Source organism: Actinomycetospora endophytica (assembly GCF_021026375.1).
GTDB lineage: Bacteria > Actinomycetota > Actinomycetes > Mycobacteriales > Pseudonocardiaceae > Actinomycetospora > Actinomycetospora endophytica.
Genome location: NZ_JAJNDB010000010.1, coordinates 169,566 through 271,775, shown reverse-complemented (window position 1 = coordinate 271,775; position 102,210 = coordinate 169,566). Strand labels below are relative to the sequence as shown.

94 protein-coding genes, 2 tRNA genes and 1 riboswitch (1 of these 97 cut by a window edge) are annotated in these 102,210 nt (G+C 72.8%); of the genes, 58 read left to right on the top strand and 38 right to left on the bottom strand.

The window, feature by feature from the left end:
- Nucleotides 1-79 precede the first annotated feature (79 nt).
- From LQ327_RS32470 to LQ327_RS32460, 3 genes are all read left to right on the top strand, one after another.
- Nucleotides 80-1,507, top strand: a complete 1,428-nt coding sequence (locus LQ327_RS32470) for an aldehyde dehydrogenase family protein (protein WP_230740702.1) — start codon at nt 80-82, stop codon at nt 1,505-1,507.
- Between the two features lie 171 nt (nt 1,508-1,678).
- Nucleotides 1,679-3,112, top strand: a complete 1,434-nt coding sequence (locus LQ327_RS32465; RefSeq protein ID WP_230740700.1) for a DUF1996 domain-containing protein — start codon at nt 1,679-1,681, stop codon at nt 3,110-3,112.
- Nucleotides 3,109-4,209: a hypothetical protein gene (locus LQ327_RS32460; RefSeq protein WP_230740698.1), complete on the top strand. Its 1,101-nt coding sequence runs from the start codon at nt 3,109-3,111 to the stop codon at nt 4,207-4,209. The genes LQ327_RS32465 and LQ327_RS32460 overlap by 4 nt, the downstream gene beginning before the upstream one ends.
- Nucleotides 4,210-4,342: 133 nt before the next feature.
- On the opposite strand, the gene LQ327_RS35120 is transcribed toward LQ327_RS32460, so the two are convergent.
- The 3 genes from LQ327_RS35120 to LQ327_RS32445 are packed head-to-tail and all read right to left on the bottom strand — an operon-like array spanning nt 4,343 to nt 10,687.
- Nucleotides 4,343-6,214 (bottom strand): S9 family peptidase, encoded by a 1,872-nt coding sequence (locus LQ327_RS35120; protein ID WP_230740696.1) that lies wholly within the window; start codon nt 6,212-6,214, stop codon nt 4,343-4,345.
- 46 nt (nt 6,215-6,260) lie between these two features.
- A complete protein-coding gene (locus LQ327_RS32450) occupies nt 6,261-8,060 on the bottom strand; it encodes an N-acetylglutaminylglutamine amidotransferase (protein WP_230740695.1) in 1,800 nt (599 codons plus the stop codon).
- A gap of 47 nt (nt 8,061-8,107) precedes the next feature.
- A complete protein-coding gene (locus tag LQ327_RS32445) occupies nt 8,108-10,687 on the bottom strand; it encodes a carboxylate--amine ligase/circularly permuted type 2 ATP-grasp protein (RefSeq protein ID WP_230740693.1) in 2,580 nt (859 codons plus the stop codon).
- A 131-nt stretch (nt 10,688-10,818) separates the two neighbouring features.
- Between LQ327_RS32445 and LQ327_RS32440 the strand changes: the two genes are divergently transcribed.
- The 5 genes from LQ327_RS32440 to LQ327_RS32420 are packed head-to-tail and all read left to right on the top strand — an operon-like array spanning nt 10,819 to nt 14,162.
- A complete protein-coding gene (locus LQ327_RS32440; protein WP_230740691.1) occupies nt 10,819-11,277 on the top strand; it encodes a ribose-5-phosphate isomerase in 459 nt (152 codons plus the stop codon).
- 13 nt (nt 11,278-11,290) lie between these two features.
- The gene (locus LQ327_RS32435) at nt 11,291-12,121 is read left to right on the top strand and encodes an Fpg/Nei family DNA glycosylase (protein WP_230740689.1); all 831 of its coding nucleotides are present in this window, start codon (nt 11,291-11,293) and stop codon (nt 12,119-12,121) included.
- A 56-nt stretch (nt 12,122-12,177) separates the two neighbouring features.
- Nucleotides 12,178-13,575, top strand: a complete 1,398-nt coding sequence (locus LQ327_RS32430; RefSeq protein WP_230740687.1) for a hypothetical protein — start codon at nt 12,178-12,180, stop codon at nt 13,573-13,575.
- Between the two features lie 39 nt (nt 13,576-13,614).
- A complete protein-coding gene (locus LQ327_RS32425; protein WP_230740685.1) occupies nt 13,615-13,773 on the top strand; it encodes a hypothetical protein in 159 nt (52 codons plus the stop codon).
- An 8-nt stretch (nt 13,774-13,781) separates the two neighbouring features.
- The gene (locus LQ327_RS32420; protein ID WP_230740683.1) at nt 13,782-14,162 is read left to right on the top strand and encodes an MmcQ/YjbR family DNA-binding protein; all 381 of its coding nucleotides are present in this window, start codon (nt 13,782-13,784) and stop codon (nt 14,160-14,162) included.
- Here the strand turns inward: LQ327_RS32420 and LQ327_RS32415 are convergent.
- On the bottom strand, nt 14,159-15,844 hold the full coding sequence (locus LQ327_RS32415) for an APC family permease (protein WP_230740681.1): 1,686 nt from the start codon (nt 15,842-15,844) through the stop codon (nt 14,159-14,161). The two genes, LQ327_RS32420 and LQ327_RS32415, sit on opposite strands and share 4 nt — an antisense overlap.
- Nucleotides 15,845-15,983: 139 nt before the next feature.
- Nucleotides 15,984-16,931, bottom strand: a complete 948-nt coding sequence (locus LQ327_RS32410; protein WP_230740679.1) for an SGNH/GDSL hydrolase family protein — start codon at nt 16,929-16,931, stop codon at nt 15,984-15,986.
- A 127-nt stretch (nt 16,932-17,058) separates the two neighbouring features.
- Here LQ327_RS32410 and LQ327_RS32405 point away from each other — a divergent pair, with 127 nt between their 5' ends.
- The gene (locus LQ327_RS32405) at nt 17,059-17,778 is read left to right on the top strand and encodes a PIG-L deacetylase family protein (protein WP_230740678.1); all 720 of its coding nucleotides are present in this window, start codon (nt 17,059-17,061) and stop codon (nt 17,776-17,778) included.
- Nucleotides 17,779-17,788: 10 nt separating this feature from the next.
- Here the strand turns inward: LQ327_RS32405 and LQ327_RS32400 are convergent, their stop codons facing one another.
- Together LQ327_RS32400 and solA are read right to left on the bottom strand one after the other, a co-directional pair.
- Nucleotides 17,789-19,000, bottom strand: coding sequence for an aromatic ring-hydroxylating oxygenase subunit alpha (locus tag LQ327_RS32400; protein WP_230740676.1), 1,212 nt, complete (start codon nt 18,998-19,000; stop codon nt 17,789-17,791).
- The gene (gene solA / locus LQ327_RS32395) at nt 18,993-20,189 is read right to left on the bottom strand and encodes an N-methyl-L-tryptophan oxidase (RefSeq protein ID WP_230740674.1); all 1,197 of its coding nucleotides are present in this window, start codon (nt 20,187-20,189) and stop codon (nt 18,993-18,995) included. The genes LQ327_RS32400 and solA overlap by 8 nt, the downstream gene beginning before the upstream one ends.
- 310 nt (nt 20,190-20,499) lie before the next feature.
- Here solA and LQ327_RS32390 point away from each other — a divergent pair, with 310 nt between their 5' ends.
- The 5 genes from LQ327_RS32390 (at nt 20,500) to LQ327_RS32370 (ending at nt 25,199) form a co-directional block, all read left to right on the top strand.
- Complete coding sequence (locus tag LQ327_RS32390) at nt 20,500-21,393, top strand: LysR family transcriptional regulator (protein WP_230740672.1); 894 nt, start codon at nt 20,500-20,502, stop codon at nt 21,391-21,393.
- 81 nt (nt 21,394-21,474) lie between these two features.
- On the top strand, nt 21,475-22,671 hold the full coding sequence (locus LQ327_RS32385; RefSeq protein WP_230740669.1) for a cytochrome P450: 1,197 nt from the start codon (nt 21,475-21,477) through the stop codon (nt 22,669-22,671).
- Between the two features lie 43 nt (nt 22,672-22,714).
- Nucleotides 22,715-22,906, top strand: coding sequence for a ferredoxin (locus tag LQ327_RS32380; RefSeq protein WP_230740667.1), 192 nt, complete (start codon nt 22,715-22,717; stop codon nt 22,904-22,906).
- A 55-nt stretch (nt 22,907-22,961) separates the two neighbouring features.
- Nucleotides 22,962-23,732 (top strand): TetR/AcrR family transcriptional regulator, encoded by a 771-nt coding sequence (locus LQ327_RS32375; protein WP_230740665.1) that lies wholly within the window; start codon nt 22,962-22,964, stop codon nt 23,730-23,732.
- The gene (locus LQ327_RS32370) at nt 23,733-25,199 is read left to right on the top strand and encodes a uracil-xanthine permease family protein (protein ID WP_230740663.1); all 1,467 of its coding nucleotides are present in this window, start codon (nt 23,733-23,735) and stop codon (nt 25,197-25,199) included. It begins immediately after the preceding gene.
- Here LQ327_RS32370 and LQ327_RS32365 read toward each other — a convergent pair.
- Nucleotides 25,156-25,794, bottom strand: a complete 639-nt coding sequence (locus LQ327_RS32365) for a TetR/AcrR family transcriptional regulator (protein WP_230740661.1) — start codon at nt 25,792-25,794, stop codon at nt 25,156-25,158. The genes LQ327_RS32370 and LQ327_RS32365 overlap by 44 nt on opposite strands.
- 204 nt (nt 25,795-25,998) lie before the next feature.
- Nucleotides 25,999-26,271 carry a hypothetical protein gene (locus tag LQ327_RS32360; RefSeq protein WP_230740660.1) on the bottom strand — a complete coding sequence of 91 codons (273 nt, stop codon included), beginning with the start codon at nt 26,269-26,271 and terminating at the stop codon, nt 25,999-26,001.
- A gap of 362 nt (nt 26,272-26,633) precedes the next feature.
- On the opposite strand from LQ327_RS32360, the gene LQ327_RS32355 reads away from it, so the two are divergent.
- Genes LQ327_RS32355 through LQ327_RS32345 form a run of 3 tightly spaced genes read left to right on the top strand, consistent with a single transcriptional unit; the run spans nt 26,634 to nt 28,588 of the window.
- The gene (locus LQ327_RS32355; RefSeq protein WP_230740728.1) at nt 26,634-27,035 is read left to right on the top strand and encodes an ArsR/SmtB family transcription factor; all 402 of its coding nucleotides are present in this window, start codon (nt 26,634-26,636) and stop codon (nt 27,033-27,035) included.
- Nucleotides 27,032-27,511: an SRPBCC family protein gene (locus LQ327_RS32350; protein WP_230740658.1), complete on the top strand. Its 480-nt coding sequence runs from the start codon at nt 27,032-27,034 to the stop codon at nt 27,509-27,511. Before LQ327_RS32355 ends, LQ327_RS32350 begins: the two co-directional genes overlap by 4 nt.
- Nucleotides 27,512-27,529: 18 nt before the next feature.
- Nucleotides 27,530-28,588, top strand: coding sequence for an alpha/beta hydrolase (locus LQ327_RS32345; protein WP_230740656.1), 1,059 nt, complete (start codon nt 27,530-27,532; stop codon nt 28,586-28,588).
- Here LQ327_RS32345 and LQ327_RS32340 read toward each other — a convergent pair.
- On the bottom strand, nt 28,485-28,967 hold the full coding sequence (locus LQ327_RS32340; protein ID WP_230740654.1) for a DinB family protein: 483 nt from the start codon (nt 28,965-28,967) through the stop codon (nt 28,485-28,487). The two genes, LQ327_RS32345 and LQ327_RS32340, sit on opposite strands and share 104 nt — an antisense overlap.
- A gap of 65 nt (nt 28,968-29,032) precedes the next feature.
- Entirely contained in the window at nt 29,033-29,626 is a 594-nt protein-coding gene (locus tag LQ327_RS32335) for a TetR/AcrR family transcriptional regulator (protein WP_230740652.1), read from the bottom strand.
- A 71-nt stretch (nt 29,627-29,697) separates the two neighbouring features.
- On the opposite strand from LQ327_RS32335, the gene LQ327_RS32330 reads away from it, so the two are divergent.
- A complete protein-coding gene (locus LQ327_RS32330; RefSeq protein ID WP_230740650.1) occupies nt 29,698-31,221 on the top strand; it encodes an FAD-dependent monooxygenase in 1,524 nt (507 codons plus the stop codon).
- Between the two features lie 9 nt (nt 31,222-31,230).
- Here the strand turns inward: LQ327_RS32330 and LQ327_RS32325 are convergent, their stop codons facing one another.
- Nucleotides 31,231-31,917 (bottom strand): alpha/beta fold hydrolase, encoded by a 687-nt coding sequence (locus LQ327_RS32325; protein ID WP_230740648.1) that lies wholly within the window; start codon nt 31,915-31,917, stop codon nt 31,231-31,233.
- A gap of 327 nt (nt 31,918-32,244) precedes the next feature.
- Nucleotides 32,245-32,318: transfer RNA gene (locus LQ327_RS32320), tRNA-Gly, on the bottom strand.
- Between the two features lie 529 nt (nt 32,319-32,847).
- Here LQ327_RS32320 and LQ327_RS32315 point away from each other — a divergent pair.
- A tRNA-Pro gene (locus LQ327_RS32315) sits at nt 32,848-32,924 on the top strand.
- An 87-nt stretch (nt 32,925-33,011) separates the two neighbouring features.
- Here the strand turns inward: LQ327_RS32315 and LQ327_RS32310 are convergent.
- The 5 genes from LQ327_RS32310 to LQ327_RS32290 are packed head-to-tail and all read right to left on the bottom strand — an operon-like array spanning nt 33,012 to nt 36,513.
- The gene (locus LQ327_RS32310) at nt 33,012-34,250 is read right to left on the bottom strand and encodes a tyrosine-type recombinase/integrase (RefSeq protein WP_230740646.1); all 1,239 of its coding nucleotides are present in this window, start codon (nt 34,248-34,250) and stop codon (nt 33,012-33,014) included.
- Nucleotides 34,250-34,432 carry a helix-turn-helix domain-containing protein gene (locus LQ327_RS32305; RefSeq protein ID WP_230740644.1) on the bottom strand — a complete coding sequence of 61 codons (183 nt, stop codon included), beginning with the start codon at nt 34,430-34,432 and terminating at the stop codon, nt 34,250-34,252. Before LQ327_RS32305 ends, LQ327_RS32310 begins: the two co-directional genes overlap by 1 nt.
- Before the next feature lie 12 nt (nt 34,433-34,444).
- Entirely contained in the window at nt 34,445-34,645 is a 201-nt protein-coding gene (locus LQ327_RS32300) for a hypothetical protein (RefSeq protein WP_230740641.1), read from the bottom strand.
- On the bottom strand, nt 34,642-36,150 hold the full coding sequence (locus tag LQ327_RS32295) for an FtsK/SpoIIIE domain-containing protein (RefSeq protein WP_230740640.1): 1,509 nt from the start codon (nt 36,148-36,150) through the stop codon (nt 34,642-34,644). Before LQ327_RS32295 ends, LQ327_RS32300 begins: the two co-directional genes overlap by 4 nt.
- Nucleotides 36,151-36,153: 3 nt before the next feature.
- A complete protein-coding gene (locus tag LQ327_RS32290; protein WP_230740639.1) occupies nt 36,154-36,513 on the bottom strand; it encodes a hypothetical protein in 360 nt (119 codons plus the stop codon).
- A 163-nt stretch (nt 36,514-36,676) separates the two neighbouring features.
- On the opposite strand from LQ327_RS32290, the gene LQ327_RS32285 reads away from it, so the two are divergent.
- The 4 genes from LQ327_RS32285 to LQ327_RS32270 all read left to right on the top strand — a co-directional run bounded on the left by LQ327_RS32285 (nt 36,677) and on the right by LQ327_RS32270 (nt 41,067).
- Entirely contained in the window at nt 36,677-37,660 is a 984-nt protein-coding gene (locus tag LQ327_RS32285; protein ID WP_230740638.1) for a hypothetical protein, read from the top strand.
- Nucleotides 37,647-38,429 (top strand): class I SAM-dependent methyltransferase, encoded by a 783-nt coding sequence (locus LQ327_RS32280; protein ID WP_230740637.1) that lies wholly within the window; start codon nt 37,647-37,649, stop codon nt 38,427-38,429. Before LQ327_RS32285 ends, LQ327_RS32280 begins: the two co-directional genes overlap by 14 nt.
- Entirely contained in the window at nt 38,426-39,547 is a 1,122-nt protein-coding gene (locus LQ327_RS32275; protein WP_230740636.1) for a hypothetical protein, read from the top strand. The genes LQ327_RS32280 and LQ327_RS32275 overlap by 4 nt, the downstream gene beginning before the upstream one ends.
- 239 nt (nt 39,548-39,786) lie before the next feature.
- Nucleotides 39,787-41,067: a PIN domain-containing protein gene (locus LQ327_RS32270; RefSeq protein ID WP_230740635.1), complete on the top strand. Its 1,281-nt coding sequence runs from the start codon at nt 39,787-39,789 to the stop codon at nt 41,065-41,067.
- Nucleotides 41,068-42,351: 1,284 nt separating this feature from the next.
- Here the strand turns inward: LQ327_RS32270 and LQ327_RS32265 are convergent.
- A complete protein-coding gene (locus tag LQ327_RS32265; RefSeq protein WP_230740634.1) occupies nt 42,352-43,656 on the bottom strand; it encodes a hypothetical protein in 1,305 nt (434 codons plus the stop codon).
- Nucleotides 43,657-44,373: 717 nt separating this feature from the next.
- Here LQ327_RS32265 and LQ327_RS32260 point away from each other — a divergent pair.
- The 5 genes from LQ327_RS32260 (at nt 44,374) to LQ327_RS34395 (ending at nt 48,917) form a co-directional block, all read left to right on the top strand.
- On the top strand, nt 44,374-44,745 hold the full coding sequence (locus tag LQ327_RS32260) for an SLOG family protein (RefSeq protein WP_230740632.1): 372 nt from the start codon (nt 44,374-44,376) through the stop codon (nt 44,743-44,745).
- Nucleotides 44,746-44,849: 104 nt separating this feature from the next.
- Nucleotides 44,850-45,323: a cupin domain-containing protein gene (locus tag LQ327_RS32255; protein ID WP_230740630.1), complete on the top strand. Its 474-nt coding sequence runs from the start codon at nt 44,850-44,852 to the stop codon at nt 45,321-45,323.
- Nucleotides 45,324-46,000: 677 nt separating this feature from the next.
- Nucleotides 46,001-46,741, top strand: a complete 741-nt coding sequence (locus LQ327_RS32250; protein WP_230740628.1) for a hypothetical protein — start codon at nt 46,001-46,003, stop codon at nt 46,739-46,741.
- Nucleotides 46,742-47,259: 518 nt separating this feature from the next.
- Nucleotides 47,260-48,249 (top strand): helix-turn-helix transcriptional regulator, encoded by a 990-nt coding sequence (locus tag LQ327_RS32245; protein WP_230740625.1) that lies wholly within the window; start codon nt 47,260-47,262, stop codon nt 48,247-48,249.
- Complete coding sequence (locus LQ327_RS34395) at nt 48,219-48,917, top strand: glutamine amidotransferase-related protein (protein ID WP_308286415.1); 699 nt, start codon at nt 48,219-48,221, stop codon at nt 48,915-48,917. The genes LQ327_RS32245 and LQ327_RS34395 overlap by 31 nt, the downstream gene beginning before the upstream one ends.
- Nucleotides 48,918-48,921: 4 nt before the next feature.
- On the opposite strand, the gene LQ327_RS32235 is transcribed toward LQ327_RS34395, so the two are convergent.
- Entirely contained in the window at nt 48,922-49,515 is a 594-nt protein-coding gene (locus LQ327_RS32235; protein ID WP_230740621.1) for a DinB family protein, read from the bottom strand.
- A 162-nt stretch (nt 49,516-49,677) separates the two neighbouring features.
- Here LQ327_RS32235 and LQ327_RS32230 point away from each other — a divergent pair, with 162 nt between their 5' ends.
- The gene (locus LQ327_RS32230) at nt 49,678-50,583 is read left to right on the top strand and encodes a prolipoprotein diacylglyceryl transferase (protein WP_230740619.1); all 906 of its coding nucleotides are present in this window, start codon (nt 49,678-49,680) and stop codon (nt 50,581-50,583) included.
- A gap of 10 nt (nt 50,584-50,593) precedes the next feature.
- Here LQ327_RS32230 and LQ327_RS32225 read toward each other — a convergent pair whose 3' ends face one another.
- From LQ327_RS32225 to LQ327_RS32200, 7 genes are all read right to left on the bottom strand, one after another.
- The gene (locus LQ327_RS32225) at nt 50,594-51,268 is read right to left on the bottom strand and encodes a response regulator (RefSeq protein WP_230740617.1); all 675 of its coding nucleotides are present in this window, start codon (nt 51,266-51,268) and stop codon (nt 50,594-50,596) included.
- A 13-nt stretch (nt 51,269-51,281) separates the two neighbouring features.
- The gene (locus LQ327_RS32220) at nt 51,282-51,863 is read right to left on the bottom strand and encodes a sensor histidine kinase (protein WP_230740616.1); all 582 of its coding nucleotides are present in this window, start codon (nt 51,861-51,863) and stop codon (nt 51,282-51,284) included.
- Nucleotides 51,754-52,479, bottom strand: coding sequence for a hypothetical protein (locus LQ327_RS32215; protein WP_230740613.1), 726 nt, complete (start codon nt 52,477-52,479; stop codon nt 51,754-51,756). The genes LQ327_RS32220 and LQ327_RS32215 overlap by 110 nt, the downstream gene beginning before the upstream one ends.
- The gene (locus LQ327_RS32210) at nt 52,434-53,489 is read right to left on the bottom strand and encodes a DUF418 domain-containing protein (protein ID WP_230740611.1); all 1,056 of its coding nucleotides are present in this window, start codon (nt 53,487-53,489) and stop codon (nt 52,434-52,436) included. Before LQ327_RS32210 ends, LQ327_RS32215 begins: the two co-directional genes overlap by 46 nt.
- A gap of 190 nt (nt 53,490-53,679) precedes the next feature.
- Nucleotides 53,680-55,767: an NAD(+) synthase gene (locus tag LQ327_RS32205; protein WP_230740609.1), complete on the bottom strand. Its 2,088-nt coding sequence runs from the start codon at nt 55,765-55,767 to the stop codon at nt 53,680-53,682.
- Between the two features lie 122 nt (nt 55,768-55,889).
- Entirely contained in the window at nt 55,890-56,012 is a 123-nt protein-coding gene (locus tag LQ327_RS34390; RefSeq protein ID WP_269071348.1) for a hypothetical protein, read from the bottom strand.
- 103 nt (nt 56,013-56,115) lie between these two features.
- On the bottom strand, nt 56,116-57,063 hold the full coding sequence (locus LQ327_RS32200) for an aldo/keto reductase (RefSeq protein ID WP_372460797.1): 948 nt from the start codon (nt 57,061-57,063) through the stop codon (nt 56,116-56,118).
- A 230-nt stretch (nt 57,064-57,293) separates the two neighbouring features.
- Between LQ327_RS32200 and tig the strand changes: the two genes are divergently transcribed.
- The 4 genes from tig to clpX all read left to right on the top strand — a co-directional run bounded on the left by tig (nt 57,294) and on the right by clpX (nt 61,740).
- Complete coding sequence (tig, locus tag LQ327_RS32195; protein WP_230740605.1) at nt 57,294-58,757, top strand: trigger factor; 1,464 nt, start codon at nt 57,294-57,296, stop codon at nt 58,755-58,757.
- Nucleotides 58,758-58,976: 219 nt separating this feature from the next.
- The gene (locus LQ327_RS32190; RefSeq protein ID WP_230740727.1) at nt 58,977-59,582 is read left to right on the top strand and encodes an ATP-dependent Clp protease proteolytic subunit; all 606 of its coding nucleotides are present in this window, start codon (nt 58,977-58,979) and stop codon (nt 59,580-59,582) included.
- Between the two features lie 11 nt (nt 59,583-59,593).
- Nucleotides 59,594-60,247 carry an ATP-dependent Clp protease proteolytic subunit gene (locus LQ327_RS32185; protein ID WP_230740603.1) on the top strand — a complete coding sequence of 218 codons (654 nt, stop codon included), beginning with the start codon at nt 59,594-59,596 and terminating at the stop codon, nt 60,245-60,247.
- Nucleotides 60,248-60,453: 206 nt separating this feature from the next.
- Nucleotides 60,454-61,740 (top strand): ATP-dependent Clp protease ATP-binding subunit ClpX, encoded by a 1,287-nt coding sequence (clpX, locus tag LQ327_RS32180; protein WP_230740601.1) that lies wholly within the window; start codon nt 60,454-60,456, stop codon nt 61,738-61,740.
- Between the two features lie 22 nt (nt 61,741-61,762).
- Here the strand turns inward: clpX and LQ327_RS32175 are convergent, their stop codons facing one another.
- Together LQ327_RS32175 and fdhD are read right to left on the bottom strand one after the other, a co-directional pair.
- Nucleotides 61,763-62,788, bottom strand: a complete 1,026-nt coding sequence (locus LQ327_RS32175) for an alpha/beta hydrolase (RefSeq protein WP_230740599.1) — start codon at nt 62,786-62,788, stop codon at nt 61,763-61,765.
- A gap of 105 nt (nt 62,789-62,893) precedes the next feature.
- Nucleotides 62,894-63,736 (bottom strand): formate dehydrogenase accessory sulfurtransferase FdhD, encoded by an 843-nt coding sequence (gene fdhD / locus LQ327_RS32170; RefSeq protein ID WP_230740597.1) that lies wholly within the window; start codon nt 63,734-63,736, stop codon nt 62,894-62,896.
- Between the two features lie 81 nt (nt 63,737-63,817).
- Between fdhD and LQ327_RS32165 the strand changes: the two genes are divergently transcribed.
- From LQ327_RS32165 to ndk, 5 genes are all read left to right on the top strand, one after another.
- Complete coding sequence (locus LQ327_RS32165) at nt 63,818-64,099, top strand: DUF6457 domain-containing protein (protein ID WP_230740595.1); 282 nt, start codon at nt 63,818-63,820, stop codon at nt 64,097-64,099.
- A gap of 12 nt (nt 64,100-64,111) precedes the next feature.
- Nucleotides 64,112-65,680, top strand: a complete 1,569-nt coding sequence (folC, locus tag LQ327_RS32160) for a bifunctional tetrahydrofolate synthase/dihydrofolate synthase (RefSeq protein WP_230740725.1) — start codon at nt 64,112-64,114, stop codon at nt 65,678-65,680.
- Nucleotides 65,677-66,060, top strand: a complete 384-nt coding sequence (locus tag LQ327_RS32155) for a DUF4233 domain-containing protein (RefSeq protein ID WP_230740593.1) — start codon at nt 65,677-65,679, stop codon at nt 66,058-66,060. The genes folC and LQ327_RS32155 overlap by 4 nt, the downstream gene beginning before the upstream one ends.
- A gap of 284 nt (nt 66,061-66,344) precedes the next feature.
- Nucleotides 66,345-67,190, top strand: coding sequence for a type IV toxin-antitoxin system AbiEi family antitoxin (locus tag LQ327_RS32150; RefSeq protein WP_230740591.1), 846 nt, complete (start codon nt 66,345-66,347; stop codon nt 67,188-67,190).
- A gap of 28 nt (nt 67,191-67,218) precedes the next feature.
- Nucleotides 67,219-67,626 (top strand): nucleoside-diphosphate kinase, encoded by a 408-nt coding sequence (ndk, locus tag LQ327_RS32145; RefSeq protein WP_230740589.1) that lies wholly within the window; start codon nt 67,219-67,221, stop codon nt 67,624-67,626.
- Here ndk and LQ327_RS32140 read toward each other — a convergent pair.
- The gene (locus tag LQ327_RS32140) at nt 67,607-68,491 is read right to left on the bottom strand and encodes an alpha/beta fold hydrolase (RefSeq protein WP_230740587.1); all 885 of its coding nucleotides are present in this window, start codon (nt 68,489-68,491) and stop codon (nt 67,607-67,609) included. The genes ndk and LQ327_RS32140 overlap by 20 nt on opposite strands.
- A gap of 61 nt (nt 68,492-68,552) precedes the next feature.
- On the opposite strand from LQ327_RS32140, the gene LQ327_RS32135 reads away from it, so the two are divergent.
- The 8 genes from LQ327_RS32135 (at nt 68,553) to LQ327_RS32100 (ending at nt 80,179) form a co-directional block, all read left to right on the top strand.
- Nucleotides 68,553-70,532, top strand: a complete 1,980-nt coding sequence (locus LQ327_RS32135) for a TIGR03960 family B12-binding radical SAM protein (protein ID WP_230740585.1) — start codon at nt 68,553-68,555, stop codon at nt 70,530-70,532.
- Complete coding sequence (locus tag LQ327_RS32130) at nt 70,529-71,458, top strand: TIGR03936 family radical SAM-associated protein (protein ID WP_230740583.1); 930 nt, start codon at nt 70,529-70,531, stop codon at nt 71,456-71,458. The genes LQ327_RS32135 and LQ327_RS32130 overlap by 4 nt, the downstream gene beginning before the upstream one ends.
- 149 nt (nt 71,459-71,607) lie before the next feature.
- The gene (locus LQ327_RS32125) at nt 71,608-74,886 is read left to right on the top strand and encodes a translation initiation factor IF-2 N-terminal domain-containing protein (RefSeq protein WP_230740581.1); all 3,279 of its coding nucleotides are present in this window, start codon (nt 71,608-71,610) and stop codon (nt 74,884-74,886) included.
- A gap of 159 nt (nt 74,887-75,045) precedes the next feature.
- Nucleotides 75,046-75,345, top strand: coding sequence for a 50S ribosomal protein L21 (gene rplU / locus LQ327_RS32120; RefSeq protein ID WP_230740578.1), 300 nt, complete (start codon nt 75,046-75,048; stop codon nt 75,343-75,345).
- 15 nt (nt 75,346-75,360) lie between these two features.
- Nucleotides 75,361-75,630 carry a 50S ribosomal protein L27 gene (rpmA, locus tag LQ327_RS32115; protein WP_230740576.1) on the top strand — a complete coding sequence of 90 codons (270 nt, stop codon included), beginning with the start codon at nt 75,361-75,363 and terminating at the stop codon, nt 75,628-75,630.
- Between the two features lie 102 nt (nt 75,631-75,732).
- Complete coding sequence (gene obgE, locus LQ327_RS32110; RefSeq protein ID WP_230740574.1) at nt 75,733-77,289, top strand: GTPase ObgE; 1,557 nt, start codon at nt 75,733-75,735, stop codon at nt 77,287-77,289.
- Nucleotides 77,286-78,440, top strand: a complete 1,155-nt coding sequence (proB, locus tag LQ327_RS32105; protein ID WP_230740572.1) for a glutamate 5-kinase — start codon at nt 77,286-77,288, stop codon at nt 78,438-78,440. Before obgE ends, proB begins: the two co-directional genes overlap by 4 nt.
- A 473-nt stretch (nt 78,441-78,913) precedes the next feature.
- Nucleotides 78,914-80,179: an aldehyde dehydrogenase family protein gene (locus LQ327_RS32100; RefSeq protein ID WP_230740570.1), complete on the top strand. Its 1,266-nt coding sequence runs from the start codon at nt 78,914-78,916 to the stop codon at nt 80,177-80,179.
- Between the two features lie 15 nt (nt 80,180-80,194).
- Here LQ327_RS32100 and wsfD (LQ327_RS32095) read toward each other — a convergent pair whose 3' ends face one another.
- The 3 genes from wsfD (LQ327_RS32095) to LQ327_RS32085 form a co-directional block, all read right to left on the bottom strand.
- Nucleotides 80,195-81,754, bottom strand: coding sequence for a glycan biosynthesis hexose transferase WsfD (wsfD, locus tag LQ327_RS32095; RefSeq protein ID WP_230740569.1), 1,560 nt, complete (start codon nt 81,752-81,754; stop codon nt 80,195-80,197).
- Nucleotides 81,755-81,942: 188 nt separating this feature from the next.
- Nucleotides 81,943-82,629, bottom strand: a complete 687-nt coding sequence (locus tag LQ327_RS35115) for a ComEA family DNA-binding protein (protein ID WP_230740567.1) — start codon at nt 82,627-82,629, stop codon at nt 81,943-81,945.
- Between the two features lie 4 nt (nt 82,630-82,633).
- Nucleotides 82,634-84,154, bottom strand: a complete 1,521-nt coding sequence (locus tag LQ327_RS32085; RefSeq protein WP_230740565.1) for an acyl-CoA synthetase — start codon at nt 84,152-84,154, stop codon at nt 82,634-82,636.
- A gap of 316 nt (nt 84,155-84,470) precedes the next feature.
- Between LQ327_RS32085 and rpmF the strand changes: the two genes are divergently transcribed.
- The gene (gene rpmF, locus LQ327_RS32080; RefSeq protein WP_230740563.1) at nt 84,471-84,641 is read left to right on the top strand and encodes a 50S ribosomal protein L32; all 171 of its coding nucleotides are present in this window, start codon (nt 84,471-84,473) and stop codon (nt 84,639-84,641) included.
- A gap of 16 nt (nt 84,642-84,657) precedes the next feature.
- On the opposite strand, the gene LQ327_RS32075 is transcribed toward rpmF, so the two are convergent.
- Nucleotides 84,658-86,793, bottom strand: a complete 2,136-nt coding sequence (locus tag LQ327_RS32075; RefSeq protein ID WP_230740561.1) for a RecQ family ATP-dependent DNA helicase — start codon at nt 86,791-86,793, stop codon at nt 84,658-84,660.
- Between the two features lie 106 nt (nt 86,794-86,899).
- Here LQ327_RS32075 and LQ327_RS32070 point away from each other — a divergent pair, with 106 nt between their 5' ends.
- On the top strand, nt 86,900-87,685 hold the full coding sequence (locus tag LQ327_RS32070) for a GNAT family N-acetyltransferase (protein ID WP_230740559.1): 786 nt from the start codon (nt 86,900-86,902) through the stop codon (nt 87,683-87,685).
- Here the strand turns inward: LQ327_RS32070 and wsfD (LQ327_RS32065) are convergent.
- Both wsfD (LQ327_RS32065) and LQ327_RS32060 read right to left on the bottom strand, forming a co-directional pair.
- Nucleotides 87,594-89,144 carry a glycan biosynthesis hexose transferase WsfD gene (gene wsfD / locus LQ327_RS32065; protein WP_504766724.1) on the bottom strand — a complete coding sequence of 517 codons (1,551 nt, stop codon included), beginning with the start codon at nt 89,142-89,144 and terminating at the stop codon, nt 87,594-87,596. The genes LQ327_RS32070 and wsfD (LQ327_RS32065) overlap by 92 nt on opposite strands.
- 11 nt (nt 89,145-89,155) lie before the next feature.
- Nucleotides 89,156-89,413, bottom strand: coding sequence for a hypothetical protein (locus LQ327_RS32060; protein WP_230740555.1), 258 nt, complete (start codon nt 89,411-89,413; stop codon nt 89,156-89,158).
- A 150-nt stretch (nt 89,414-89,563) separates the two neighbouring features.
- On the opposite strand from LQ327_RS32060, the gene LQ327_RS32055 reads away from it, so the two are divergent.
- Genes LQ327_RS32055 through LQ327_RS32040 form a run of 4 tightly spaced genes read left to right on the top strand, consistent with a single transcriptional unit; the run spans nt 89,564 to nt 93,122 of the window.
- Nucleotides 89,564-90,445 carry an AAA family ATPase gene (locus tag LQ327_RS32055; protein ID WP_230740553.1) on the top strand — a complete coding sequence of 294 codons (882 nt, stop codon included), beginning with the start codon at nt 89,564-89,566 and terminating at the stop codon, nt 90,443-90,445.
- On the top strand, nt 90,445-91,899 hold the full coding sequence (locus tag LQ327_RS32050; protein ID WP_230740551.1) for a VWA domain-containing protein: 1,455 nt from the start codon (nt 90,445-90,447) through the stop codon (nt 91,897-91,899). The genes LQ327_RS32055 and LQ327_RS32050 overlap by 1 nt, the downstream gene beginning before the upstream one ends.
- The gene (nadD, locus tag LQ327_RS32045; protein WP_230740549.1) at nt 91,900-92,523 is read left to right on the top strand and encodes a nicotinate-nucleotide adenylyltransferase; all 624 of its coding nucleotides are present in this window, start codon (nt 91,900-91,902) and stop codon (nt 92,521-92,523) included. It abuts the gene before it with no gap.
- On the top strand, nt 92,523-93,122 hold the full coding sequence (locus LQ327_RS32040) for a YdeI/OmpD-associated family protein (RefSeq protein ID WP_230740547.1): 600 nt from the start codon (nt 92,523-92,525) through the stop codon (nt 93,120-93,122). The genes nadD and LQ327_RS32040 overlap by 1 nt, the downstream gene beginning before the upstream one ends.
- Here LQ327_RS32040 and LQ327_RS32035 read toward each other — a convergent pair.
- Nucleotides 93,119-94,324, bottom strand: a complete 1,206-nt coding sequence (locus tag LQ327_RS32035; RefSeq protein WP_230740545.1) for an FIST signal transduction protein — start codon at nt 94,322-94,324, stop codon at nt 93,119-93,121. The genes LQ327_RS32040 and LQ327_RS32035 overlap by 4 nt on opposite strands.
- Nucleotides 94,325-94,392: 68 nt before the next feature.
- Here LQ327_RS32035 and rsfS point away from each other — a divergent pair, with 68 nt between their 5' ends.
- From rsfS to LQ327_RS32010, 5 genes are all read left to right on the top strand, one after another.
- Nucleotides 94,393-94,779, top strand: a complete 387-nt coding sequence (rsfS, locus tag LQ327_RS32030; RefSeq protein WP_230740543.1) for a ribosome silencing factor — start codon at nt 94,393-94,395, stop codon at nt 94,777-94,779.
- A 10-nt stretch (nt 94,780-94,789) separates the two neighbouring features.
- A complete protein-coding gene (locus LQ327_RS32025) occupies nt 94,790-95,416 on the top strand; it encodes a histidine phosphatase family protein (protein WP_230740541.1) in 627 nt (208 codons plus the stop codon).
- Nucleotides 95,413-96,270, top strand: a complete 858-nt coding sequence (gene octT / locus LQ327_RS32020) for a diglucosylglycerate octanoyltransferase (RefSeq protein WP_230740539.1) — start codon at nt 95,413-95,415, stop codon at nt 96,268-96,270. The genes LQ327_RS32025 and octT overlap by 4 nt, the downstream gene beginning before the upstream one ends.
- 10 nt (nt 96,271-96,280) lie before the next feature.
- Entirely contained in the window at nt 96,281-97,288 is a 1,008-nt protein-coding gene (locus tag LQ327_RS32015; RefSeq protein WP_230740537.1) for a ComEA family DNA-binding protein, read from the top strand.
- 155 nt (nt 97,289-97,443) lie between these two features.
- The gene (locus LQ327_RS32010) at nt 97,444-99,840 is read left to right on the top strand and encodes a ComEC/Rec2 family competence protein (protein WP_443611924.1); all 2,397 of its coding nucleotides are present in this window, start codon (nt 97,444-97,446) and stop codon (nt 99,838-99,840) included.
- An 8-nt stretch (nt 99,841-99,848) separates the two neighbouring features.
- Here LQ327_RS32010 and thrC read toward each other — a convergent pair whose 3' ends face one another.
- Complete coding sequence (gene thrC / locus LQ327_RS32005; RefSeq protein WP_230740535.1) at nt 99,849-101,138, bottom strand: threonine synthase; 1,290 nt, start codon at nt 101,136-101,138, stop codon at nt 99,849-99,851.
- A gap of 10 nt (nt 101,139-101,148) precedes the next feature.
- A riboswitch (SAM riboswitch) is annotated at nt 101,149-101,269 on the bottom strand.
- Nucleotides 101,270-101,420: 151 nt separating this feature from the next.
- Between thrC and holA the strand changes: the two genes are divergently transcribed.
- Nucleotides 101,421-102,210: the 5' portion of a DNA polymerase III subunit delta gene (gene holA, locus LQ327_RS32000; protein ID WP_230740533.1), read on the top strand. The gene runs 218 nt beyond the window's last position; 790 of the gene's 1,008 nt are visible here — the first part of the coding sequence; the start codon lies at nt 101,421-101,423; the stop codon falls past the right edge of the window.

Sequence of the window (102,210 nt, the reverse complement as noted above, 5' to 3'; positions counted from 1 at the left end):
GCGCGGCCGCGCTCGTGCGTGTGTTTCCGTGCCCTGGCACGGAAACGCACGCACGAGGACGTAGTCCAAACTGGGATGCATGACCGCGAGCACCGACACCATGACCGACCACTGGATCGACGGGTCCCCGACGACGGGTGCCGGCGCGATCGCCGTCGTGAACCCCGCGACCGGCGAGACTATCGCCGAGGTGCCGCGCGGTGGCACCGCCGAGATCGACGCCGCGGTGGGCGCGGCCCAGCGGGCGTTCCCGGCGTGGTCGGCGACCCCGGTGGCCGACCGCGTCGCCGCGGTGCTGCGCATCCGCGAGGGGATCAAGGCGCGGCACGAGGAGCTCGCGCAGTCGATCACCGCGGAGATGGGCTCGCCGATCGCGTTCTCGCGCAGCGTGCAGCTCGGGATGCCGATGGCGTCGTCGAAGGGGGTGGCCGGTGTCGCCGAGTCGTTCGCGTGGAGCGAGGAGATCGGCAACTCGCTGGTCGTCCGCGAGCCGATCGGCGTCGTCGGCGCGATCACGCCGTGGAACTACCCGCTGCACCAGGTCGTCGCCAAGCTTGCGCCGGCGCTGGTGGCCGGGTGCACCGTCGTGCTCAAGCCGTCCGAGGTGGCGCCGCTGACGGCGGGTGCGCTCGCGGCGATCACCGCCGAGGCGGGGCTGCCGGCGGGCGTGTTCAACGTCGTGCACGGCACCGGGCCCGAGGCCGGCGAGGCGCTCGCCGCGCACCCCGGGGTGGACATGGTGTCGTTCACCGGGTCCGTCGCGGCCGGGCGCCGGGTCCAGGAGGTCGGCGCGGCCACCGTTAAGCGGGTGGCCCTCGAGCTGGGCGGCAAGTCCGCGAACATCGTGCTCGACGACGCCGAGCTCTCGAAGGCGGTCAAGGTCGGTCTCGGCAACTGCTTCATCAACGGCGGCCAGACGTGCACCGCCTGGACACGGCTGCTGGTGCCGGAGGCGCTGCACGACCAGGTCGTGGAGCTCGCCGTCGCGCAGACCGCGAAGTACGGGGTCGGCGATCCGACCGACGAGTCCACCCGCATCGGCCCGATGTCCTCGGCGACCCAGCAGGAGCGCGTGACGCAGTACCTGGAGCGGGGCGTCGCGGACGGCGCGCAGCTCGCGGTCGGCGGCCCGGGGCGTCCCGACGGCGTGTCCGAGGCGGGCGCCTACGTGCGGCCGACGATCTTCGCCGGGGTGCGCCGCGACATGACGGTCGCCCAGGAGGAGATCTTCGGCCCGGTGCTGTCGGTGATGCCGTACTCCGACGTCGACGAGGCCGTCGACATCGCGAACTCGACCATCTACGGCCTCGCGGGCGCGGTGTTCGCCGGCACCCAGGAGCGCGGCGTCGAGGTCGCGCGGCGGATGCGGACCGGGCAGGTCGACGTCAACGGCGGGGCGTTCAACCCGGTGGCGCCGTTCGGGGGCTACAAGCAGTCCGGGACCGGCCGGGAGCTGGGCCGCTACGGGCTCGAGGAGTTCCTCGAGATCAAGTCGATCCAGCTGTAGGCGGCCTGGGGCCTCGTGAGCACTCATCGACGCCATGGCGTCGATGAGTGCTCACGAGCGCGGAGCGCACCTGACTTCTCCGAAACCGCACCCACCGTGTGACGGCCGCGTCTAGCGTCCGCTCGCGTATCCGGTCCCGACCTGCGGGCCCGGCGCGAGCGGGGAGTGCGGATGACGCGGTCGGCGCGACGACGGGCGGTCTGCGTCGCGCTGTTCGGCGTCGTCGTGCTGGTCCTCGGGGTGGGGTTGCCGCTGGGTGCCGCCGGGGTCATCCGGGTCGCGGCGGCGCGGGCGGTGGCCGCCGTCGGGGACGTCGTCCTGGTGAAGAACGAGAAGTCCGACGACGGCAAGGACTCGAGCGAGGACTCGTCGTCGAAGGACCCGTCGTCGAAGGGGTCGGACGAGAAGAACTCGGGCAAGAAGGCGTCCGACCAGAAGGACGACGACAAGGGTTCCGCGAGCAAGGACTCCGGCAAGGACTCCGACAAGGACGACGGCCAGGACACGAAGAAGGACGCCGGCGGCGACGACCGGTTCCAGGGCCGCGACAAGATCGGCACCGCGCCCGCGGACGAGTACCGGTCGATCTCCGACGTGTCCGCCGACGGCAACATCCTCGCCGGCGGTGACTTCTCCGGCGGCAGCTACTCGTTCGCCTGCTCGCTGTCGGACCACAAGAACTCCGACAACCCGATCATCGCCCCGGGCAAGCGCAACGGCGCCCAGCACGTGCACGACTACGCCGGCAACGACAGCACGAACGCCGCGTCGAATCTCCAGGTCCTGAAGGAGTCGAGCACCACCTGCTCGAACGGTGACCAGTCGCCGATCTTCTGGCCGGTCCTGCGGGACCTGCAGGGCGTGGGTCCCGACGTCGGGCAGGACGGCGGCAGTCTCGACGGCAACGTCGGGTCGTACATCGAGCCGACGTCGGTCGACTACACCTTCCACGGCCACGGGACCCGCGAGATGACCCCGATGCCGGTGAACATGACGATGGTGACCGGCTCGGCGAAGGCGGCCACCGCGGACGGCAAGGGCGCCAACGCGAAGTACACCTGCTCCGGGTTCGGGAACCGGATGACCGACCAGTACCCGGTCTGCCCGCAGGGCTCGCAGCTCCAGCGCGTCTTCGACTTCCCGAGCTGCTGGAACGGCAAGGATCTCGACTCCGAGGACCACACCGAGCACCTGACCTACCCCGACGAGTCCGGGGAGTGCAGCGACGACCAGGTGCCGGTCCCCGCCCTGCGGATCACGGTCGCCTACGACGCCCCGCAGGGCCGCTCGTTCGCGATCGACAGCTTCCCCGAACAACAGCACGACCCGATCACCGACCACGCCCTGCTCGAGTACCTGTCCACGAAGAGCCGGGCCCAGGCCGGTGCCGACTGCATCAACTCCGCCCGCCGCTGCACCCAGGGGAGCGGGGACGACGCCTCGCGGGCGGGCCCGACGGGAGCGAGTGACCAGGTGACGACCTCGAAGAACTTCGTGAACCTGATGGCCACGCACGCGCGGGCGCAGGGCGGTGGCATGGCGATGGGTGGCATGCCCATGCGCGGGATGCCGATGGCGGGCGCGACGACGGGTGCGGCCCGGTGAGGGCGCTGGGTGCGGTTCCGCCGCGGGTGGCCGTGCACGTGGTGCTGGCCGCGCTACCGCTGCTCTCGATCACCGCGCACGTGGCCGGGCTGGTCCCGATGCACGTCTCGGCCGGGGCGGTCGTCATCCCGACGGCGCTGGTCCTGCTGGTGCTCGGGATCTTCATGCCGATGCCCGAGGACCGGCTGGTGATCGAGGGGCTGCGCTGGGGGATTCTCGCGACGGCGGTCTACGACGTGTTCCGTCTCGATACCGTCGCGTTCCTCGGCTGGTGGGGCGACTTCATCCCGACCATGGGCACCTGGCTGATCGACGTCGACCCCTCGCAGCGGGTGCTGGGCGGAGTCGCCGGGTACGTGTGGCGCTACGCGGGCGACGGCGGCGGGCTCGGGGTGGTGTTCATCGTCGCGGCGGCGGCGACGGGCCTGCGCCGGCTCGGACCGACGGTGACGATGGCCGCGGCGGTGCTCTTCGCCGTCGGGCCGACGTGGGGCGGGCTGATGGTCACGGTGCTGCTGCCGCGCGGCCAGCAGTTGATGTTCCCGCTGACCCCGGTGACGGTGGGGCTCTCGCTGGCCGGGCACGTGATCTTCGGGATCGTGCTCGGGCTGGGCTGCCTGCGCTGTCGGGATCTGGAGGGGCACTGGTCCGGGCCGCGCGTCGTGGATCTCGAGAAGCTGGCGCGGTGGGGCGAGCTGCCCGACCCGGTGCCGGTGCCGGCGTTCGCGGACATCCCGGCGGCGCTGCTGCCGTCCCCGTCCCGGCGGGCCCTGGCCGGTGGGTCGCCCGCCGCGCTCGCGCCTCGTCGCCCGGCCCCGCGCCTGCCGGCGGGAGGGCTGGTGTCGGGCACGTTCCGGTCCCCGACGACGGCGCGGGAGACCGGGCGTCCCTGGTTGCGGCCGGTCGTGCCCGCCGCGCGCACGGACTCCGGCGCGTTCGAGGTCACGGTCGTCGACGCCACGGTGGTCGTGGGCATGGCGCCCGTGCCCGCCGTCGCGCGCGACGCCCGCCTGCCCTGGGGTGCGCACCCGCCGCCGGCGCCCGGGCGGAGCTTGGAGCCGGCCGACTTCGGGCTGCGCTCGGCCCCGCGCCGTTGATCAGGGGCACGTCTCGCAGCCGGACACGCCTCGCGGGGTGCGTGATGTGCCCCTCGCGAGCGAGCCCGCCGCCCCCTCGCGAGCGAGCCCGCCCCCCGACCCGCCCCGACCGCGAGGGGAGGATTCGGCCGCTCTAACCGCCCGAGGGTTCCCCTCGTGCGGGCGGGCGCGAGAGCCCGAAGTGCGTCGTCAGCCAGTCGGTGACCGCGTGGATGAAGGTCCGCCGGTTGTCGAGGCGCTGGATCTCGTGGCCCTCGTCCTCGAAGAGCAGGTAGCGGACGTCGACACCTGCCGACTTCGCGCCGTGCACCGCGAGCTCGGCCTCGTGGACCGGAACGTTCGTGTCGTAGCGCCCGTGCACCACCAGCAGCGGGGCGCGCAACCGGTCCATGCGGTGCACCGGGGAGAGCTCGCGCAGCAGGTTGCGGTCGTGGATGGGGTGCCCGTACTCGCCGACCGCCGCGTCGGCGATCCACGGCTCGGTGCGCGCGAAGAACGACTCGAAGTCGGCCATGCCGCACACGTCCACGCCGACCGCGAACAGGTCGGGGTGGTTCACCAGCGCGGCGAGCGTCAGGTAGCCGCCGTACGACCGGCCCATCACGCCGATCCGCTCCGCGTCCGCGAGACCGATCTCCACGAGGTGCTCGGCGCACGTCGCGACGTCGCGGATCGCGGCGAACCGGCCCGCGCCGTTGTCGGCGTTGACGAACGACCGGCCGAAGCCGGACGAGCCGCGGACGTTCGCGGCGTACACGGCGATCCCCTGCTCGAGCAGGGTCTGGTAGAGCGGCGTGAACACCGGCCGCTCCTGGGCCTCGGGCCCGCCGTGCAGGTAGATCACGGTCGGCAGCGGGCCCACCGTGCCCGGTGGGCGGTAGAGCCACCCGGCCAGCGAGAGCCCGTCCGGCGTCGTCACCGTCTCCAGCGACGGGTGCACCAGCGAGCCCGGCGCCCACATCGGGTCGGACTGCGGGCAGATCAGCGCGGTGCTCTGCGAGGACAGCTCGTGGCACCACACCGCGGACGGGACGTCGGGCGACTGGATGCCCATGACCAGCGAGTCGCCGTCGTGGCTGAACACCGCGGAGGTGACGACGTCGCCGGGCGGGCTGTAGTGGGCGGGCTTGCCGGTCGTGAGGTCGAGCAGCTCCACCTCGCTGCGCCCCGTGACGTTCCAGACCAGCGCCGCGAGGCCGCCGTCCTCGGTCAGCGCGAAGCGCTCGAGCTCGGCGTCGTCGCGCTCGGCGAGCACCTCGGGGTACATCGGCCGGGCGTCGGTCGCGACGTCGACCGCCACCAGCGCCGCCCGCTCCCGGCCGCCGTCGGTGAGGACGAGCATCCGGGTGCCGCCGTCGACGAAGCGGGCGGCGACGACGGAGGAGTCCCGTGTGATCGCGACCGGGTGCTCGACGGCGCCGGGCGGCCCACCGGGCCCCTTGCGGCTGTCGATCTCGTGCCAGCCCTCGGTGCCGTCGAGGTCGACGATCCCGACGTGGCGCGAGCCGCGCCGTCCGCGCCGCAGCAGCGCCCGCCGTCGGTCGGGGGAGACGTCGAGGATCTGCAGCGCGTGCCCGGAGCCGAGGCGCTGGCGCTGGTCGGAGCCCACGTCGACGAGCCACGCCGTCGTCGTCTCGTAGTCCGCCTCGGTGACGGCGACGACGGAGCCGGTGTGGGTCCAGCGGTCGAGGGACACCGCGCCGCGGTCGTCGTCGCCGACCCCGCGGATGGGGCGCAGGCCGGTGCCGTCGGGTCGTACGACGAGCACCGTCGAGCGCTCACCGCCGTCGGCCGCCGCCTCGATGGCGAGCCAGGCGCCGTCGGGGGACCAGCGGACCGTCGAGACGAGGTCGTCCCCGGTGTCGAGGGACCACTCCTCGCCGGTCGCGCGGCGGTGCAGGCGCACCGCGGGGCGTCCGTCGCCGTCCCAGACGAACGCGATGGTCGTGCCGTCGGGGGAGGGGCTGGGTGACCAGCAGCGGGTCGCACTGATCCACTCGTCCACCGGCTCCCCGACCTCCCTCGCCTCGCGCTCTCGTCGGGAACCTACGTCAGCGGATGCCGTGGGCCTGCAACCACATCTCGAGGAGTGCGACCTGCCACAGCGCGTTCGCGCCGAGGTTGGTCCGCCCGGAGTTCGGGTCGTCGAGCATGGTCGCGACCGCGTCGGACCGGAACAGGCCGCGCTGCTTCGCGGCCGGGTCGGTGAGTGCGGCCGTGACGCGCTCGAGGACCGGGCCGGAGAGCTGCCGGATCGCCGGCACCGGGAAGTAGCCCTTCTTCCGGTCGATGATCTCGTCGGGGAGCACCCCGCGGGAGGCGGCCTTGAGCACGCCCTTGCCGCCGTCGGCCATCTTCAGGTCGGGCGGGCAGGCGCCCATGGTCTCGACGAAGTCGTGGTCGAGGAACGGCACGCGCGCCTCGAGGCCCCAGGCCATGGTCATGTTGTCGACGCGCTTCACCGGGTCGTCGACCAGCATCACGGTGGTGTCCAGGCGCAGTGCCGCGTCGACGGCCTCGTCGGCGCCGCGGCGCGCGAAGTGCTCGCGGACGAGCTCCAGCGACGGGTCCTCGCGCAGCATGAACTCCCGCGCGACCAGCTCGCCGACCTCGTCGTGCGGGCGGTCGAAGAACGCCCGGTGGTAGGCGTCCACCGCGCCCTCACGGCCGACCCGGGCGATCGGCGGGTACCAGTCGTAGCCGCCGAGCACCTCGTCGGCGCCCTGCCCGGACTGCACCACCTTGATCGACTTCGAGACCTCGCGGGAGAGCAGGTAGAACGCGACGACGTCGTGGCTCGTCATCGGCTCGGACATCGCCGCGACGGCGCCGGGCAGCGCCTCGTCGGTGTCGATCTTGGGCACCCGGAACTTCGTGTGGTCGGTGCCGTAGGTCTTCGCGACGAGGTCGGAGTAGTCGAACTCGTCGCCGGTCTCGCCGGCCTCGGACTCGAAGCCGATCGAGTACGTCTTGAGGTCCTTCTGGCCCATCTCGGCGAGCAGTGCCACGACGATCGACGAGTCGATACCGCCGGAGAGCAGCACCCCGACCGGCACGTCGGAGACCATCCGCCGCTGCACCGCGGTCCGCAGCGACTCCAGCGCGATCTCGGCCCACTCGGCGTCGGTGTGGGTCTCGGAGCCGCGGACGAACTCCGGGGTCCAGTACGTCCAGTCGCTCGACGAGCCGTCGGGCTCGACGGTGCGCACGACGGCGGGTGGCAGCTTGCGGACCCCGGTGAGGATCGTGCGCGGCGGCGGCACCACGGCGTGGAAGCTCATGTAGTGGTGCAGCGCCACGCGGTCGATCTCGGTGTCGACGCCGCCGGGGGCGATCAGCGCGGGCAGCGACGACGCGAAGCGCAGCGCGCCCGCCACCGGCGCCACGTACAGCGGCTTGATCCCCAGCCGGTCCCGTCCGAGCACCAGCCGGCCGGTGGTCCGGTCGGCGATCGCGAACGCGAACATGCCCTTGAAGCGCTCGACGCAGCGCTGGCCCCACCGGTGGAACGCCTTGATGATCACCTCGGTGTCCGAGGTCGAGAAGAACCGGTAGCCCTCGCGCCCGAGCTCCTCGCGCAGCTGCGGGTAGTTGTAGATGCAGCCGTTGAACACGGCGGTGAGCCCGAGCTCGGCGTCGACCATCGGCTGGGCGCCGGTCTCGGTGAGGTCGATGATCTTCAGTCGCTGGTGGGCGAGCGCCAGCGGGCCGTGCCCGACGACGCCCCAGCCGTCCGGGCCCCGGGGCTCGAGGACCTGCGCCATCGCGAGCACCGCGCCGACCTGGGCCGCGTTCCCGTCGTACCGGAACTCCCCGGCGATGCCGCACACGTTGGTCTCCTTCGTCGACATGTGCGTGCGTTTCCGTGTCCGGACACGGAAACGCACGCACCTGCGCGTCAGCGCAAAATCCAGGTGTCCTTCGAGCCGCCGCCCCGCGACGAGTTGACCACGAGGCTGTCAGCCGGCGCGACCCGTGTCAGCGGCGTCGGCAGCACACCGGGCTCCGGCCCGAGCACGACGAAGGCCCGCAGGTCGACCACCCGGGGCGCCAGCTCGGTGCCGGTGAACGTCGGGTGGGTGGAGATCAGGATCGTCTCCTGCGCGACGTAGGCCGCCGGGTTGGCGCGCAGGTCGGCCGCGGCGGCGTCGAGCTCGGCGGCACTCGCCTGCGGCCCGATGACGATGCCCGCGCCGCCGTACCCGTCGACCGGCTTGAGGACCAGCTGCTCGAGGTGGTCGAGGACGTGCGCGCGCTGGTCCGGGTCCGCGCAGAAGTACGTCCGGACGTCGTCGAGCAGCGGCTTCTCCCCGAAGTAGAACTCGGTGAGGGCGTGGATGTGCGGGTAGACCGCCTTGTCGTCGACCAGCCCGTTGCCCGGGGTGTTCGCGAGCGCGAAGCGGCCCTCGGCGACCGCGGCCTGCAGCGGGTCGCGCAGCAGGCGCCCGTCGGCGTCGGGGGAGGCGAACAGCTTCTCCTCGTCGATGCGGCGGTAGGCCACGTCGATCCGCTGCCCGGAGACCGCGACGGTGATCGTCCCGTCGTCGGTGATCCGCAGCCCGGACGGCTCGAGCAGCGGTACCTCCATCTCCTCGGCGAGCATCGCGTGCTCGAAGTAGGCCGAGTCGTGCGGGCCCTCGGTGAGAACGACGAGGCCCGGCTCGTCACCCGCCGCGGCGGGCGCGCACGACAGCAGCGCCGCCCGCAGCATCGCCGGCCCCTCGTCGGAGTCGACGACGCCCTCGGGCGCCTGCAGCTCGGGCAGCACGCTGCGGACGACGCGGCGGTCGGCCATCGCGTAGGCGATCCCGGACGGGATGCGCAGGTTGTCCTCGAGGACCTTCCAGCGGCCCTCGCCGTCGCACACCAGGTCGAGACCCGAGATCAGCGCCCGGGTGGCGCCTGCCGGGACGAGGGTCGACGCCTCTCCGGGGCCGGGCAGCCAGCGCAGCGCCTCGCGCGGCATGACCCCGTCGCGCAGGCAGGCGCGCTCGCCGTGCAGGTCCTGCAGCAGCGTCTCGAGGGTCCGGGCGCGCTGCACCAGACCCGCCGTGAGCTGGTCCCAGTCCTGCCGGGAGATCAGGCGGGGGATGAGGTCGAGCGGGAACAGCCGCTCCGGGTCGTCGGGCTGCGGGAAGAACATCGAGCGCGCCCGCTGCTCGGCGTCGCGGCTGCGCTCGTGCGCGAGCAGGCCCGCGGGCCCGATGCGCTCGAGGTTCGCCACCAGCCAGGCGTAGGTCGGGCGGACGTGGCCCGCCTCGTCGACGGCCTCGTCGTACTGCGGCGGGTGGTACTCGCCGAGCAGGACCGGTGCGGCCGTCTCCGGTGTCGGCAGCCGCTCCTCGGCCGACTCGTCCGGTGCGCCGCTGGTCTCGGCGACGAGCATGTCGACGACGCTCTCGAGCCCGCCGCCGCGGTTCGCGCGCTGGCGCTGCCGGGCGGCGCTCGACCCGCGGGCCAGCGCGTCCAGCGCGAGGTCGGAGACCTCGTCCCAGTCGCCGGCGTCCTCGAGGTCGTCGCGCAGGTGGTCGAGCAGCAGCCGGATCGCCCGCGAGGGCGGCACCAGCTCGCGCCCGGTCACGTCGACGAGGTCGCCCTCCAGCCCGGAGCGGGCGGCGCGCCACGACGCGGCCCGCAGCAGTTCGGGCCGATAGCGCGGCTGGGGGCGCCCCTCGGTGTGCGCCCGGACGCCGTGCACGACGAGGGCCCGGGCCAGGCCCGCGATGAGGACGACGCCGTCGACGGTGGGGGAGGCATCGCAGATCCGCAGCTCGACGGTCTTCTGGTGCGCCGAGGGACGCATGTCGAAATAGACCATGCCGGGGTCGGACATCGTCCCGGAGCGCAGCAGGTCGTCGATGAGCGCGTCGTAGTCCGCCGCGTCCTGCAGCGGGGCGGGCGGACCCGCCGTCGGCCAGCGGTGCCAGGCGAGCGTGCGGGAGCTGGCGTAGCCGGTGTCCTCGCGGTGCCAGAACGGGCTGGACGCGGACAGCGCGAGCAGGACCGGCAGCCACGGCGCGGAGTGCTGCATGACGGCGACGGCCGCGTCGCGGTCGGGCACGTCGACGTGCACCTGGGTGCCGCAGATCTGCTGCTCGAACGCGAGGAGCTGGTACTCGTCGCGCATCCGCTCGTAGCGCGGCGACTCGGTGATCCCCATCGCCGATCCGTCGACCAGCGGCACGCTGCCGGCCCCGGCGACGCCGAGGCCGCGGGTCCGGGCCATCGAGGTCAGCATCCGGCGCAGGCGGACGAGGTCGGCGCGCAGATCGGTCAGGCTCGCCGTCGGATCCGAGTTGGTCTCGATGATCGACGGCTTGAGCTCGGGGGCGAACGCGTCCGCGTCCAGCGCGGCGAGCTCGTCGAGCAGCTCGGGCACCCGAGGCACGGCGCAGCGTGACTCGAGATCCACGAGGTGGAACTCCTCCTCGACCCCCAGGACCACGTCCCGGGCTCCCCCGCCCCGCTGATCCGCCATGAGGTCACGCTAGAAGCACTGTGTCACAGGGATGTTTCCCGGACCGGGATCCGTGACCTTGACGGCGTTCCGGCGAATTCGTGTCGATCCGGGCGCACCGAGCGGGTAGGGGCCTGGGAGAATGCGCTGTCGTGCGCGTCTACCTCGGTTCCGACCACGCCGGCTTCGAGCTCAAGGCTCACCTCCTCTCCGTGCTGGCCGCTTCCGGCCACGAGGTGGTCGACGTCGGGGCGACGGAGTACGACGCCGCCGACGACTACCCGCCGTTCTGCACCGCCACGGGCGAGCGGGTCCTCGCCGACCCGGGCTCCCTCGGCGTCGTGATCGGCGGCTCCGGCAACGGCGAGCAGATCGCGGCGAACAAGGTGAAGGGCATCCGCGCCGCGCTGGCGTGGAGCGTCGAGACCGCGCAGCTGGCGCGGAAGCACAACAACGCCCAGGTGGTCGCGGTGGGCGCCCGCATGCACTCCGCCGAGGAGGCCACCACGATCGTCGAGGCGTTCCTCGCGACCGAGTTCGAGGGCGGCAGGCACCAGCGCCGCATCGACATGCTCGCCGAGTACGAGAACACCGGGCACATCACCGGCTGACCGGACGTCTCCGATGCCCGAGGGGCACACCATCCGCCGCCTCGCGCGGTCCCATTCCCGGCGCTTCCGCGGCCGCGAGGTGGCGGTGAGTTCGCCGCAGGGACGCTTCACCGCGGGCGCCGAGCTCGTCGACGGACGCGTGCTGCGCTCGGTCGACGCGCACGGCAAGCACCTCTTCCACGTCTACGAGCCGGACCTCGTCGTTCACGTCCATTTGGGTCTGTACGGGAAGTTCTCGCTGGTCACGACCCCCGACGACGGCGTCCCGGCCCCGGTGGGGCAGGTCCGGATGCGGATGGTCGGCGACTCCCACTACGCCGACCTGCGCGGCGCCACCGCCTGCGAGGTGCTCACCGAGGGCGAGGTCGAGGCGCTGCACGAGCGGCTGGGCGCCGACCCGCTGCGTCCCGACGCGGACCCGGAGCAGGCCTGGCAGCGGATCTCCCGGTCGCGGTCGCCGGTCGCGACGCTGCTCATGGACCAGGCGGTGATCGCGGGCGTCGGCAACGTCTACCGGGCCGAGGTGCTCTTCCGGCACGGCCTCGACCCGCTGACGCCGGGCCGGGACCTCGGCCGCGAGCGGTTCGACGCGGTGTGGGCCGACCTCGTCGACCTCCTCACCGACGGCGTGCGCCGCGGATCCATCGACACGTTGCGTCCCGATCACACGGAGTTGCGGTGCTCGCACGGGCCGCGCGTCCGGCACACCCCGGCGTGCGGACGGCCCGTCTACGTCTACCGGCGGGCAGGGCTGCCCTGTCTGCTCTGCGGGACCGAGGTCGTCCGGCGTACCCACGCCGCCCGGAACCTGTTCTGGTGCCCGACCTGTCAGGACGCCGCGTGATCCGGGTGCTATAACTCCCGCGTCACTCGTCCGGGTGACGTGATCGGAGGGGTCTGGTGCGCTCGGTGATGATGCGGTCGCGTCCCGGCCGGCCCCGCTGGCAGTTGACCACGCGCCCGGCGACGGCGGTCCTCCTCGGCGTGGTCTCGCTCGCGGCGGCCGGGGTGCAGCTCGCGCTGCTCTCCTCGCCGACGCCCTGGTACCAGCCCGCGGTGGCCGGGTTCTGGACGCTGGTCGGGCTCGCGTTCCTCGGCTCGGCCGTCGGGACCCGCGCCCGCGCGCGGCGGGCGAGCCTTGCCCGACGACGGGTGCCGGTCGACTCCGTGCCCGTCGATGCCGTGCCGTTCGTCCCGGTGCCGATCCGGCCCGCGCGTCCGCGCCGCCGGGACGACGCTGCGCACGATCCCGGATCAGACGCCCGGGACGAGGGCGACATCCGCGAGGTCGACACCGGCGAGCCGACCGACGACCTCGCCGACGCCGTGCAGACCGCGGCGACCCCGGTCGTCACCTCGGTGATGAGCGTGGCTGCTGCCGCACCCGCGGCGCCGACGACGACCCGGGAGTCCCGACGGTCGGTCGCCGAGTCCGCCACGACCGGCGGGACCCGCAACCGGCACGCGGTGCGGGCGGTGGCCTCGGTGGAGACCGCGACCCGGGCGCTGCGGGCCCTCGAGGAGGCGAAGGCGGCGGCGGAGGCGAAGGCGGCGGCGGAGGCGAAGGCGGAGGCGAAGGCGGCGGCGGAGGCCGATGCGGCGGCGGACGTCGAGGCGCACCGGCCGGCGCGGGCACTGCGCGACGGGCGGCTGCACCCCGAGGGCGGTGGGGCCGAGCCGCCACGCCCGTCCGTCCCGCCGCGCCCGTCGGCCCCGGCGACCGCGTGGGCTCCGGCGGCGCCGGCGGGTGCGGTCCCGCAGCAGCGCGGATCCGGGGGGCGACGTCCCCCCTCGGGTCTCCCGATGCCGACCGGCCGGGCCTCCGCACAGGCACGACAAGCAGATCGGTCGCGGACGCCGTCGCGCCCGGCCGACCGCGAGGTCCCCCGGCCACGGTCGGCGCCCGAGAGCGCCGCGCCGGCCCGCGACCTCCGCGATCCCCGTGAACGAACCGCCCGGACGACGAGCGGGATGACCTTCGGGGACGCCCCCGCGACCGGGTCGCACCGCTCGACCCCCGACCTCCCGCCGGTGTCCCTCCCGCGGCCGACCGCTCCGTCCCGCGACGAGGCGCGGTCGTCGGGGCGGGCGCCGGCCGACGAGCGGGCGGCACCGTCCTCGCCCGGGACGACAGCACCGAGCCATCGCCGGCCGGCCGAGCCCGGGCCCGGCGCCGCGAAGCCGACCGACACCGGACGGCACGCGCTGGTCGCGGCCACGGAGAAGGGCACGACCGACGGCCTCCCGTCCCGCCCGCCCCGCCACGCGGCCCCGACGGCGGCCGCTCGGATCCGTTAGCCTGGTTCCGGGCGAAGCGGACAGCGCGGGGGAGCGACGATGACCGAGCCGGAACGACGCATCCTGGACCGGACGTTCGACTCGCCCCCGGTCCCCGGGCACGGACCGTGGTGGGCCCGCGGGGCCACACCCGTCGTCGTGATCGTGGTCCTGGTGGCGTTCGTGCTGTCGCTGCTGGCCATGGCCCTGCTGATCTGAGAGCCGCCGTGTCCGACGTCGAGCGCATCCTCACCGCTGTGCGCGGTGCGTGCCTGGTGCTGCCCGAGGTCGTCGAGCGGGTGAGCCACGGGGCGCCGTCCTGGTTCGTGCGTGGGAAGAAGACGTTCGTGTCCTTCGCCGACCACGTCCACGGCGACCCGCACACCGCGATCTGGGCCGCGGCGCCACCCGGGGTGACCGCCGAGCTGGTCGCTGCGGAGCCCGCGCGGTTCTTCGTGCCGCCCTACGTCGGGCACCGGGGCTGGCTGGGGCTGCGCCTGGATCTCGACGGGGAGGACGCGCTGGACGAGATCGAACTGCGGGGCATCGCCGCGGACGCCTACCGCCACATCGCCCCGAAGACCCTCGCGCGCCTCCTCGACGTCTAGGACCCCCGCGGGAACGCCCGGCTGACCATCGAGTGGGCCTGACGCGCCGGTTCCGGTGCGTCGCCGCGGTCGAGGTCGGCGTCGGCCCGCAGCCGCCGGACCATCTCGGGTCGGGCCGTCATGTACGCCGTCCCGCTGCGGGCGCCCCAGATGTAGGTCGCGAGCGCGAACGCCGCGACGACCACCGAGTCCCACGGCGCGGCGATCAGGTGCGCGCCGCCGAAGCTGCCGAGCGCCGAGAGGATCGTCAGCCCGACGAGGTAGACGACGAGCCACGTCCCGCCGACCAGCTCGGAGACCGCCCGGTCCGAGCGCAGCCACACCACCGCGTACCAGACGATCCCGAGCCCGATGATCACCATGCCGATCCAGAGCTTCGACCAGGACGTCCAGAAGACCACGAGCGACGACACGACGAACGCCGCGGGCGCGATCACCGTCATGCCGCGCAGCCGGGTGTCGTGGCGCGTCAGGCCCGAGGCGCGGAAGGCGATCAGCGACACCGCACCGATCTGGAAGGTGAACGCCGCGATCGACCCGGTCACCGAGATGATCGAGTGCCAGCTCGGGAGCGGCAGCAGGTAGGCGAGGCCGACGACGAAGTTGAGCACCAGCGCCCGGGCCGGGACGCCGCGCGTGTTGAGCGTCGTCAGCGACCCGGGGAAGAAGCCGTTCTTGGCCAGCCCGAACACGTTGCGCGCGTTCGCGGCCGTGTAGACGATCCCGGAGCCCGACGGCGAGAGCATCGAGTCGGCGATGAGCGTCCAGGACAGCCACGAGAGCCCGAGGATCATCGCGAGGTTCGCGAACGGGGAGTCGAAGTTGACCCCGTCCCACCCGCCGCCGAGCATCCCGGCGGGCACCGCGCCGAGGAACGCCAGCTGCAGGCCGAGGTAGAGCACGATGGTGACGACGATCGTCGTGATCAGCGCTCGGGGCACCGTACGGCGCGGATCCTTCGCCTCGCCGGAGAGCTCGACGACGTTGCGGAAGCCGGTGTAGGCGAACACCATCCCGGCGGTCGCGATCGTCGAGAGCGCCGCACTCCAGCCGTAGGGCGCGACGCCGCCGTGGTCGGTGACGTTCCCCGAGTCGAACCCGGACGCGATCAGCAGCACCACCGTCGTCGTCGGGATCAGGATCTTGATGGCGGTGACGACGGTGTTGGAGCGCGCGAAGAGCAGGACGCCGAACCAGTTCAGCGCGACGAAGGCCGCCATGAGGACGACGGCGATGACGATGCCGAGCCCGGTCAGCGACTTCCCGTCGTAGACCCCGGGCAGGTACACGGCCGCGTACTGCACGACGCCGGCGGCCTCGGTGGGCGGGTTGCCGACGTAGCTGATCCACATCGCCCACCCGACGATGCCCGCGGTGAGCCCGCCGTGGGAGTACTGCGGGTACCGGACGAGGCCGCCCGACTCCGGTTTCGCCATCCCCAGCTCGGCGAACACCAGCGCCACGAGCAGCATCAGCGCGCCGCCGATGACCCACGCCAGCAGCGCGGCCGGCCCGGCGTCCTGCGCGGCGTAGAGCGAGGAGAACAGCCAGCCCGAGCCGATGACGCTGCCCAGCCCGGCGGCGAGCAGCGACCAGAAACCGAGGGCCTTGTGCAGTCCGGCGTCCGGGCGCCGGTCCTCGGTCGCCGGGCCGGGGGAGGGGGCGGCGCTCGTGTCCGTCATGTGGGTCACCTCGTCACGGTGTCGGTCGCGCTCCGACGGGAGCACTACCCACTCGTGCGACCCCGTTCACCTCACGGTCACCGATCGACGACGCATCGTGACCCGGCCGAGCAGGAAAAGCGGCGGGGAATCCCTGGGATCAGGCCGGGAAGAGCGGCGCCAGCAGCCGGCCCGGGGCGCCCCGCAGCAGCGGCGCGAGCAGCGGCGGGGCCGGGGTCGTCGACGGGGGCCGGTCGGCGGCCGCGGTCAGTTGGGCGGTGACGGTCGCGTCGACGGCGTCGGCGATCACCGTCTGGCCGGCGGCGGTCGGCGCCCCGGTCCGCAGCGGGTCGGTCCCGGTGAAGGGGGTGATCCAGGGCTGCCGTGCGCAGACGCTGTGGGCGACGAACCCGGTGCGGACGTCGACGACGGTCACCCGCGCGGCCCGGGCGCGGTCGGTGAGGACGTCGTCCAGCCGGCTCACCGTGGCGTCGAGACGGTGCGCGGTCGCCGGGTCGCGGGCTCCGGCGGCACACGCCAGCCCCTCGGTCGGCCGGGGATAGGTCGTCAGGACGAGGGCCGCGGCGGGGGCGCGGCGCCGGATGTCGGCGAACGACGAGTCCAGCGCGGCCGGGATGGCGTCGATCGCGCGGTCGGTCCGGGCGGTCGCGGCGTCGCACTCGGCCGGTGTGCGGCCGCTCGCGCAGGCGGCGGTGAGCGCGCCGAGACCGGTCGCGTCGGCGCCCACGGTGATCAGCACGCGGGTGACGGCGGAGTTCAGCGCGGTGAACTGCGAGTTCGGTCCGCCGGACGTCGACGCGCACGCCCGGCTGGTCCACGCCTGCGGTGCGAGGCGCGGCCCGCTGCGGGCCGGGTACGACGCGACGGTGCGACGGCAGGCCGTCCCGTCCGTCCCGCCCGGGTCCACGAGCGGGGCGCCGCCCGCGGCCGTGCCCGCCGCCCAGGAGTCGCCCAGCGCCACGAGGGTCACCGGGGTCGCGGCGCGTGGTGAGGCGTCCGCCGGGCGGGCGGCCGTGGTGGTCGTGAGGGTGAGCGCGGTGACCGCCAGGCACAGCGCGGCACTCAGGACACGGCGACTCGGTCGCACGACCACTCCTCGACGATCGCTCGATGGGGACTCGAGTGTTGTCGGCTCCGGGCCGTGGCAGAAGATCAGTCCATCGACCGGATGACGGCTGGACCTCGACCATGGTCGAGGGTGCAGGCTCGCCGTCATGGACCTCGCACCGCCGCCGCTGCCCGACGACTGGACGAGCGCCCTCGCCGTCGTCGCCCACCCCGACGACCTCGAGTACGGCGCGTCCGCGGCCGTCGCGGCCTGGACGGCGGCGGGGAAGCGGGTCACGTACCTGCTGGTCACCCGCGGGGAGGCCGGGATCGCGACGATGCCGCCCGAGCAGGCCGGACCGGCGCGGGAGGCCGAGGAACGCGCGAGCGCCGCGGCGGTCGGGGTCGACGACGTCCGCTTCCTCGACCATCGCGACGGGGTCGTCGAGGAGGGGGTGGCGCTGCGGCGCGACGTCGCCCGGGTGATCCGGCAGGTGCGCCCGGATCTGGTGGTCGCGCAGAACCACGCGGAGCGGTGGCCGGGGCCGGACGGGGCGCCGGCCGGCTGGAACTCCGCGGACCACCGCGCCGTCGGGCGGGCGACCGTCGACGCCGTCGGTGACGCGGGCAACCGGTGGATCCACCCGGAGCTCGCGGACCTCGAGCCGCACGAGACCCGCCACGTCGTCGTCGGTCACTCACCGGTGGCCGGCCACGCCGTCGACGTCACCGGACAGGTGGACCGGGCGGTCGCCTCCCTGGCGTGCCACCGGCTCTACCTCCAGGCCCTCGACGACCGGCCGGTGGCCGAGCAGGCCCGCGACGTCGTCGCGCGGATGGTCGGCGACACCGACCATCCGCGCGTGGCGTTCGAGCTGCTGTTCTGATGAACGCCGCCTACCCGGCCGCGGCCGTCGTCGTCCTCGGGAGCCGACGGCGGTACCAGTCGAGGAACGACGCCACCGACTCCTCGACCACGGGCGACAGCGGGCCCGGCCGGTAGCCGCGCGACGCGACCCCGGCGTAGGTGGCCTCGCAGAGCGCCCAGTCCTGTTCGGAGGTCGCGCGCCACACCGCGGTGAGCGCGTCGACGTCGCGGTCGTCGAGAGCCGCCCGCGCATCGACGAGGAAGCACACCTCGACGTCGGTGGTGCCGGCGTCGACCGGGGTGAGCCGGGTGGTCATCGCGTAGTCGGCGTTGGCGTGCGCCCACAGGTTGGGCAGGCCGACGACCCGCAACGAGCCCACGTCCTCGTCGGGCAGCGTGCCCATCACGGGTGCGACGAGGCGGCCGTCGAGGGTCTCCGTCGTGAACCCCTCGCGCAGCGGCAGCCGCGTGAACCGGTACCAGGACCCGCCGGGGAAGCTGACCTCGTCGGTCGCGAGGCCACGGGTCTCCCAGCGAGCACGGGCCCGCGCGACGGCGGCGTCGTAGCGCGGGTTCGGACGCACGTCGCCGTGGGTGCCGTGCTCGAAGTTCGACAGCGAGAACTCCGGGTGGCTGCCGCGGCAGTGGTAGCACTCGCGGTTGTTCTCGACGAGCGTCTTCCAGTTCGCGGCCACCCGGTAGCGGTCGCGGGCGACGATGCGGGCGTCCGCCAGCCCGTGCGGGCCGAGGTGGCGGGTCGCGGCGGCGGCGAACCCGTCGAACTCCGGGGCCTCGCCGGGCGTCGCGGCGGGGCAGACGAACACCAGCCCGGCGACCTCCCGCACCGCGGCCGGGGCGAGCCGCACACCCCCTATCGGCGTGCTGTCCTCATTCCAGAAGGCGTCGCCCATGAGCCGCGCCGAGCGCAGACAGCCGTCGAGGCCGTAGACCCACTGGTGGTACGGGCAGACGAACGCCTTCGCGGTCCCGCGCTCGGCGGTGGTGACCCGCGAGCCGCGGTGAGCGCACACGTCGTGGTGGGCGTGCAGGGTGCCGTCGTGGTCGCGGACGACGATCACCTGGTCGCGTCCGAGCGTGACGCGGAACCAGTCGCCCGGGCCGAGCTCGCAGGAGTGGCCGGCGAACGTCCAGTGTCGGACGAACACGTGCTCGAGGTCGGCGGCGAAGACGTCGGGGTCGGTGTAGGCGGGCTGGGGGAGTGTCCAGTGCAGGTCAGACATGGAACTGCCGGCCGAAGCGCGGGTCGAGCAGGGCGGGCCGGTCGAGCGTGAACGTGTCGATCGGGTGCCTGCTGCGACCCGCCGTCGCGAGCTCGGCGAGGATGCGGCCGATCAGCGACGCGAACTTGAACGCGTGCCCCGCGCCGACCGCCACGTGCACGTTCGGCGCCTCGGGGACGGTGTCGATGATGAAGTGCTGGTCCGGCGGGATCGTGTACAGGCAGGTCTTGGTGTACAGCTCCGGACCGCCGAAGCCGGGCACGTGGTCGGCGAGGAACTCCTCCTGGCGCTTGCGGCGCAACGGGTCGGCCTCGAACGTGCGGGAGTCGGCCGTGACCTCGTGGCCGCCCATGTGCTGGCCGAGCTTCGTCGCGACCTCGCCGTACACCGGGAAGCCGTAGAAGTTCTCGGCGCCGTGCCACATGAAGACCGGGAAGTTCTCGGGGGAGAAGTCGAGCAGGTTCGGGGTGGCGTAGTAGGTGACCTGCTCCTGCAGCACCGTCAGCGGGAGCTCGCGCCCGACGCCGGTGAGGATCTCGTTGGTGCGCGCGTCGGCGGTGACGACGACGTGCTCGGCCCGGTAGACCTCGTCGTCGGTGACGACCTCGACGTGGTCGCGGGTGGGGTGCAGCGCGCGGACCGGGGTGTCCTCCTCGACGTGGGCGCCGTGGCCGCGGGCGAGCGCGATGTGGGTGGCGTTCGCGCGGCGGGCGTCGACGATCCCGGATTTCCGCTGGTAGAGCGCCTGCTCGCTGCCGCCGAGCCGGAACTGTGGCCAGCGCGCCGTGACGCCCTTCGCGTCCAGCTCCTCGAGCTCGGTGCCGTGGCGCGCGGCGACCGCGCGGTACCCGTCCATGTTCCGCGTGCCGGTGTCGGTCGCCGCGCGGGCGTCGACGTCCTCGATGACCAGGCCGCCGGTCTCGGTGACCAGCTGCTGCCCGGACACGCGCTCGACGTCGTGCCAGGTGTCGTAGGCGGCCGGCGCGAGGGCGGCGTAGGCGTCCTGGTGCTGGGCGTGGCGGATGATCCTGCTGTGGTCCTGGCTGGCGCCGCGGTCGTGGCCGAGGTGGTGGGCCTCGAGCCCGAGCACGGCCCCGTCCTTGCTGCCGGCCGCGCGGGCGAGCCAGTAGAGGGCGGCGGAACCGAGGCCGCCGCACCCGACGACGACGTGACGGTGTTCGCGATTCATGTGAGCGGACGTGCTCCCTGATCGGGGTCTCTTCCGGTGCCCTTCACAGTGGTCGGGGAGGGGGCGTCGTGGTGCGGATCCGTGATCGGCGCTCGCACTGCTGTCAGAAGGCGAGGCTTATCAGTGGCCGGCGACCGGCCGACCTACTCCGCCTGATCACCGACGTGGTCCACCGGCGCCCTCGTGAACGCCGGATCGCGCAGCGCGGCGAGGTGGTCACCGCGCACGAGCTGCACCCGTCGGTCACGGTCCGGTGCTGCTCGCGCGTCATCGGCGTCACTCCTCGCCCCGGAGGGGCACGATCGTGGGCATGGATCTCGAGCTACGGCAGCTGCGGACGTTCCTCGCCGTGGCCGCCGAGCTTCACTTCAGCCGCGCGGCCCGCCGGCTGCACGTCAGCCAGCCGGCACTGTCCCAGCAGATCCGCGCGCTGGAGCGGACGCTCGGCGCGGCGCTGTTCGACCGGTCCAGCCGCGCGACCGAGCTCACCCCCGCCGGGCGCGTCCTGCTCGACGCGGCGCCGCGCGTGCTCTATGAGGCCGAGCGGGCGCAGTCGCTCGTGACGCAGGCGGCGAACGGGGCGGTCGGGCTCCTCAACGTCGGGTCGGTGGGGACCGCGCTCGCCTCGATCACGCCGCGGATCCTGCGCTCGGTACGGGCGCACTTCCCGGATCTGCAGCTCGAGGTGAGCCAGCAGGACACCGCCGCGCAGCTGGTCGCGCTGACCGACGGCAGCCTCGACGTCGGGCTCGTCCGGGCCGCGGACCCGACCGAGACGGTGGCCATCGAGCACCTGGTCTCCGAACCGCTCCTGGCCGCCGTGCCGTCGGACCACCCGCTCGCCGGCAGCGCCTCGATCGTCCCCGAGGACCTGGCCGACGAGCCGTTCGTGCTCTGGCCGCGCCCGCTCGGGCGGGCGTTCTTCGACATCATCACCAGCTACTGCCTCGACCACGGGTTCAGCCCGCGCATCGTCGCGGAGGGCGCCGACATCGAGACCCAGCTCGGTCTCGTCGCGGCCGGGCTCGGGGTGTCCCTGCAGCCGTCGTACTACGCCAACCTGCGCCCGCCGGGCGTCGCGTTCCTGCCGCTCGAGGGGGACGTCCCGCAGATCGCCCTGCAGGTCGCGTGGCGGCGCACGGACCGCTCGCCCGCGGTGGCGCACTTCGTCGACGCCGCCCTGGAGTGCGCGCGAACGCCCTGATCCATATCTGACAGCAAGCTCCCGTTTTCGGTGCTACGGTCGAGGTGGTCGGCCTCTCCCTCCCGACGACGAGGAGCCCCCATGGCCAGCCCCAGCACCGAGACCCCTGCCCTGCCGCTGCACATGCGGCGCGAGCGGTTCGACCCACCGGCCGAGATGCGGGAGATCCGCGAGCAGCCCGGCCTGGCCCGGGTCACCACCCCGATCGGGCGCCCGGCCTGGCTCGTGACCCGCTACGAGGACGCCCGCGAGGTCCTCGGTGACGCCGCCCGGTTCTCCAGTGCCGGCCTGCCGGTGATCCCGGTGCCGGGCACCACGCCGGAGGAGCAGCGGTCGGGCAACCTGCTGATGCTCGACCCGCCCGAGCACACCCGGCTGCGGCGCCTGCTCACCGGCGAGTTCACCGTCAAGCGCATCCGGCGGCTCCAGCCGCGCATCGCCGAGATCGTCGACTCCCACCTCGACGCGATGGAGCAGGCCGGCCCGCCCGCTGACCTGGTGCCGGACTTCGCCCTCCCGGTGCCCAGCCTGGTCATCTGCGAGCTGCTCGGCGTGCCGTACTCCGACCGCGCGGAGTTCCACCGCCGCGCCGCGAAGCAGCTCGACCTGACCCGCCCGCTCGAGGAGCGGGGGATGGTCGCGGCCCAGTCACGGGCCTACATGGCCGAGCTGGTCGACCGCGCCTTCGCGGCTCCGGGCGACGACATGCTCGGGATGCTCGTGCGTGAGCACGGCGACACCCTCACCCGCACCGAGCTCATCGGCGTCGCGTCGCTCCTGCTCATCGCCGGTCACGAGACGACGGCGAACATGCTCGCGATCGGGACGCTCGCGCTGCTCCGTCACCCGGAGCAGGCGGCGCTGGTCCGCGACGACCCGAACGCCGCCGCGCCCGCCGTCGAGGAGCTGATGCGGTTCCTGTCGGTCGTGCACACCGGGGTGCCGCGCACCGCCACGGCCGCCACCCGGGTCGGCGATCAGGACATCGAGGCCGGTGACGTCCTCGTCGTGTCCCTTCCCGCCGCCGACCGCGACCGCGCCCTCGTCGAGGACCCCGACCAGCTCGACGTCGGGCGGGCCGCGAGTCACCACGTCGCCTTCGGGCACGGCGTGCACCACTGCCTCGGCGCGCCACTCGCGCGCATGGAGATGGCCACCGCGTTCCCGGCCCTGCTCCGGCGGTTCCCGACGCTGGCCCCGGCGATCCCGTTCTCCGACGTGGACTTCCGGTCGGCCAGCGTGGTGTACGGCCTGCGGAGCCTGCCGGTCACCTGGTGAGATCGACCCGTCCAACCGACCACCACCGGAGAGGACCCCACGAATGAAGATCAAGGCCGATCGGGACGTCTGCATCGGCGCGGGCAACTGCGTGCTCGCCGCCGAGAACGTCTTCGACCAGGACGACGACGCGATCGTCGTCGTCCTCGAGGAGAGCCCCGAGGGCAAGGACGCGGACGCCGCGCGCAACGCCGTCGGGTCGTGCCCGTCGGGTGCGCTGTCGCTGGAGGAGTGAGGTCCGTGTCGGGAAACGCCCGGTCGCGGGCCCGACGCTGCTAGCGTCGCCGTCCGTGACCGGGTCCGGCCTTTCGTCGCGGCCGCTGCGTGCAGACGCGCTGCGCAACCACCACGCGATCGTGGCTGCGGCGCGCGAGGCCTTCGAGCAGGTCGGTCCCGACGTGCCGCTGGAGGAGGTCGCCCGGCGTGCCGGAGTCGGCCCCTCCACGCTCTACCGCCGCTTCGCCGGGCGCGAGGAACTCGTCGCCGCGGTGTTCGCGGAGTACTTCGAGGAGGCCGTCGAGCCGCTGCTGGTCGGGGCGGCCACCGACGAGGACCCGTGGGGCGCGGTCGCCCGGGTGGTCGAGGAGATCGCCCGGGCCCTGTTGCACCGGCGCGGCATCCTGCGCGCCGCGAAGGACTCGGGTGCCTTCACCACCGAGGTCGCGCTGCGCTTCATCGGCCCGCTGCAGGACCTCGTCACGCGCGCCCGCGCGGCCGGCGTCCTGCGCGACGACGCCGAGGCACGGGACGTCCCCGCCGCGGCGGTGATGGTCGTGGCCACGGCGGCGCCGTTCGGCGAGGAGGTCCGGCCGGACCGCTGGAACCGGTACCTCGCGCTCGTCCTGGACGCCCTCGCGGCCGAGCGCCGGCGCACCCCCCTGCCCGCGCTCGACCCACCGCCCCGCGGTGAGGTCGCCGAACGGCTCGCGGCCGGCTGCGCCGCGGACGCGTCGGGAAGTGCCGCGCCGGGAACCACCCCGACCGGAACATCCCCGACCGGAACACCTCCGACCGGAACCGCCCCGGCCGACAGCACCCGATTCGACCCCGCGGAGACCTGAGTGGCCACCTCGGCGCCCCCGTCGAAGCCGCACCCGCTGCGCTGGACCCTCCGCGGCGACGGCCGTGCCCCGGGGCCGGGCGAGGTCGTGCGGCCCGAGGAGCGGATGAGCTGGGGCCGGACCGTCGGGCTCGGGATGCAGCACGTCCTCGCGATGTTCGGGGCCACGTTCGTCTTCCCCGTCCTGATGGGGCTCGACCCGAACCTCGCGATCCTGCTCTCCGGGCTCGCGACGATGCTGTTCCTGCTGATGACCCGCGGCCGCGTGCCCAGCTACCTCGGGACGAGCGCCTCGTTCGTCGGCGTGGTCGCCGCGGTCCGGGCCGACGGCGGGACGAGCGCGGAGGTCACCGGCGCGATCGCGGTCACCGGGGTGGTGCTCGCGCTGATCGGGCTCGTGGTGCACCTCGGCGGGGCACGGGCGATCTCGGCGATCCTGCCGCCGGCGGTCACCGGCGCCGTCGTACTGCTCATCGGCCTGAACCTGGCGCCCGTCGTGGCCGGGACCTACTGGCCACAGGACCAGGGCGTCGCGCTGCTGACGATGCTCGTCGTGATGGTGGTCTCCGTGGCCGGCCGCGGGATGCTCGGGCGGCTCGCGGTGCTGGTCGGGCTGGTCGTCGGCTACGTGCTCTCGGCGGTGCTGGACGCGACGATCGGGCCGATCACCGCGCCCAACGCCTCCGGCGTGGTGTCCACCCACCCGCGTCTCGATCTCTCCGCGGTCTCCGACGCGTCCTGGGTCGGCCTGCCGTTCGGGACGCCGAGCGCACCCGGCCTGCACCTGCCGGTGTTCAGCGCCTCCGCGATCATCATCATCGTCCCGGTGGTCGTCGCGCTCATCGCCGAGAACACCGGCCACGTGAAGGCCGTCGCCTCGATGACCCGGGAGGACCTCGACCCGTACCTCGGGCGGGCGCTGGCCGCCGACGGCATCGCCACCGCCGTCGCCGGCGGGGTCGGCGGGTCCCCGACGACGACGTACGCCGAGAACATCGGCGTCATGACCGCCACCCGCGTGTACTCGACGGCGGCCTACTGGGTCGCGGCGCTGGTGGCCGTGCTCATCGGGTTCTGCCCCAAGTTCGGCGCGGTCGTCGCGGCGACCCCGGGCGGGGTGCTGGGCGGGATCACCGTCGTGCTCTACGGGATGATCGGCCTGCTCGGCGCCCGGATCTGGGTGGAGAACCGCGTCGACTTCTCCCGCCCCGAGGTGCTCGTCCCGCTCGCCGCGGGCATCGTCATCGGGGTCGGCGACGTGGCGTTCAAGTTCTCCGGGGGAGAGCTCGGCGGGATCGCGCTGGGCACCGTCGTCGTGGTCGCCGGGTACCACCTGCTGCGCCGGATCGCGCCGGACCGCGCTCAGCCCGGCTCCGCGGAACCGGGCGCCGCCGACCCGACGCCCGCCGTCACCCGTGACGACCTCAGCCTGGAGGAGGAACCTCCAGGCCCCGCAGCAGAGCGGTGAGGGTCCGGCCGAACAGGTCGTCGGCCACGCTCTCCGGCCGCAGTCGGCGCTGTTGCACGAGGCCCCGGTAGAGGGCGTCGACGACGGCGGCCACCTCGGAGTCGTCGAGCGACCACGCCACCCCGCGGCGCTCGCGCTCGGTGGCGACCAGCCCGGCCACGACCTGCTGGACCCGCGCCTGGTGCGCCGCCAGTCCCTCGCCGAACTCGGTCGAGCGCACCGCGTAGAGCCAGGCCTCGGCACCGAGCATCGCGAGGTGGTCGGAGTCCGCCTCCTCGCGCAGGCGCCGGTCCAGCGCGGGCAGGACCGCGTCGAACCCGTCGGCCAGTTCGGTCTCGGCGGCGGCGAACTCGCGGTCGGCGCGGCGCTCGATGAGGGCGAGGAAGAGCTTCTCCTTGCTGCTGAAGTGCGCGTACACCGAGCCGACCGAGACGCCGGCCCGCCGCGCGATCTCCTCGACCGAGGCGGCCCCGTAGCCGCGATCGGCGAACACCGCGAGACCGGCGTCGAGGAGGTTCTCGTGGGTGCGGGCCTTCGCGGCCGCCCGCGAGCCGGCGCGTCGAGGTGGCTCGCCCTCCGGAGCTGCGCTGGACATGCGCCCATTGTCCCGACGGACGCCAGGATGACCTCATACACGGGGCCGTCGTCGTCGGGGAGGATGACGACGCGGGTGGGTGATGGTTCCAGCATCACCCACCCGCGCCGCTCCCTCGGCGCGACCACGCCCCCGACGGTCGTGCGTCGCACCGTCACGCGCCGAGCGGGGCTCCCCGTCCCACCGGCGCGTCGTGGACCGTCGTCAGAGCAGCCCGCGGGCGATGCTGCCGACGGTGTCGCTGTCGAGGATGCCGTGCACGGCACCGCCGACGCCGCCGACGAGACCGCCGACGCCCTGCCCGAGCTCGCCCGCGGCTCCGACCACGCCGCTGACCAGACCCTTGTGGTGCGACGAGGCGTGCTCCGTGCCGTGCGACTGCGACTCGGTGGCGTTGGCCGCGCCGGCCATCGCCACCGTGCCGACACCCGCGAGCATCGTCGCGGCGGCCAGACGACGGGTGGTGGACATGCTCATCCAGTGCTCCTTCTGTCGTGGCCCGGAGGCGTCCGTTCCCTCACGCCCCGGGCGTCGTTGTGCTGGACGAGCGGAATTCTCACGGGAACCTGAGAACGCCTCTCATCTCGGGTCCGTTCACTGAACGGACCCTCACTGAACCGTTCGGCCTCATTCCGACGGCCGTCTGGCCCGCCCGGACGCCGCAAGCGGCCGCTGCACCCGCTCGATCGGGTGACGCCTGCTCTCTTCGGGTGATACTTCCCCGAACGTGTAACAGTTCGTGATCCCTCCACCTCGCGGTGTTGATCGTTGACATCGGCTTCTCCGTGGTCCTAAGTTCGTACTCAACCGGAACGTTGAATACGAAGGCGGTGAAGACCGTGGAGGACTCGCTCTCCCGGGCCTTCGCCGCCCTCGCCGACCCGATCCGGCGCGACATCGTCGCCCGCCTCACCGCGGACGACGCGACCGTGACGGAGCTCGCGCAGCCCTACGACGTGAGCCTCCAGGCCGTCTCGAAGCACCTCGGCGTGCTCGAGGCGGCGGGCCTGATCAGCCGCCGCCGGGACGGCCAGCAACGCTGGGCGCACCTCGAGGTCGACGTGTTCGACCTGCTCACCGGCTGGATCGACCACTACCGCCGCCGGGCCGAGCTGCGCTACCAGCGCCTCGACACCGTCCTCGCCGAGATGGCCGCGCCCGACACGAGCACGCCCGGCACCAGCACGCCCGGCACCAGCTCGACCGACACCAGCACGCCCGACCCGAGGAGTGACCCGTGAACACCACGCTCGCCACCACCATCACCGCCGACCCGACCGTCCCCGCCATCCGGATCACCCGGGAGTTCGACGCGCCGCCCGCCGCCGTCTACCGCGCACACCTGGACCCCGACCTCGTCGTGCGCTGGCTCGGCCCGCGCCGGCTGACGATGACGATCCAGCGCTGGGACGCGAAGACCGGCGGCGGCTACCGCTACACCCACGCCGGGGAGGACGGCACCGAGCACCACTTCTTCGGGTCGTTCCACGAGCTCCGCGAGAACGAGCGGATCGTCCAGACCTTCACCTACGAGGGCTTCCCGGACGGCGTCGCGATCGAGACGATGACGCTGACCGAGCTCCCCGGCGGCCGGACCCGGCTCGAGGCCTTCTCGCTCGGCGAGTCCTTCGAGGCGCGCGACGCGATGATCGGGAGCGGCATGGAGGAGGGTGTCGTGGAGGGCTACGAGCGTCTCGACGAGGTGCTCGCCGGCTGACGCCTAGGGTTCGGTCCCGTGCTGGACCGCGACTTCTGGGAACCCGACGTCCGACCCCACCTCGAGGCGTACGTCGCAGCGGCCGGCGGAGGGCGCGGGGACGTGACCGACCCCGCGCTCCTCGCCGCGCTGCGTGACCCCGGGCCGGACCCCGCGCCCGAGCCCGGGGTCACCTGGAGCGCCGCGACGATCCCGAACACCGCGGGCGACCACGACGTCCCGGTGCGCGTCTACCGCCCGGAGCACCCCGACCCGCGGCGGCCCGCCTACGTGCTGTTCCACGGCGGCGGGCTGTCGTTCGGACACCTCAACACCGAGCACCGGCGCTGCGTGGAGCTGACCCGGGCGTGCGGGGCGGTGGGCGTCAGCGTCGACTACCGGATGGCGCCGGAGCACGCGCCCGCGGTGATCCTCGACGACGCCTACTCGGCGCTGCGCCACGTGGCCACCCACGCCGAGGACTACGACGTCGATCCCCGCCGGATCGTGCTCACCGGCTCGTCCGGCGGCGGGATGCTGACGCTCGCGCTGGCGCAGCTCGTCCGGGACCGCGGCGAGTTCGCCCCGATGCTGCAGCTCGCGCTGTACCCGAACACCGACGACCGGCGGCTGCCCGAGCACGTCTCCCGCCGGACCGACCTGCCGGTGATCCCCGAGCCGGTCATCCAGCAGGTGATGCGCAACCTCGTGCCGTCCGAGCCGCCGGCGCCGTACATCGTCCCCAATCGCACCGAGGACCTCACCGGGCTCTGCCCCGCGCTCGTCCTCGTCGGGCAGAACGACCCGCTGCGCGACGAGGCGATCCACTACTCCTGGCGGCTCGTCCGGGCCGGGGTGCCGACCGAGCTGCACGTGCTGCCCGGCCTGCCGCACGGGTTCGACGCGATCGCCCCCGACGCCGACGCCACGCGGACGGCCCACGACCTCATGAACCACGCCGTGCGACGGGCGTCCAGCGGACCTGACCCGGGCGTCAGACGCCGGTCGTGCCGTCGATCCGCTCGCGGAGCAGGTCGGCGTGCCCGGTGTGGCGCGCGTACTCACCGATCATGTGCGCGTAGATCCACCGCAGCGTGACCTCCCCGTCCCCGAGGGGGCTGGTGCCGTCGAGCTCGCGGTCGACGCAGTTCGCCCGGGCGGCGTCGACCTCCCCGGTCCATTGCGCCAGCGCGCCGGCGAGGGACGCGTCGGCGGCGAGGTCGAACCCGCCGTCGTGACCCGCGGTGGCCGACGGCGAGTCGTGGATCGGCGGGGCGTCCTCGCCGGCCAGGACCCGTCGGAACCAGTTCCGTTCCACCTCCGCGAGGTGCTGGACGAGACCGAGCAGGGTCAGCTCCGACGGTGCGACGGACGCGGCGCGGGCCGCGGCGTCGTCGAGGCCCTCGCACTTCCCGGCCAACGTGGCCCGGTAGAAGTCGAGCCAGCCCGCCAGCGTGGCGTGCTCGTCGGCGTTCATCGGGGGCACGAGGCGTTCGAGGGACGGTATGGCGATGACCTTCCCAGCCGCCACCGACGCCGTCGTCAGGACGTCCCGAGCAGCGGGAGCCACACGTCGTCGACGATCTCGGCGATCGCGGGGTCCGGCACCGGGCGCATCGTCATGAACACCTCGTGGCGCAGCAGGTCGATCGGCAGCGACACCACCCGGGGCGGTCGGGCCACGTCGGGAAGCTCGCCGCGCTCGACCGCGCGGGCGACGATCTGCTCGAAGGGCGGGATGTCGTCCGGCCGGTGCAGCGACTCGCGCAGGTCGGCGAAGCTGGTGCCGGTGTCGGAGAAGTAGTCGAGGATCTGCACGCTGAACAGCGTCAACGTGCGCGCCCGGCCGGCGTCGGCATTGCGCAGGAAGCCGATCGCGTCGTCGCGCAGGCTGCCGGTGTCGGGCACCGTGATCGGCTGTGACGACCACACCCGCGTGAGGGTGGCGAGCAGCAGGTCCTGGTGTCGCGGCCAGCGCCGGTAGAGCACGGGGCGGCTCGTTCCCGCGCGGGCGGCGACCGCCTCGTAGGTGAAGCCGGGATACCCGTACTCCAGGAGCACCGCCCAGGCCGCGTCGAGGATCGCGGCCTCCAGTTCCGGGCCGCGACGCCGGGAGCCGCCGGGTTTTGGATTCACTTGCGTACCTTATCTCGGCGGCCTAGCGTCACGACCAGTTAGATACAGCTGCGTATCTCCGAGGGGTGGACATGCTCGACGTCGTCATCGTCGGCGGGGGGCCGGTCGGCCTGTTCCTCGCCGGCGAGCTCCGCCTCGCGGGAGCCCGGCCGGTGGTGCTCGAGCGACGGTCGGACCCGGACCCGTCCGACAAGGCGCACGGGCTCGCCGGGCAGGTCGTGCAGCTGCTGGACCACCGCGGGCTCGTCGAACGGTGCGGCGGCGGGGGAGCGCCGGAGCCCGCCCCCGGGTTCTTCTTCGGCGGGATGCGGCTGCCGCTGCACCGCCTCGGCGCCGGCAACCCGATGTACCTCCTGCCGGTCCCGCAGCGCGAGCTCGAGCGGGTGCTCGCCGAGCGCGCGGCCGAGCTCGGCGCGGACGTCCGGCGGGGGTGGGAGGTGCTGTCCTTCGGTGAGATCGAGGGTGGGATCGAGGTCGTCGCCCGCGATCCCGACGGGGTCGAGACGACGTTGGCGACCCGCTACCTCGTCGGGTGCGACGGCGGGCACAGCCTGGTCCGCAAGCAGGCCGGGATCGACTTCCCCGGCACCCGCGAGGACGGCGTGGTCGACCGCTCGGCCCTCGTCGGACCGAGCGTGCCCCTCGCCCCCGGCGGACGCCTCGCCGTCGAGGGGCTCGGTGAGATCCGGGCGCAGTTCCACCGCACCGAGCGGGGGGTCTTCACCGTGCTCCCGCACGATCCGGAGCGCCCGCTGGTGCACACCACCGAGTGGGAGGAGCGGCCGGCGGGCAACTCCCCGGGTCCCGGCGCTCCGATGACGTTGGCCGAGATGGAGGACAGCGTCGAGCGCATCCTCGGAGTGCGGCTGCCGCTGACCCCGCCGCCCGAGGGCGCGCCGACCCTGCTCCGGCGCCTGTGCGGCCGGAACACCCGGCTCGCCGAGCGCTACCGCGAGGGCCGCATCCTCCTCGCCGGCGACGCCGCCCACGTCAGCAACGGACCGACCCTCAACCAGGCGCTGCAGGACGCGGCGAACCTGGCCTGGAAGCTCGCCGCGACGTTGCAGGGATGGGCGCCGGACGGGCTGCTGGACAGCTACGGGACCGAGCGCCACGCGGTCGGCGAGCGCGAGGGCGTGTGGACCCAGGCCGAGACCGCCCTGATGGCCCCCGGCGGCGACGTCACCGCGCTGCGCCGGTTCGTCGGGGAGTTCCTCGAGCGCATCGAGAACCTCGCGTCGGTCGCCGCGATGATGGCCGGCGCAGACGTCCGCTACGACATGGGCGAGGAGGACCCCGCGGCGCCGACCGGCTGGTTCGTCCCGCCCCTCGAGCTGACCACCGACGACGGCGGGTCGCGGCGCCTCGCCGAACTGCTGCGCGGCGCCCGCCCCCTGCTGCTCGACCTCACGGGCGGGCCGTACCTCGCCGCGATCGCCGAGCCCTGGAGCGACCGCGTGGACCACGTGCGCGCCACGTCGTCGGGCGCCCCGGCTGCTGCCTTGCTCGTCCGGCCCGACGGCTACGTGGCCTGGGCGGGCGGGGACGCCGACGGCCTGAAGGCGGCCCTGCCCCGGTGGTTCGGGGCGGGCTGACCGCGCGGGTCAGGACACGCGAGCGAGGATCGCCGCCAGCTCGTCCGGCATCGACAGCATCGGCTGGTGGGACGACGGCAGCCGTTCGACGCGGTCGGCCGCGGCGGCCATCTGCTCCTGGGCCGCGGGCCGCAGCGTCATGTCCTGCTCGCAGACGATGTAGGTGGTCGGGTGCGCCCGGGCCGGGGCCGAGCTGGGCGTGCTGGCGCTGGTCAGCGACTGCGGCAGCATCCGCTGTAGCTCGGCCTCGGCCTGCTCCCGCTCGACGTCGGCGCAGAGTCCGTCCCGGAGCAGCTGCAGGTCGTCGGTGGCCCGCAGCGTCCCGTCGGGCTGGGCTGCGATCCACGCCGGCGGTGGACCGCCTCCGAACAGGTCGAACATCGACTGTCCGCGCGCCGGCCACGCCGCCGCCAGATAGACGCTGTGGGCGATGTCCGGGTGGTCGGCGAGCTCGGTGATGACCATCCCGCCGTAGGAGTGTCCGACGAGCACGACCGGCTCGCCGGCGTCCTCGACGCGTCGTCTCACGGCCGCCGCGTCCGTCGTCAGGTCGCCGAGGGCGGACGGGTCGAATCCCGCGCTCGGGAGCTGGTCGACGACGTCGACGTGATGACCGGCCTTCTCGAGTCGCTGGGCGACGCCGTCCCAGTACCGGCCGTCGATGAATCCGCCCGGAACGAGCACATAGTGAGTCATCGCCGAATGGTGATGCAGGTCACCATCAGGAGCAATCGACCGAATCGCCCACGGCCATGGGCGGTCCCGCTGCCCACAGGGGGCAGGGGCAGCGGGACCTGGTCGAGACTCTCGGGGGGACGAGAGCTCGACGTAATATGGATAGTGCCATCGTTGTTCGGACAGGTCGAAGACCTGGGGGGCGACGCGCGGTTCAGCCGTCGCGGTAGGGGGCACGGCCGACGGGTCGCTCGCGGGGACGAGGAGGCGGCCGTGTCGTCGTCGTCCGACGACTGCGTCACGGTGCGCCCAGGGCGGTCGTCAGGCCGCTGACCTGCGGCGACGACGTGGAGCGGGCGACGGGAATCGAACCCGCGTAGCCAGTTTGGAAGACTGGGGCTCTACCATTGAGCTACGCCCGCGCGGCCCGTCTCCGGGCCGGCTCCACCGTATCCGATCGCTCGGAGACGGCGTGATTCCGGGCGTTCCCTCCGCGGTACTGGTCCGTTCGTGGCGTGCCTCGAGGTTGCGTCGCGCGGCTACTGGATCGTTCAGTAGACGCTCTGTCACGGTTTAGTGCTTCACCAACGCCTTGTGAACAGGTACACAAGCACGATCCACGACCGCCGAAGGTTCCCCGGGAACTCGATCTGTGACCCTCACCAGGTACTTCACGGTAGGGCCGCCGAGGCGTCGAGGATGGAAATCGGGCCAGAGCACCAGCCGGAAGGGAGCCCAGGATGGACACGGAGCGCGACATGACGGTCGACACTGACGAGGACCACATCGTCCGCGGTCTGGACTGACGCGTCGGACGGGTGCGGACGACGCCGTCCGCATGCCCGTCGACATCCAGCCATCGCATTCCGACCCCCCGCGGCGCGAGTGCCGCGGCGGTGTCGGAGCCAGGCTGCGAACCTCCTGAGCGGGCGCCCCTACACTTGAGGTCAACGGGGTGTGGCGCAGCTTGGTAGCGCACTCGCTTTGGGAGCGAGGGGCCGTGGGTTCGAATCCCGCCACCCCGACCACGCACGACCTGCACAGATGCCGTGCGGGGGCGACGCCGGCAGAGGCGTAGACCCCCGTACTGCACCTACTACTGCACCAACGGAGCTTCACGGCATCTCCTCCGAGGTCTCGTCGTCGTCCCAGTCGATGAGGTCGACGGCCTCCCGCATCTGGTCGAGGTTGGTGTGCGCGTAGATCGCGAGAGTGATCTCCGCGTCCGCGTGCCGGGCGATGGCCTGCACGACATGGGGCGGCACCCCGAGCGCCAGGAGCAGGCTCACGACCGTGTGGCGCAGGTCGTGCAATCGCAGCGTCGGGAACCCTGTGCGTGCTCGGAGCTTGTCCCAGTCGCGGTTCACCGCGCGCGGCTCGATGGGCGTGCCGATCTGGGTGCAGAACACCAAGTCGTGGTCCTGCCAGCACTCGCGGGCCTTCTCGCGCTCGACGGTCTGGCGGTCCCGGTGGGCGAGCAGTGCCCGCATCGTCATCTTCGGCAGCGGTAGCGGAGCCTCCGAGGCGTCGGTCTTGACCGCGCCGATCAGCAGCTCGCCGCCGACCCGCTGCACGGTCTGGGCGATGTCGACGGTGCGGGCCTCGACGTCGATGTCGGACCAGCGCAGCCCGAGCAGCTCCCCGCGACGCAGGCCCAGAGTCGCGGCCACGACGTAGAGCGCGTGCAGTCGGGAGGCCTTGGCCTCCTTGAGCAGCGTGCGGACCTCAGGGACCGTGAGGCCCTTGCCGCGCTTGTACTTCGGTGTCGGGACTACAACGAGCTTGGCGACGTTGCGCATGATCAGTTCGTCTCGGATCGCGTTCGAGAGCGCGTTGCGCAGCACCGCGTGGACGTACTGGACCTGCCGCGTGGTCGGGTGCCGCCCGCAACAGCGCTTCGCCGAGCAGCACTGATCTTTGGCCGGCCGATGCTTGTCCCACCCGTTCGCGCAGCACAGGCACTTCGCGCGGAACCGGGCGAGGAACTGGCGGACGTCCGCGCCAGTGAGTCGGTCAAGACGCTTGCGCCCGAGCAGCGGCTTGATGTGCAACCGGACCGCGCTCTCGTAGCCCCGATAGGTCGTGGCCCGCTTCTCCTCCTTGACTCGCGCGAGCCACACGTCCAGGTACTCGCCCACGGTGTAGGTCTTGTCCGGTGCCGGGAGGCCGGCCCCGTCGTCGGCCTGGAGCTTGCGCAGCTTCTCGCGTGCGGCCAGCTCGGTGTTGCCGTACACGCGCCTGCGCTTGATCTCGCCGGTGCTGGTGTGGACGTAGGCCGAGCCCACCCACAGGCCGTCCGACGAGCGCTGGAAGATCGTCCCTTCGCCGTTCGACCGGCGGCGCTGCCCGGACATCACGCGGGCGCCCTGTCGAGAAGGGCGCTGACGTACTCCTCCAGAGCCGAGCACGGCACTCGGCGCGATCCGCCGATCTTGATCGAGCGCAGCTCGTCGCTGCGGATCAGGTCGTACACCTTGGCCCGCCCAATCCGCAGGACCTCGGCGGCTTCCTCAGGGGTCAACAGCAGTGGTTCCATGATCGCTCCTTCTCACGTGTTGGCCTGCGCGAGGCCGGTGCCGATTCCGCCGATGACGGCGGCGATGAAGTGCCCGACTCCGGCGATGAAGCTGGGGGCTTCGACGCCGAGCAGGACGACGGTGATGACGCCGAGCACGAGGACGGCGCCGACGGCGCGGAACTTCATCGCGATCACCGTGAGCAGGACGACGATGATGATCGCGGGGATCACGCCGCCCTCCCCTTGTCCTCGCGGGTCGCGCGGACCGGGGTGCGGTTCTTAGCCGCCAGAGGCGGGACGTCGACCTGGGTGGGGGCGGGGTACTGGGCGGCGAGCCAGATGAGTTCGGCGTCGGGGACCCAGTCGGCGCGGACCTTCACGGGTTCGCGGCGGGCGCCGTCGTCGTCGATGACGTAGCCGATGCCGGGGCAGTCCTCGGGGATCAGGTCGCAGCGGGCGCCGCGGTCGTAGGCGGTTTCGGAGAGGGTCATGCGGACCTCGTCGGGGGAGTCCTGGCGCAGCCCGACGCGGTAGCCGAACCGGTCGCGCATCGGGAGGACTTCCTTGCGGGGGTCCTGGATGCACCCGACGACGACCACTCCGGGGGCGCGGCCCTGGGTGAGCATCCGGTTCAGCGCGGCGGAGGCGCGTTCCTTGAGTTCGCGGTTGGCGATGAACGAGGTCAGGGCGGCGATCTCGTCGACCAGGAGCACGTAGAGCGGCCACGTGGTGGTGGGTCGCAGCAGTTTGCGGATGCGGCCGCCGAACTGGTTGGCCCGTTCGGCCATGAGGTCGGCGGCGGCTTCGAGGGCGGCGACCAGGGCGTCGTCGGTGCCGTAGGCGAGCATGTAGAACAGCTCGGAGTACATGCGGTACTCCATGCCGCCCTTGGGGTCGATCCCGATCAGCCGGACCCGCCCGTCGGCGATCGCCGGGCACAGCCCCTTGACGATCCCGGCGACCAGCCCGGACTTCCCGGCGCCGGTTAACCCGGCGATCAGAATGTGAGTCCCCATCAGGCGCAGCCACCAGCGTCGGCCGTCCTCGCAGCGCCCGACATCGAGCCACCGGAAGTCGGTCGGGCCGGCGGTGGCGGCCGGGTCGTCGGCGAGGACGTCGCGGTAGACCACGCGCAGCAGCACCCAGCCGGGTCGCCACGGGTGGGCCTGGACGCGGACCTCGAGGGCGCACCACTCGGAGGCGAGCGCGTCGGTCTGGGCGGCGAGGGTGGCGGGGGTGATCCCGGCGCAGAGTTGGACATGCAGGGCGTCAGCGTGCTCGCCGAGGCTGACCCAGAGCAGGCGGGGCACGGAGATGTTGTGGCGGGCGTCGGTGGCCTTGACCCCCGAGGCGGCCAGGACGTCGTCCCAGGACCACCGGTAGCGCAGCCGCCGCCAGAATCGGTGCGCCCGCCCGATGCCCCAGCGCTGCCAGTGCACCGGCCAGAACCGGGCCCACAGCCGCCCGGCGAGCGACGCGAGCACCGCGGCCGCCACCAGCCCCCAGCTCCCGGCCAGCAGCCCACCGAGGACCAGTAGGGCCAGGGCGGCTCCGGCGGCGGGGATATAGATCGCGCCCCAGGCGAGCATGCCGACGGTCCACAGCGACCAGCGCAGCGCGGCCAGGCTGTAGGTCAGCGGGGCGGGGCGGTACGGGATGTGTTCGGTGCGCACCACGTCGGAGCGGGTGCGGATGGTCTGTCCGCGCCACATTCGCGCGGTCCATGTCTCTCGCATGACTCAATCCGTTTCTTGGTGTGGCTGATGGGGGACGCCGGGCGAGCCCCAGCGCTGGTGGGTCGCCTGGCGGCTGATGCCGAGCCGGTCGCCGATCTCGGCCCACGAGAAGCCCTCGGCGCGCAGCCCCTCGACCGCGGCGTGCATGGCCCGCTCCCAGGCCCGGCCCAGGGCGTCGAGGTCACGCAGGCCCTCGATGTCGCCGCTCGCGACGCGGCGGCCGTGGGCGGCGAGGATGCGGCGGGCGAACGCGCCGAACTCGTCGTTCTCGACCACCCGCGTGGACGGCGCGACTGTCAAGCCGCGCTTGACACCCGAACGGCCCCAGGAGCCGGGGCGGGGGTCGGTGAAGATGGCGGTCATCAGGCCCACCCCGAGCCTGAGCGGGACGCCCGGTGCGCACGGCCCCGAGCCCGGGTGGTGCGTGACGGGGAGCCGGCGACCTGCACCTGCGTGACCTCCCAGGCCGACGAGCCGCAGGCCGGGCAGCGCTCCATCGTTCCTGGCCGGCCTCGACGAGAGCACCGTGTGCCGGCTGTGGGACAACCCGGACTGGCTGGACCGGGTCAAGGGCAGCTCGCTGCAGGCCATCGTGGCGGTCGTGCCCGGGGTCGGGGAGTACGTCCTCGGCTTCTCGCTGGCAGACCGGCGCAACCGGCTGGCCGACCGTCTGAGCCGTCACGGCGTCGAGGTGGACGGCGAGGCCTTCCGGCGCTTGGTGCAGGAGCGCCGGGTGCCAGAGCAGTACCTCAGCAACGCACTCGACACCGCGGCGTGTCTGCTCGACGGCGATATCCGGCCCGCTGCCGCGCACCTGGCGCGATTCTGGGGGCGCGAGCAGGACTACGCGCTCGGATTCGTATTCGGGAACAACGACACTGACGCCCTGTTGCGCGATGCCAGCTCTCTGGTTTTGGCCGCCTCGGAGATGGTCGGGCGCTTGGGAGAGCGTTCCAATTCGTTTCACGCGATCGTGGCGCAGGCCAACCTCATGCACCACATCTCGCGTAGCACCGGTCAGCCGGCCGAGCTCGAGGCGGAGGACGTCAGCCGCAACACCGCGCTCGCCTTCCGGAGCTCGGTGATCGGCCAGATCATGGCGACCAACGACGCCGACCTGGCCGCTGGCTACGGGCGGACAGTGAAGTCCTCGCCGCTGGTGGCGATGGTCGAGGACTGGGCGTTCCCGACCTACACCCACGACGCGAAGCCCACGCCGGACTTCTCCCTACCGCGCTCGCTGCTGTTGCGCCAGACCGCAGCCGAGGTGCTGCGTGAGGTCGAGCAGTACAACGACGCTTACCTGATCTACCTCTCCGAGACCTCGATCCCGACCGTCCTAGCGCGGGACGAGACGTTCGGTCTGCGCCGCGACGAGCTGCGGTCGACGCTCCGGGCGCGACGTGAGCGGGTCCTGCTTCCTGAGGCCGCGCATGCCTGTGACGGTATCCTCGCGACGCTCGACGGGACCGCCCACGCGCTCGGAGGCAGCGGCTTTGACCAGTGGTAGCACGTCCGACACCTACGCCCGGAACGCCGACTTCTGGGTCAAGATCATCCGGGAAGGGCTGGACCGCTACCGTACCGAGCTGACGGACCAGGCCGTCCTGGATGCCATTGGCGACGTTTCCGGCCTGGACGTGTTGGACGCCGGCTGCGGCGAGGGCTACATGTCTCGTCTGCTTGCTGAGCGCGGCGCTCGAGCTGCGGGTGTGGACGTCTCCGGCTCGCTCATCGAGTCCGCACGGACTCATGAGGCAGCTGAGCGGCTCAGCTTGAAGTACATGGTCGCGGGCCTAGAAGACCTCCCGCTTGAGGACGACTCTTTCGACATAGCCGTCTGCAACCACGTTTTGAGTGACGTCTCCAACCCGGCCGCCGCTGTCCAGGAACTCGGGCGAGTCCTGCGGCCCCAAGGCCGTCTGGTCACCCTCATGCTTCACCCTTGTTTCTACACCGCTCATGCCGAGCGCGATGCTACAGGATCGATTCCTGTCGAAACGTATTTTTCGGAACGGTCGGTAGATCAGCCCTTTGTGGTGGCCGGCATTGAGTCACCAGACGAAGTGCACATGAACTTCCGGCCGTTAGAATTCTACTCGTCGGTCCTTGCCGATGCGGGTTTCTTGATTGAGCGCATATTAGAGCCTCATCCCGCACCGACCGTGATCGAATCCAGCGAATGGTGGAAAACGAACTTCCGCAAACCTCTTTTCCTACTGATCTCCGCAGTAAAGAGCGGCAAGGGCAGTGGACCCCTCGCTCGGGATCAGGCATGAGTCTGAGCCTCGATGAGCTGACTAGAGCATTCTTGACGGAGCAGGGTATCCCTGAGGGCTCGGCTCCGACGGTCTTTAAGGCACCCGCTGTTGACGCAGATCCCGAGGCACCGCTGGTCCACCTCGACTTAAAGGATTGGGTCAATCTGGCGAAAGCTCGGAAGAGTCATCCGGAGGGTGCACGATTCGCAGAATCCTATCATTTCTTGCGAGAGGCGACCGAGCGAGGAAAAGTACAGGTCGTACTAAGTGGCGCGCTCTATATGGAACTGTCCATGGCCATCCCTGGGGAACGTCATAGGACCGACCTCGCAGATGTGATGAGCGAGATCACCCGGTTTCGCTCGCTCAATTCAAGAGCGCGTCTACTCGAAGCTCAGGCGGACTCCGTGCTGAGGCAAATGCTCGGCCGTCCCGCTGCCAGCTCTCACACCCCGGTCGTCGGCCATGGTTGTTATTTCGCGTTCGAAGGTAGAGAACTTCGAACGCGACTGTCTGGCCTGAGCGATGAAGTGCTAGCCGACTATTACGCATTGCGCGATATGCCGACATTGTTGTACAGGGCAGCGGAAATGATGGAATGGATGCTCCTACGTGGAGTGACTCCGGAGCAAGGCGCGGAGATTTCGGGCTATAGCACCGTCGAGGTTAGCAACATGGAGCGTGACCGGATTGCGCGAGAGCAGGACTTCTCTAGGCTGCTCCAGGAATCACCCGGGTTGCGGCGCAAGCTCGAATCGGTCATTCTTGGCCGCGAGCTGTTCGCTGAGCTAGGCAATGAACTTCCGAGGCTACTGACGAGAATGGGCGCGTCGGTAGACGACTTTGTCCAACTAAGCGCAGAGCGCATCGCGAAATTCGCTGGCGGCATACCGGTCCTTCTCGTTCAGACGGCTCTGCGCCGACAACACCATGCCAATTCTTCGCGAGAGTTCAAGAGCAACGATCTAAGAGACATCGACCAGATGAGTGTCGCAGTTCCGTGCTGCGATATCGTAGTCACAGAGAAGCACTCCATCGACGCGTTAAAGCGGATGAAGCTTGATGAGCGACTTGAGACCAGATTTCTCAAGTCAGTAGACCAGCTTCCGGCTGCGATACAGGACTTGCGAAGATAACGACTGGCCAATGGCCCTAATAGTTCGTGCTTGTTCAGGGACGCAATCCCTGTCGGGCTCTGGGGTTGAACCCGCCTGAGGTCGGGCCTGATCCTCACTGGGCCTGTGCTTCCGGCCGCAAGACTGGTCCGCTAGGATGCTGCTCATCGTTGGCCATGATGAAATAGTGAGCTCTGGCGCTAATGGGGGATTCGTTGCGAGCGATGTTTGATGGTTACTTTCCCCCCACCGATGAGCAAATGAACCGGCTCTGGTCCGATGCCGTCGTGGTGCTCGATACGAATAGTCTCTTAAACCTGTACCGCTATCCTGACGGCCCTAGAGAGAGCCTCTTCAACGCCCTAGGCGCCATCAAGGAGCGACTCTGGATTCCGCACCAGGTCGCCAAAGAATTCCATCGCAACCGTGCTTCCGTGATACGAAGTCAAGAATCAGTCTCGAGTCAAGTCGACCAGGCGCTCCGAAACGTCGGCGAAGCTGCAAACAAAGAGCTAAAGCCTCTCAGGCGAAACGGCTTAGTAGCGATTACGCCGCTACTCGAAGACATTGAAAAGGCGGTCACCGCCGCACGTGATGCAGTTGGACACCAGGTGTATATGGTTAAGCCTCAGAAAGACTCGGTCCTAGAGCGTGTCGCTGACTTGTATGAAGGACGGGTAGGCGAACCTTTCTCAGAGGAACACAGGAAAGAAGCCACAGAGGAAGCAGTGGAGAGGTACGAAGCTGAGGTGCCGCCAGGATATAAAGACACAAAGAAATCTGAGAACAGCTATGGCGACTACTTCGTCTGGAAGCAAATAATGAGATACGCAAGCTCTGTCGATAAGGACATCTTGCTCGTGACGGATGACAGGAAAGAAGACTGGTGGTGGTCAGATTCGGGCTACTCATTAGGCCCATTGCCAGCGTTGCGGAAAGAATTCTCGTCGACAACTAGTCATTTCATCTGGTTCTATACACCTTCTCGATTCCTGGTGGAAATGCGAGAGCGTGGTCTCACAGCAGTATCGGACGAAGACATTTCTGTGGTTAGAGAGACAACTACTCCAGATCGTCCCATATCACTGGAGAAGGACGGCATAGATCATTTGAGCGTTGGTGAGTTAGAACGACTCCGAGTCGACTTAAAGCAGCGGATCGACGAGACGAACTTGGCGCAAGGTGATCTCGATGACCGCGTCCGTGAACTCGAAGAGGGGTGGCAGCACAGCTCGGAGGAACAAGATCGAGTTCAATCGCTCGTGGACGAGATGCAACGGAGAGCCTCTTACTTGCGTCGTGAGATTCGAACCGCGGGCGATAATACGGACGAGAGAGTGGAAGTTCTCAAGGCTGATCTGGAGGGCCTGGAACGAGTTATTGCCAAGCACCTCGATGAATTAGCCACACTCGATCGCATGAGGGAGCGTCAGGACCCGCGGAAGCGGGTTCGTCAGCTACGGAATCGCAAGAGGGCACTCGAGGAGCAGCTGGCTACCGTGGATGATTCTCTCACGCGTCACTATTCGCTCCCCGAGTAGCGATGCCCATGCTTGGAGTGAGTGACAAGGCCTTCGAAAGTCTTAACGATAGACTGCCCCGGTAAGTCTTGCTTTCGCTCTCGTAGCCGGACACCTCGGTTGCAGACTCTAGGTGACTGATTGCCGCGAGCACAGACGTCAGGAGGCTACGTTTACGCCGCGTCAGAATCGAGATTGTGCTCCTTGCGTGGGGCTAGTAGCGTGGGGTTATGCGGGGAGACATATCCGGTGCGGTCGACAAGATTTCTAGAGCTTATCAACAAACTGCACTTCTCGAGCAGGATGTTTTGGCTCGATTTCCCGACCAGCCTATCCGGCTTCAGCCGCAGATATCGGAGGACCGTCGCGAAGTTAGATTCCTGATCGGTGAGGTCGCGCCCGTATCGCCCGAATGGCCGCTGATGGTCAGCGAAATACTTTTCAACGTGAGGAGCGCGCTGGACTACCTCGTTTACGAGCTGCATTTTCGACATTTCCGCGGAAGAGTACCAGACGACGCCGCGAGAGATTCGCAGTTCCCCATCTTCGAAAAGTCTAGTGACTGGGCAAAAGAGAAATGTATCAAGCGACTGTCGGTGCGAGACAGATCGGCCCTCCGAGAGCTCCAGCCGTTTCGTCAACATAAGGACAACTACCACTATCTCAGGCGATCCTTATGGGAGTTGAACGAAATTCAAAGGCTGGACAAGCATCGGCAACTACGAGTGATCCATGTCGCCGAGGGCATGTTTACATCCCCGTCGCTTCCTGAAGAATCCGGGTTCGAGCTTATCCTCGACTCATCCGATGATCTAGCGCCAGGATCGTGTGTGCATCGATGGAGGTTTGAGCGGCCACCGGATGACTTGGCCGACTATGTGACGGTGGGGGAGAGCTGGATCAGGCCGGCACTCGTCACCGGTTTCGGAGGTAAGGCCAACCTAGTCAACACGGTAGTGAAGTTCGTTGATACGGGGGCGGTCGTTCTTGAGCGCTTATCGGATAGGTTTGCAAGAGTTCCTCGACCGCCCCTTTGGAGGCCTGTCCACCCGGGCCGGCTCCCGATTTTCGACGAAGCAAAATTTCCAGGATTGGGGAGACTGTTTGTCTAATTCCCGATGTCAAAGGTGCTCAGTTTGCCTTGGGACATCGTGCTAGCGATTCGCCATCCCGTCAACCCGTCCGGTGTTGAGACGACTTCCCTGATCTCGCGCGCTCCGGCGCCTGACCTCGCGTTGTGTGCCTGGTCATGCATCAGACGGACCGGGACCCGTGACGAGCTACGGGTCGCAGAAAGACCAATTCCTATCTGCGCACTGAACTTCGAGAAGTGGCTGGGCAACGGTGGTCCGTGCAAGCGAGTCCAGATGCCGTTAGCCAACGCCAGGCCTCGTCGAGGCCCTCCGTCTCACTGACGTCGAGCAGGACGGGTCCCTGGCCGTTGGACCGCAAGCGGTGCCAGGTCTCCGGAACGAGTGCAAGGCGGTACTCGCCGTCGAGGGTATCGTCGGCGACCTCTTCATCGGTCTGGTTCTTGCCGAGCCCGGCGAAGCTCCGCAAGTGGCGCTCGCCGCGTGACCATTCCAACTGTCGCCGGCCTTCGGCGGCTGATTCCCACTCCCACCAGCGGGCGACGTCCTCGGCGCGGTATGTCTCGACCGCATCGGCAAGCAGCTGCATCGGGGCCCGCCCGCCGCGGCGCTTGCCTTCCTTGCGATGCCCGGAGGTGACCTCGTGGGCCTGCTTGACGAAGTAGCCGTACAGGCTTTCCCCGTCGCCGCGGCGGGTCTTGCGTAGGTCCCAGCCGTGCTCTTCAGACGAGTCAAAGCCGAGTGAGCGGACCTTGGTCATGAACCGGGCGTGCATCCCCGCCCCGATCATGGCCTCGGCGTACTCGGTGGACACGTCGGTGGGGAAGCACAGCAGGGCGTGCACGTGGACGTGCCAGCCGTTGCCGGAGTAGCCGTGCCCGTCCGGGAGGCCGGCCAGGATGGCGGGGGTACCGCCGTCGGTGACCTCGGTGACCCGGACCCAGCCCAGCAGCCCGGTGTCAATCTGGGCTTGCGCCCAGTCGCGCCCGCTGGTGGCGGCGTGCCAGCCGTCGGTGACAACGTCCCAGCAGCCCCGTCGGGCGTTGAGATCGGCTAGTTCCTTGGCGTCGGAGTCGTCCTGGACCCGGGCCTGGGGGCCGACGGTGACCATGTTCGGGTCGGTGCGGGCGATCTCCCGACGGATGCTGGTCTCTTCGATGTCGTCGGCCTCGGCCTGGTGCTCGTCTACGTCCCAGCCGTGGGCCCGAGCGTCGTCGCGGGCCATCCGGCGGGTGTCCAGCTTCTCGAGGCGGTTGCGCCACCGGCGCCGCTGATCCAGCACGCCACGTCGGGCCCGCTCCTCGCGGTTGAGCCCGAGCCGGTCCCCGGCGTTGTGCCGGATGGTCATGGTCAGCATGAACGCCGAGCCACCCTTGGCGTGGACCGCGTCGAGCACCGCGGCCAGCTCCTCGGCCCGCTTGGCGGCGACCTTGGCGGCGCACACCGGGCAGGCCCACACCGACCCGCAGCTCACCAGGCCCTCGAAACCGGCCCGCCGGCCCTCCGGGCTGTCGCTCACGACGAGGGCGACCCCAGCCTCCGGGTCACGCATGGAGCCGCAACGACGCACCCGGCCGATGCTGGTCAACGGCTGTAGCTGGGCCCGACGCTTCCACCGGGCACGACGCGCAGTCCTAGCCTTCGCGCGCTGCTCGGCCTGGCTCTGAGCCCGTGCCGGAGGGCTGGGAAAGACTGTTCGCCCATTACCAAGGGCCGGGGCCGTGGGGCTGACCGTAGGCGCGCTCACGAGGACCACCGCCAGGACTTGGAGGCGCCGGCGCTGGCGCGCCGGCGGGGCCCTGCCCCTACGGGCAGGGCCCTCCCGCACTCCTGTCTCCGACCCGTGCGTCCGGACCCTGCCCAGGGGCCGGGCCACGGGCACCAGCTCAGGGGCCTGACGTCTTGCGAGGGGTCGTGACGCGGCGCAGGGCAGCTCAGGGCCACGCGGCCAAGGAGAAGGACGAAGGGACCGCCTCCGGCGGTGCTGAGCGAGGCGTCGGCGCGCGAGCTTGCACGGCCGTCCCTCACCAGCAAGGGCCGCAAACCATCTTGACCGGCGACTAGGGGTGACGAGCTCCAGCGATGAGTGCGGGGCCGTTCAAGATCGTTTGCTTCCTCCCTTGCTGGCGAGCCTCCGACGGCCGAAGAGCCCGCAGGCGCGGTGGAGCCGGGACGGACTCCACCCGGGGCGCACGCCGACGCCTCGCGGTCCTTCTCCACGTGGGTGGTGGTCGAGATGCGAGTACTCGTAGCCGGATCGCAGTTCTGGAGCGACTGGCGCACGATCACGGCGACGCTGTCGCTGGTGTGGGAACCCGACGCCGTACTCGTGACCGGAGCCTGCCCACTGGGCGCCGAGGACCTCGCCGCACGGTGCTGGGAGCACTGGGGCGGGCGCGTCGAGTGCTGGCCGTTCGACTGGGACCAGCCCGAGGGCCAGGTCGTCGTGGGGCGCCATCGGGCGATGCTGCAAGCCGGAGCCGACACCTGCCTAAGCTTCGGCAGCTCCACCGGTCCGGGGACGCTGTGCGCTCTGGCACGCGAAGCCGGAGTGCCCGTGTACGAGTGGCGGCGCGCTCCGATCGAGAGATCGAAAGCTGGCAAGTAGACCTGAGAATCGGCGGGACCGGTCACCTCGCGTATCCCGCCCGTCACCAATCGTCGCACCCTTGACATCGCGCTCATGCTGATTCTCGAAATGGGGGGATTGCCATGGCTCAGATGCAGAGCGCTGTCGACGCGGGAGACCTCTGGTGGTTCCTGGATTCCTTGATCGCGATTCGCGCCGACAAGTCCCAGACCGGCGGCAAGCTCGCCGTCAGTGAAAACTGGACCCCACGCGGCGGCGGATCGCCACTGCACACCCACTCCCAGGAGGACGAGACATTCCTCGTCCTCGACGGCGAGCTGCACTTCTGGCTCGGCGACGAAACATTCCAGCAGGGGACCGGCGGGCTCGCTTTCCTGCCGCGTTCCCGACAGCACGCATTCAGCGTCACATCTGAGACGGCCCATTTCATGGTGATCATGACGCCGGGCGGATTCGAGGACTTCTACCGCACGGGCCGGCGAGCTACCGAGCCGACATTTCCGCCTGGGCCGGCAACCCAAGAGGACTTCAAGCGGGCCATGGACATGGCCGTGTCGCTCGGGACCAGCATCGACGGGCCGCCACCGACGCCGTGACTGCATGCGCACGAACGCGTGTTCGATCGGCAGGCCAACATCCGCGCGCCAGCCTGTGGCGTCACGAGGATCTTTAGCACGTGGCTCACCGTGCGCCGGCAGGGTCGCCGACTCAGTCTCTACGCCCAGGCGCGCGGGTGGTCCTGACTCAAGCAGCGGCCGCCGCGAAGTAGCGGAGCCGCAAACTAGTGCTTCGCGCCCGCCTCGCCCCAGGCCACATCTGGTCCACGCACGGCCCGGGCGCCGGGGGGATAGCCCAGGCCGTGCCAGTACAGTCTGGCGCCGCCCAGATGCGGGGTTGGCAAAATCGGTCGGGCTGTCCAACACCTGTGCGAATCAGCGGAGCGGTGGTGATCGGGACGGGGTCTCACCCTCGACGACGCGCCCTGGGGCCGCCAGATCGCCCGAGCGGCCGCAAGCGCCACCAACGACCCCAGCCGGCGGATCACGATGAGACGGGCGCCTGCCCCCGTACGAGTGCTCCGGCAGGGCGGAGCCCCCGCCGCCGAGTGGGAGACCCCGAGCGCGTGCTCTGTGGCGGCCAGTCTGGTCGCGCCCACGATCGAGTACGGGCCGCGTACGAGCATGTGGGCTCGAGCGAGAGTCGCCGCTCGCGTCCCACGACCAGGTACCCCGAGCGCTCCGGGTGACGCACACTTGCTGGCGCGGCGGAACCCGTGTCGGTGGATCTCGGAGGGCTGGTGGAGGTCATGGATAAGCGCTTGGAGGCTCCGGCGGCTGACGGGTCGTCCAGTGCCGGATCTATCTCCCCGAACAGCCCTGAATCGGCTCGCGCGTCGTGGGCGCGCGAGGACGCCGCGGATGCCCGGGAGCGGCGGGCCGATGAGCGCGAGATGCGTGCCGACTCCCGGGAGCGCGCGGCTGGTGAGCGCGAGGACGCCGCGGATGCCCGGGAGCGCGCGGCTGATGAGCGCGAGATGCGTGCCGACTCCCGGGAGCGCGCGGCTGGTGAGCGCGAGGACGCCGCGGATGCCCGGGAGCGGGCGGCCGACGAGCGCGAGATGCATGCCGATGTCCGGGACACGGCCGCCTACGAGCGGGAGGACGCCGCCGATCAGCGGCAAGCCGGAGCCGACCGACGAGAAGAGCGGGCCGACGCCCGCGAGCGGCGGGCCGACCTGCGCGAGGCGTCTCTGGACGATTTGGCACGGGCGGCCGGAGTGCCGACCACCGAGAGGGTCAAGCGGTCGGACGAAGCCTTGAACCGCGCCGCTGAGACGGTAGCCCGAGCCCAGGAGCACCTCGATCGTTCCCGCGAAGCGCTGCTCCGTGAACACCAGCAGGCAGACCACCAGCAGAGCGAGATCGAACGCGAGTCCCGGGCAACGGCCCACCAGCTCGGGCCGGACGAGGAGACAGGGGAGACGTCGGTGCGCGCCGGAGATCGGGAAGGCTGATTGAGCTTCCGGAAACGTCCCGGAGGCGTCTTCGTACGTCTGTTCGATAGACAGCCGTGGTCCTGTCCGCAAGCCTCTGGCGCTATGCGAACGATCAGGACCTGGATCGCTCTTCGGCGTGAGGGCCGAAGGCTCACCCTGTACCGGGTCGCTCGCGGCTGGTCCTGAGCCGACCTGCCGGCCAATGACCATGCCCGGACCGCTGCACCAATCCTGCACCAGAACGCGGGGAAGACAGCCCGTATGACCTCGTCCTGGGTGTGGCTGAGCCCCTACTGCGGGACCTGTCCGGACCGACTGAGCTGCGCTCCGAGGACTTTGGGAGCGAGGGGCCGTGGGTTCGAATCCCGCCACCCCGACCACGAACGCCCTCCGGATGACACCGCCGGAATGGGTCGCGTGTGTCGTGCGCCGTCGGACGGGAACATCCTCCGTCTCGACCACGACATCCGTGGCGGATCGAGGCGCTGTATCGACAGCGCGTCGAGAGTGCCCGTCGGCGCGGGGAGGGTGAGGCGTTGCGTGAGGAACCGGCCCGACCAGCCTCGCGGTTCGATGTCGCCACCCACGACCCCGAGGTGGCGGACGCGTGCCTGCGCGAGGCCTACGTCGACTTCCGGCGGCGTCTCCACGGGGACCCGGCCGGGTTCGCGTTCACGTTCCAAGGGCTCCGGGCGCCGGGGTTCTCGTTCGCGGAGATGCACCACAACCTGGGCTTCGACTGCGAGGCCGAGTCGATGGAGCGGGCCGTCATCCTGAGCGAGATGCTCGCCGGGCACGTGACGGTCTCGGGCCGCGACCGGGACATCACCCCCGCCGTGCACGAGCCGTACCTCGTGACCCCCGGCGAGCCGTGGCGGGTGCGGTGGGACGCGATCAGGAGTCGGGCGGTCACCCTGGACCAGGTCGTCCTGGACCGGGCCGCGGCGGACCTGGGCTGGCAGGGCGGTCAGGTCCGGTTCAGCGGATGCGCCGCGGTCTCGCCGGCGGCCGTCCGCTACGCCCGGGCGGTCACCGAGCACGTGCGGACGAGCATCGCGGCCGACGACGACCTCGTCGCCAGCGGGCTGCTCCTCGCCGAGGCCGCCCGGACGCTGGCCGTCGCGACGCTCTACTCGTTCCCCAACAACGCGCTGGACGCCCTCGGTGATCCGACCCGCCGGACGTCGGCGGTCTCCGAGCCGCCGGCGGTGGTGCGTCGGGCCGTGGAGTTCATCGAGGCCGAAGCCCACCGCGACATCGGGCCGGACGACATCGCCGCCGCCGCGCGGGTGGGGGTCCGTGGTCTGCAGTCGGCCTTCCGCCGGTACCGCGACCAGACCCCGACGGAGTACCTCCGGCAGGTCCGGCTGGAACACGCCCACCAGGACCTGGTCGCCGGGGACACCACCCGTGGCGACGGCGTGGCCGCCATCGCCGCACGCTGGGGCTTCGCTCACCCCGGCCGGTTCTCCGTCCAGTACCGGCAGTCCTACGGGTGCTCGCCCCGCGACACCCTCCGCCGCTAGGGCGCCGGTGCGCGCGCTCGTCATCTCCCACGACCACATCGGCGACCCCGGATACGTCGGGGAGGTCCTCGAGGCGGCCGGCTGGTCCCTGCAGCGGTTCACCGTCGTCCCGCGAGACCGCTTCCACACCCCGGCGGTCGAGGTCCGGTTCCCCGATCCGACCGGCTGGGACCTCGTCGTCACCCTCGGTGCCCCGTGGCCCCGGTCGGCCATCACGACCTGGGCCGACGGCGAGATTCGAGCTCCTGTCCCGCGCACACCGGCACAACACTCCGGTGCTGGGCATCTGCGCGGGCGCCCAGTTCCTGGCCGAGGCGCTCGGCGGCGGGCGCGCGCCGATGGGATCGGAACGCATCGGGTGGTCGGAGATCCGACCCGTCGTCGGGAGGGTCCCGACGGGGCCGTGGTTCCAGTGGCACGCGGACCGCATCGTGGCGCCCCCGGGCGCGGAGGTCCTCGCGGACAGCCCGGACGGCCCGGAGGTCTTCCGCCTGGGAACGTCCGCCGGGGTGCAGTTCCACCCGGAGATGTCGGCCGACCTGCTGGACCGGTGGCTCGACGCGACGCCGCTGCCCGCCGACCGCGCGGAGGCGCTGCATCGGGACACCGCCCGGTTCGAGAGCCGCGCGCGGGCGGAGGAGCTCCTGCGGGTCCTGGACCTGGTCTGAGGCGTCAGGTCATCCCGGCGGCCCGACGCGCCTCGCGGTCGAGGCGGGCGCGGTGGCCGAGGAGTCGGGCGGCCTCGTTGCCGCCCAGGTTCAGGTGGTCGGGGCGGTGGCCGACCGCCCCGTCGGCGAGCTCGCGGCAGATGTCGGCATGACCCGCGTGCCGGTGGGTCTCGGTGGTGACGTGCACCAGCATCTGCTGCAGCGTCACCTCGGCCCGCTCCGCCGGCCAGTGCCCGACGGTGCCCGGGGCGTCGAGGTCGAGCTCGGAGATCGTCGCATCGGAGTGCGCGGTCGCCCGCTCGTAGAGGGCCAGGATGGCCTCACGCGACTCGTCCGCGGTCGCCCACATGTCCGCGTCGGGTTCGGGGTGCGCCTCGAACCAGTCGACGGTCTCCGCGAACGGCCGACCGAACACCTCGCCGAAGTAGCCCGAGTCGACGATCGCCAGGTGCTTCACCAGGCCCAGCAGGTTGGTGCCGGTCGGGGTCATGGGACGGCGGATGTCGTACTCGCCGAGCCCCTCGAGCTTCCAGACCACCACCTCGCGGCCCTGCCGGAGATAGCGGTGCAGGACGTCCTTGGGGCCCGGGGCGCTCACCGGGGCGACCCTGCCACGTCCAGGTGCTGCCGGGCGATCCACAGCGATGGCCCGTCCGGAGGGTCCCCGCTGGTCGGGTGGTGAGAGCGATGAGGCACGGTGGGGTCGAACACCCGGAGGGACCGGCACGACCAGCGTGTCGGGAAGGGAGCAGGACCCGCGATGACCGAGGGACGTACCAGCGCCGCAGAGGCGAACGTCGACGCCGAGGACCGGCCGGTCGACGAGTCGGCGTCGACGGGGGCGACCGGAGCGGGCGACGCTACCGGATCCGCCGGGACCAACGGGCACGACGCCGCCGGGGACGGGACGACGTCGAGCGCCGCCGACGACACGGCGAGCGCCGACGAGAAGGCGAAGTCGGACGACACGACGGAGTCCTCGGACTCCGGGAAGTCCGACGCCGAGTCCGCCGCGGAGACCGTGCCCGCCGCGAAGCTTCCCGGCGAGGAGTCCGGGTCCGCTCCCGCCCACGGCGCCGCCGCGGACACCAAGGCCGAGGACAAGAAGGCCGAGGACAAGAAGGCCGAGGACAAGAAGGCCGACGCGACGACGGCCGCCACGAAGACCGACGCGCCCGCGACCGACGACGCCGCCACCGGCGACGAGGAGTGGGCCGAGGCCGAGGACAAGGCCTACAAGAAGGAGCTCCGCAAGGGCTTCATGTTCGGCGCCGCCGGCGGGATCGTCATCGGGGCGATCGTCGCGCTGCTGCTCGGCGCGTTCGTCTGGCCCGGCTACCTCATGGGTCCGGGCAACCCGGACGACACCGCGAACCAGGTGACCCAGGCGCTCGCCGCGAAGGACGGCCCGAAGCTGGACGAGCTGTCCTGCAAGGGTCCCGACGGCAAGCCGGTCGCCCAGCTCTCCGGCCAGGTCCTGCAGTACATCGCGAAGGTCCAGCCCGCCGGCCCGGCTACGACTCTCATCGACACCGAGGCCCGCGCCCCCGTCGACCTCACGCTGACGGTGCAGGGGCAGACCCAGACACTCCCGTCCGAGCTCGTGCTCGGGGAGTCGAAGGGTGACTGGTGCCTGAAGGGCCTCGCCCAGCGCCAGCAGCAGTAGTCCGCCGCGCCTACGCCGCCGGTCCGTCGAGCCCGACGAGACCGGCGGCGTACGCGAGCAGCCCGGCCTGCGTGCGGTTGTCGCACGAGAGCTTGCGCATCACCGTCGAGACGTAGCCCTTCACGGTCGCCTCGGACAGGTACAGACGGGCCCCGATCGCGGCGTTCGAGAGGCCCTCGCCGATCGCGACGAGGACGTCGGTCTCCCGCTCGGAGAGCCCGTCGAGGCGGGCGGCCGCACGGGTCCGGAGCTGCTCGCGTCCCGTCGAGGCGTTCACCAGCCGTGCCGTGGCCTCGGGGGAGAGCACGGAGTGCCCGTCGGCGGCGACCTGCACCAGCCGCACCAGATCGGTCGGGTCGGTCGACTTCAGCAGGAACCCCGCGGCGCCCGCTCCGAGCGCGCGCAGGACCGCGGAGTCCGCGTCGAAGGTCGTGAGGACGACGACCCGGGGCGCCGGATCGAGACGCACCAGCTGCTCGAGCGCGGCGAACCCGTCGACGCCGGGCATCCGCAGGTCGAGCAGCACGACGTCGGGCCGGTGCCGGACCGCCGCCTCGACCGCCTCGGCCCCGTCGCCCGCCGTCGCGACGACGTCCACGACGCCAGACGCGTCGAGGATCGTCCGCAGGTGCGCGCAGACCATCGGCTCGTCGTCGGCGACGAGGACCCGTACGCGCTCGGTCATGCGCCGGAGCCTGTCACGAGCCCCGGTCGGTGGTGGGGACGAACGCGGGCAGGCGGGCCCGCACCGCGAACCCGCCGTCGGGCTCGGGACCGCAGCGCAGCGTCCCGCCGACCATCTCCACCCGCCGTCGCAACCCGTCGAGGCCGGCGCCGCCCCCGGTCGCGGCGAGCTCCGGGTCGGGCGTGCCGCCGCTGTCGACGACGGCGACCGTGGCCCCGTCCGCGTCGTGCCCGACGTCCACGACGACCGCGGCCTCCCGCGCGTGCTTGCGGGTGTTGCTCAGGGCCTCCTGGACCACCCGTACCAGCGTCCGGTGCACGGTGGGAGCCAGCGCGGCCGAATCGCCGCGCTCGGAGAGCGTGACGGCCACCCCGACCGCGCGGGACTGCTCGACGAGGGCCGCGAGATCGCCGGGGCCCGGGGGCGAGGTCGAGGCGGGCGAGGCGCCGACCGGCCCGGGACCGTCGCGGAGCACCCCGACGAGGTCACGCAGCTCGGCCAACGCGTCGCGGCCGCACCGGCGCAGCTCGTCGGCCGCGGCGTGGACCGCGGCGTCCTCGGTCGTCGCTCCGAGGGCGCCGGCCTGCAGCACCATGACGTTCACCCGGTGCGTCACCACGTCGTGCATCTCGGCCGCGAGCCGTGCGCGTTCCTCGGCGCGCGGTCTCGGCGAGCAGCTGCTGCTCGCGCTCGGCCCGGTCGGCCCGCTCGTGGGCGGCCGCGACGAGCTCCCGGCGGGTCCCGTCATAGAGCCCGGCGAGCGAGACCAGGACGGTGGCGAACAGCAGGAACGCGTTGTCGTTGACGCGGAAGCCGATCCACCCCCGCTCGCCGACGAACGACGCGCCGAAGACGAGCGGGACCAGCCAGCACAGGTGCACGCGGCGCGGCAGGTGGGCCCCGGCGGCGTAGAGGGCGCCGTAGAGGAACCAGTTGCCCGGGTAGATCAGCGTGATCGCCGCGGTGACGAGCGCCGTGGTCATCGGGCGGGCCCGGCGGAACACCATGACCGCCGTCAGCAGGGCGACGCAGATCAGCTCGCCGACGGGCACCGGGAGCCTGACCAGGGGGTGCGGGGCCGAGGGGAAGGCGGTGATGGCGACGCCCCACGCCGCGAAGGCGAGCGCGACCGCCAGGTCGGCCGGGCGCACCCCGCGCGGCAGCCTCACCCGGCGCGCCGCAGCGGCGCCCGCCGCCCCCACGTCAGACACCGCCACCCCCACTCCACCGGCCCGTAGCGGAATCGTCGCAGCCAGAGCGGGCTCCACACCGCCTGGACGATGAGGATCCCGACGGTGAGGCCCACGATCGGCGCCAGGTCGAGCGGGGAGCGGATGCCCAGCGCCGGTCCGAGCAGGAGGAACAGCACCGTCGCGGTGAGATAGTTCGTCAGCGCCATGCGCCCCATCGGGGCGAACACCGCCTCGAGGATCCGCCGGGCCGGCGTGTGCAACAGGAGCAGCACGAGGCAGACGTAGGCGAGTGCCGTCGCGACGTGGAACACCACGGCGAGGAGGTTCTGGGACCCGCCCACGCCGCCGCCGAGCAGGCTCACCATCGGGAGGGAGACGTCCGAGAGCCGGGCCACGGTCCCGACGACGGCGATCACCCCGCTGACGGCGAGGGTGACGGCGACCCGGCCCGGATGGCGGTCGAGGCCGTCGGGGACGCCGAGGCGGGCCAGCGCGAACCCGACCGGGAGCAGCGCGGCGATCAGCCCGTAGCCCACCTGGATCTGGGGGAGCACGACCAGCAGGACGAGGGCGACGACCGCACACGCCCGTGGGCCGAGGAACGACAACGGCAGGAGCAGGACCAGGCCGACCAGCGCGTAGGGGAACAGCGCCTCGCCGACGTGGAAGAACTGGTGCACCGCGCCGAGCACGAGCAGGACCGCGAGGCGCCGGGCCAGGACCACCCGCGGCCGGTCGGTGCGTCGGGCCGCACGCTCGAGGAACAGACCGAACCCGACCCCGAACAGCGTCGCGAAGATCGGCATGAAGCGCTCGTAGAAGAAGGCGCCGATCACCGGGTCCATCGCGCCGGTGAGCCCTGCTCCGCGGATCCAGGTGAGCTGGGTGAGCACGTTGACGACGAGGATCCCGCACAGCGCGACGCCCCGGAGGACGTCGAGCGAGGAGATCCGGTCACCCGGGGTGGAGAGCGCGTCGGGCGGGGCGGTCGGCCGCGGCCACCGCTGGAGGATCGGTTCGGTGCTCACGACGACGAGCGTGGTCGTCTCGGCCCCGACCGCGCCGCCCCCGACCGTCGGGTGCGCTACCGACGAAAGTCGGGTCTTCCCACGGACCCCGAAACCCACGAACGGCGCGTTCGTGACGCTTGATGGTGACGAACGCGCCGTTCGTACCGTTTCGGGAGCGCTCCCCCCGTTCCCGCCGTTTCGGGCGGGTTCAGCGCAGCCAGCGGCGCCGGGCCGGCGCCGGCCAGTTCTCCGGGATCTCGCGGGCGATCTCGTCGAGCCAGATGCGCGCCGACGAGTCCGACGGCGCGCGCCAGTCCCCGCGCGGCGAGAGCGAGCCGCCGGCCGAGACCTTCGGCCCGTTCGGGACCGCCGAGCGCTTGAACTGCGCGAACTGGAAGAACCGCCGGGCGAACACCTCGAGCCAGCCCCGGATCTCCGGCAGCTGGTAGGAGACCCGGTCCTCGGCGGGATACCCGGGCGGCCAGGGGCCCTCGTCGGCGTCGTGCCACGCGTGCCAGGCCAGGAACGCGATCTTCGAGGGCCTAGAGCCGTGCCGCAGGAACTGGTACAGCGAGAAGTCCTGCAGGTCGTAGGGCCCGATCTGCTGCTCGCTGGACTGCACCGGGGCGTCCGCGGTGGCCGGGACCAGCTCCGGGGTGATCTCGGTGTCGAGAACGGACTGGAGGACGTCCCCGACCTCGTCGGAGAACTGGCCCGAGGAGATCACCCAGCGGATCAGGTGCTGGATCAGCGTCTTCGGCACCCCGCCGTTGACGTTGTAGTGCGACATCTGGTCGCCGACCCCGTACGTCGACCAGCCCAGCGCGATCTCGGAGAGGTCCCCGGTGCCGAGCACGATCCCGCCGCGCTGGTTCGCCGCGCGGAACAGGTAGTCGGTCCGCAGCCCGGCCTGGACGTTCTCGAAGGTGACGTCGTAGACCGGCTCGCCCGCCGCGAACGGGTGGTCGAGGTTGCGGAGCATCAGACGCGCGGTCTCGGTGATGTCGATCTCGGCGAACGTCACCCCGAGGGCCTCGGCCAGCCGGTACGCGTTGCCCTTGGTGTGTTCGCCGGTGGCGAAGCCGGGCAGGGTGAACGCCAGGATGTCGCTGCGCGGGCGGCCGGCACGGTCGAGGGCGCGGGCCGCGACGATGAGCGCGTGGGTCGAGTCCAGCCCGCCCGAAACCCCGATGACGATCTTCGGTCCGCCGATCGCGCGCAGCCGCTGCTCGAGCCCGGAGACCTGGATCGAGTAGGCCTCGTAGCAGTCCTGTTGCAGCCGTGCCGGGTCCGCGGGCACGAACGGGAACCGCTCCACCTCGCGGCGCAGCCCCAGATCGCCCGACGGCGGGTCGAGGGTGAACGACACCGTCCGCCAGCCGGCCAGGCGCTCGGCGTGGTGACGACGGTTGTCGTCGAACGTGCCCATCCGCAGCCGCTCGGCCCGCAGCAGGTCGAGGTCCACGTCGGCGACGCTGTGCTGGGCGCCGGCCGGGAAGCGCTCGGTCTGCGCGAGCAGCGCGCCGTTCTCGTGGATCGTGGTCTGCCCGTCCCAGGCGAGGTCGGTCGTCGACTCGCCCTCGCCCGCCGCGGCGTAGAGGTAGGCGGCGGAGCACCGGGCGCTCGCCGAGCGGCACAGCAGCTGGCGGTCGTCCGCGCGGCCGACCGTGATCGGGCTGCCCGAGGGGTTCGCGAGCACCGTCGCGCCGGCCAGCGCCGCCTCCGCGCTCGGCGGGACGGGCACGAACATGTCCTCGCAGATCTCGACGTGCAGGACGAACCCCGGGACGTCCGCGGCGGCGAAGAGCAGATCGGGTCCGAAGGGACGGTCCTCGCCGAGGACACGGATCGTGCCGCCCTGGTCGTCCCCCACGGCGGCCTGGCGGCGCTCGTAGAACTCGCGGTAGGTGGGGAGGTAGGACTTCGGCGCGACGCCCAGGACCCGGCCGCGGTGGATCACGACCGCGCAGTTGTACATCCGGTGGCGGTGGCGCAACGGGGCGCCGACGACGAGCACCGGGAGCAGGTCGGCGGAGGCGGCGACGACCTCGCCGAGCGCCGTCTCGACGGCGTCGAGCAGCGTGTCCTGCAGCAGTAGGTCCTCGAGGGAGTACCCGGAGAGCGTCAGCTCCGGGAAGACGACGAGAGCGACCCCTTCGTCGTGGCACTCCCGGGCGACGGCGAGCAACGACGCGGCGTTCGTCGCGGGCTCGGCCGGCGTGGTGCGCAGCGTCGCCGCGGCGACGCGGACGAAGCCGTGGCGGTAGGCGTTGGTGAAGTCGTTCGTGTCAGGCACGACGGGCGCGGCCTCCCTCGGTGATCACCTGGTGAGCGCAGTGTGCCCCAGGCGTACCGGCTTCGGCCGTGCGATCTCCGACGGCCGGTGCAGGGCCCCGACTCCCCACCCCGGCCCGGGGATCACCGCCGACGCGCTGCGGCGCTCTTCGGCGCGGGACGACGACCACGACGGGTGCCGTACCCCGCCACGACGTCGAACACCCCGAGGAACCGCTCGAACGCCCGACCGGCCTTGCGTGCCATGCCCATGAGGATCTGCCCTTCCCCTCACAACGAACCTGCCCGCTGACGGCGCCCACGGTCCCAAACCACAACGGTGTGAAGTGACGGGGGGTGGGGTACTGGATCAGACCCAGGGGAGTGCCCCGCGGCGGGTCCAGTAGCCCGTCGGTGTCTCGGCGATCCCGGCCAGGGCCGTGCGCTCCTCGTCGGTGAGCTCGAGGCCGGTCGCGGCGAGGTTCGCGCGCAGCTGGTCCGGGTCGGCGGCCCCGGAGAGCACGACGTCGGCCCACGGCTGCGCCAGGATGCCGGCCAGGGCCACGGCGTCCGGCCCGACGCCGTGGCGGCGCGCGACGGCGACGACCGCCGCCGGCGGGTCGACCACCAGACGGCCGTTGGCGACGCCCTCCTTGACGAGCACGAGCACCCCGTCGTCGTGCGCGGCGCGCAGCGCGTCGCCCACCGAGGGCTCGAGCAGGTTCCAGGTCGACTGCACCGCGGTGAACAGCCGTTCACCGTCGACCTCCAGGTCGAGCCCGCGACGCACCGCGTCGGCCTGGTCGGCGCCGGAGGTGGAGAACCCCGGCCGGGTCCCGTGCTCCGCCGCGGTGGCGGCCAGGGCCGCGAGCAGCGCCTGGTCGGTGAACAGCGGCGAGTCGGTGGTCAGGGAGTGCACCTGGTAGAGCTCGGGCGCGCTCCCGAGGGCGTCGAGCGACTCCGCCCACTGCGAGCGGAAGTGCGCGAGGGTGTGCTCCTTGACCTCGTGCACGGCGGCGTCGGGGTCCCAGTCCGCGGTGTAGCGGTAGCCCCACTTGCTGGAGACGGTCGCGTCCGCGCGGTGATCGGGGTGCGCGGCGAACCAGGACCCGAGGAACTCCTCGGCGCGGCCGTAGGAGCGGGCGGCGTCGAAGCGGCGCACGCCCGCGGCCCACGCGGCGTCGAGGGTCGCGTGCGCGAGCGCCCGCAGCTCGTCGGGCGATCGGTGCACGCCGTCACGCCCCAGGTTGATGTAGGACGGCCGGCCGAGGGCGGCGAGACCCAGGGCGATCTCGGGGGACGGATCGGTCACGGGCACCCACCCTAGGTGTGGCCCCCGACGGTCCTGCCTGCTCAGGGCCGCCACGGGACGATGTCGCCCGGCACGTCTAGACTCGCCGCCGACGCCCGGGCGGGCGCGACGACAGGGCCGTTGATCGGTGGTCACCCCGGAGTTCTCCAGGCTCTCCGGGACCCCGGAGCCGAAGCGGATCATCCGTCTCCACCCCCGGGCCGCGTTGGCAGTCCCGCCCCGGAGGAGAACGAGCTGTGAAGTCCACCGTCGAGCACCTGTCGCCGACGCGCGTCCGTCTCGCGATCGAGGTGCCGTTCGACGAGCTCAAGCCGACCTTCGACCAGGCGTACAAGAAGATCGCCCAGCAGGTCCGCATCCCCGGCTTCCGTCCGGGCAAGGCACCTGCGCGCATCCTCGACCAGCGTCTCGGTCGCGGCGTCGTGCTCGAAGAGGTCGTCAACACCGCCGTCCCCGAGAAGTACGGCGAGGCCGTGAGCGAGGCGCAGGTGACGCCGCTCGGGCAGCCCGACATCGAGGTCACCTCGATCGACGACGGCGACAAGATCGCGTTCACCGCGGAGGTCGACGTCCGTCCCGAGATCGAGCTGCCGGACTACTCGGCGATCTCGGTGTCGGTCGACTCGGCCGAGGTGACCGACGAGGACGTGGAGGACCAGCTCAAGGGTCTCCAGGCGCGGTTCGGCACCCTCGCCGGCGTCCAGCGCCCGGCCGCGAAGGACGACTTCGTGGTCATCGACCTGTCGGCCACCGTGAACGGCGAGGCCCTCGAGGAGGCCCAGACCTCCGGGATGAGCCACCAGGTCGGGTCCGGCCAGCTCATCGAGGGGCTCGACGAGGCCCTCGAGGGCATGTCGGCGGGGGAGACCAAGAACTTCACGACGAAGCTCGTCGCGGGCGACCACGCCGGCGAGGAGGCCGACGTGACCGTCACCGTCTCGACGGTGAAGGAGCGCCAGCTCCCCGAAGCCGACGACGAGTTCGCCCAGCTCGCCAGCGAGTTCGACACGCTCGACGAGCTCAAGGCCGACCTGCGCGAGCGCCACGGCCGCGTCAAGAAGATGGAGCAGGCCGGGCAGGCCCGGGACAAGGTGCTCGAGGCGCTGCTCGAGGCGGCCGACCTGCCGGTGCCGGAGTCCGTCGTCGACCAGGAGGTCGAGGTGCGCGCCCACGAGGCCGTGCACGAGTTCGACCACGACGAGGACGCCCTCACGAAGTACGTCGAGACCCAGGGCCAGACCCGCGAGGAGTTCGACGCCGAGCTGCGCACCAGCGCCGAGCAGGCCGTGAAGACCCAGCTGCTGCTGGACGAGGTCGCCGAGAAGGGCGAGGTCCAGGTCGACCAGCAGGAGCTGATGGAGCGCATCTTCATGCAGGCGCAGCGCTTCGGGATCAGCCCCGAGGAGTACATCCAGCAGGCTCAGCAGGCCAACCAGCTCGGGGCGATCTTCGCCGACGTGCGGCGGGGCAAGGCGCTCGCGACGGTCGTGCAGGCCGCGACGATCCTCGGCCCCGACGGCGAGGAGCTCGACCTCTCGGAGCTGTTCGCGCCCGCCACGCAGGAGGACGCCGAGGCGGCGGCGGAGGCGGCCGTCGAGGCCGTCACCGAGCCCGTCGCGGACGACGAGGCCGACGAGGAGGCCGTGGTCGTCGAGGACGAGGAGGCCGCCGCGAGCGCCTCCGGTGCCCCCAAGTCCTGACCACCGCGGAGACGCGTCGCGGGATCCGGTGAGCCGTGAGCGAACACGGGCCGTCGGAGGACGTTCCGGGCTCCCGCGATCGTTAGGGTCGGTGCAGCCGACGAGAGCTCCGCGGGCCCCGGGACCACCCGGGGGCGCGCGGGCTCGGCGTCAAGAAACCCCACTCGAGGAAAGCAGGGACAGGTGAGCCAGCACCTCTCCGACCCGTCCGGGGCGGTCATGCGTTCCGCCGGCGGGTCGATGACGCTCAACGACTCGGTCTACGAGCGCCTCCTCCGGGAGCGCATCGTCGTTCTCGGGCAGGAGGTCAACGACACGATCGCGAACCAGATCTCCGCGCAGCTCCTCCTGCTCTCCGCGGAGGACCCCGCCAGCGACATCACGCTGTACATCAACTCGCCCGGCGGCTCCGTGTCGGCCGGCATGGCCATCTTCGACACCATGCAGTGGATCGAGCCCGACGTGTCGACCGTGGCCATGGGCCTCGCCGCGTCGATGGGCCAGTTCCTGCTGTCGGCGGGTGCGCCGGGCAAGCGCCTGGCCCTGCCGCACGCGCAGATCATGATGCACCAGCCCTCCGGCGGCCTCGGCGGCACGGAAACCGACATCACGATCCGCGCGGAGTCGCTGCGCAAGCTCAAGCGCCAGCTCGCCGAGCTGATCGCGGAGCACACCGGCCAGACGGTCGACAAGATCACCGAGGACTCCGACCGCGACCGGTGGTTCGACCCGTACGAGGCGCTGGAGTACGGCTTCATCGACCACGTCGTGACCCGCTCGACCGACTCGCGGTCGAACGGCAGCGGCAACGGCACGAGCGCCTGAGGAGACGCACCATGAGTGAGCTTCACGTTCCGGGTGGGCGTGCCGCCGCGTCGCCCGAGGCCCGGTACATCCTGCCGTCGTTCGTCGAGCGGACGAGCTACGGCGTCAAGGAGTCCAACCCCTACAACAAGCTCTTCGAGGAACGGATCATCTTCCTCGGGGTGCAGATCGACGACGCGTCGGCGAACGACGTCATGGCGCAGTTGCTGTTCCTGGAGTCCAACGACCCGGACCGCGACATCACCATGTACATCAACTCGCCGGGCGGGTCGTTCACGGCGCTGATGGCCATCTACGACACGATGCAGTACGTCCGGCCGGACATCGCCACCGTCTGCCTCGGGCAGGCGGCGTCGGCCGCGGCGGTCGTGCTGGCCGCCGGCACCCCGGGCAAGCGCCTGGCCGTGCCGAACGCGCGCGTGATGATCCACCAGCCGGCCACCGAGGGCTTCTACGGCCAGGCTTCCGACCTGGAGATCCAGGCCAACGAGATCACCCGCATGCGCCGGCTGCTCGAGACCACCCTGGCGAACCACTCGAACCGCTCCGCGGAGCAGGTCCGCCAGGACATCGAGCGCGACAAGATCCTCACGGCGGACGAGGCCAAGGAGTACGGCCTCATCGACGACGTCGTGGCGAGCCGCAAGCTCTCGGCCAACCGCTGACCGGAGCCCCGATGCGGTGGGCGGTGCGACACTGACCGCCCACCGCGTCGCCCGGCCGGGACGGCGCGTCGCCGACCACTCCGGGCACTCGACCAGCAGGATCGCCGCGCTCCGGAAACTCCCGTCCTGACGGGGTCGACGGGTACGGTCAATCACGACAGCGCGCACCGTCCGGGTGCGCCGGATGGGACACGAGGTCTGCTGCGATGGCACGCATCGGTGACGGCGGGGACCTGCTGAAGTGCTCGTTCTGCGGGAAGAGCCAGAAGCAGGTCAAGAAGCTCATCGCCGGTCCCGGCGTGTACATCTGCGACGAGTGCATCGACCTCTGCAACGAGATCATCGAGGAGGAACTCGCCGAGGCCGGTGAGGTCAAGCTCGACGAGCTGCCGAAGCCCACCGAGATCCACGAGTTCCTCGACCAGTACGTCATCGGCCAGGACGACACCAAGAAGACGCTGTCGGTGGCCGTCTACAACCACTACAAGCGGGTGCAGGCGGGGGAGAAGAACCGCGAGAACTCCCGCAACGACGACGTCGTCGAGCTGGCCAAGTCGAACATCCTCATGCTCGGCCCCACGGGCTGCGGCAAGACCTACCTCGCGCAGACGCTCGCGAAGCTGCTCAACGTCCCGTTCGCCATCGCCGACGCGACGGCGCTGACCGAGGCCGGCTACGTCGGCGAGGACGTCGAGAACATCCTGCTCAAGCTGATCCAGGCCGCGGACTACGACGTCAAGCGGGCCGAGACCGGCATCATCTACATCGACGAGGTCGACAAGATCGCGCGGAAGTCGGAGAACCCGTCGATCACGCGCGACGTCTCCGGCGAGGGCGTCCAGCAGGCACTCCTGAAGATCCTCGAGGGCACCACGGCGTCGGTGCCCCCGCAGGGCGGGCGCAAGCACCCGCACCAGGAGTTCATCCAGATCGACACGACGAACGTGCTGTTCATCGTGGCGGGGGCGTTCGCGGGCCTCGAGAAGATCATCGCCGAGCGCGTGGGCCGTGGCGGCCTCGGCTTCGGCGCCGACATCCGGTCCAAGGCCGAGATGGAGTCCGCCGAGTCCTTCGGCGACACCATGCCCGAGGACCTCATCAAGTTCGGGTTGATCCCCGAGTTCATCGGCCGCGTGCCGGTGATGGCCTCGGTGTCCAACCTCGACAAGCCGAGCCTGGTCCAGATCCTCACCGAGCCGCGCAACGCGCTGGTGAAGCAGTACCAGAAGCTCTTCGAGATGGACGGGGTCGAGCTGGAATTCGACCAGGACGCGCTCGGCGCGATCGCGGACCAGGCCATCCTGCGCGGCACCGGCGCGCGCGGCCTGCGGGCGATCATGGAAGAGGTCCTGAACCCCGTCATGTACGACATCCCCGGTCGCGACGACGTCGCGAAGGTGGTCGTCACCGAGCAGACGGTGAAGGACAACGTGAACCCGACGATCGTGCCGCGTCAGCCGGCCCGTCGGGAGCGCCGCGACAAGTCGGCCTGATCGCCCCGGTGGGCCTCCCGCGCTAGATGTGCGGGAAGGCCTGCTGGCTGGGCAGCCCGAACGGCAGCGCCGGCGGCGCGACGTGCTGCCCGAGGAACGCCGCGACCTGCGGCAGGACCGAGCCGATGTAGGTGCCGTCGTGCTTCCCGGGGGTGATCCGCGAGAACTGCGGGTGCGCGAGGTCGATGTAGCGGCGGACCGGGGCCACGAAGGAGTCGCGGTCCCCGCACCACATGCCGGTCGGGGTGGTGGCGAGCTCCGGGTAGAACCGCAGCGGGTCGTTCGCCTCCCAGTCGCCGATCCCGGCGAACGGGCGCTTCGAGGCCACGCGCCAGTCGGTGAACAGACCGGGGGACATCGCCGCCACCGCACGCACCGGGCTCCCGCGCAGCACCCGCGCCCGGGCGTACATCAGCGCGCCGGCGCCGCCCATCGACACACCCGACGCGAGCACCGGGACGCCCTGGGTGTCCCGGGCGACGCCGCGCTGCATCATCCAGGCCGGGAGCTCGTCGAGGAGCATGCGCATCGGGTCGTCGCCGGGACGGAACTGGTGCCAGTAGTTGTCGCCGCCGTCCAGCGCGGCCACGGCGAACGGCGGGACGCCCGAGGCCCACGCCGCGCCGAGGACCTTCCGCATGCCCGGGTCGCCCCACCACAGCGCGTTGCCGCCGAGGCCGTGCAGGCCGACGCAGAGCGGGAGCGTGGCACGGTCCCGGCCGGGCGGTGAGGTGATCACGAGTCGGACCGAGCGGTTGCGGGCGACCGAGCGCACCCACTCGACCGTGACGGCCGCCTGGGTGCCGCGGGACGGGCCCGGTGGCGCCGGCACCCGCTGCGGGACCGGCGCCGCGGTCTCGACGGTGCCCGCCAGGGCGACACCGCCGGCTGCCAGCGCGCCCGCGCCGACCATGGCGCCGCCGCCGATGAGCAGCCGACGCCGGGTCAGGCGGGCAGCGAGCGGGTGCGACGGGGAACCCTGGGGCGGCGTCGCGGGCGTCGGCGACCCGGAGGTGACGTCGACGTCCCGTTCGTCCTCCCCCGACACGTCCGCGCCCCCCTCCTCAGATCCGCTCTCGACGGCGGGGACCGATCATCCCGCTCGCAGCACACATCGGTGGTGCGGCCCGCCGTCGTTACCCCGTCGTCGTGATCACCCAGCATCCTCATCGATGCCGGTCACCCGCGACGCGCCCGCGTAGATGTTCATCGACCGGCCACGCAGGAACCCGACGAGGGTCATACCCGCGTCGTCCGCCATCTCGACCGCGAGCGACGACGGCGCCGAGACCGCGGCCAGCGCCGGGACGCCGGCCATCACGGCCTTCTGGGTCAGCTCGAACGAGGCCCGGCCCGAGACCATGAGCACCGTACCGGCGGCTGGTACGCGTCCCGCGAGGAGGGCGTGGCCGATGACCTTGTCCACCGCGTTGTGGCGTCCGACGTCCTCGCGCGCCACGAGGAGCGCCCCGTCGGCGGTGAACAGGCCGGCACCGTGGAGCCCACCCGTCGAGTCGAACACCTTCTGGGCGGCGCGCAGGGCGTCGGGGAGTCCGAAGAGCACCTCCGCGGAGAGCTCCACGTCGTCCTTCTCGGGCGGGTACACCGTCTTCGTGCGCACCGCGTCGAGCGAGGCCTTGCCGCAGACCCCGCACGACGACGTCGTGTAGAAGCGGCGTTCCACGGAGTCGTCGGGCGGGGCGACGCCGGGCGCGAGGGCCACGTCGAGCACGTTGTAGGTGTTGCGCCCGGAGTCGTCGACCGAGTCGCAGTAGCGGGCGGTGCCGATGTCCGCGGGCGAGGTGATCACGCCCTCGGTGAGCAGGAAGCCGTGCGCGAGCTCGACGTCGTGACCCGGGGTGCGCATCGTCACCGCGAGCGAGCGCCCGTCCACCCGGATCTCCAGCGGCTCCTCGGCCGCGAGCGCGTCCGGGCGCCGGTTCACGCCCTGCTCCCGGACGCGGACGACCGGGCGCCGCACCGTCACTCGTCCCATGTCGGCTCCCCCCTTCACGGCTGCCCCACCATGGTGGCACCGACCGGCCCGGGAACGCCGCTGATGACACCATCTCCCGCGATGAGCACCCTGGAGCAGTGGTGGGCCGACGTCGTCGCCGAGCTCGGGATCGGCGAGCTCGGCGACCTGGTGGACCCGGAGTTCGCGCGGCCGCTCGTGCTCGACCTCACCAAGGACGTCGCGCACGGGGTCGCCCGGCCCGCGGCCCCGTTGACCGCGTACCTGCTCGGGCTCGCCGCCGGACGGGCCGCGGGTGCCGGGCCGCCGGAGCCCGAGCTGGTGGCCGGGTGGGCGGAGCGTCTCGCCGCGCTCGCCCGGGGTGAGGAACCGGACGCGCCGTAGGATTGCGCGGTGATGCGGTACGAGCCCTGGGCCATTCCCGACGGCGTCTCCTCCTCCCCGGAGTCCGACGCCGCCGGCGACACCGACCCCGACGAGATCGCCCAGCTGCTGGCGGCGGCGGGCGGCGAGAGCACCCCCGGCGGGGCGGCGATGGCCGACGCGCTGGTGCGGACCGGGCCGGACCCGGACGCGGTCCCGGCCGCCGAGCACGACAGTCCCGAGGACCTGGCCGCGCTGCGCGAGGTGGAGGCCGAGCTCGACCAGCGCTGGCCGGAGACCCGCATCGAGCCCTCCCTCGACCGGATCTCCGCCCTGTGCGACGTCCTCGGCGAGCCGCAGCGCTCCTTCCCGGTGGTGCACGTCGCCGGCACCAACGGAAAGTCGTCGGTCACGCGCATGATCGACGCGCTGCTCACCCGGATCGGGCCGCGCACCGGGCGCTACACCAGCCCCCACCTGCAGAAGGTCACCGAGCGGATCGCCGTCGACGGGCGCCCGATCTCGGCGCGCCGCTACGTCGAGACCTGGCGGGAGATCGCGCCGTACGTGGGCGTGGTCGACAAGGCCCGCGACGAGGTCGACAGCGTCCACTGCTCGAAGTTCGAGGTGCTCACCGCGATGGCGTTCGCGGCCTTCGCCGACGCCCCGGTCGACGTCGCGGTCCTCGAGACCGGGCTCGGCGGGTCCTGGGACGCGACCAACGTCGCCGACGCCACGGTCGCCGCGATCACGCCGATCGGGCTCGACCACATGGACTACCTGGGCTCGGACATCGAGGGCATCGCGAAGGAGAAGGCCGGGATCATCAAGCCCGGCTCGGTCGCGCTGCTCGCCCAGCAGACCCCCGAGGTGGCCCAGGTGTTGCTGGAGCGGGCCGTCGAGGTCGACGCCGAGGTGGCCCGGGCCGGTGTCGAGTTCGGGGTGCTCGAGCGCTCGGTGGCCGTCGGTGGTCAGCAGCTGCGCCTGCAGGGGCTCGGCGGCGAGTACGACGACATCTACCTCCCGCTCTTCGGCGAGCACCAGGCCGGCAACGCCGCGCTCGCGCTCGCCGCGGTCGAGGCGTTCTTCGGCGCCGGTGCGTCGCGGCGGCTCGACATCGACGCCGTCCGCGAGGCCTTCGCCGCGGTGCGCGTGCCCGGCCGGATGGAACGGCTGCGCTCGGCGCCCACCGTCGTCGTCGACGCCGCGCACAACCCGCACGGCGCCGCCGCCGCGGCCGCCGCGGTGCGGGCGGAGTTCTCCTTCCGCAAGCTCGTCGGCGTCGTCGCGATCATGGGCGACAAGGACGCCGACGGGATCCTCGCCGCCCTGGAGCCGGTGCTCGACGAGATCGTCGTGACCGGCATGTCCTCGCCGCGCGCCCTCGACCCCGACGAGCTCGGCGGGCTCGCCGTCGGACGCTTCGGCGCCGAGCGGGTCGTCGTCGAGACCCGCATGGACGCGGCCCTCGAGACCGCGATCGGCATGGCCGAGGAGACCTCCGACGACGACGAGCCGGTCTCCGGCGGCGGGGTGCTCGTCATCGGATCCGTCGTCGCCGCGGGCGAGGCCCGCACCCTGCTGGGGCGTGAGCCGTCATGAGCGAGCAGCAGGACGTCGCCGCGGCCCGCCCGCCGGACGCGCGCCGGGCCTTCCGCGGGCCGGCCAGCGCCTGCCTGGTGCTCGAGGCGATCGCAGTGCCGCTGGTGCTGCCCGTGATGTCCTACGTCGAGGGCGGGATCACGCCGGCCAAGCTGACCCTGGTGCTGGTGCTGACGGTCGGGATGATCGTCGGCTGCGTCGTGATCCTGCGGCCGTGGGGACTGGCGTTCGCGGTCGGGCTGCAGGTCCTGATGCTGCTGGGGTTCGTGCTCTCGGCCTCGTTGGGTCTGATGGGGCTGGTCTTCTGCCTGGTGTGGGTGCTCATGCTCTGGATGCGCCGCGAGGTGATCCGCCGCCAGGCGGCCTGGCCGGTGGACTGAGGACCCGGGCGGGCCGGCCCGGACTTTCTGTCGTGCCTGGCCGCGCGGTCGGTCGATCCCGGCCGCCGGGGCACTCGATCCCTGCGACGCTAGTCAGTTGATCATGCTGAGTGGTGCAGGTCCGGGCGCACCGCTGGGCGTGATCAACTGACTAGCGCGGACAAGGTGAACGGCCCGCGGCGGAACCGGAATCGTCCGGACGGCGTCGAAACCCCGTGGACCTCCGACGCCCGTTCCGACACGCCGACGCCATCGCCTGTGGTCGGCTGACCCGCCATGACCTCATGGACGGCACGACCCGGCCGCTGTTCCCCGGCGTCTCCGTCGCTCGCGAGGTCCCGGTGACGATGGCGGTGAGGGCCGCCGGGGCCGCGTTGCTGCACCCGGGAGGGATGGTCGCCGGGGTCGCGGCCGCGGCGCTGTTCGGGGCCGACCTGGGCCCGCTGGACGTGACCGTGGACCTCGACGTCGCGGTGACGGGGGTCCGGGCACGCCCCGGACTCCGACTGCGTCGGCGTCAGCTACCGACGGAAGAGGTCACCCTCGTCGACGGTGTCCGCGTGACGACACCGGCGCGCACGGCCTATGACCTGGCCCGGTGGCTGCCGCGAGGCGACGCCGTCGTGCTGCTGGACGTCCTCTGCGCCCGAACAGACCTCACGCTCGACAACGTCCGAGCGGTGGCCACGGCGCACCGGGGTGACCGCGACGCGCGCCTGGTGGCCGGTGTCCTGGACTGGGCCGACCCACGCAGCTCGTCGGCCCGGGACTCCCGGCTCCGGGTGGCGTTGCGGGCCCGGGGTCTCCCGCGTCCGGAGGTCGACCAGCGCCTCCTGGACCGGGACCGCCGCGAGGTGGCGCGGCTGTCGCTCGCCTGGCCGGAGCGGCGGACAGCGGTGTCCGGGCAACCGTCGGCGGCCGCAGCGGCGGAGGCCGTCGGATGGGAGGTTCTGGAAATCCACCGGGTCCTCGACGCCGTCCTCGACTCGCTCGCCTGCCGGCTCCTCCGGAGCCTCGAGCGGTGGCATCCGCCGCCGTGGCTCCACGGGCCGCTGATCGGGAAACAGCCGCGTCCACCCGGCCCGGACGGGGAGTGCGACGGAGGTCTCAGTAGGCTCGTCCCGGCCTGAATCGTGGAGATCGAAGGAGAGGAGCGCCGTGTCCGACGAGCGCACCCTGGTGCTGGTGAAGCCCGACGGCGTGCAGCGTGGCCTGGTCGGTGAGGTCATCTCGCGCATCGAGCGCAAGGGGCTGCGACTGGCGGCGCTGGAGCTCAAGAACGTCGAGCGCTCCGTCGCCGAGCAGCACTACGCCGAGCACGCCGAGCGCCCGTTCTTCGGGGAGCTGATCGAGTTCATCACCTCCGGGCCGGTCGCGGCCCTGGTGGTGGAGGGGCCGCGGGCGATCGCGGCGTTCCGTCAGATCGCCGGCGGCACCGACCCGGTCGAGAAGGCCGTCCCCGGCTCGCTGCGGGGCGACCTGGCGCTGGAGACCGGGTCGAACATCGTGCACGGCTCGGACTCGCCGGAGTCGGCCGAGCGCGAGATCAAGCTCTGGTTCGGCTGACCCGCACCGTCCGCTCGATCCCGTCGATGACGGCGGGCCAGGTCGAGCGGGCGAGGTCGTGGCCCATCCCCGGCAGCTCGAGCAGTTCGGCTCCGGGGATGGCGGCCGCGGTCGCCCGGCCCCCGGAGGGCTGGATGACGGCGTCGACGTCACCGTGGACGACGAGCGCGGGCGTCGTCAGGCGCCGGAGGTCCTCGGTGCGGTCGCGCTCGGCCACGCACGCGGCGAGCTGGCGGCCGCTGCCCTGGCCGTCGTGCGGCACCGTCGCCTCCCGGCCGGCGGCGCGGCGCATGGTGACGCGGACGTCGTCGTCGTCCTCGGGGGTCCGGTAGGTCGACCCGATGCGGCGGAACGCGCGGACCATGCCCTCGACCGGGTCGGCCGCGGGCGGGCGGAGGAAGTCCGGCACGCGGCGCCAGGACACCTTCCCGGTGCGGCGGTCGCCGGGCCGTCCCATGATCGAGGTGAGCGAGAGGGTGCGCTCCGGGTGCCGGATCGCGACCTCCTGGGCCACCATCGCCCCGAGCGAGGCCCCGACGACGTGGGCGCCGGCCGGAGCGAGAGCGCCGATCACCGCCGCGGCGTCGTCCGCCATGTCGCCGAGGGTGTACGCCGGGCGGGCCTGCCGCGTCAGGAAGCCCCACGACGAGATGCCGGGCCCCCAGAGGTGGGTCGAGCGGCCGACGTCGCGGTTGTCGAACCGGATGACCTGCAGGCCGCGGGCGGCGAGCGCGTCGCAGAAGTCGTCCCGCCACCAGTCGTAGCTCAGCCCGAGCCCCATGATCAGCAGGACCGCCGGGTCGGCCGGGTCACCGGTCGTCGTCGTGCACAGCGAGAGGTTCCCGGCGTCGACGAAGCGCTCCACGGTGGGCCCGTTCGGCCGGGGCGCCGGATCGGTTCACGAAGCCCCCTTACCCTGGAGAGCTATGTCCCCGGAGTCGCTCTACGAACGCCTCGAACCCCTGCTGCCGCGGGTCCGCAAGCCCGTGCAGTACGTGGGCGGCGAGCGCAACGCGACGGTGACGCCCTGGGAGGACGCCGAGGTCCACTGGGCCCTGTGCTACCCGGACGCCTACGAGGTCGGCCTGCCCAACCAGGGCCTCATGATCCTCTACGAGGTCCTCAACGAGCGCGCTGACGCCCTCGCCGAGCGCACCTACGCCGTCTGGCCGGACCTCGCCGCGCTGATGCGCGAGCACGGGGTCCCGCAGTTCACCGTCGACGCGCACCGCCCGGTGGCCGCGTTCGACGTCCTCGGCGTCTCCTTCGCCACCGAGCTCGGCTACACCAACCTGCTCGAGGTCCTCGATCTCGCCGGGGTCCCGCTGCACGCCGCCGATCGCACGATCGAGCACCCACTCGTCCTGGCCGGCGGCCATGCGGCGTTCAACCCGGAGCCGATCGCGGACTTCGTCGACATCGTGGCGCTCGGCGACGGCGAGGAGGTCGTCGGCGAGATCACCGACGTCGTCAAGGCCGCCAAGGCGGAAGGTCTCGGCCGGCAGGAGACGCTCGAGCGCCTCGCCGGGGTGCCCGGGGTCTACGTACCGGGCCTCTACGAGGTCACCTACGGCGACGACGGGGCGATCGCGGCGGTGCGCCCGACCAGCGACGCCGCCCCGGAGCGGGTGCACAAGCGCACCACGTCGGACCTCGACGACTGGCCCTACCCGAAGCAGCCGCTCGTCCCGATGGCCGAGACGGTGCACGAGCGGATGAGTGTCGAGATCTTCCGCGGGTGCACGCGCGGGTGCCGCTTCTGCCAGGCCGGCATGATCACCCGTCCGGTGCGGGAGCGCTCGAAGCGGGGCGTCAGCGAGATGGTCGAGCAGGGGCTGGAGGCCTCGGGGTACTCCGAGGTCGGTCTCCTGTCGCTGTCGAGCGCCGACCACTCCGAGATCGGCGACATCGCCAAGGGCCTGGCCGACCGCTACGAGGGCACCGGCACCGGGCTCTCGCTGCCCTCGACCCGCGTCGACGCGTTCAACGTCGACCTCGCTGAGGAGCTCACCCGCTCCGGGCGCCGGTCGGGCCTGACGTTCGCCCCCGAGGGCGGCTCCGAGCGGCTGCGGCGCGTGATCAACAAGATGGTCTCCGAGGAGGAGCTCATCCGGACCGTGTCGACGGCCTACGAGCACGGCTGGCGGCAGGTGAAGCTGTACTTCATGTGCGGGCTCCCCACGGAGACCGACGAGGACGTGCTGCAGATCGCGACGATGGCCCACGAGGTCGTCCGCGCCGGGCGCAAGGCCGCCGGGCGGGGCGACGTCCGGGCGACGGTGTCGATCGGCGCGTTCGTCCCGAAGCCCCACACGCCGTTCCAGTGGGCGGCGCAGACCTCCCCCGAGGTCGTCGACTCCCGACTGCGCCAGCTCCGCGAGGCGATCAACTCCGATCGCTCGCTCGGCCGCAACGTCGGCCTGCGCTACCACGACGGGCAGCCCTCGCTCATCGAAGGACTGCTGAGCCGGGGCGACCGCCGCGTCGGGTCGGTGATCGAGGCGGTCTGGCGCGACGGCGGGCACTTCGACGGCTGGAGCGAGTACTTCTCGTACGAGCGGTGGGAGACGGCCGCCGCCCGCGAGCTGCCGCGTCAGGGGGTGGACCTCGCCTGGTTCACCACCCGCGAGCGCGACGGCGACGAGATCCTGCCCTGGGACCACCTGGACTCCGGCCTGGACCGCGGCTGGCTCTGGGACGACTGGCAGGACGCGCTCGACTCCCGGGAGCAGGACGACTGCCGCTGGACGCCGTGCTTCGACTGCGGCGTGTGCCCGCAGATGGGCACCGAGATCCAGATGGGCCCGACGGCGGGCGCGATGGTCGACGGCGGGCGGATGCTGCCGCTGACCCCGGTCGAGAACCGCACCTCGACGCCGGTCCACAACCCGGCGCTGGCCCCGTGAGCCGCCAGGGAACGGCGGCGCACCCGTCGGCGCCGACCGTCGCCAAGGTCCGGATGCGGTTCGCGAAGCGGGGCCGCGCGCGGTTCAGCTCGCACCGCGACGTGGCCCGGGCGATGGAGTGGGCGCTGCGCCGTGCGGGGGTGCCGGTCTCGTTGTCGCACGGCTTCAGCCCGCACCCGCGGCTGTCCTGGCTCGGCGCGGCGCCGACCGGGGCGGCCAGCGAGGCGGAGTTCGTGGAGATCGGGCTCACGGTCGACCTCGACCCCGCCGTCGTGGCCCGTGAGGTCGACGCGGTGCTGCCCGAGGGGCTCTCGGTGATCGACGTCGTACGGGCCGGGCCGGGTGCCCTCGCCGACCGGATCGACGCGTCCGTCTGGCGCATCGCGATGCCCGGGGTGGACCCGCAGCAGCTCGCTGAGGCCGTCGCGGCCCTCGAGGCGACCGAGGTCGTCGAGGTCGAGCGGATGACCAAGAACGGCCCGCGGACCCTCGACGTCCGGGCGGCGCTCGTTGATCTCACGGTCGAAGGTGTGAACGCCGTCACGGACACGCCCGGCGAGTGTCACCCGAACGATGGACGAGCAGGAGATGACGCCCCGGGAGACGGCCCGCGACCGGCCGGTGACGACACCGGGGACGCCACGGGCGAGGTCTCCGACCGCCGTGCACGTGCGCAGCGCGCAGGGTGTGGGACACTGACGGCGGTCGTACGGCACACCACGCCGGCTGTACGACCCGACGACGTGGTGAGCGCGCTGCGCAGCGTCGCCGGGCTGGAGCCGCCCGTCCCCGTCACCGCGACGCGGATGGAGCAGGGCCGGCTCGGCGGGAGCGGAGAGTTGCTCGACCCGCTCGAGGCGGACCGCGCGACGACCGGTCGCGAAACCGTCCCCGCGCGGCACGCCGGCGAGGACCGCCCGGACTAGGGCGGCGCGGGTCCCGACCGGGTCCCCGCCGCGCGAACGCCGAGCGCCCGATGTTTCGGTGGCCATCCCGGTGGCTGCTCGGCGAGACCACGCGATGCCCTCGTGTGGCCGCGACCGTAGAGGTCGCGCCCGGGGGCCGAAGGAGTTGCATGTCCGAGAACGAGGCCCTCCCCGCCTCATCGTCATCACCGTCAGAGGGTCGCCCCGACGACTCCGTGCTGGCGGCGCTGCCCGAGAAGCTCCGGGTGCACGCGCTGGCCCGTCTGGTCGGGTCCTCCAGCCGCGAAGTGCTGGCGGTGCTCGCGCGACTCGACGTGGCGGCGCGCAGCGCCCAGTCGAGCGTCGACCGGGCGACCGTGTCCCAGGTCGTCGAGCACCTCTTCCCCTCGGAGAAGCCCGCCGAGGAGCCGGCCGCCGCAGAGCCCATGGACTCCCCGCCGGGCGACCCCGACGACGCGCTGCCCGAGCCCCCGCCGGAGTCGCCCGCGGCCGTCGGGGCGGCAGCCGCACCGGCCGCGCTCGGCGGCGACGCCGAGCCCGAGGTCACCGGCGCGATCGGCACCCGCCCCGCCGCGCCCGCCGCGCTGTTCCTGTCGCCCGAGACGACCGACGGCGAGTCCGGCGGACGCCGTCGTCGTCGGGGAAGCCGGTCCACCGGGGTCGTGACCCCGGACGAGAGCACCGGGCCCGCCGCCCAGGGCGCGGACGAGTCCGACGACTCCGAGAGCACGACGGACTCCGACGACGCCGAGGACACCTCGTCGGACGCCGCGACCGGCGGCGACGGGGACGCCGACGACGAGGCCGGTCGCCGCCGTCGTCGTCGTGGGCGCCGGGGGCGTGGCCGGGGCCGGGGCGGTGCCGACGACGAGTCCGGTGAGGACTCGGGCGAGGGCGCCGACGGCGAGTCCTCGGACAGCGAGGGCGACGACACCGAGTCGGACGATTCCGACGGCGGCGACTCGTCGGACGAGGGTGACGACTCCGCGGAGGGGAGCTCCGGCTCGTCTCGCCGGCGCCGGCGTCGTCGGCGCCGGGGGAACGACGACTCCGGGTCCGGCGACGGCTCCGGGAACGACGACCCGCCGAACACCGTCACCCACGTCCGCGAGAAGGACCAGAACGAGAAGAAGCGCTCCAGCGACGACGAGGTCAAGGGCGTCAAGGGCTCGACGCGTCTCGAGGCCAAGCGCCAGCGCCGCCGCGACGGGCGCGAGCAGGGCCGGCGTCGTCCGTCGATCCTGTCCGAGTCGGAGTTCCTGGCACGGCGCGAGGCCGTCGAGCGGACGATGGTCGTGCGCCAGCAGGCCGACCGCAACCAGATCGGCGTGCTCGAGGACGGGGTGCTCGTCGAGCACTTCGTCGCCAGCAGCGGCCAGAACTCGATGGTCGGCAACGTCTACCTCGGCCGGGTGCAGAACGTGCTGCCGTCGATGGAGGCGGCGTTCGTCGACATCGGCCGCGGTCGCAACGCGGTGCTCTACGCCGGCGAGGTGAACTGGGACGCGTCCGGCCTCGAGGGCAAGCAGCGCAAGATCGAGCAGGCGCTCTCCTCCGGCGACAGCGTGCTGGTACAGGTCACCAAGGACCCGGTCGGGCACAAGGGCGCCCGGCTGACCACGCAGATCAGCCTCCCCGGACGCTTCCTCGTCTACGTGCCCGGCGGCGGCGCGACCGGCATCAGCCGCAAGCTGCCCGAGCCGGAGCGCAAGCGCCTCAAGGAGATCCTCAAGCGGATCGTCCCGTCCGAGGCCGGCGTGATCATCCGGACCGCCGCCGAGGGCGTCGACGAGGAGGAGCTCGACCGCGACGTGCGGCGCCTGGCCGCCCAGTGGGAGGTCATCGAGCGCACCGGGCGCGAGGCCGCGGAGGGCAAGGGGAAGGGCAAGGGCGGCTCCAAGGCGCCGACCCTGGTGCACGAGGAGCCCGACCTGCTCATCCGGGTCGTGCGCGACATGTTCAACGAGGACTTCTCCTCGCTCGTGATCTCCGGCGAGCAGGCGTGGGAGACCCTCGAGGGCTACATCTCCCACGTCGCGCCGGAGCTGACCCCCCGGCTCTCGCGCCACATCGGGCCGGAGGACGTCTTCAGTGCGTACCGGATCGACGAGCAGTTGGTGAAGGCGCTCGACCGCAAGGTCTGGCTGCCCTCCGGCGGCACGCTGGTGATCGACCGCACCGAGGCGATGACCGTCGTCGACGTCAACACCGGCAAGTTCACCGGCTCCGGGGGCAACCTCGAGGAGACGGTGACCCGCAACAACCTCGAGGCCGCCGAGGAGGTCGTGCGCCAGCTCCGGCTGCGCGACATCGGCGGCATGATCGTCATCGACTTCATCGACATGGTCCTGGAGTCCAACCGCGACCTGGTGCTGCGCCGGCTGACCGAGTGCCTCGGGCGCGACCGCACCCGTCACCAGGTAGCCGAGGTCACCTCGCTCGGCCTGGTGCAGATGACCCGCAAGCGGGTGGGGCAGGGCCTGCTCGACGAGTTCTCGACGCCCTGCGAGCACTGCAAGGGCCGCGGCGTGATCGTCCACAGCGAGCCGGTCACGAACGGGAACGGGCACGACCACGGTGGTGGCCGGTCGGGGCAGAACGGCTCGTCCGGGACGTCGAACTCGGGGTCGTCCAGCTCGGGGGCGTCGTCCTCGTCCTCCTCCGGCTCGTCGTCGGGGGAGCAGGGCCAGAGCGGCGGCGACGGGTCCGGCCAGAACGGGTCCTCGGGCTCCGGCCGGCGGCGGGGCCGCGGCCGGCGCGGGGCGCAGTCCGACGGCGGGTCGCCGACGACGGTGGCCGCGAGCGCCACGACGGGCGGCGAGGACACCAACGGCGCCTCGGGTCACGTGCCGAGCCCCGCCGACGTGGCGGGCGCGCGGCGCTCGGGTTCCGGGGTCGACGCGGCGGACGAGCCCGAGGTGGCGCTCGAGGCCGACCTGGCCGACGAGAGCACCGGCACGTCCGAGAGCGGATCCGTTGAGAGCGGCACGTCCGAGAGCGGCGCCGCCGAGAGCGAGGCCGCCGACAGCGAGGCCGCGGAGACGGGCACCGCCGAGGGCGGCAGCACCGAGAGCGAGACCGAGGCCGTCGAGCCGGCGCCGGCCGGGGACGAGCCGGACCAGCCGGAGGCACCCGCCGTCGGGACGCCGCCGGAGGCGGCCGCCGAGGACACCGCGGCGCCGGCGACGGAGGAGGCCACGACGGCACCGGCGACGGAGGCCGCCACGACGGCCCCCGAGGCAACGGAGGACCCCTCGACCGAGGCGCCCGCCGTCGCGACCACCGAGGCCGCTCCGGCGCCCGTCAGCGACGAGCCCGACCAGCCGGAGACGGCGGCGGCCGAGGAGGACACGGCCCCCGGTGGCCGGCGTCGGCGTCGGGCGGCCTCGCGTCCGGCCGGGCCCCCGGTGGCCGTCGGCGGCACGTGAGCACCCCGACCCCGGACCTGTCGGACCCGGCGGGTATCGTGGTCGTAGCAGCGCAGGGGTCGAAGGACCCGTGCGTCCGGTGAGGCGCCCGCCGACCAGCGGGAACAGCGCTCCCGAGAACCAGACAGACGTCCAGCACGACAGGAGCCTGCGTCCGAGATGTACGCGATCGTGAAGACCGGCGGCAAGCAGTACAAGGTCGCGGTCGGCGACGTCGTCGACGTGGAGCTTCTGGACGGCGACTCGGTCGACCTCCAGCCCGTGCTCGTCGTCGACGGGTCCACCGTCCTCTCCTCCGCGAGTGACCTCGCCAAGGTGTCCATCACCGGCAATGTCCTCGGGGAGAACAAGGGCCCGAAGATCAAGATGATGAAGTACAAGAACAAGACCGGTTACAAGCGGCGCATCGGCCACCGCCAGCGCTACAGCCAGGTCGAGATCACCGGCATCTCGAAGTAAGGGGAGCGACACACCATGGCTCACAAGAAGGGTGCGTCCAGCTCCCGCAACGGTCGCGACTCGAACGCCCAGCGGCTCGGGGTCAAGCGCTACGGCGGTCAGGTCGTCAAGGCCGGCGAGATCCTGATCCGCCAGCGTGGCACCAAGTTCCACCCGGGCGTCGGCGTCGGCCGCGGCGGGGACGACACGCTGTTCGCGCTGGTCGCCGGCGCGGTCGAGTTCGGCCACAAGGCCGGCCGCAAGAACGTCAACATCGTGCCGGTCGAGGAGACCGCCTCGGCCTGAGCTGCGCACGAACACCAGTCACACCGGCGAGGGGCGGGCCCGAACGGGTCCGCCCCTCGTCGTCTCTCTCGGGAAGACTGTGTTCGCGGAAAGGATTGACTCATGGCGCGGTTCGTCGACCGCGTGACCCTGCACGTGACCGCGGGCGCGGGTGGTCACGGGTGCACCTCGGTGCGCCGGGAGAAGTTCGTCCCACTCGGCGGGCCCGACGGCGGCAACGGCGGTCGCGGGGGAGACGTCGTCCTCGTCGCCGACCCCGGCGTGCACACGCTGCTGGACTTCCACCACCGCCCGCACGCCGTCGCCGGCAACGGCCGTCCCGGGCAGGGGAGCTTCCGCAACGGCGCGAACGCCGACGACGTCGAGCTCGCCGTCCCGGAGGGCACCGTCGTCATGTCCGACGACGAGGTCCCCGAGGTGCTGGGCGATCTCACCGGTCCCGGGGCCCGCTTCGTCGCGGCCCGCGGCGGGCGCGGAGGGCTCGGCAACGCCGCCCTCGCGAGCCCCGCCCGCAAGGCGCCCGGCTTCTCCCTGCTCGGCGAGCCGGGGGACAGCCGCGACCTCGTGCTCGAGCTGCGCTCGATGGCCGACGTCGGGCTGCTCGGGTTCCCCAGCGCCGGCAAGTCGTCGCTGGTCAGCGCGCTGTCGGCCGCGAAGCCGAAGATCGCCGACTACCCCTTCACGACGCTCACCCCGCACCTCGGGGTCGTCAGCGCCGGCGAGACGACGTTCACCGTCGCCGACGTCCCCGGGCTCATCCCGGGCGCCTCGGGCGGCAAGGGCCTCGGCCTGGACTTCCTGCGCCACATCGAGCGCTGCTCGGTGCTCGTGCACGTCGTCGACTGCGCCACCTTCGAGACCGACCGCGACCCGGTCTCCGACATCCGCGCCCTCGAGCACGAGCTCGCCGCCTACACCCCCGCGCTCGGCACCGACATGAGCGAGCGTCCCCGGATCGTCGCCCTCAACAAGGTCGACGTCCCGGACGCGGCCGACCTCGCGGAGCTCGTCCGCGACGAGGTCTCCGAGTTCGGCTGGCCGGTCGTGGAGATCTCGACGGCGGCCCACACCGGCCTGCGGGACCTGACCTTCCTCATGGCGAGCGCCGTCGACGAGGCCCGCGCCAGCGTGGTCCACGCGGAGTCCCCGCGGGTGGTGCTGCGCCCGACCGCCGTCGACGACTCCGGCTTCACCGTCGAGCCCGACACCGGCGACGACCTCGACCCGACCGCCGGTCCCGCCTGGCGCGTCCGCGGCGACAAGCCCGAGCGCTGGGTGCGCCAGACCGACTTCGCCAACGACGAGGCCATCGGCTACCTCGCCGACCGGCTCGCGCGGCTCGGCGTCGAGGAGGCCCTCGCCGAGGCGGGAGCGCGCCCCGGCGACATGGTCACCATCGGCGTGCACACCTTCGACTGGGAGCCCTCGACGCCGGCCGGGGTCGCCGCTCTCGGCGGTGGCCCGCCCGCGACCGGCCGCGGTACCGACCCGCGCGTCGAGAACGCCGACTACGCCGAGCGGCTCTCGGCCTCCGAACGCAAGGCCGCCCGGTCCGAGCGCCGCCGGCACCGCGACGACGCCGAGCTCGGCGTCCCGAGCTGGGTGGACGGCGGCGACCCCTACGACGACGAGGTGTGGGACTCCGAGGAGCCGGAGTGACCGCCCGCGAGGTCGTCGCCGGGGCGCGACGGCTGGTGGTCAAGGTCGGGTCCTCGTCGCTCACGAGCGTCTCCGGCGGGCTCGACGTCTCCCGGCTCGACGCCCTCGTGGAGGCGGTCGCCGCGCGTGTCACGGCCGGGACCCAGGTGGTCCTCGTGTCCTCGGGGGCCATCGCGGCGGGGCTCGCCCCGCTGGGGTTGGCGCGACGTCCCCGCGACCTCGCGAGCCAGCAGGCGGCGGCGTCGGTCGGGCAGCTGCACCTCACGCGCGCCTACGCCGACGCCTTCGCCCGCCACGACCGCGTCGTCGGCCAGGTGCTGCTGACCAGCCATGACGTCGTCCGCCGCGCCCCGTACCGCAACGCCCAGCGCACGTTCGAGCGCCTGCTGGGGCTCGGCGTCGTCCCGGTGGTCAACGAGAACGACACCACCGCCACCGACGAGATCCGGTTCGGCGACAACGACCGGCTGGCCGCTCTGGTCGCCCACATCGTCGGCGCCGACGCGCTCGTGCTGCTCTCCGACGTCGAGGGCGTCTACGACGACGACCCGCGCGCCCCGGGGGCCTCGATGCTCGACGAGGTCCACGGGGTCGCCGACCTCGACCGGGTCCGGGTCGCGAAGCCCGGCGCGGCGACGGTCGGCACCGGGGGGATGGCCTCGAAGCTGGCGGCGGCGGACCTCGCCTCGGGTGCGGGGGTGCCGGTGCTCGTCGCTGGGGCTTCTGCTGCGGCGACGGCGCTGGACGGGGCCGAGGCCGGGACGGTGTTCGCCCCGACCGGCCCGCGACTCTCGGCGCGCCGCTTCTGGCTGCGGCACATGGCCGGCTCGCGTGGGCGGCTGCATCTCGACGACGGGGCGGTGCGGGCGGTGACGTCAGGCCCGGCGGCGAAGCGGCGTTCGCTGCTCGCGGCGGGCATCACCGGGTCCGACGGCGACTTCGAGGCCGGCGACGTGGTGGATCTGGTCGGGCCGCACGGGGAGACCGTCGCCCGCGGGGTGGTCGCGTTCGACGCCGAGGAGATGCCCGAGCTGGTCGGCCGCAAGACGCGGGATCTCGCGCCGGAGCACCGTCGGGAAGTGGTGCATGCCGACGACCTCGTCCCGGTGCGGGGTGGTGCGGAGGCGTCTCCGGCTGCCGCGTCCCGGTGATCAGGGGTACATGAGGCACACGCAGCGCGGCCGGCGCATGCGCGGTGTGCCCCTCGTCGGGGGGCCGGCGCGGGGCGGGTTGATCAGGGGCACGTGAGGCACCCGTCGCTGGGGTCGGGCGTGCGTGGCGTGCCCCTGGTGACGGGGCGGGCCGGGGCACCGGTGATCAGGGGTACATGAGGCACCCGCAGCGCGGCCGGCGTGGGTGGTGTGCCCTTCGTCGAACGTGACCCGGCGTGATCGCCGCCGCCGGGCGACGGGTGGACCCTCTCGCTCGCTAGGCAGTTGATCTTGGCGAGCGCGGCGCGGATCGGGCCGCGCTCGGCAACATCAACTGCCTAGCCTCGGGGGAGTGGTGGGCGTTGCCCCGGCGCGGGCCGTCACCGCGTCGGCGCGTCGGCGCGTCGGCCCAACCGGCTGGCCTCCCGACCTGCCGTCGGGAACCCGGAGGCGGCCATCGGCATACTGGACCGATGACCACCGCGGTGACCACCCCGGCCGAGATCCTGACCGACTGCGGTGAGCGGGCGGCGGCCGCGGCCCCGGCGATGGCGGCCGCGACGGACGCGCGGATCGCGACGGCGCTGCGGACGATGGCCGACCTCCTCCTCGCGAAGGCGCCGAGCCTGGCGACCGCGAACCAGGCCGACGTCGACGCCGCGACCGGGGCGGGGATGACCGCGGCGCTCGTCGATCGGCTGCGCCTGGGGGAGGAGCGGCTCGCGACGATGGCGGAGTCGCTCCGTGAGCTGGCCGAGGTCCCGACGCCCCCGCGCGACACCGTGATCGAGGAGCGGCCGGACGGACTGCGGCTGGTCGAGCGGCGGCGCCCGGTGGGCGTCATCGGCGCGAACTTCGAGGCGCGACCGAACGTGGTCGTGGATGTGGCGTCCCAGTTGGTGAAGTCGCGCAACGCCGGCGTCCTGCGGACCGGCGGCGCCGCGCTCGCGTCCGCGACGGCGCTGATGAGCGACGTGGTGGCCCCCGCTCTCGAGACAGCCGGCCTGCCGGAGGACGCGGTGACCCTGGTGCGCGACCCGCGCCGGGAGTGCGCCGTCGAACTGGTCCGGCGGCCGGGGCTGATCGGGCTGGTGATCCTGCGGGGGTCGGGCGAGACCACGCGGGCGCTGGGGCTCGAGGCGGCGCAGCACGGGGTGCGGACGCTGGCGCACGCTGACGGCGGCGGGGTGCTCTACGTCGACCGCGCGGCCGATCCGGCGCTGACGACCACACTGGTCACGTCCTCGGTCGACCGCCTCGGGGTCTGCAACCGGCTGAACCTGCTGCTCGTCGACCGGCCGCAGTGGGACACCGTGACCCCGATCCTCGTCGAGCTGCTGCGCGACGCCGGCATCACCGCGTCGCTGCCGCCCCACGAGCACGCGCTGGGCCACGAGTGGGCCCTCGACGACGGGCACGAGGCGACCGTCACGGTGGCCCCCGCTGACGGCCCGGCGGACGCGGCGACGATCGCGAACCGCGAGACCTCGGGCCTGGCGGCGACCGTCGTGACCGCCGACGAGGCCGCCGCGCGGACCTTCCTCGACACCTACGCGGGGACCGGGGCGTTCTGGAACGCGACCACGCGGCTGCTCGACGGGTTCAAGCTGCGTCGGGTGCCCGAGACCGGCATCAACGTCGACCACGTCCCCGGACCGCGCGGCCCGGTGGTCTTCACCGACCTGTGCCTGCGGCAGTTCGTGGTGGTGCCGGCGTCGACGGCGGTCGGGCTGGGCTAGCGGCGGGCGGGCCGATCAGCGGATCGTGCGGCGGAACCGTGTGGTCCCGCCGACGACGGCCGCCGCGAGCCCGGTGAGGCCGGTGACGCCGAACAGGTAGGACGCCAGCCAGACGTGCTTGGACAGCTCGTAGTAGCCGTCGCCGAGCACCGCGAGCGTGACCACGCCCAGTCCCAGCAGCGCCGATCCGGCGGCGACGCGGATCAGCCCGACCGTGAGGGGGTCGGCCCGGCGCACCCGGGGGATCAGGGTCGCGGCGCCCGCCGCGAAGGCGAGCAGCACCGTGGCCAGCGGCAGCCACCCGGCGCCGATGTTCGCGAGCCACCCGTCCAGCAGGGCCGTCTGCGGACCGGCTTCCGGGTACACCGTGCGGCCCTCGAAGTGCTCGGGGGCGGTCCCGCGGGGCGCCGAGGGCAGGTAGGTCAGCTGTGGGCGCATCGTCGCGGTCAGGCCGTGGCCGACCATGCTGACGAGCGCGCCCGGGTGCTGGAGCAGCAGCGTGTGGGCCTCGGACTGCACCTGCTCGGGACGGTCGCCGATCGCGGTGGCCCATCCCGGGACGTCGAGGCCCATGGCCACGTAGAACCCCTCGCCGGAGTGCAGGGCGGCGCCCGGGGGCAGCCCGACGGCGGAGGCGACGGTGCCCGGGCCGATCTCGGGCATGAGCGCGGTGAACACCAGGTTGTGGGCGTTCACGGCGGCGTAGCTGTGGTCCTGGCCCTCGACGCCCGCGGCGACCGGGCCGGCCGCGCCGACCAGCAGGGCCAGCGCCACCAGCGGCCCGGCGAGGCGGGTGAGCACCTTCACGCTCGGCCGGGCGTGCGGTGAGCGCAGGACCATCAGTGCGCAGCAGAGCGCCGCGACCCCGCCGATCGGCACGAACCCGGGCTTGGCGGTGGCCGCGGCGAAGCCGCCGACGGCGAGCAGTCCGAGCGCGACGAGCCTCACCACGCGGTGCGTGGGACGGCTTCCGGCGACGACGAGCAGGCCGGTCAGCACCCACACCGTCGCCACCAGCGCAGTGGGCTCCGCGTAGAGCGACACGAGGAAGCGCGTCCACCACGAGACGACGAGCAGCGGCACGAGCGGGATCAGCACCAGCGCGGCACGGGCCGGTCGGACGGTGCTGAGGGCCGCGGCGCCGAGCCCGACCCCGAGCGCCGCGACACCAGCCAGCAGCCACGCGTAGCTCGTGAGCGACCACACCCCCGGGCCGGCCGGCACGGTGAGGCCGAGGAGGGTCGCGGACGACGACGGGGCGGTGGTGCAGGGCGTCCCGCCGGTGGTGAACGCGGTCACGACGACGCCGCGCCAGAGCGAGAACCCGCTCGGCGTGTCCGGGGTCAGTCCCGCCGTGCAGAAGAGGCGGTAGGCGTCGCCGTTGTCCCCGACGCCGATGAGCCCGCCGCCGATCAGCGGAAGTCGGACGAGCCCGATCCGCAGCGCGAGGCCCAGGACCGTCACGGTGGCCGCGAGTCCCCCGGCCAGGGCGGGGACCGCGGCGCGGCGCGGGATCGCGAGCGCGCGCAGGTCTCCGGCGGCGTTGGTGAGTGCTCCGGGGAGTCCTGCCACCACGGTGTTGACGCGGTCCCGGAGCGCGGCGCCGCGCCGCGAACGGGGGAGCGAGGTCAGCGGATCGATCCAGCGACGCTAGCGTCCGTCGTGTGAGGCCCGTGCGACCGGGTCCCTGCTCCAGCACATGACTTGAGATCCGCGTCAAGCACGACACGCCGTCCGCGGGTGTCGGACGATGGTGGGCGGGTCTAGAGGACCACGCCGCGGTCCCGCACCTGGTCCCAGATCTCCACGGGCAGGTCGGTCCAGGAGAAGACGTCGTCGACGGCGCCGAACCGCCCCGCCGCCTGCCGCGCCTGCACGATCCGCGCCGCCTGCACCGGCTCGAGCCCGCAGACCGAGGCCAGGACCTGGGCGGGCGCGGAGTTGAGGTCGACGAGCCCGCCGTCGTCGTACTCCCGGGGCAGGTCGGGACGGCCGATCCGGAGCTCGCGGGCCAGCAGCGGGTCGGACGCGACGAGCCGCCGGGCCTCCTCGCGCCGGTGGCGGGCGGCCAGGGCCCGCGTGACGGCGGGCTGGGCCGTCGTCGGGCCCGGCCGGGCTCCGGCGCCGTAGATCTGCTGGCGTTCGACGATGAGCCCGACGAGTCCCCCGAGAAGGATCACGACGATCAGGGTGCCGCCGATGTTCCCCTGGGCCCCGACGACCTTGCCCGCCGCGTCGTGCTCGGAGGTCCCGATGAGCACGAACGCCAGCACCGTCGCGAGCAGGACGCCGGCGGCCGTGATCGCGTGACCGATCCGACGCGACCGGACCGCCGCGGCCGTGAACGGCACCGCCGCGAGAATCCCGAGGCTCGCGACGTGCACGAGGAACCACCAGCCGCCCCGGGTGAACCAGTTCCCCCGGGACGGTGTGGGCGCGGCGGCGGTCACGGGCTCACATCTTCTCGCGCAGGACCCGCTTGAGCAGCTTGCCCGACTGGTTGCGGGGCAGCTCCTCGATCAGGTGCACGGACTTCGGGACCTTGTACTTCGCCAGGTTGCCCTTCGCGTGGGTGATCAGCTCGCCGGTGTCGAACCCGCTGGCGTCCTGGTCGTCGCGCAGCACGACGAACGCCGTCACGGCCTCGATCCAGCGGTCGTCGGGCGTGCCGATGACGGCGACCTCGGCGACGGCGGGATGGGTGTAGAGCGCGTCCTCCACCTCGCGGGAGGCGACCAGGATGCCGCCGGTGTTGATGACGTCCTTGATCCGGTCGACCACCGTGATGAAGCCCTGCTCGTCGAGGCGCACCAGGTCTCCGGAGTGGAACCAGCCGTCGCGGAAGGCCTCGGCGGTCTCCTCGGGCTTGTCCCAGTAGCCCTCGCAGAGCTGCGGCGAGCGGTAGACGACCTCGCCGGAACCACCCGGCTCGACGTCGTTCCCCTCGTCGTCGAGCACCCGCAGCTCGACGAAGAGCACGGGGCGCCCGCACGAGTCGGGGCGCTCGTCGTGCTCCTCGGGCTGCAGGACGGTGGCGAGCGGGCCGATCTCGGACTGGCCGAAGCAGTTGTAGACGCCGAGCGCGGGCAGGTGCTCGCGCAGCCGCGCCAGGATCGGGCCGGGCATGATCGACGCGCCGTAGAACGCCTTGCGCAGGCTGGACAGGTCGCGGGTGGCGAAGTCGGCGTGGTTGACCAGCGGCACCCAGACGGTCGGTGCGAGGAACATCGCCCCGATCCGGTCGGCCTCGACGCGGCGCAGCACCTCGGGGACGTCGGGCGCCTCCATCAGGTGGTTCGTCGCCCCCACGGCCAGGTACGGGAGCATGAACAGCTGCATGCCCGCCGAGTGGTAGAGCGGCATCGCGTGCAGCGGCTCGTCGTCCTCGCTCATGCCGAGCGCGTGGATGCCCGAGACGTACTCGTGCACCAGCCCGCGGTGGGTCATCATCGCGCCCTTGGGCTTCGACGTGGTGCCGCTGGTGTAGAGGAGCTGGACCAGGTCGGTGTCGGCGACCGTGATGTCGGACAGGTCCGGGATCTCGCCGGTGCGGGCGGCGTCGAGCAGGCTGCCGGGGGCGTCGCGCATGGTGACGACCTGGTCGGGGCGCCGGGCCAGGGCGTCGACGTTGCCGGCGAGCGCGGGGTCGACGACCAGCACCTTGCTGCCCGACTGGTCGATCAGGTACGCGAGCTCCTCACCGGTGAGGGCGTAGTTGATCGGGACGTGGATCGCGCCGATGCGGGCCGCGCCGAGGAAGCTCAGGACGTACGCGTCGGAGTTGCGGCCGTAGGTCGCCACCCGGTCGCCCTGCGCCAGGCCGAGCCCGCGCAGCCAGCCGGCCGTCCGGCTCGTCGCCTCGTCCAGCTCGCGGTAGGTCCAGGTGCGGTCCGCGAAGACCAGGGCGGTGCGGTCGGGCGTGCGGCGCGCGCTGCGGCGCAGGACGCCGTCGACGGTGTTGGCGCGGGTGTCCACGCTGGGGTCCTTCCCGGTCGGTGGTGTGCCCGGTCACTCTCTCCGGTCGGTCGGGCCACGTCCAGTTGTCCGCTTCCGTGGCGGCGTCCGGGGGGCGTGCGGCTCTGGCGCCTACGCGTTCGTTGATCAGGAGCACGCAGCGCACGCACAGAATGATCGACTCCTGCCCGGTGTACCCCTCGTCGGGTGGGTTTCGCGGCCGGCCTTGATCAGGAGCACATAGCGCACGCGCAGGATGATCGACTCCTGCCCGGTGTGCTCCTGATCAACCGAGGGCCGAGCGGTCCTCTAATTGGTAACGGTTATCATCTGCGACATGGCTGTCCCGAAGCGGAAGATGTCGCGCGCGAACACCCGGTCCCGCCGGTCGCAGTGGAAGGCCGCCGCGCCCGACCTCGTCCCGATCACCGTGAACGGCCGCGAGATCCGCGTCCCGCGACCCCTCGTGAAGGCCTACCAGCGCGGCATCCTCCGCCCGGACGACTGACACCCCCGGCGGTACCTCAGTTCGTCGTCGCGAGGGTCAGCGGGAGCACAGCGGTCGCCCCTGCCCGACGGAGCAGCATCGCGGCGACCGTCATCGTCCAGCCGGAGTCGGTGGCGTCGTCGACCAGCAGCACCGGGCCGTCGGGCGTGACCGACGCCGGCACGGACAGCCGGCCGTACACCTCGGCCAGGCGCTGCGCGGAGTTCGGCTGCTCGGGTTCGGAGTCGTCCTCGGGGTCGACGAAGTGCGGCGCGGCGGAGTCGGCGAGCGCACCGAGCAGCGGCAGCCGCCCGATCGACGCGATCCGCTGCGCGAAGCTCTCCACCAGCGCCGGCCGCGTCCGGCTGGGCAGCCACACCACGCCGGACGGACGCTCGGCCCAGTCCCAGCCCTTGAGGACCTGGACGGCGGCGTCGACCACGGCGTCGGGCACGAGGTCGTCGGAGCGCAGCAACGGGCGCAGCCGCGGCCCCCACCCGACGTCGGTCAGCCGGCCGATCGCCCGGCCCTCCTCGGCGGCCTCCTCGGGCTTGATCTTGCCCTTGAGCGGCACGTCGAGGGCATCCATCCCGGAGGGCCACTGCTTGCGCGGGGCCAGCGGGACGCCCGGCCGGTCGAGCACCTCCTGGGCCTGCACCCGCACGTCCTCGCCGACCGTCGGGTCCTGGTGGTGCCCGGTGCAGTTGTCGCAGCGCCCGCACGGCGCGGCGCCCGGGTCGTCGAGCTGGCGGCGCAGGAACTCCATGCGGCAGCCGTCGGTGGCGATGTAGTCGAGCATCGCCTGCTGCTCGGCCCGCCGCGCCTTCGCCAGGCCGGTGTAGCGCGCCCCGTCGTACTCCCAGGGCTCGCCGGTCGACTCCCAGCCGCCCTTCACCCGACGCACCGCGCCGTCGGTGTCGAGCACCTTGAGCATCATCTCGAGCCGCCCGCGGGAGAGCTCCACCCGCGGCTCGAGCGCGGCGGTCGACATCGGGCGCCCGGCGTCACCGAGCACCGACAGCGCGACCCGCACCTGCGGCTCGGCCGGGAACGCGAGCGAGGCGAAGTAGGCCCAGATGTCGCGGTCCTCCGGGCCGGGCAGCAGCAGCACCTCGGCGCGCTGGACGCCACGGCCCGCACGCCCGATCTGCTGGTAGTAGGCCACCGGCGACTGCGGCGCCCCCAGGTGCACGACGAACCCGAGGTCCGGCTTGTCGAAGCCCATGCCCAGCGCCGACGTCGCCACGAGCGCCTTCACCCGGTTGGCCAGCAGGTCGTCCTCCGCCCGCTCGCGCTCGGCCGGGTCGGTCTTGCCGGTGTAGGACGCGACGGCGTGCCCCCGCTCGCGCAGGAACGCCGCGAGCTCGTCGGCCGCCGAGACGGTGAGCGTATAGACGATCCCGGAGCCCGGGAGGTCGTCGAGGTGCTGCGCGAGCCAGGCGAAGCGGTCGGCGCCCTTCGGCAGCGACAGCACGCCCAGGTGCAGCGAGTCCCGGTCGAGCTCGCCGCGCAGGACCAGCGCCTCGGAGTGCGAGGTGCTGACGCCCAGCTGGTCGGCCACGTCGGTGGTCACGCGGTCGTTCGCGGTCGCCGTGGTGGCCAGCACCGGCACGCCGTCGGGCAGCTCCGAGATCAGGGTGCGCAGCCGGCGGTAGTCCGGCCGGAAGTCGTGCCCCCAGTCCGAGATGCAGTGCGCCTCGTCGACCACGAGCAGCCCGGCGGTCCGCGAGAGCTCGGGGAGCACCTGGTCCCGGAACTCGGGGTTGTTCAGCCGCTCGGGACTGACCAGCAGGACGTCCACCTCGCCGGAGCGGACCTGCGCGTAGACCTCCTGCCAGCCCTCGGTGTTCGCGGAGTTCACGGTCACCGCGTGGATGCCCGCGCGCCCGGCGGCCTCGATCTGGTTGCGCATCAGCGCGAGCAGCGGGCTGACGATCACCGTGGGGCCCTTGCCGCGGGCACGCAGCAGTGCGGTGGCGACGAAGTACACCGCCGACTTGCCCCACCCGGTGCGCTGCACGACGAGCGCCCGCCGCCCGTGGGCCACTAGCGCCTCGATCGCGCGCCACTGGTCCTCGCGCAGCACCGCGTCCGGGCCGGCGAGCCGCTGGAGGGTGGCCTCCGCATCGGCCCGCAGGTCGGTCACAGCCGGTTCGGGGGCAACCGTCGTCATGCCCACCACGGTGGCACAGGGCACCGACAGCGTGGGGCGCGTCCGCGCCATCCGGCGGCCGACCGGGCGCTTGTGAGCCAGTTCACCGAGGTCGCACCATTCCGGGATGCGCACCGAGGTCCTGACGACGGGCTGGGAGCCCGGTCTGCCCGCCGGGGACACGATCACCCGGCGCTTCGTCCTGGCCTACGCCGACCGGATCACCGCGATGGCCACCCGCGTCGGGGGACGGCAGAAGTGGGTCGAGGGAGCGCGGATGGCCGATCTGGGCTCGCCCTTCGGCTACGACAACGCCGTCGTCCTCACCCGCCCGCTCGCCGAGGGCGAGTGGCCGGACACGGTCGCGGCGGCGGACGCCTTCTACCCGCCGCACCGGTGGTGGGTGGTGCTGTCGGTCTTCCCCACGCCCGACCTGCGCCGGCACGGCCTCGTCCGGGTCGGCCACCCGCCGCTGATGCTGCGCGCGCCCGCGCGGACACCCCCGCCCCCGCCCGGCCTCGAGATCCGCGCCGTGCACGACGCGGCGACGCTCGCCGACTTCCAGGCCGTGCTCGTCGCCGGGTACGGGCTCGCCGAGGTCGGCGTCCCCGCGATCGCCGACCTCGCCCTCGCCGACTCGGTGCTGCACCTGCGGGTCGGCTACGTCGACGGCGTCCCGGTGGCGACGGCCGGTTCGGCGGTGAACCACGGGATCGTCGAGGTCGACTGGGTCGCGACGCTGCCCGGCGCCCGCCGCCACGGCTACGGGGCGGCGCTCACCGCCGCCGTCGTGGGCGTCGCCCCCGAACTGCCGGCGGTGCTCATCGCCAGCGACGACGGCCACGGTCTCTACCGGCGGCTGGGGTTCCTCGACCTCTTCCGGGCCACCATGTGGGAGCACCTGCCGCGCTGAGCCCGACGACGGCGCTCCCGGCCAGCACGATCACCGTGACGACCAGCAGGTACGAGGCGAGCCACACGTGCTTGGCCACCTCGACGTAGCCGTCGCCGAGGACCGCCAGCAGCACCGTCCCGACGGCGGCCGCGGCCAGGACCCCGGCGACGCGCAGCAGCCCGAGCGCGGTCGTGCTCCGGCGGGCGAACCGCGGGACGACGACCGACGCCGCCGCGGCGAGCAGGGCGAGCGCGACGACCGCCGGCGGCACCCACCGCCCCGGGAGCCGGTCGAAGTAGGCGAACGTCACGCCCATCCGCTGGGCGCCCTCGGGGACGTCCGGCACCGGCAGCGTGCCGCTCACGGTGCGCGGGCCCGCCGTCGTCGACACCAGGTAGGGGATCTCGGGGCGCAGCGTCGCGAGCAGCCCCCGGTGCACCATCCGCGCGAGCACCACGGGGTGCTCCGCGATCCACCGCCGCGCGACCGCGCGGGTCTCGACGGGACGGGTGCCGACCGTCGCGTCCCATCCCGGGATGCCCCGTCCGAGGTCGAGATAGAAGTGCTCGCCGGAGTGCTGCCAGGCCGCGGGCGGCAGGCCGAGCGGGGCCAGCGCCGCCGGGCCGGACTCCGGCAGGATCGCGGTGAAGATCAGGTCGTGGGTGTTCGGGACGACGTAGAGGTCGTCCTGGTAGCGGATGCCCGCGAGCACCGGCGCGGCGGCCAGCCCGACGGCGAGGGCGGCCGCGACGAGCCCCGGCACCCGACGCCGCCACGCCCGCGAGCCCACCGTGACGAGCGCGCACGCCACGACGGCCGCCAGCCCGACCGGCAGGAACCCGGGCTTCGCGGTCGCCGCGACGACCCCGCCCGCGACGACGAGGCCGAGGGCGGTGATCCGCTCGCCGCGCTCGTCGGGACGGGTGACCGCGACCGCCAGCAGCCCCCAGACGACCCACGCGGCGCCGAGCAGACCCGCGGGCTCGCCGTAGGTCGACACGAGGAACCGCGACCACCAGGGCGCGACCAGCAGCGGCGCGAGCGGCGCGACGACGACGAGGGCCGCCGCCGGCACCCGTCGTCGGGACCCCGCCGCGGCGGCCGCGACCCCGGCACCGAGCCCGAACAGGCCCGCGTACGCCGCCCCGAGCCACTCGAGGGAGAACCGGGTGGTGCCGTCCGGGGCGGCGGGCGTGCGGTCGAGGAGCGGGGCGAGCGCGACGGTCGCGCCCAGGACGAGCCCGGGCGAGCTCGTCGGCGCGGGGACCCGGCAGGCGGGTCCGCCGGTGCGGAACTCGGTGACGACGATGCCGTGGCCGGACGCGCGGCCGTCGGTGGTGTCGGGGGTGAGCCCGACCGCGCAGAAGAGCCGGGCGCCGTCGGCGTTGTCGGCGGCGCCGATCGCGTCACCGCCGACGAGGTCGAGGCGCCAGACCAGGCCCGCGGTGACCGCGAGCGCGACGACGACGCCGAGCAGCAGGCGCGTGACTATTCCGCCTCCTCCATCGCCTCGCCGAGCTCGCGGGCCCGGCGGCTGCTGCGGTCGGCGGCAAGGAGGTGGCCGGTGCCGAGGACGAGCGCGAGCGGCCAGTCCAGGAACCCGAGCACGCCCAGCGCGGCGATGCCGCCGACGTAGACGAGCTCCGGGCGGGACATCTCGATGGTGCCGAGCCAGGGGACGGTGATGCGCGCGTCGTGGTCGCGCCGGTGGGCGTGGTGGTGCTGCGAGGCTTCCGTCGTCGTCATCTCCCCGAGGATGCGCCGTCCGTCAGGTCGGCGTCCGGCGTGTCGTCGTGTCGAATGCGGCGCGATCCTGACGTCGGGTGTCAGCGGTGGCACGTCGCAGACGCGCGCCATGCCGGGACAACTGGACGATCAGCGGGCAGGATGCGGTTCGTGGATACCGACTCGAGCGGACGGACGACGCTCTTCGACTCCGTCGACGACGTCGTGACCCGGCTCGCCGACGTCGGCTACCTGGCCTCCACCGCGGTCGCGACCACGGTCTTCCTCGCGGACCGGCTGGGCAAGCCGCTGCTGGTCGAGGGGCCGGCCGGCGTCGGGAAGACCGAGCTGGCGCGGGCGGTCGCCGAGGCCACCAGCGCCGGCCTGGTCCGACTGCAGTGCTACGAGGGCATCGACGAGGCCCGGGCGCTCTACGAGTGGAACCACGCCAAGCAGCTGCTGCGCATCCAGGCCAGCCAGGGCGAGGAGTGGGACGCCACCCGCGACGACGTCTTCTCCGAGGAGTTCCTGCTCACCCGCCCGCTGCTCACGGCGATCCGGCGCACCGAGCCGACGGTGCTGCTGGTCGACGAGACCGACAAGGCCGACGTCGAGGTGGAGGGACTGCTGCTCGAGGTGCTCGGCGACTTCCAGGTCACCGTCCCGGAGCTGGGCACCATCACCGCCTCGCAGCGCCCGTTCACGCTGCTGACCTCCAACGCCACCCGTGAGCTCTCCGAGGCCCTCAAGCGCCGCTGCCTGTTCCTGCACCTCGACTTCCCGGACGCCGAGCTCGAGCGCCGGATCGTCGCCTCGCGCGTCCCCCAGCTGCCGGAGGCGCTCGCCGAGCAGCTCGTGCGCATCATCGGCGTGCTGCGCGGGCTGGACCTGCGCAAGGCGCCGTCGGTCTCGGAGACGATCGACTGGGCCCGCACGCTGGTCGCGCTCGGCCTCGACACCCTCGACGACGACGCGGTGCGGGCCAGCCTCGGCGTCGTCCTCAAGCACCGCTCCGACATGGTCAAGGCGTCCTCGGAACTGCGGCTGAACTGATGGCCGACACCCCCGCGAGGGGCCTCCCCGCCCACCTCGTCGACTTCGTGCAGGCGCTGCGCCGCCACCACGTCGACGTCGGGCCGGGTGAGACCGTCGACGCCGCGGCGGTGATGGCCGAGCTCGACCTGCTGCGCCGCGAACAGCTGCGCGAGGGGCTCGCCGCCGCGCTGCTGCGCCGCTCCGGGCAGCGTCAGACGTTCGACGCGCTGTTCGACCTGTGGTTCCCGCTGGGCCAGGGGGCGGCACTCGGCGAGGTGGCGCTGCCCTACGCCGAGGACGGCTCCGTCGACGTGGACGCGCTGCGGGATCTGCTCGCGCAGCTGCTCGCCGACGGCGACACCGCCGCGCTCACCGAGCTGGCCCGGGCCGTCGTCGACGGGCTGGGCGCGATCAGCGTCGGGAACGGCAACGGCAGCGGGGCGGGTGGATCCGGCACCGGGAAGGACGGCGCGGCCGGCACACCGTCGGGGTTCTCCTCCTACCAGGCGCTGAACAGCGTGCGACCGGAGACGCTGCTGGCGCGGGTGCTCGCCGACCTGCGCAGCCGCGGCGAGGGCGGGGAGGCCGAGAGCCCGTTCGCCGAGGAGGTCGCGCGGCGCCAGACCCGGGCACGCATCGCCGAGTTCCGGCGCATGGTGCAGTCCGAGACGGCCCGGCGCGGCTCGGAGATCCGCGGGCGGGAGGCCGCCGCCCGGACCGGGGTGCGCCGCCAGGCCGAGCAGACCGACTTCCTCTCCGCCGGCGCCGACACCCTCGCCGACCTGCGACGACGGGTCGCCCCGCTGGGCCGTCACCTCGCGACCCGACTGGCCGCCCGCCGTCGTCGGGCCCACCGTGGCGCCATCGACATGCGGCGCACGCTGCGCCGCTCGATGTCCACCGGCGGGGTGCCGGTGAACCTCGTCCACCGGCGGCCGCGTCCCGGACGGCCGGAGCTGGTGCTGCTCTGCGACGTGTCCGGCTCGGTGGCCGGGTTCAGCCACTTCACGATGATGCTGGTCCAGGCGCTGCGCGAGCAGTTCTCCCGCATCCGGATCTTCTGCTTCGTCGACGGCTGCGTCGAGGTCACCGACCTCTTCACCCCGGGCGCCGACCTCGGCGACGTGCTCACCGAGGTGCACTCCCGCCCGGGCCTGGTCGCGTGGAGCGGGCACTCCGACTACGGCCGCGCCTTCGACCGGTTCGCCGAGCGCTGGCCGGACGCGGTGACCGACCGGACCTCGCTGCTCGTCCTCGGCGACGCCCGCACCAACCACCAGGACCCGGCGCTGGGCGTGCTCTCCGGCGTGGTGGCCCGCGCCCGCCACGCGCACTGGCTCAACCCGGAGCCGGAGAAGCAGTGGGGGACCGGCGACTCCGCGGCCCGCGAGTACGGCCGCATCATGCCGATGCACGAGTGCCGGACGGCGGCCCAGCTGGCGGGGGTCGTCGGCGGGCTGCTGCCGGTATAGGTGGACCTCATGAGGCGCATCGGGGTCATGGGCGGGACGTTCGACCCGATCCACCACGGCCACCTGGTCGCGGCCAGCGAGGCGGCGCTGCGGTTCTCCCTCGACGAGGTCGTGTTCGTCCCGACCGGGCAGCCGTGGCAGAAGTCGAAGGGCGACGTCACCGCGGCCGAGGACCGCTACCTCATGACGGTCGTCGCGACGGCGTCGAACCCGCGCTTCACCGTCAGCCGCGTCGACGTCGACCGCGACGGCCCCACCTACACCGTCGACACCCTGCGCGACCTCGCCGCGATCTTCCCCGACGACGAGCTCTACTTCATCACCGGCGCCGACGCGCTCGAGCAGATCCTGTCGTGGCACCGGGCGCACGAGATGTTCGACATCGCGCACTTCGTCGGGGTGACGCGGCCCGGGTTCGACCTGGTCAGCGACCACCTGCCGCGCGGTGCGGTCACGCTCATCGAGGTGCCGGCGATGGCGATCTCGTCGACCGACTGTCGGACGCGCGTCGAGAAGGGCGAGCCGGTCTGGTACCTGGTGCCCGACGGCGTCGTGCAGTACATCGCGAAGCGGGGGCTCTACCGCAACGGGGCGAGCCCGTCACGGCTGGAGCATCTGAGCTGATGGCTGCCGACCAGCCCGAGCTGTTGGTGGCCGACGCGGCGGCGTGGCGGGCGTGGCTCGCCGAGAACCACGCCGACCCGACGGGCGTGTGGCTGGTGCTGGCGAAGAAGGCGGCGCTGGCCCTTCCCGAGCCGCCCACGACGCTGACCTACGACGAGGCGCTCGACGAGGCCCTGTGCCACGGCTGGATCGACGGGCAGGCCCGCCGTCGGGACGAGCTGACGATGTTCCAGCGCTACACCCCGCGGCGGGCCCGCAGCCCGTGGTCGGTGCGCAACGTCGGGCACGTCGCGCGGCTGACCGACGAGGGCCGGATGCGGCCGGCGGGGCTCGCGGAGGTGGAGCGCGCCCGGGCCGACGGTCGTTGGGAGGCGGCCTATGCGGGTCCGGCGACGGCGGTGGTGCCCGAGGATCTGGCGGCCGCGCTGGCTGCTTCTCCGGAGGCTGCCGCCATGTTCGAGCGCCTGACCAGCCAGAACCGCTACGCGATCACGCACCGGCTCGGCCAGCTCAAGCGGGCGGAGACGCGGGCGCGGCGGATCGAGGAGTACGTCGCGATGCTCGCGCGGGGCGAGACGATCCACCCGCAGCGCTCCTAGGGGTCGAACGCCAGCACCGACGCGGTGAACCCGTGCACGTGGTTCTTCGAGGCGACCGGACCGATCTCGCCGTCGGCGAAGAACCCCGCCACCCGGGGCGCGAGGCCGCGGCGGATCGCCCGGACGTCGTGGCTCGCCCCGCCCGACGGCGAGTCCGGCTCGCCGAACATGACCCGTCCCCGGCCGGTGCAGGTGAACAGCAGCGCGCCGCCGACCGGCCCGTCCTCGACCGACGCGGCCATCAGCTCGTCGAGGTCCTCGCCGGCGGTCGTCGCGTCGCGCACGTGGAAGCGCACGGTGCGCCCGACCTCGACGACGTCGCCGACCGTCACCGCCCCGGTGTCCTCGTCGGCGCCCACGACGCCGCGGACGAGGAAGTCGCCGCGGCCGTGCGAGTCGGCGTACTCGTCCATCGCGACGCCCAGGTGCAGCCCGCGCAGCACGAGGTCGCGGTCGGCGTCGTCGAGGTCGCGCAGGATCTCCTCGAGCTTGCGGTAGGCGGGGACGCCGGCCAGCGCGTGGAGCTCGGCACCTTCGGCCGCGGTCACCGTCATCGTCGGGCCGATCGGGCGGCAGCCCTGGCTGACCAGGGTCCGGACGCCGACCTTGCCCCCGAGCAGCACCCCGATGGCGCCGCGCTCGTGCACCTCGCCGTCGAGGAACAGCCGCGCGCCCCCCGGCGCGGGACGCGACGGCCCGAGCGCCGTCGTGCCCACCGGCGCCGTCGCCAGCCCGCCGACGAGCGGGAGCCCGCCCAGCGCGTCGTCGGACTGTTCGACGAAGCCCTGCGCCGGGAAGGTGAACGGGTCCGCGAGCAGCACGGCCACGGCGTCGTCCTCGGCGGGCACCGGCATGCCGCCCACCGAGATGCCGCCCTCGTGGCGCGCGGCCTGCAGGCGGTAGGGCGTCACCCGCACGTCCGGCAGCGACGCCGCCCACACCGCGATCGCGGGGGTGTCCTCGACCCCGCGGCCGTCGCCGATGACCCCGGACGCCCGGCACCCGAACGACGTCGTCGCGCCCGCGATCTCCATCGCCCGCTGCCCGGCGCTCGCCGCGAGGTCCGGGTCGGGGTGGGACACGAACACGCTGAGCAGGTCGGGCCGACGACCGTGCAACGGCGCCGTCGCGGCCGCCACCGCGGTCTCCGCGGCGGCGAGCAGATCGGGTCCCTGGGCGAGCGCGTCGCCGAAGTCGGCCATGCGTCGAGTATGGACACCGCCTCCGGGGGCGAAACCCGGCCGGGGCCGTCCGGGTAGACTCGACGGCGATGGCCGCCACCGACAGTGCGCGGCGCCTGGCCGAGGTCGCGGCCCTGGCTGCCGCCGACAAGCTCGCCCAGGACGTGGTCGCCATCGACGTCTCCGAGCGCCTCCCCCTCACCGACTGCTTCGTCATCACCTCCGCGCCGAACGAGCGCCAGGTGCAGGCCGTGGTCGACAACGTCGAGGAGAAGCTTCGCGACGCCGACGTCAAGGCGGTCCGCCGTGAGGGCAGGCAGGAGGCCCGCTGGGTGCTCCTCGACTACGGCGAGATCGTGGTGCACGTCCTGCACACCGACGAGCGCGAGTTCTACGGCCTCGAGCGCCTGTGGAAGGACTGCCCGCGTCTCGAGCTCCCCGCCGAGGTGACCGGTCCGGTCGCCGCGGGCGACTGAGCCCCGTGCCATGACCGACCCCGGCGTGATCACGCGCGTCGTGCTGCTCCGGCACGGCCGCACCACGTGGAACGCGGAGCGGCGCATGCAGGGCCGCCTGGACCCGCCACTGGACGGGACCGGGGAGGCGCAGGCGGTCGAGGTCGCGCCCGCCGTGGCCGCGTTCAAGCCCGTCGTACTCGTCTGCTCCGACCAGGCGCGGGCCCTGCAGACCGCGATCACGGTCGGCGAGGAGTGCGGCCTGGAGCCGCGCAAGGAGCCCCGGCTGCGCGAGACCGACGTCGGGCAGTGGCAGGGCCTCGTCGACACCGAGGTGGAGGCGGGCTGGCCGGGCGGGCTCGACCGGTGGCGCAGCGAGCCCGCGTTCGCGCCGCCCGACGGCGAGTCCCGGGTCGACGTCGCCGAGCGGGCACTGCCGGTGCTGCGTGAGCTGGCCGGGTCGCCCGAGCCGTTCGCGGTCGGGGACACCGCGGTGCTCGTCGCCCACGGCGGCACCATCGGGGCGCTGACCTGCTCGTTCCTGGGCTGGCCGGTGGAGCACTGGGCCTCGCTCGCGCCGCTGGGCAACTGCCGGTGGTCGGTCCTGGAGTTCCGCATCGACCGGTGGCGGCTGGCCCAGTGGGGCGCCGGGGCGTGACCGCGGGCGCCGGTCCGCACCTGCTCGTGCTCGGCGACTCGCTGAGCTTCCACGGCCCGGCCACCGCCCACCCGGCCGACGACCCGGGGCTGTGGCCGCACGTCGCCGCCGCCGCGCTGGCGGGCACCGCCGACCTGCACGCCGGGCTGGGCTGGACCGCCCGGCATGCGTGGGGCGCGGTGCGCTCCGACCCGCGGGTGTGGGCGTCGGTCATGCACGCGGACGTGCTGGTGCTCGGGATCGGCGGCATGGACTCGCTGCCCTCACCGCTGCCGACGGCCCTGCGGGAGCTGATCGGGGTGCTCCGGCCGGCCGGCCTGCGGGCGCGGGTGCGGGCCGGGTACCGCGCGGGGCACGCGGCGGCGGCGTCCGCGTCGACGCGGTGGGCGGCGGGGTGGCCGACCGCGCTGCCCGCCCAGGAGACGGTGCGTTGCCTGGAGCGGTGCCGGGTCGCGTTCTCGACGCTGCGCCCGCACGCGCCGGTGATCCTGCTGCTGCCCCCGGTCCATCGGTCGTCGTTCTACGGCGGGGTGCATCCGCGGCGGTCGGGTCATGTGGAGGCGCTGCGTTCCTGGGCGCGTGACCACGATGTCGTGACGGTGGACTCCGCCCCGCTGGTCGTGGAGCACGTGCTGACCGGGCAGGGGAATCCGGACGGGATCCACTGGGGCTGGGCGGCGCACCGGGTGGTGGGGGAGGCGGTGGCGGCCGCGATCTCGGCGGCGCGCGGTGGGCCGTCCGGCGGCCCGGTGACGGGCTCGGCGGAGCAGCCGGCCGTCCCCAACGGCACCGGGGCCGCGGGTTGTCCCCAGGCGCCGGTGGTGAGCTCGGAGGACGTACCGCTGCGTCCCTAGCGTCGCGGGCGTGGTTCCCGACGACGCCCGCCTGCGGCTCCAGACCCTCGGCGCGCCCCGCCCGCCCGATCCCGGATCCGGCGACGACGGCGGGTCGCGGGCCTGGCCCGTGGGTCCGGTGCCGGGCGAGGCATGGTCGGCGGGTCCGGGGCGGGCGTGGTCGGCGGCGCCGGACGGCACGCCGGGGGCGCGGCTGCGGGTGGTGGGTGATCCGGGTCCCCGTGAGTCGTGGGGCTCACCCGACGCGTGGGAGTCGGACGACGACGTCCCCCCAGGCCCTGCCGCCGGGTCCCCGCAGCGCAGCGCGTGGGACACACCCCGGCGCGGACCTGCGCGGTGGCTGCCCGCGTCGTGGCTCGCGGCGCGCTGGGATCCCGGCGGGTGGGGCGCGATCGGGCTGGCCGTGGTCGCCGCGGTGGCCGCCGTCGCCGCCGCCGTCGGGGTGTGGGCCGGGCGTCCGGTGGCCGAGCCGGTGCCTGCGCTGCCCGTCGTCGCCGCCGGTGCTCCCACTGCCGGCTCGGGCGGCGCCCCGACCGCATCCGCCGGGCCGGCTCCCGGAGGTCCGGTGGTGGTGAACGTCGCGGGCAAGGTGCGCCGCCCCGGCCTCGTCACGGTGCGGGACGGCGCGCGGATCGGTGAGGCCGTCGACGCGGCGGGCGGAGCGCTCCCGGCGGTCGACCTCACACCGCTCAACCTCGCGGCGCGCGTGGTCGACGGCCAGCAGATCCTGGTCGGGGTCGCGGCACCGCCCTCCGCCGCCGCGCCGGCCGCCGCACCCGCGGGAGGGGGCGGAGGGGCAGGTGGCGCTGCCGCGCCGGCGTCGGGCGGGAAGCTGGACCTCAACGCGGCGACGCTCGAACAGCTCGACGGCCTGACCGGTGTCGGCCCGGTCACCGCCAAGAAGATCCTCGACTGGCGGACCCAGAACGGCCGCTTCACCGCGGTCGAGCAACTGCGCGAGATCCCCGGCATCGGCGACGCCCGGTTCAGCACCCTCCGCGAGCTGGTGCGGGTGTGACGGCGGGTCGCGGTCGGGCTGCGCTCCCGTGGGGTCGGCGGGTGGGGGAGGCGGCCGGTCGACCGGCGACGGGTGCGGTCGTCACGGCCTCGGCCACCCCGCCCGGGTCGCCCGCCGCCGACGACGAGCCCCGTCCGCCGCTGGACGCCCGGCTCGTGCCGCCCGCGCTCGCGGCCTGGACGGGAGCGTTGGTGGCCCTCGGGCTGGGCTGGGGACCGGGCGTGCTCCTCGCGGCGTTGGCGCTGGTCGCGGCCGCGTTCGGAGGCCGACGGCTGCTGGCGGCGCGACGCACGGCCGTGTCGGCAGGGCCAACCGGGTCGGCAGGGTCAACGGGGTCGGCTGCGCAGGCGCCGCGCTGGGCCGCCGGGCTGCTCGCCTCCGGGATCTGCGCCGCCGCGGTGGGTGGGCTCGCGAGTACCGCGGCCCATCAGGTCGCCGGGCATCCGTTGCGCGCCGCGGCGTCGGCGGGGTCCGCGGCGACCCTCGAGATCGTGCTGACCGACGATCCGGCCCCGCTGCGCAACACCGGCCCGTCGGGTGGCGCGCGGGTGGTGGTGCGGGCGGAACTCGTCGCGGCTCAGGCGGCGGGTGCGCGGTGGCGCGGAGACGGGCACGTGGTGCTGCTCGCTCCGGCCGAGGGGTGGGCGGGTCTGCTGCCGGGCCAGCGGGCCACCGCGAGCGGCACCCTGGGGTCCTCGACGCGCTCCGACCTCACCGTCGCCGTGCTGCGCACCCGCGGCCCGCCCCGCGACGTCGGCCCGCCGCCCGGGCTCCAGTTCGCCGCGGGCGATCTCCGCGCGGGTCTGCGGGACGCCTCCCGCACCGTCCTGGCCGACGAGCCCGGCGCGCTCCTGCCCGGACTCGTCGTGGGCGACACGTCCGGCATCGGGGCCGACCTCGACCGCGACTTCCGGACCGCGGGCCTCACGCATCTCCTCGCGGTGAGCGGATCGAACGTGGCGTTCGTGCTGGGTGCGGTCCTGCTGCTCGCGCGGCTCGGTCGACTGGGCCCGCGGACGGCGGCGGTGCTGGCGGTGCTCGCGCTGGTGGGTTTCGTGGTCCTCGCGCGGCCGTCGCCGAGCGTGCTGCGCGCGGGCGCGATGGGTGCGGTCGCGATCCTCGCGCTCGCGCTGGGCCGGAAGCGCTCGGTTCTGCCCGCGCTCGCCGCCACGGTGATCGTCCTGCTGCTGGTCGACCCGGCGCTGGCGGTGGACGCCGGGTTCGCGCTCTCGGTGCTCGCCACCGGGGCGCTGGTGCTGCTCGCGCCGGTCGTGGTGACCGCGCTGCGGCGTCGGCGGGTCCCGCCCGGGATCGCCGAGGCGCTGGCGATCCCGCTCGCGGCGCACGTCGTGACGGCGCCGGTCATCGCCGGGCTGTCGGGCGAGGTGAGCCTCGTCGCGGTGCTCGCGAACCTGCTCGCCGCACCCGCCGTCGCGCCCGCGACGGTGCTCGGGGTGCTGGCGGCGGTGCTGGCGCCCTGGTGGACCACGGGCGCGCACGCGGCGGTGTGGCTGGCCGGGCCGGAGATGTCGTGGTTGGTGTGGGTGGCGCACCGGTGCGCGGCGGTGCCGGGCGCGACGCTGCACTGGCCGGGAGGGCTCACCGGTGGGCTTCTGCTGGCCGGGCTCGTGCTGCTGGCCCTGGTGGCGCTGCGGTGGCGGCGGGTCCGGCTCGTCGCGCTAGCGGTCGCCGTCGGGCTGCTGCTCGTCCTGGTGCCGACCCGTGTCGCGCCGGTGGGATGGCCGCCGGCGGACTGGGCGATGGTCATGTGCGACGTCGGGCAGGGCGACGGCATCGTGCTCGCCACCGGAGAACCCGGGCGGGCGGTGCTGCTCGACGCCGGTCCGGACGGCAGTGCCATCGACGGGTGCCTGTCCCGGCTCGGGGTGCGCTCGTTCGCGCTGGTCGTGCTCTCGCACCTGCACGCCGACCACGTCGACGGCCTCGCGGGGGCACTGCGCGGGCGGCCGGCCGCAGCGATCGCGCTCGGCCCGGTGCACGAGCCGCTCGGGGCGCTGGCGCAGGTCACGGGGCGGGCGCGGGCCGCGGGCTCGGCGATCGTCGGCCTCGATCCCGGCGTCACGCTGCGCTGGCCGGGCCTCGCGCTCGACGTGCTCGGCCCGCTCCACCCCCACACCCACGTCGACGCGGACGACGGCACCGAGGTCAACGACACCTCGGTGGTACTGCGCGCGACAACCCCGCTCGGGCGCGTCCTGCTGCCCGGCGACGCCGAGGCCGAGTCCCAGCAGGCGCTGCTGGCCTCCGGGGCCGACCTGCGCGCGGACGTGCTCAAGGTGCCCCACCACGGCTCACGGTCCTCGCTGCCCGCGTTCGTGACGGCCGCACACGCCCGGCTCGCCCTGGTCAGCGTGGGGCAGGGCAACAGCTACGGGCACCCGAACCCGGCGATGATGGGCCTGCTCGCCGGCACCGGCGCGCTCGTGCGGCGCACCGACCAGTCCGGCGATCTCGCCCTGGTGCCCGGGGCGGGCGGGGGCAGCGCGGTCGTGGCCCGCGGCGACCCCCGCCCCGACCCGAGGCGGCGGTGATGCCGGGACTAGGAGGAGATCCCGAGGGCCTCGCGCACCGCAGCCGACGTCGCCGGCACGGTCGCCGTCGGGCCGACCTGGCCCTCGATGGCATCCAGCGTCTTGAGCCCGTCGCCGGTGATCAGCAGGACGGTGTCGGCGTCCGGGTCGAGGGTGCCGGCCTCGAGCTGCTTGCGCGCATTCGCGACGGTCACCCCGCCCGCGGTCTCGGCGAAGATGCCCTCGGTGCGGGCGAGCAGCCGCATGGCGTCGCGCACCTCGTCGTCGGTCACGTCGGTGACGGTCCCGCCGGTCCGGCGCACCGCGTCGAGCACGTACGGGCCGTCCGCGGGGTTGCCGATCGCGAGGGAGCGGGCGATCGTGTCCGGCTTCTGCGGCCGGACGACGTCCGTGCCCTCCGCGAACGCCGTGGACACCGGCGAGCACCCGGCCGCCTGGGCGCCGGAGATCCGCCACTCGGCACCGTCGACGAGGCCCAGGGACACCAGCTCGCCGTACGCCTTGTCGATCTTGGTGAGCTGGGAGCCGGAGGCCACCGGGACCACCGTCTGCGCCGGGATGCGCCAGCCGAGCTGCTCGGCGATCTCGTAGCCGAGCGACTTCGAGCCCTCGGCGTAGTACGGCCGGACGTTGACGTTGACGAACGCCCAGTCCTCCTGCTCGAAGGCGAGCTCGGTGGCGAGGCGGTTGACGTCGTCGTACGTGCCGTCGACGGCGAGCAGCGAGGTCTCGTAGACCGCCGTCATGATGACCTTCGCCCGCTCCAGCGAGGAGGGGATCAGCACGACGGAGTCCCACCCGGCGCGCGCCGCGGCGGCCGCGGTGGCGTTGGCGAGGTTGCCGGTCGACGGGCAGGCGAGCACCCGGAATCCGAGCTCACGAGCCGCGGCGAGCGCGACGGCCACCACGCGGTCCTTGAAGGAGTGGGTCGGGTTGCCGGTGTCGTCCTTGACCCAGAGGTTGCGGAACCCGAGCTCGGCGCCCAGGCGGTCGGCCTTCACGAGGCGGGTGAAGCCGGGGTCCATGTTCGGGTGCGCCTCGACCGTCGACGGCACCGGGAGCAGGTCCTTGTAGCGCCAGAGGCTCTTCGGGCCGCGTTCGATCTGCTCGCGGGTGACCCGGCCGAACTCGTAGGCCACCTCGAGCGGCCCGAAGCACTGCGGACAGGCGAACTCGGCCGCCAGGGCGAGGCGGTGGCCACAGGCCCGGCACGCCAGGGCGGCGGCGGGGCCGAGATCGAGGGACGAGCCGGCGGACCCGGAGGTGGTGCTCGACGGGCCGGACTCGGTCAGCGTCATGAAAGGAATCTCCTCATCTTCCCCGCCGCGGAGCGGGTCGGAATTGGCACCGGTCTTGTCGTCCGCGTGCGCGGATGCCGCCGGTTGCCGGGGTGTCGTCGGGCCGTTCCCTCTACCCCTCTGGATGAGCCGTATTCGGTTGTCGGCCGCAGCATGGATCGATCGGTGTATCGATCAGGGCGGGGCGCTACGGGCACGTTACGGCACGGTACGTACGCCGGGCCACCGCGTGGCGACGTTGCGCACGCCACGGAAGTCGGTGCCCCCTGCGAGGATGACGACGTGCCGCCCCGTACCCGCCCCGCGCAGGCTCCCACGGCCGACGTCGAGGACGCCCCCGTCCGCCTGGTCGTGGGTGACGAGGGCCTGCTGGTGGAACGCGCGGTCAGCGGCGCGGTCGTCGCCGCCCGCCGTCGGGACCCGGACGTCGAGGTCCGCACCCTCAAGGCCTCGGAGATCACCGCGGGACTGCTGGCGGAGCTCGTCAGCCCGTCGCTGTTCGCCGAGGCCCGCGTGGTGGTGCTCGAGGCCGCGCAGGACGCGAACGCCGAGGTCACGACGGTGCTGGTGGACTACGCGAAGGCCCCCACCGAGGGCGTCTCGCTCGTCGTCGTGCACGCCGGTGGGGCGAAGGGCAAGGCGCTGGTCGACGGGCTGAAGAAGGCCGGGGCCGCGGTCACCGAGGCGCCGAAGCTGCAGAAGTACGACCAGCGGGCCGACTTCGTGCGCGCCGAGGTCCGGCAGGCGGGCGGCACCGTGACCGGGGAGGCGCTGGGCCTGCTGCTCGACGCGATCGGGTCGGACCTGCGCGAGCTGGCCTCGGCGTCGTCCCAACTGGTGAGCGACTCCGGGGGCCAGGTCGACGCGGAGGCGGTCCGCGCGTTCCACCGCGGGCGGGCCGACGTGACGGGGTTCGCCGTCGCCGAGCGCGCGGTGACCGGGGACCGCGCCGGGGCGCTCGAGGCGCTGCGCTGGGCGCTGGAGACCGGGGTGGCGCACGTGCTGGTGGCCGACGCGCTGGCCGACGCGGTGCGCACCATCGCGCGGGTGAGCGCCGCGGGCCGGGGCGACC

Bases quoted from the DNA above. Each gene is read 5' to 3' on its own strand.
- LQ327_RS32470 (WP_230740702.1), top strand. From the start codon at position 80: ATGACCGCGAGCACCGACACCATGACCGACCACTGGATCGACGGGTCC.
- LQ327_RS32465 (WP_230740700.1), top strand. From the start codon at position 1,679: ATGACGCGGTCGGCGCGACGACGGGCGGTCTGCGTCGCGCTGTTCGGC.
- LQ327_RS32450 (WP_230740695.1), bottom strand. From the start codon at position 8,060: ATGTCGACGAAGGAGACCAACGTGTGCGGCATCGCCGGGGAGTTCCGG.
- LQ327_RS32445 (WP_230740693.1), bottom strand. From the start codon at position 10,687: ATGGCGGATCAGCGGGGCGGGGGAGCCCGGGACGTGGTCCTGGGGGTC.
- LQ327_RS32435 (WP_230740689.1), top strand. From the start codon at position 11,291: ATGCCCGAGGGGCACACCATCCGCCGCCTCGCGCGGTCCCATTCCCGG.
- LQ327_RS32425 (WP_230740685.1), top strand. From the start codon at position 13,615: ATGACCGAGCCGGAACGACGCATCCTGGACCGGACGTTCGACTCGCCC.
- LQ327_RS32415 (WP_230740681.1), bottom strand. From the start codon at position 15,844: ATGACGGACACGAGCGCCGCCCCCTCCCCCGGCCCGGCGACCGAGGAC.
- LQ327_RS32405 (WP_230740678.1), top strand. From the start codon at position 17,059: ATGGACCTCGCACCGCCGCCGCTGCCCGACGACTGGACGAGCGCCCTC.
- LQ327_RS32400 (WP_230740676.1), bottom strand. From the start codon at position 19,000: ATGTCTGACCTGCACTGGACACTCCCCCAGCCCGCCTACACCGACCCC.
- solA (WP_230740674.1), bottom strand. From the start codon at position 20,189: ATGAATCGCGAACACCGTCACGTCGTCGTCGGGTGCGGCGGCCTCGGT.
- LQ327_RS32390 (WP_230740672.1), top strand. From the start codon at position 20,500: ATGGATCTCGAGCTACGGCAGCTGCGGACGTTCCTCGCCGTGGCCGCC.
- LQ327_RS32385 (WP_230740669.1), top strand. From the start codon at position 21,475: ATGGCCAGCCCCAGCACCGAGACCCCTGCCCTGCCGCTGCACATGCGG.
- LQ327_RS32380 (WP_230740667.1), top strand. From the start codon at position 22,715: ATGAAGATCAAGGCCGATCGGGACGTCTGCATCGGCGCGGGCAACTGC.
- LQ327_RS32365 (WP_230740661.1), bottom strand. From the start codon at position 25,794: ATGTCCAGCGCAGCTCCGGAGGGCGAGCCACCTCGACGCGCCGGCTCG.
- LQ327_RS32360 (WP_230740660.1), bottom strand. From the start codon at position 26,271: ATGAGCATGTCCACCACCCGTCGTCTGGCCGCCGCGACGATGCTCGCG.
- LQ327_RS32340 (WP_230740654.1), bottom strand. From the start codon at position 28,967: ATGAACGCCGACGAGCACGCCACGCTGGCGGGCTGGCTCGACTTCTAC.
- LQ327_RS32330 (WP_230740650.1), top strand. From the start codon at position 29,698: ATGCTCGACGTCGTCATCGTCGGCGGGGGGCCGGTCGGCCTGTTCCTC.
- LQ327_RS32325 (WP_230740648.1), bottom strand. From the start codon at position 31,917: ATGACTCACTATGTGCTCGTTCCGGGCGGATTCATCGACGGCCGGTAC.
- LQ327_RS32310 (WP_230740646.1), bottom strand. From the start codon at position 34,250: ATGTCCGGGCAGCGCCGCCGGTCGAACGGCGAAGGGACGATCTTCCAG.
- LQ327_RS32305 (WP_230740644.1), bottom strand. From the start codon at position 34,432: ATGGAACCACTGCTGTTGACCCCTGAGGAAGCCGCCGAGGTCCTGCGG.
- LQ327_RS32295 (WP_230740640.1), bottom strand. From the start codon at position 36,150: ATGCGAGAGACATGGACCGCGCGAATGTGGCGCGGACAGACCATCCGC.
- LQ327_RS32290 (WP_230740639.1), bottom strand. From the start codon at position 36,513: ATGACCGCCATCTTCACCGACCCCCGCCCCGGCTCCTGGGGCCGTTCG.
- LQ327_RS32275 (WP_230740636.1), top strand. From the start codon at position 38,426: ATGAGTCTGAGCCTCGATGAGCTGACTAGAGCATTCTTGACGGAGCAG.
- LQ327_RS32270 (WP_230740635.1), top strand. From the start codon at position 39,787: ATGAACCGGCTCTGGTCCGATGCCGTCGTGGTGCTCGATACGAATAGT.
- LQ327_RS32260 (WP_230740632.1), top strand. From the start codon at position 44,374: ATGCGAGTACTCGTAGCCGGATCGCAGTTCTGGAGCGACTGGCGCACG.
- LQ327_RS32255 (WP_230740630.1), top strand. From the start codon at position 44,850: ATGGCTCAGATGCAGAGCGCTGTCGACGCGGGAGACCTCTGGTGGTTC.
- LQ327_RS32230 (WP_230740619.1), top strand. From the start codon at position 49,678: ATGACCGAGGGACGTACCAGCGCCGCAGAGGCGAACGTCGACGCCGAG.
- LQ327_RS32225 (WP_230740617.1), bottom strand. From the start codon at position 51,268: ATGACCGAGCGCGTACGGGTCCTCGTCGCCGACGACGAGCCGATGGTC.
- LQ327_RS32220 (WP_230740616.1), bottom strand. From the start codon at position 51,863: ATGGTGCTGCAGGCCGGCGCCCTCGGAGCGACGACCGAGGACGCCGCG.
- LQ327_RS34390 (WP_269071348.1), bottom strand. From the start codon at position 56,012: ATGGCACGCAAGGCCGGTCGGGCGTTCGAGCGGTTCCTCGGGGTGTTC.
- LQ327_RS32190 (WP_230740727.1), top strand. From the start codon at position 58,977: ATGCGTTCCGCCGGCGGGTCGATGACGCTCAACGACTCGGTCTACGAG.
- LQ327_RS32185 (WP_230740603.1), top strand. From the start codon at position 59,594: ATGAGTGAGCTTCACGTTCCGGGTGGGCGTGCCGCCGCGTCGCCCGAG.
- clpX (WP_230740601.1), top strand. From the start codon at position 60,454: ATGGCACGCATCGGTGACGGCGGGGACCTGCTGAAGTGCTCGTTCTGC.
- fdhD (WP_230740597.1), bottom strand. From the start codon at position 63,736: ATGGGACGAGTGACGGTGCGGCGCCCGGTCGTCCGCGTCCGGGAGCAG.
- LQ327_RS32165 (WP_230740595.1), top strand. From the start codon at position 63,818: ATGAGCACCCTGGAGCAGTGGTGGGCCGACGTCGTCGCCGAGCTCGGG.
- folC (WP_230740725.1), top strand. From the start codon at position 64,112: ATGCGGTACGAGCCCTGGGCCATTCCCGACGGCGTCTCCTCCTCCCCG.
- LQ327_RS32155 (WP_230740593.1), top strand. From the start codon at position 65,677: ATGAGCGAGCAGCAGGACGTCGCCGCGGCCCGCCCGCCGGACGCGCGC.
- LQ327_RS32150 (WP_230740591.1), top strand. From the start codon at position 66,345: ATGGACGGCACGACCCGGCCGCTGTTCCCCGGCGTCTCCGTCGCTCGC.
- LQ327_RS32135 (WP_230740585.1), top strand. From the start codon at position 68,553: ATGTCCCCGGAGTCGCTCTACGAACGCCTCGAACCCCTGCTGCCGCGG.
- LQ327_RS32125 (WP_230740581.1), top strand. From the start codon at position 71,608: ATGTCCGAGAACGAGGCCCTCCCCGCCTCATCGTCATCACCGTCAGAG.
- rplU (WP_230740578.1), top strand. From the start codon at position 75,046: ATGTACGCGATCGTGAAGACCGGCGGCAAGCAGTACAAGGTCGCGGTC.
- rpmA (WP_230740576.1), top strand. From the start codon at position 75,361: ATGGCTCACAAGAAGGGTGCGTCCAGCTCCCGCAACGGTCGCGACTCG.
- obgE (WP_230740574.1), top strand. From the start codon at position 75,733: ATGGCGCGGTTCGTCGACCGCGTGACCCTGCACGTGACCGCGGGCGCG.
- LQ327_RS32100 (WP_230740570.1), top strand. From the start codon at position 78,914: ATGACCACCGCGGTGACCACCCCGGCCGAGATCCTGACCGACTGCGGT.
- rpmF (WP_230740563.1), top strand. From the start codon at position 84,471: ATGGCTGTCCCGAAGCGGAAGATGTCGCGCGCGAACACCCGGTCCCGC.
- LQ327_RS32075 (WP_230740561.1), bottom strand. From the start codon at position 86,793: ATGACGACGGTTGCCCCCGAACCGGCTGTGACCGACCTGCGGGCCGAT.
- LQ327_RS32070 (WP_230740559.1), top strand. From the start codon at position 86,900: ATGCGCACCGAGGTCCTGACGACGGGCTGGGAGCCCGGTCTGCCCGCC.
- LQ327_RS32060 (WP_230740555.1), bottom strand. From the start codon at position 89,413: ATGACGACGACGGAAGCCTCGCAGCACCACCACGCCCACCGGCGCGAC.
- LQ327_RS32050 (WP_230740551.1), top strand. From the start codon at position 90,445: ATGGCCGACACCCCCGCGAGGGGCCTCCCCGCCCACCTCGTCGACTTC.
- LQ327_RS32040 (WP_230740547.1), top strand. From the start codon at position 92,523: ATGGCTGCCGACCAGCCCGAGCTGTTGGTGGCCGACGCGGCGGCGTGG.
- LQ327_RS32035 (WP_230740545.1), bottom strand. From the start codon at position 94,324: ATGGCCGACTTCGGCGACGCGCTCGCCCAGGGACCCGATCTGCTCGCC.
- rsfS (WP_230740543.1), top strand. From the start codon at position 94,393: ATGGCCGCCACCGACAGTGCGCGGCGCCTGGCCGAGGTCGCGGCCCTG.
- LQ327_RS32025 (WP_230740541.1), top strand. From the start codon at position 94,790: ATGACCGACCCCGGCGTGATCACGCGCGTCGTGCTGCTCCGGCACGGC.
- thrC (WP_230740535.1), bottom strand. From the start codon at position 101,138: ATGACGCTGACCGAGTCCGGCCCGTCGAGCACCACCTCCGGGTCCGCC.